The 94,098-nt window shown below is 61.6% G+C and carries 94 protein-coding genes, 1 tRNA gene and 3 pseudogenes; 61 read left to right on the top strand and 37 right to left on the bottom strand.

The annotated features are described in order from the left end of the window. A partial coding sequence (locus H6M51_RS16910) for an AzlC family ABC transporter permease (protein WP_246780548.1) occupies positions 1 to 609 on the bottom strand: 609 nt, incomplete at its 3' end. 69 nt (positions 610 to 678) lie between these two features. Continuing rightward, positions 679 to 1,542 (bottom strand): AraC family transcriptional regulator, encoded by an 864-nt coding sequence (locus tag H6M51_RS16905; RefSeq protein ID WP_185810990.1) that lies wholly within the window; start codon positions 1,540 to 1,542, stop codon positions 679 to 681. Positions 1,543 to 1,626: 84 nt separating this feature from the next. Here H6M51_RS16905 and alr point away from each other — a divergent pair, with 84 nt between their 5' ends. The 10 genes from alr to H6M51_RS16855 all read left to right on the top strand — a co-directional run bounded on the left by alr (position 1,627) and on the right by H6M51_RS16855 (position 9,868). Further along, positions 1,627 to 2,793, top strand: a complete 1,167-nt coding sequence (alr, locus tag H6M51_RS16900) for an alanine racemase (RefSeq protein WP_185810989.1) — start codon at positions 1,627 to 1,629, stop codon at positions 2,791 to 2,793. Between the two features lie 72 nt (positions 2,794 to 2,865). Then, positions 2,866 to 3,120 (top strand): type II toxin-antitoxin system ParD family antitoxin, encoded by a 255-nt coding sequence (locus tag H6M51_RS16895; RefSeq protein ID WP_185810988.1) that lies wholly within the window; start codon positions 2,866 to 2,868, stop codon positions 3,118 to 3,120. Beyond that, a complete protein-coding gene (locus tag H6M51_RS16890; protein ID WP_185810987.1) occupies positions 3,104 to 3,418 on the top strand; it encodes a type II toxin-antitoxin system RelE/ParE family toxin in 315 nt (104 codons plus the stop codon). Before H6M51_RS16895 ends, H6M51_RS16890 begins: the two co-directional genes overlap by 17 nt. Positions 3,419 to 3,421: 3 nt before the next feature. Next, positions 3,422 to 4,825 carry a DNA repair protein RadA gene (radA, locus tag H6M51_RS16885; RefSeq protein WP_185810986.1) on the top strand — a complete coding sequence of 468 codons (1,404 nt, stop codon included), beginning with the start codon at positions 3,422 to 3,424 and terminating at the stop codon, positions 4,823 to 4,825. Positions 4,826 to 4,911: 86 nt separating this feature from the next. Next, a complete protein-coding gene (locus H6M51_RS16880) occupies positions 4,912 to 5,523 on the top strand; it encodes a CvpA family protein (protein ID WP_185810985.1) in 612 nt (203 codons plus the stop codon). 125 nt (positions 5,524 to 5,648) lie between these two features. Next, a complete protein-coding gene (purF, locus tag H6M51_RS16875; RefSeq protein WP_185810984.1) occupies positions 5,649 to 7,139 on the top strand; it encodes an amidophosphoribosyltransferase in 1,491 nt (496 codons plus the stop codon). Positions 7,140 to 7,260: 121 nt separating this feature from the next. Then, on the top strand, positions 7,261 to 8,001 hold the full coding sequence (locus H6M51_RS16870) for an SDR family NAD(P)-dependent oxidoreductase (protein ID WP_185810983.1): 741 nt from the start codon (positions 7,261 to 7,263) through the stop codon (positions 7,999 to 8,001). A 62-nt stretch (positions 8,002 to 8,063) separates the two neighbouring features. Beyond that, a complete protein-coding gene (locus H6M51_RS16865) occupies positions 8,064 to 8,291 on the top strand; it encodes a DUF2188 domain-containing protein (protein ID WP_185810982.1) in 228 nt (75 codons plus the stop codon). Positions 8,292 to 8,302: 11 nt separating this feature from the next. Then, positions 8,303 to 8,920, top strand: coding sequence for a hypothetical protein (locus H6M51_RS16860; RefSeq protein WP_185810981.1), 618 nt, complete (start codon positions 8,303 to 8,305; stop codon positions 8,918 to 8,920). A 69-nt stretch (positions 8,921 to 8,989) separates the two neighbouring features. Further along, positions 8,990 to 9,868: a DMT family transporter gene (locus H6M51_RS16855; RefSeq protein WP_185810980.1), complete on the top strand. Its 879-nt coding sequence runs from the start codon at positions 8,990 to 8,992 to the stop codon at positions 9,866 to 9,868. On the opposite strand, the gene H6M51_RS16850 is transcribed toward H6M51_RS16855, so the two are convergent. Then, complete coding sequence (locus tag H6M51_RS16850) at positions 9,869 to 11,107, bottom strand: diguanylate cyclase (RefSeq protein WP_185810979.1); 1,239 nt, start codon at positions 11,105 to 11,107, stop codon at positions 9,869 to 9,871. A gap of 311 nt (positions 11,108 to 11,418) precedes the next feature. Here H6M51_RS16850 and cysS point away from each other — a divergent pair, with 311 nt between their 5' ends. The 8 genes from cysS (at position 11,419) to rarD (ending at position 19,089) form a co-directional block, all read left to right on the top strand. Further along, on the top strand, positions 11,419 to 12,903 hold the full coding sequence (cysS, locus tag H6M51_RS16845) for a cysteine--tRNA ligase (RefSeq protein ID WP_185810978.1): 1,485 nt from the start codon (positions 11,419 to 11,421) through the stop codon (positions 12,901 to 12,903). Positions 12,904 to 13,180: 277 nt separating this feature from the next. After that, positions 13,181 to 13,549 (top strand): endonuclease domain-containing protein, encoded by a 369-nt coding sequence (locus H6M51_RS16840; RefSeq protein ID WP_185810977.1) that lies wholly within the window; start codon positions 13,181 to 13,183, stop codon positions 13,547 to 13,549. A 217-nt stretch (positions 13,550 to 13,766) separates the two neighbouring features. Next, positions 13,767 to 14,249 carry a GFA family protein gene (locus H6M51_RS16835; RefSeq protein ID WP_185810976.1) on the top strand — a complete coding sequence of 161 codons (483 nt, stop codon included), beginning with the start codon at positions 13,767 to 13,769 and terminating at the stop codon, positions 14,247 to 14,249. Positions 14,250 to 14,375: 126 nt separating this feature from the next. After that, complete coding sequence (locus tag H6M51_RS16830) at positions 14,376 to 14,843, top strand: GFA family protein (RefSeq protein ID WP_185810975.1); 468 nt, start codon at positions 14,376 to 14,378, stop codon at positions 14,841 to 14,843. After that, the gene (locus tag H6M51_RS16825) at positions 14,840 to 15,328 is read left to right on the top strand and encodes a GFA family protein (RefSeq protein ID WP_185810974.1); all 489 of its coding nucleotides are present in this window, start codon (positions 14,840 to 14,842) and stop codon (positions 15,326 to 15,328) included. Before H6M51_RS16830 ends, H6M51_RS16825 begins: the two co-directional genes overlap by 4 nt. Before the next feature lies 1 nt (position 15,329). Then, complete coding sequence (gene pip, locus H6M51_RS16820) at positions 15,330 to 16,289, top strand: prolyl aminopeptidase (protein ID WP_185810973.1); 960 nt, start codon at positions 15,330 to 15,332, stop codon at positions 16,287 to 16,289. Positions 16,290 to 16,458: 169 nt separating this feature from the next. After that, positions 16,459 to 18,075, top strand: a complete 1,617-nt coding sequence (gene cimA, locus H6M51_RS16815) for a citramalate synthase (protein WP_185810972.1) — start codon at positions 16,459 to 16,461, stop codon at positions 18,073 to 18,075. Between the two features lie 117 nt (positions 18,076 to 18,192). After that, on the top strand, positions 18,193 to 19,089 hold the full coding sequence (gene rarD / locus H6M51_RS16810; RefSeq protein WP_185810971.1) for an EamA family transporter RarD: 897 nt from the start codon (positions 18,193 to 18,195) through the stop codon (positions 19,087 to 19,089). Between the two features lie 6 nt (positions 19,090 to 19,095). On the opposite strand, the gene H6M51_RS16805 is transcribed toward rarD, so the two are convergent. Next, on the bottom strand, positions 19,096 to 19,716 hold the full coding sequence (locus tag H6M51_RS16805; protein WP_185810970.1) for a TIGR00730 family Rossman fold protein: 621 nt from the start codon (positions 19,714 to 19,716) through the stop codon (positions 19,096 to 19,098). A 157-nt stretch (positions 19,717 to 19,873) separates the two neighbouring features. On the opposite strand from H6M51_RS16805, the gene H6M51_RS16800 reads away from it, so the two are divergent. Then, positions 19,874 to 21,961 carry a LysM peptidoglycan-binding domain-containing protein gene (locus tag H6M51_RS16800; RefSeq protein WP_185810969.1) on the top strand — a complete coding sequence of 696 codons (2,088 nt, stop codon included), beginning with the start codon at positions 19,874 to 19,876 and terminating at the stop codon, positions 21,959 to 21,961. Between the two features lie 113 nt (positions 21,962 to 22,074). Further along, on the top strand, positions 22,075 to 23,964 hold the full coding sequence (locus H6M51_RS16795) for an ABC transporter ATP-binding protein/permease (protein ID WP_185810968.1): 1,890 nt from the start codon (positions 22,075 to 22,077) through the stop codon (positions 23,962 to 23,964). Positions 23,965 to 23,999: 35 nt separating this feature from the next. On the opposite strand, the gene H6M51_RS16790 is transcribed toward H6M51_RS16795, so the two are convergent. Then, a complete protein-coding gene (locus H6M51_RS16790; RefSeq protein ID WP_185810967.1) occupies positions 24,000 to 25,085 on the bottom strand; it encodes a GGDEF domain-containing protein in 1,086 nt (361 codons plus the stop codon). A gap of 437 nt (positions 25,086 to 25,522) precedes the next feature. On the opposite strand from H6M51_RS16790, the pseudogene H6M51_RS16785 reads away from it, so the two are divergent. The 3 genes and pseudogenes from H6M51_RS16785 to H6M51_RS16775 all read left to right on the top strand — a co-directional run. Beyond that, a pseudogene (locus tag H6M51_RS16785) lies at positions 25,523 to 26,230 on the top strand (phosphatidylserine decarboxylase); the annotation flags it as partial. 11 nt (positions 26,231 to 26,241) lie between these two features. Continuing rightward, on the top strand, positions 26,242 to 27,102 hold the full coding sequence (locus H6M51_RS16780; RefSeq protein WP_185810965.1) for a phosphatidylcholine/phosphatidylserine synthase: 861 nt from the start codon (positions 26,242 to 26,244) through the stop codon (positions 27,100 to 27,102). 195 nt (positions 27,103 to 27,297) lie between these two features. Beyond that, positions 27,298 to 27,435, top strand: a complete 138-nt coding sequence (locus tag H6M51_RS16775) for a hypothetical protein (protein ID WP_185810964.1) — start codon at positions 27,298 to 27,300, stop codon at positions 27,433 to 27,435. Between the two features lie 57 nt (positions 27,436 to 27,492). On the opposite strand, the gene H6M51_RS16770 is transcribed toward H6M51_RS16775, so the two are convergent. Beyond that, positions 27,493 to 28,257: an SOS response-associated peptidase gene (locus H6M51_RS16770; RefSeq protein ID WP_185810963.1), complete on the bottom strand. Its 765-nt coding sequence runs from the start codon at positions 28,255 to 28,257 to the stop codon at positions 27,493 to 27,495. Between the two features lie 134 nt (positions 28,258 to 28,391). Here H6M51_RS16770 and H6M51_RS16765 point away from each other — a divergent pair, with 134 nt between their 5' ends. The 9 genes from H6M51_RS16765 (at position 28,392) to H6M51_RS16725 (ending at position 34,386) form a co-directional block, all read left to right on the top strand. Then, a complete protein-coding gene (locus tag H6M51_RS16765; RefSeq protein WP_185810962.1) occupies positions 28,392 to 28,817 on the top strand; it encodes an NUDIX hydrolase in 426 nt (141 codons plus the stop codon). Next, complete coding sequence (locus tag H6M51_RS16760) at positions 28,814 to 29,239, top strand: TIGR02301 family protein (RefSeq protein WP_185810961.1); 426 nt, start codon at positions 28,814 to 28,816, stop codon at positions 29,237 to 29,239. Before H6M51_RS16765 ends, H6M51_RS16760 begins: the two co-directional genes overlap by 4 nt. Positions 29,240 to 29,333: 94 nt before the next feature. After that, the gene (locus tag H6M51_RS16755; protein WP_185810960.1) at positions 29,334 to 29,591 is read left to right on the top strand and encodes a hypothetical protein; all 258 of its coding nucleotides are present in this window, start codon (positions 29,334 to 29,336) and stop codon (positions 29,589 to 29,591) included. A gap of 20 nt (positions 29,592 to 29,611) precedes the next feature. After that, positions 29,612 to 30,352: a hypothetical protein gene (locus H6M51_RS16750; protein WP_185810959.1), complete on the top strand. Its 741-nt coding sequence runs from the start codon at positions 29,612 to 29,614 to the stop codon at positions 30,350 to 30,352. Between the two features lie 106 nt (positions 30,353 to 30,458). Next, the gene (locus H6M51_RS16745) at positions 30,459 to 31,292 is read left to right on the top strand and encodes a folate-binding protein YgfZ (protein ID WP_185810958.1); all 834 of its coding nucleotides are present in this window, start codon (positions 30,459 to 30,461) and stop codon (positions 31,290 to 31,292) included. Position 31,293: 1 nt separating this feature from the next. Beyond that, positions 31,294 to 31,926 (top strand): HD family hydrolase, encoded by a 633-nt coding sequence (locus H6M51_RS16740; RefSeq protein ID WP_185810957.1) that lies wholly within the window; start codon positions 31,294 to 31,296, stop codon positions 31,924 to 31,926. Further along, a complete protein-coding gene (locus tag H6M51_RS16735) occupies positions 31,923 to 32,459 on the top strand; it encodes a tyrosine phosphatase family protein (RefSeq protein ID WP_185810956.1) in 537 nt (178 codons plus the stop codon). Before H6M51_RS16740 ends, H6M51_RS16735 begins: the two co-directional genes overlap by 4 nt. Then, positions 32,456 to 33,436 (top strand): NrtR DNA-binding winged helix domain-containing protein, encoded by a 981-nt coding sequence (locus H6M51_RS16730; RefSeq protein ID WP_185810955.1) that lies wholly within the window; start codon positions 32,456 to 32,458, stop codon positions 33,434 to 33,436. The genes H6M51_RS16735 and H6M51_RS16730 overlap by 4 nt, the downstream gene beginning before the upstream one ends. Before the next feature lie 59 nt (positions 33,437 to 33,495). Continuing rightward, positions 33,496 to 34,386 carry a mechanosensitive ion channel family protein gene (locus H6M51_RS16725; protein WP_185810954.1) on the top strand — a complete coding sequence of 297 codons (891 nt, stop codon included), beginning with the start codon at positions 33,496 to 33,498 and terminating at the stop codon, positions 34,384 to 34,386. Positions 34,387 to 34,438: 52 nt separating this feature from the next. Here the strand turns inward: H6M51_RS16725 and H6M51_RS16720 are convergent, their stop codons facing one another. From H6M51_RS16720 to nadA, 5 genes are all read right to left on the bottom strand, one after another. Further along, positions 34,439 to 34,753 (bottom strand): hypothetical protein, encoded by a 315-nt coding sequence (locus H6M51_RS16720; RefSeq protein WP_185810953.1) that lies wholly within the window; start codon positions 34,751 to 34,753, stop codon positions 34,439 to 34,441. Positions 34,754 to 34,986: 233 nt separating this feature from the next. Further along, the gene (gene nadC / locus H6M51_RS16715; protein ID WP_185810952.1) at positions 34,987 to 35,892 is read right to left on the bottom strand and encodes a carboxylating nicotinate-nucleotide diphosphorylase; all 906 of its coding nucleotides are present in this window, start codon (positions 35,890 to 35,892) and stop codon (positions 34,987 to 34,989) included. Positions 35,893 to 35,905: 13 nt separating this feature from the next. Then, positions 35,906 to 37,498 (bottom strand): L-aspartate oxidase, encoded by a 1,593-nt coding sequence (locus tag H6M51_RS16710; RefSeq protein ID WP_185810951.1) that lies wholly within the window; start codon positions 37,496 to 37,498, stop codon positions 35,906 to 35,908. Beyond that, complete coding sequence (locus tag H6M51_RS16705; RefSeq protein WP_185810950.1) at positions 37,482 to 38,081, bottom strand: hypothetical protein; 600 nt, start codon at positions 38,079 to 38,081, stop codon at positions 37,482 to 37,484. The genes H6M51_RS16710 and H6M51_RS16705 overlap by 17 nt, the downstream gene beginning before the upstream one ends. Positions 38,082 to 38,382: 301 nt before the next feature. Then, the gene (nadA, locus tag H6M51_RS16700) at positions 38,383 to 39,453 is read right to left on the bottom strand and encodes a quinolinate synthase NadA (protein ID WP_407073592.1); all 1,071 of its coding nucleotides are present in this window, start codon (positions 39,451 to 39,453) and stop codon (positions 38,383 to 38,385) included. Positions 39,454 to 39,684: 231 nt separating this feature from the next. On the opposite strand from nadA, the gene H6M51_RS16695 reads away from it, so the two are divergent. The 6 genes and pseudogenes from H6M51_RS16695 to H6M51_RS16670 all read left to right on the top strand — a co-directional run. Beyond that, a complete protein-coding gene (locus tag H6M51_RS16695; protein ID WP_185810949.1) occupies positions 39,685 to 42,450 on the top strand; it encodes a DUF2339 domain-containing protein in 2,766 nt (921 codons plus the stop codon). Between the two features lie 67 nt (positions 42,451 to 42,517). Further along, entirely contained in the window at positions 42,518 to 43,171 is a 654-nt protein-coding gene (locus H6M51_RS16690; RefSeq protein WP_246780547.1) for an HD domain-containing protein, read from the top strand. A gap of 15 nt (positions 43,172 to 43,186) precedes the next feature. Next, positions 43,187 to 44,032, top strand: a complete 846-nt coding sequence (locus tag H6M51_RS16685) for an MOSC domain-containing protein (protein WP_185810947.1) — start codon at positions 43,187 to 43,189, stop codon at positions 44,030 to 44,032. A gap of 311 nt (positions 44,033 to 44,343) precedes the next feature. Next, positions 44,344 to 44,732: pseudogene (locus tag H6M51_RS16680) on the top strand (GIY-YIG nuclease family protein). 351 nt (positions 44,733 to 45,083) lie between these two features. Then, a complete protein-coding gene (locus tag H6M51_RS16675; protein WP_185810946.1) occupies positions 45,084 to 46,304 on the top strand; it encodes an MFS transporter in 1,221 nt (406 codons plus the stop codon). A gap of 398 nt (positions 46,305 to 46,702) precedes the next feature. Continuing rightward, positions 46,703 to 46,882 (top strand): annotated as a pseudogene (locus H6M51_RS16670) (hypothetical protein); the annotation flags it as partial. 2 nt (positions 46,883 to 46,884) lie between these two features. Here H6M51_RS16670 and recO read toward each other — a convergent pair. Together recO and H6M51_RS16660 are read right to left on the bottom strand one after the other, a co-directional pair. After that, positions 46,885 to 47,658 carry a DNA repair protein RecO gene (gene recO, locus H6M51_RS16665; RefSeq protein WP_185810944.1) on the bottom strand — a complete coding sequence of 258 codons (774 nt, stop codon included), beginning with the start codon at positions 47,656 to 47,658 and terminating at the stop codon, positions 46,885 to 46,887. Positions 47,659 to 47,711: 53 nt separating this feature from the next. Continuing rightward, the gene (locus tag H6M51_RS16660) at positions 47,712 to 48,356 is read right to left on the bottom strand and encodes a TetR/AcrR family transcriptional regulator (protein WP_185810943.1); all 645 of its coding nucleotides are present in this window, start codon (positions 48,354 to 48,356) and stop codon (positions 47,712 to 47,714) included. 106 nt (positions 48,357 to 48,462) lie between these two features. Between H6M51_RS16660 and H6M51_RS16655 the strand changes: the two genes are divergently transcribed. Then, positions 48,463 to 49,626, top strand: coding sequence for an AbrB family transcriptional regulator (locus H6M51_RS16655; protein WP_246780546.1), 1,164 nt, complete (start codon positions 48,463 to 48,465; stop codon positions 49,624 to 49,626). Positions 49,627 to 49,647: 21 nt separating this feature from the next. Here the strand turns inward: H6M51_RS16655 and era are convergent, their stop codons facing one another. From era to rpoZ, 8 genes are all read right to left on the bottom strand, one after another. Then, positions 49,648 to 50,589 carry a GTPase Era gene (era, locus tag H6M51_RS16650; protein ID WP_185810942.1) on the bottom strand — a complete coding sequence of 314 codons (942 nt, stop codon included), beginning with the start codon at positions 50,587 to 50,589 and terminating at the stop codon, positions 49,648 to 49,650. A gap of 9 nt (positions 50,590 to 50,598) precedes the next feature. Then, complete coding sequence (rnc, locus tag H6M51_RS16645; protein ID WP_185810941.1) at positions 50,599 to 51,324, bottom strand: ribonuclease III; 726 nt, start codon at positions 51,322 to 51,324, stop codon at positions 50,599 to 50,601. Further along, the gene (lepB, locus tag H6M51_RS16640) at positions 51,321 to 52,058 is read right to left on the bottom strand and encodes a signal peptidase I (protein WP_185810940.1); all 738 of its coding nucleotides are present in this window, start codon (positions 52,056 to 52,058) and stop codon (positions 51,321 to 51,323) included. The genes rnc and lepB overlap by 4 nt, the downstream gene beginning before the upstream one ends. Positions 52,059 to 52,155: 97 nt before the next feature. Then, positions 52,156 to 52,560 carry a holo-ACP synthase gene (acpS, locus tag H6M51_RS16635; protein WP_185810939.1) on the bottom strand — a complete coding sequence of 135 codons (405 nt, stop codon included), beginning with the start codon at positions 52,558 to 52,560 and terminating at the stop codon, positions 52,156 to 52,158. A gap of 13 nt (positions 52,561 to 52,573) precedes the next feature. Continuing rightward, positions 52,574 to 53,143: a DUF2062 domain-containing protein gene (locus tag H6M51_RS16630; protein ID WP_185810938.1), complete on the bottom strand. Its 570-nt coding sequence runs from the start codon at positions 53,141 to 53,143 to the stop codon at positions 52,574 to 52,576. Positions 53,144 to 53,278: 135 nt separating this feature from the next. Continuing rightward, a complete protein-coding gene (locus H6M51_RS16625) occupies positions 53,279 to 53,428 on the bottom strand; it encodes a DUF3563 family protein (protein WP_185810937.1) in 150 nt (49 codons plus the stop codon). A 233-nt stretch (positions 53,429 to 53,661) separates the two neighbouring features. Further along, the gene (locus tag H6M51_RS16620; RefSeq protein ID WP_185810936.1) at positions 53,662 to 55,890 is read right to left on the bottom strand and encodes a bifunctional (p)ppGpp synthetase/guanosine-3',5'-bis(diphosphate) 3'-pyrophosphohydrolase; all 2,229 of its coding nucleotides are present in this window, start codon (positions 55,888 to 55,890) and stop codon (positions 53,662 to 53,664) included. A 99-nt stretch (positions 55,891 to 55,989) separates the two neighbouring features. After that, positions 55,990 to 56,391: a DNA-directed RNA polymerase subunit omega gene (rpoZ, locus tag H6M51_RS16615; protein ID WP_185810935.1), complete on the bottom strand. Its 402-nt coding sequence runs from the start codon at positions 56,389 to 56,391 to the stop codon at positions 55,990 to 55,992. 295 nt (positions 56,392 to 56,686) lie between these two features. On the opposite strand from rpoZ, the gene H6M51_RS16610 reads away from it, so the two are divergent. Beyond that, the gene (locus H6M51_RS16610; protein WP_185810934.1) at positions 56,687 to 57,271 is read left to right on the top strand and encodes an NYN domain-containing protein; all 585 of its coding nucleotides are present in this window, start codon (positions 56,687 to 56,689) and stop codon (positions 57,269 to 57,271) included. Positions 57,272 to 57,371: 100 nt separating this feature from the next. On the opposite strand, the gene H6M51_RS16605 is transcribed toward H6M51_RS16610, so the two are convergent. From H6M51_RS16605 to H6M51_RS16590, 4 genes are all read right to left on the bottom strand, one after another. Further along, the gene (locus H6M51_RS16605) at positions 57,372 to 57,833 is read right to left on the bottom strand and encodes a GNAT family N-acetyltransferase (RefSeq protein ID WP_185810933.1); all 462 of its coding nucleotides are present in this window, start codon (positions 57,831 to 57,833) and stop codon (positions 57,372 to 57,374) included. Between the two features lie 273 nt (positions 57,834 to 58,106). Further along, entirely contained in the window at positions 58,107 to 58,526 is a 420-nt protein-coding gene (locus tag H6M51_RS16600; RefSeq protein WP_185810932.1) for a DUF3830 family protein, read from the bottom strand. A 2-nt stretch (positions 58,527 to 58,528) separates the two neighbouring features. Further along, complete coding sequence (gene smpB / locus H6M51_RS16595; protein WP_113378446.1) at positions 58,529 to 59,005, bottom strand: SsrA-binding protein SmpB; 477 nt, start codon at positions 59,003 to 59,005, stop codon at positions 58,529 to 58,531. A gap of 128 nt (positions 59,006 to 59,133) precedes the next feature. Further along, a complete protein-coding gene (locus H6M51_RS16590) occupies positions 59,134 to 60,027 on the bottom strand; it encodes a helix-turn-helix domain-containing protein (protein ID WP_185810931.1) in 894 nt (297 codons plus the stop codon). A 233-nt stretch (positions 60,028 to 60,260) separates the two neighbouring features. On the opposite strand from H6M51_RS16590, the gene H6M51_RS16585 reads away from it, so the two are divergent. Beyond that, the gene (locus H6M51_RS16585; RefSeq protein WP_185810930.1) at positions 60,261 to 62,048 is read left to right on the top strand and encodes a PAS domain-containing methyl-accepting chemotaxis protein; all 1,788 of its coding nucleotides are present in this window, start codon (positions 60,261 to 60,263) and stop codon (positions 62,046 to 62,048) included. Positions 62,049 to 62,160: 112 nt separating this feature from the next. On the opposite strand, the gene dapA is transcribed toward H6M51_RS16585, so the two are convergent. Further along, a complete protein-coding gene (dapA, locus tag H6M51_RS16580; RefSeq protein ID WP_185810929.1) occupies positions 62,161 to 63,045 on the bottom strand; it encodes a 4-hydroxy-tetrahydrodipicolinate synthase in 885 nt (294 codons plus the stop codon). A 221-nt stretch (positions 63,046 to 63,266) separates the two neighbouring features. Between dapA and H6M51_RS16575 the strand changes: the two genes are divergently transcribed. Beyond that, positions 63,267 to 65,336, top strand: coding sequence for a lytic transglycosylase domain-containing protein (locus H6M51_RS16575; RefSeq protein WP_185810928.1), 2,070 nt, complete (start codon positions 63,267 to 63,269; stop codon positions 65,334 to 65,336). 81 nt (positions 65,337 to 65,417) lie between these two features. Further along, positions 65,418 to 66,296 carry an alpha/beta fold hydrolase gene (locus H6M51_RS16570; RefSeq protein ID WP_185810927.1) on the top strand — a complete coding sequence of 293 codons (879 nt, stop codon included), beginning with the start codon at positions 65,418 to 65,420 and terminating at the stop codon, positions 66,294 to 66,296. A gap of 85 nt (positions 66,297 to 66,381) precedes the next feature. Here the strand turns inward: H6M51_RS16570 and H6M51_RS16565 are convergent, their stop codons facing one another. Beyond that, on the bottom strand, positions 66,382 to 67,359 hold the full coding sequence (locus H6M51_RS16565) for a porin (RefSeq protein WP_185810926.1): 978 nt from the start codon (positions 67,357 to 67,359) through the stop codon (positions 66,382 to 66,384). 242 nt (positions 67,360 to 67,601) lie between these two features. Continuing rightward, positions 67,602 to 67,692 (bottom strand) — tRNA-Ser (locus H6M51_RS16560). A gap of 605 nt (positions 67,693 to 68,297) precedes the next feature. On the opposite strand from H6M51_RS16560, the gene H6M51_RS16555 reads away from it, so the two are divergent. After that, the gene (locus H6M51_RS16555; protein ID WP_185810925.1) at positions 68,298 to 69,257 is read left to right on the top strand and encodes a porin; all 960 of its coding nucleotides are present in this window, start codon (positions 68,298 to 68,300) and stop codon (positions 69,255 to 69,257) included. Between the two features lie 301 nt (positions 69,258 to 69,558). After that, a complete protein-coding gene (locus H6M51_RS16550; RefSeq protein WP_185810924.1) occupies positions 69,559 to 70,491 on the top strand; it encodes a site-specific integrase in 933 nt (310 codons plus the stop codon). Between the two features lie 103 nt (positions 70,492 to 70,594). Here H6M51_RS16550 and H6M51_RS16545 read toward each other — a convergent pair whose 3' ends face one another. Beyond that, positions 70,595 to 71,812, bottom strand: a complete 1,218-nt coding sequence (locus H6M51_RS16545) for an FAD-dependent oxidoreductase (protein WP_185810923.1) — start codon at positions 71,810 to 71,812, stop codon at positions 70,595 to 70,597. Positions 71,813 to 72,145: 333 nt separating this feature from the next. Here H6M51_RS16545 and H6M51_RS16540 point away from each other — a divergent pair, with 333 nt between their 5' ends. The 3 genes from H6M51_RS16540 to H6M51_RS16530 all read left to right on the top strand — a co-directional run bounded on the left by H6M51_RS16540 (position 72,146) and on the right by H6M51_RS16530 (position 74,326). Continuing rightward, a complete protein-coding gene (locus H6M51_RS16540; protein ID WP_185810922.1) occupies positions 72,146 to 72,499 on the top strand; it encodes a hypothetical protein in 354 nt (117 codons plus the stop codon). 187 nt (positions 72,500 to 72,686) lie between these two features. After that, positions 72,687 to 73,103: a PilZ domain-containing protein gene (locus tag H6M51_RS16535; RefSeq protein ID WP_185810921.1), complete on the top strand. Its 417-nt coding sequence runs from the start codon at positions 72,687 to 72,689 to the stop codon at positions 73,101 to 73,103. 110 nt (positions 73,104 to 73,213) lie between these two features. Then, on the top strand, positions 73,214 to 74,326 hold the full coding sequence (locus tag H6M51_RS16530; RefSeq protein ID WP_185810920.1) for a pyridoxal phosphate-dependent aminotransferase: 1,113 nt from the start codon (positions 73,214 to 73,216) through the stop codon (positions 74,324 to 74,326). A gap of 150 nt (positions 74,327 to 74,476) precedes the next feature. Here the strand turns inward: H6M51_RS16530 and H6M51_RS16525 are convergent, their stop codons facing one another. Further along, positions 74,477 to 74,743 (bottom strand): sel1 repeat family protein, encoded by a 267-nt coding sequence (locus H6M51_RS16525; protein ID WP_185810919.1) that lies wholly within the window; start codon positions 74,741 to 74,743, stop codon positions 74,477 to 74,479. Positions 74,744 to 75,253: 510 nt separating this feature from the next. Here H6M51_RS16525 and H6M51_RS16520 point away from each other — a divergent pair. After that, complete coding sequence (locus H6M51_RS16520) at positions 75,254 to 75,589, top strand: DUF2147 domain-containing protein (RefSeq protein WP_185810918.1); 336 nt, start codon at positions 75,254 to 75,256, stop codon at positions 75,587 to 75,589. Positions 75,590 to 75,661: 72 nt separating this feature from the next. Here H6M51_RS16520 and H6M51_RS16515 read toward each other — a convergent pair whose 3' ends face one another. Then, on the bottom strand, positions 75,662 to 76,039 hold the full coding sequence (locus tag H6M51_RS16515; RefSeq protein WP_185810917.1) for a glyoxalase superfamily protein: 378 nt from the start codon (positions 76,037 to 76,039) through the stop codon (positions 75,662 to 75,664). Positions 76,040 to 76,274: 235 nt separating this feature from the next. On the opposite strand from H6M51_RS16515, the gene H6M51_RS16510 reads away from it, so the two are divergent. Beyond that, positions 76,275 to 76,445 carry a hypothetical protein gene (locus H6M51_RS16510; RefSeq protein ID WP_185810916.1) on the top strand — a complete coding sequence of 57 codons (171 nt, stop codon included), beginning with the start codon at positions 76,275 to 76,277 and terminating at the stop codon, positions 76,443 to 76,445. A gap of 94 nt (positions 76,446 to 76,539) precedes the next feature. Then, positions 76,540 to 78,042, top strand: a complete 1,503-nt coding sequence (locus tag H6M51_RS16505; protein WP_185810915.1) for an AMP nucleosidase — start codon at positions 76,540 to 76,542, stop codon at positions 78,040 to 78,042. A gap of 41 nt (positions 78,043 to 78,083) precedes the next feature. On the opposite strand, the gene H6M51_RS16500 is transcribed toward H6M51_RS16505, so the two are convergent. Further along, positions 78,084 to 79,184, bottom strand: a complete 1,101-nt coding sequence (locus H6M51_RS16500) for an aldo/keto reductase (RefSeq protein WP_185810914.1) — start codon at positions 79,182 to 79,184, stop codon at positions 78,084 to 78,086. A 107-nt stretch (positions 79,185 to 79,291) separates the two neighbouring features. On the opposite strand from H6M51_RS16500, the gene H6M51_RS16495 reads away from it, so the two are divergent. Further along, positions 79,292 to 80,176, top strand: a complete 885-nt coding sequence (locus H6M51_RS16495) for a LysR family transcriptional regulator (RefSeq protein WP_185810913.1) — start codon at positions 79,292 to 79,294, stop codon at positions 80,174 to 80,176. 11 nt (positions 80,177 to 80,187) lie between these two features. On the opposite strand, the gene H6M51_RS16490 is transcribed toward H6M51_RS16495, so the two are convergent. Beyond that, positions 80,188 to 80,661 (bottom strand): OsmC family protein, encoded by a 474-nt coding sequence (locus H6M51_RS16490; protein ID WP_185810912.1) that lies wholly within the window; start codon positions 80,659 to 80,661, stop codon positions 80,188 to 80,190. A gap of 154 nt (positions 80,662 to 80,815) precedes the next feature. Here H6M51_RS16490 and H6M51_RS16485 point away from each other — a divergent pair, with 154 nt between their 5' ends. The 4 genes from H6M51_RS16485 (at position 80,816) to H6M51_RS16470 (ending at position 83,975) form a co-directional block, all read left to right on the top strand. Continuing rightward, positions 80,816 to 81,412, top strand: a complete 597-nt coding sequence (locus tag H6M51_RS16485; RefSeq protein ID WP_185810911.1) for a PadR family transcriptional regulator — start codon at positions 80,816 to 80,818, stop codon at positions 81,410 to 81,412. Between the two features lie 2 nt (positions 81,413 to 81,414). Then, a complete protein-coding gene (locus tag H6M51_RS16480; protein WP_185810910.1) occupies positions 81,415 to 81,708 on the top strand; it encodes a DUF2218 domain-containing protein in 294 nt (97 codons plus the stop codon). A 187-nt stretch (positions 81,709 to 81,895) separates the two neighbouring features. Next, positions 81,896 to 83,059, top strand: a complete 1,164-nt coding sequence (locus H6M51_RS16475) for a TMEM43 family protein (RefSeq protein WP_185810909.1) — start codon at positions 81,896 to 81,898, stop codon at positions 83,057 to 83,059. A 142-nt stretch (positions 83,060 to 83,201) separates the two neighbouring features. Next, a complete protein-coding gene (locus H6M51_RS16470) occupies positions 83,202 to 83,975 on the top strand; it encodes an SDR family NAD(P)-dependent oxidoreductase (protein ID WP_185810995.1) in 774 nt (257 codons plus the stop codon). A gap of 22 nt (positions 83,976 to 83,997) precedes the next feature. On the opposite strand, the gene H6M51_RS16465 is transcribed toward H6M51_RS16470, so the two are convergent. From H6M51_RS16465 to H6M51_RS16455, 3 genes are all read right to left on the bottom strand, one after another. Beyond that, the gene (locus H6M51_RS16465; RefSeq protein ID WP_185810908.1) at positions 83,998 to 84,363 is read right to left on the bottom strand and encodes a type II toxin-antitoxin system VapC family toxin; all 366 of its coding nucleotides are present in this window, start codon (positions 84,361 to 84,363) and stop codon (positions 83,998 to 84,000) included. After that, positions 84,357 to 84,575: a CopG family transcriptional regulator gene (locus H6M51_RS16460; RefSeq protein ID WP_185810907.1), complete on the bottom strand. Its 219-nt coding sequence runs from the start codon at positions 84,573 to 84,575 to the stop codon at positions 84,357 to 84,359. Before H6M51_RS16460 ends, H6M51_RS16465 begins: the two co-directional genes overlap by 7 nt. Positions 84,576 to 84,645: 70 nt before the next feature. Continuing rightward, entirely contained in the window at positions 84,646 to 86,019 is a 1,374-nt protein-coding gene (locus H6M51_RS16455) for an aspartate aminotransferase family protein (RefSeq protein WP_185810906.1), read from the bottom strand. 191 nt (positions 86,020 to 86,210) lie between these two features. Here H6M51_RS16455 and H6M51_RS16450 point away from each other — a divergent pair, with 191 nt between their 5' ends. The 5 genes from H6M51_RS16450 (at position 86,211) to H6M51_RS16430 (ending at position 93,135) form a co-directional block, all read left to right on the top strand. Continuing rightward, positions 86,211 to 87,569, top strand: coding sequence for a glutamine synthetase family protein (locus H6M51_RS16450; RefSeq protein WP_185810905.1), 1,359 nt, complete (start codon positions 86,211 to 86,213; stop codon positions 87,567 to 87,569). A 256-nt stretch (positions 87,570 to 87,825) separates the two neighbouring features. Beyond that, positions 87,826 to 89,424, top strand: a complete 1,599-nt coding sequence (locus H6M51_RS16445) for a peptide ABC transporter substrate-binding protein (RefSeq protein WP_185810904.1) — start codon at positions 87,826 to 87,828, stop codon at positions 89,422 to 89,424. 67 nt (positions 89,425 to 89,491) lie between these two features. After that, on the top strand, positions 89,492 to 90,415 hold the full coding sequence (gene oppB / locus H6M51_RS16440) for an oligopeptide ABC transporter permease OppB (RefSeq protein WP_185810903.1): 924 nt from the start codon (positions 89,492 to 89,494) through the stop codon (positions 90,413 to 90,415). Continuing rightward, complete coding sequence (locus tag H6M51_RS16435; RefSeq protein ID WP_185810902.1) at positions 90,408 to 91,529, top strand: ABC transporter permease; 1,122 nt, start codon at positions 90,408 to 90,410, stop codon at positions 91,527 to 91,529. The genes oppB and H6M51_RS16435 overlap by 8 nt, the downstream gene beginning before the upstream one ends. Beyond that, entirely contained in the window at positions 91,504 to 93,135 is a 1,632-nt protein-coding gene (locus tag H6M51_RS16430; RefSeq protein WP_185810901.1) for an ABC transporter ATP-binding protein, read from the top strand. The genes H6M51_RS16435 and H6M51_RS16430 overlap by 26 nt, the downstream gene beginning before the upstream one ends. A 40-nt stretch (positions 93,136 to 93,175) precedes the next feature. On the opposite strand, the gene H6M51_RS16425 is transcribed toward H6M51_RS16430, so the two are convergent. Further along, positions 93,176 to 94,093 (bottom strand): diacylglycerol kinase family protein, encoded by a 918-nt coding sequence (locus H6M51_RS16425; protein ID WP_185810900.1) that lies wholly within the window; start codon positions 94,091 to 94,093, stop codon positions 93,176 to 93,178. Positions 94,094 to 94,098 lie beyond the last annotated feature (5 nt).

Genomic DNA, 94,098 nt, shown 5'->3' with positions numbered 1-94,098 from the left:
ACCGCAACCCGCCGCTACCGCCCCGAATACAGCAACCCAAAACCGCCGGAGCGAACTCAAAACTGGATAAAACTTGGGGGCAAGGTCAACGAAGACCGCCGGAAAGACGAAGTCCATCGCAATCACGGCGGGATCACCGACGAGGCCTCCGAGCAAGGCGCCGATCAGCCCCGACAGCACCCAGGCGGCATAGAAGGGCAAGGCCGCGCCGAAGAACCAGGCCGGACTGAGGCGATGATCCCGGGCGTGGAATTCGGCAACGGCCCAGATTTCATCGGCCAGGAAGAGCATCGAGGAAGCCTTCTGCCGGAACGAAAAGGCTCCCATGTGGCGCGAGATGGAAGCGCCCATCAGCACATGCCTGACATTGACGAGCAGGGCGGCCATGCCAAGTGCTGCTATGCTGGCGGGATGGCTCCAGAGGTCCATCGCGACAAACTGCGAGCCGCCGGCAAAGACCAGCGCGCTCATCAGCATGGCTTCGAGCGCAGATAGCCCCTTGGTGGCGGCGACAGCGCCGAATACGAGGCCGATCGGCACGACGGCGACGGTCAGCGGAAGGATGGATCGGAACCCCTGGCGGAATTCGAGGTGTGAGGAGGATGGCATGCGTGTTTCCATGAGATCTTGTCTCGCCGGGATAAGGCCGCCCACCTGAGACGTCTTGAAGGAAAGTGATCAGCCCGCACGAAAGATTGCAGGGGTGAGACCCGTACGGGCCTTGAACTGCCGGGTCATATGCGCCTGGTCGGCAAAGCCGCAGGCGACAGCGGTATCCGACGGCGTGGCGCCGGTGCGAAGCAGATGCCGGGCATGGCGGATGCGCATGTCGGTCTGGAAGGCATGCGGGGTGATGAAATACTGCTTGCGGAAGGCGCGGATCATGTGCGCGCGACTGAGCCCCGCGATCTTCGCCAGTGTCTCGAGCCCGATCTCCTCGTCGAAGTGAGAGGCGAGATAGTCGCGCACCCGGCGCATGGCGAGCGGTTCGTTGTGATCAGGCGCGCGGATGATCTCGCTGCCGTGGCGCGCGAACATGGTGGCGAGCACGCAATACATGCTCTCCTCGCCCTCCAGCGCAGCCGCGTGGCCGCTTTCGATACGCCGATGAGCAAGATTGAAGGCACGGGCGAGCTCCGGATCGGTCAGCAACTGGCGGCCAAAGCTTGGCGTGCCGTTGAAGGCGCGACCCGTCACGTCCTCTATGACGTCGGTCAGCAGGCCCAGCTCGGGATAGATCATCCGGTAGCGATAGCCCTCCGGCGCACCGGGCTGGCCGTCATGGATTTCGCCGGGATTGATCAGGTAGAGCGCGCCGGGACCGGTGTGTTCGCGCGTGCCGCGGATACTCGCCACCTGACAGCCGACCTCGATCGCGCCGATGGAAAACGTGTCGTGCGAATGCGGCGAGAATTCATGGGTGATGAAGGAGGCCGTCAGGCATTCCATGTCGCGGAAACGGGCATCCCGCCAGAAGCGGGTCTGCTCCTGCCGCGAGACCGGATTGGCTTCAGCCGCCTCTTGCTGCGAAACACTGTGCATAGCAGCATAATATCGGGCCGCCGCATTTTCGTCTTGAAGAAAAGTGCTAGGGTCGCCGGACAGATCAACCGACCCGAAGCCTTCATGACAGACCGTTTCACCATCCTCGATGCGCCGGAGGAGTTTCTTTCGGCACCGCTGCGCCTCACTGTCGATCTCTCGGCGATCGCCGACAACTGGCGGGAGATGGCTCGGCGATCGACCAAGGCGCGGGCGGCAGCCGTCGTCAAGGCGGATGCCTATGGACTCGGAATCGAGGATGTCGGCCAGGTGCTCTACCGCGCCGGTGCCCGTGACTTCTTCGTCGCCGTGCCATCGGAAGGCGCAACGCTTCGCCCCTATGCACCGGAAGCCCGAATCTTCGTGCTCTCAGGTATCTGGCCGGATCAGGAAGAAATCTTCTTCGAGAATGACCTGGTGCCGGTGATCGCATCCGAAGAACAGCTCGCCTTCTGGATGGCGGTGCTGACTGAGCGTGGCCCCTACCCCTGTGCCCTGCATGTCGACACCGGCTTCAACAGGCTTGGCCTGCCGATGGCGGAGGCAATCGCGCTCACCGATGACGTCTCACGACCGGCAAGCCTCGATCCGGTGCTGGTCATGAGCCACCTTGCCTGTGGCGATGATCCATCCTCGCCGATGAACCGCCAGCAACTCGAGAAATTTCGAGAGGTTAGCGCGGCTTTCGAAGGTGTTGATTCCAGTCTATCGGCATCCGCCGGCATCTTCCTCGGGTCCGATTACCACTTCGATCTGACCCGCCCGGGTATCGCGCTTTACGGTGGCGAGGCCGTCAACGGCGCGAAAAACCCGATGCAGCCGGTGGTCAAGGCCGAGGCGCGCATCCTGCAGATCCGCGAGGCCAAGGCCGGCGAAAGCGTCTCTTACGGCGCAACCCATCTGCTTTCACGAGACAGCCGCCTTGCGGTCGCAAGCGTCGGTTACGCCGACGGCTATCTGCGCAATCTCTCCGGCTCCGGCATTGCATTGCGCGGCACGGGAATTGCCGGTGCTCAGGGCGTGATCGCGGGTCGACGCGTGCCGGTCGTCGGGCGGGTCACCATGGATCTCACCATCTTCGACATCACCGATCTCCCCGAGAACGCCGTGCGCAGTGGCGACTACATCGAGCTCCTCGGCCCCTCCATGCCGCTCGACGACGTGGCCCGCGCGGCCGGGACGATCGGCTATGAGATGCTCACCGGGCTCGGTCTGCGCTACGAGCGGATCTATCTTGAAGGGGAGGAGTGAGGTCTGGCGCGGGCGGATTTGTTCTGCTATTGTTCCAGCCTTCTCGGTCTAGTTCAGGATGGAGTCCAGACGATGCAGCGCATTCAATTGAGCGCCAGAGACGCGGAGTTCGTGGCAGAGAAACTAAGCTCCGGCCTCTATGAGACAGTCGATGCGGTGGTTGCTGCCGGTCTGGAACTGCTGCGTGAACGGGACGATGCCGAACTTCGTCAGTTTATTCAGGAGGGGCTTGATGATGTCGAGGCCGGTCGAGTTCACACCTACGAGAACGCGGAGGATCTGCTTGCAGACATCAAACGGGGTCTGATCGATGCCCACCAGCCGTAAGGTGAAGTGGACCACCGCCGCCAGAAACGATCTACGTTCGATCTATTCCTACATAGCCCAATTCGATCCTGCCTTCGCGGATGCATTCGTCATCGGACTCTACCAACGGATCGAAGCATTGGCACGACTCGGTCTTACCGGGACAAAGACGGACCATTTGCGTGACGACATTCGTGCCTTCACGTTCAAGGAGCGCCGGTTCTTCATTCGTGTCTGCGATGAGACTATCACAGTCCTTCGTGTGAAGCACGGCCGCCAAAACATCTCCCTCGACGATTTCCCCGAAAGCGACCCATAATTCATGGCCAAAGCCAAGACTCAGTTCGTCTGCCAAAACTGCGGCACCGTTCACACCCGCTGGGCGGGAAAATGTGATGGCTGCGGCGAGTGGAACACCATCGTCGAGGAAGATCCGATGGGCGGGATCGGGTCGGGTCCCGGCAAGGCGCCGAAGAAAGGCCGGCCCGTCACGCTCACCTCGCTCTCCGGCGAGATCGAGGAGGCGCCGCGCATTCCGACCGGCATGGGCGAACTCGACAGGGCGACCGGCGGCGGCTTCGTGCGTGGTTCGGCGGTGTTGATCGGCGGCGATCCCGGCATCGGCAAGTCGACGCTTCTGATGCAGGCGGCGGCCGCGCTTTCCCGGCGCGGACATCGGGTCATCTACGTCTCCGGTGAAGAGGCCGTGGCGCAGGTTCGGCTTCGGGCGCAGCGTCTCGGAGCCGCCGATACCGACGTGCTGCTGGCGGCCGAGACCAATGTCGAGGACATCCTGGCGACTCTGGCCGAAGGCAAACGGCCGGACCTCGTGATCATCGATTCGATCCAGACGCTGTGGAGCGATACCGCCGACAGCGCGCCGGGGACCGTCACCCAGGTGCGCACGGGCGTGCAGGCGATGATCCGCTTTGCCAAGCAGACCGGTGCAACCATGGTGCTTGTCGGGCATGTGACCAAGGAAGGCCAGATCGCTGGTCCGCGCGTCGTCGAGCACATGGTGGACGCCGTTCTCTATTTCGAAGGCGATCGTGGCCATCACTACCGCATCCTGCGCACGGTCAAGAACCGCTTCGGGCCGACCGACGAGATCGGCGTCTTCGAAATGTCGGACAAGGGGCTGCGGGAGGTCGCCAATCCCTCCGAGCTCTTCCTTGGCGAACGCAACGAAAAGGCGCCCGGCGCCGCCGTCTTTGCCGGCATGGAGGGCACCAGGCCCGTTCTGGTCGAGGTCCAGGCTCTGGTGGCCGCCACGTCGCTCGGCACGCCCCGCCGTGCCGTCGTCGGCTGGGATTCGTCCCGGCTTGCCATGATTTTGGCGGTATTGGAGGCGCATTGCGGGGTCAGGCTCGGGCAACATGACGTCTATCTGAACGTTGCCGGCGGCTACCGGATCAGCGAACCGGCAGCCGACATGGCGATTGCTTCGGCACTGGTTTCGTCGCTGGCCGGTCTTGCCCTTCCGGCCGATTGCGTCTATTTCGGCGAAGTCAGTCTTTCGGGGGCTGTGAGGCCGGTGGCCCACACGGCCCAGAGGCTGAAAGAGGCGGAAAAGCTCGGTTTCTCCGCTGCGGTCTTGCCGGCTGCCTCGCCGGACCTTCCAAAGGGTTCGAAGGGCAAATGGAGGGAAGTGGACAGCCTTCCCGATCTTGTGGCGCGCATCGCCGGTTCCCGGCTGAAGGCCCGCACGGATCAGGAGGATGGTTGATCCGATGCGACGTCTCTCGAGGCGTTCGGGCGGATCCGCGGTGACATCAATGCCGGTCTTTTCCGGCAGCCTTGGAGTTGGAATTTATGCCCATCACAATCTTTGACGGTATCGTCATCGGCGTCGTCCTCTTCTCCGCGGTGCTGGCGATGGTGCGCGGCTTCTCGCGTGAAGTGCTGTCCATCGCGAGCTGGGCAGGTTCGGTCGTTGCCGCATATTATCTCTACCCGGTCCTCGTGCCTTATCTGCTGAATTACACGAGCGATGCCCGGATCGCCATGGCAGGTTCGGCCGGCATCATCTTCCTGATCGCGCTGATCGTGATCTCCTTTATCACCTCGCGTATTGCCGACTTCATTATCGACAGCCGCATCGGCGCGCTCGATCGCACGCTCGGCTTCCTCTTTGGCGCAGCACGCGGCCTCTTGCTGCTCGTCGTCGCCGTCGCCTTCTGGAACTGGCTGATCAACGAGCCGCAGCGTCCGGACTGGGTGAACAACTCGAAATCCAAGCCGTTCCTGGATGCGCTCGTTCTGAAGCTGGAGGCCGTGCTACCGCAGGACATCGAGCCGCAGATCCGTGAGCGTATCCTGGGTCGTGAGGCGAACGAAGCCGGCACGTCCGGTGAGACGGCCCCGGCCGAACAGGCCCCTGCCGACCAGGCTCCGGCCGCCGTGACGCCTGCACCGAGCAACTGATCGTCTCGCGGCCGACGGTCGCGCGACTTGAGACTAGACAGACGCCGCCGGATCGGGACAGACCGGCGGCTTACCTGTTCAAAGCGCAGCATCCCGCGTCTGTCCCCGGAGCAAAGGCCCTCGCCATGAAGCAGATCAGCCCTTCTTACGTCGTCTATGGCAGCCAGGACGACAAGTTCCATGAAGAGTGCGGCGTGTTCGGCATACTCGGCCACCCGGACGCGGCCACGCTGACGGCGCTTGGCCTGCATGCGCTCCAGCATCGCGGTCAGGAAGCAGCCGGTATCGTCTCCTTCGACGGCCGGCAGTTCTACACCGAAAAGCATATGGGCCTCGTTGGCGACCACTATACGAACCCGGCAACACTGGCGAAGCTGCCGGGCCCTCAGGCCATCGGCCACACCCGCTACTCGACCACGGGCGAAGTGGCGCTGCGCAACGTTCAACCGCTGTTTGCCGAACTGGAAGAGGGTGGCATCGCAATTGCCCACAATGGCAACTTCACCAACGGGCTGACGCTGCGCCGCCAAATCATCGCGACCGGCGCGATCTGCCAGTCGACCTCGGATACCGAAGTCGTTCTTCACCTGATCGCCCGCTCGCGCCATTCCTCGACCACCGACCGCTTCATCGATGCCATCCGGCAGATGGAAGGCGGCTATGCGATGATCGCGCTCACGCGCACCAAGCTGATTGCCGCGCGTGATCCGATCGGCATTCGCCCGCTGGTCATGGGCGAACTCGACGGTAAGCCGATCTTCTGCTCGGAAACCTGCGCGCTTGACATCATCGGCGCGAAGTTCGTCCGAGACGTCAAGAACGGAGAAGTCGTGATCTGCGAAACGCAGGCAGACGGCTCGATCTCGATCGAGTCCCGCATGCCCGCCCGGCCACAGCCCGAACGCGTCTGCATGTTCGAGTATGTCTACTTCGCCCGTCCAGATTCCGTGGTTGCCGGCCGCAACGTCTACACGACCCGCAAGAATGCCGGCATGAACCTCGCCAAGGAATCGCCTGTTGAGGCCGATGTCGTGGTTCCGGTCCCGGATGGCGGCACGCCGGCGGCACTCGGCTATGCGCAGCAGAGCGGCATTCCCTTCGAATACGGCATCATCCGCAACCATTATGTCGGCCGCACCTTCATCGAGCCGACCCAGCAGATCCGTGCCTTCGGCGTCAAGCTCAAGCATTCGGCCAACCGGGCGATGATCGAGGGCAAGCGCGTCGTGCTGGTCGATGATTCCATCGTCCGCGGCACGACCTCGCTGAAGATCGTGCAGATGATCCGCGATGCCGGTGCCAAGGAAGTGCATATCCGCGTCGCCTCACCGATGATCTTCCATCCCGACTTCTATGGCATCGACACGCCGGACCGCGACAAGCTGCTCGCCAACCAGTATGCCGACGAAGCGGCGATGGCGAAGTATATCGGCGCCGACTCGCTCGCCTTCCTGTCGATCGACGGGCTCTACATGGCCGTCGGCGGCAAGCCGCGTGATCCGCAAAACCCGGAATTCACCGATCACTACTTCACCGGCGACTATCCGACGCGCCTTGTCGACAAGGAAAGCGAGAAGCCCGGCCGCAAGGAAAGCATGCTCGCCGCCAACGGCTGAGCTCGCGAGCAGGTCCAGCAAAAGTGCGGCAGCGATTTTGCGTCCGGACTGCGCTAAAACAAGGAGATAGAGCACGTAATCCGGCTTAAGCCGGACATGCTCTAGGGATATAGGACAGACCATGACCATCGACCTCAAGGGACGGCTCGCGCTCGTCACGGGTGCCTCGCGCGGCATCGGCTATTTCACCGCGATCGAACTCGCCAAGGCCGGCGCGCATGTGATCGCCTGCGCCCGCACGGTGGGCGGACTGGAAGAGCTCGACGACGCTATCAAGGCGGTCGGTGGCTCAGCCACGCTCGTGCCATTCGACCTCGCGGATATGGCGGCGATCGACCAGCTCGGCGGCCATATATTCGAGCGCTGGGGCAAGCTCGATATTGCTGTCTTGAATGCCGGCGTTCTGGGCGTGATCGCCCCCATCGGCCATGTCGAGGCGAAGGTGTTCGACAAGGTCATGACGATCAACGTGACGGCAACATGGCGGCTGATCCGCTCGCTCGAACCGCTGCTGATCAAGTCAGACCAGGGCCGCGCGCTGATCCTGTCCTCGGGTGCCGCGCACAAGTGCCGGCCGTTCTGGGGCCCCTACTCCGCGTCCAAGGCCGCAGTCGAAGCGCTTGCCCGCACCTGGGCTGCCGAAACGCAGCGCCTGCCGCTGCGCGTCTTGTCCGTCGATCCGGGTGCCACCCGCACCGCCATGCGCGCCCAGGCCATGCCGGGCGAAGATCCCGCGACCCTGCCGCATCCCTCCGAAGTCGCTGCCAAGCTTCTGGCGCTTGTCGGCCCGGACCAGACGGAAACCGGCAAGCTCTACCAGGTGCGCGAAGACAGGATGGTCGACTACCGGATGCCGGAATAAGCACCACTGGCGACATTAACGCGCTTCGACTATATTCAAGTGTGTTGGAGCGAGTGAAAACCATGGCAAAGTCGAAAGCACAGCATGTGGTGCCGCGATCGGGCAAATGGGGCGTTCTGAGCGCCGGTGCGACCCGTGCAAGCAGCCTTCATACGACACAAGGCGAAGCTATCGCAGCCGCGCGCGAAATCGCCCGATCCCACCAGACCGAACTTTACATCCATGGGAAAGACGGTCGCATTCGCGAACGCAGCAGCTTCGGAAACGATCCCGTTCCACCCAAGGGCTGACGGGCGGGGCTATGTTCGAACGCTCGGTATTCATCAATTGCCCGTTCGATGACGATTTTTCCCCCCTTCTCCAGGCAATCGCTTTCTGTGTGACCTTTCTCGGATTTATGCCTCGCCTTGCACCGCAGAATGGTGACAATGCACTGAATCGACTGAACCGAATTGACGAAATCATACGCACGTCGAGATTTGGTATCCATGATCTCAGTCGGAACAAAGCGAAGGCTAAAGGCGAATTTGCGCGGATGAATATGCCGTTCGAGCTTGGCATCGACTACGGATGCAAGACGTTCGGTACGGCGCCGCTCACCAGCAAGTGCATCCTTGTTCTGGAGGAACGGCGCTACGACTATCAGAAGTGTCTGTCCGATATTGCCGGCTGGGACATTGAGGCGCATGGCGGGGACTACCAGTTGGCAATTCGCAAAGTCCGCGGATGGCTGGTGCGACAGGCGGCGGCGCCTGCAAAAGGCGCCAGTCTCATCGAGAGCAAATACGCCGTTTTCCAGCAGTGGTATTGGGCCCGGGAACTCGCTGCAGGCGCTTCTGACGACGATATCCGGCAATACCCCACCGTGGACGTGGTAGATGCGATGCAGCAGTGGATGGATCTCGGCCAACCAGACTGAGTGCTTTATACCGAGCCAAACGAGGCGTATTAGGGCAAATCCGCTCGCCACTGAAATCGATTGCATCCCATGTCCCCCAGAGATTTCGCCGCTTACGCCTATCTGTCTCTGGCGTGGGGGCTATCATTCCTCCTGCTTCTGCACGTGGTCGCGGCCTTCGGCTGGATCGGTGCGGTGACCTTCCGCTGCTTCATTGCCGGCGGCCTTCTCTATGTGATCGCGAGGCTGATGCGGCGAAGGCTGGATTTTTCGGCCGGATGGCTGCCCTTCACGATTGTCGGCGCCACGACGGTGGCGGGGCAACTGGTGGGGCTTTCCTATGCGACGCCGCTGATCGGAACGGCCATGGCCGCGATCCTGGTCGCCTCGATCCCTCTGTTCTCCATGGTCATCGCCCAGCTCTGGGGTCTGGAGCGGATCACGCCGGCCCGGGTGTTCGGCCTGGGTCTCGGCACCCTTGGCATCATCATGCTGGTCGGCTTCCCGGCTGTCCCGGTCACGGCGGCGTTTCTGATCGGCTGCGCAGCCATGATCGGCTCGACCTTTTCGGCGGCCTTCGGTAGCAATTATGCCAGCCGCCATCTTTCCAGCACCGGCCCCTGGGAGGTCACGATTGGCTCCTTCATTGCCGGCGGGATCCTGACACTGCCACTTCTTTGGTTCGTACCGGTCCCCGGAACGCCCGTTGCCCTGGACTATCTCTATCTCGTCGCGCTTGCGGCCCTGATGAGCGCGCTGACCTATGTGCTTTATTTCGGCCTGGTCAAAAGCATCGGTGCGACGGCTGCGATCAGCGTCGAATTCGTCGTGACCGTTGTCGCGGTTCTGGTTGGAGCCTTCGTGCTGGATGAGCCGCTAACGGTGATGCAGCTGTTTGGTGGCTTGATCATCATCATGGGCTGCGCCCTTGTTCTTGGTCTCGTCAGGCTGCCGCGCTCTGCCGCCTGATTACTTGCGGCGACGGCGCAGGCGAGAAATGGCACCGCGCCGATAGCCGTTGGCGTCGGCCAGCGTCGCGGCGGTTTCCTCCAGCAGGGCGGCGGCTTCATAAAGTCGCACGCAGTTGCGGCCCTCCGCCTTGGCCCGATAAAGGGCCGCATCGGCACCGGCAAGAAGCATATCGAGATCCGCGCCTTTGGCATTGGCGTCGCTAATGCCGATGCTGATCGTTATCTGCAGCGGAGAAGGAGCCGCAATGACCATGTCAGCCACGGCATGGCGCAGGTTCTCTGCAAGGACAACGGCTTTCTGCGCGCTGATGCGGGGCATGAGACAGGCAAACTCTTCACCACCCAATCTGGCGAAGTGCCAACCCTTGTGCATGCGCTGCTCCATGGCACGCGAAAAGGCGATGAGGACCTGGTCGCCGGCAGCATGACCATGGGTATCGTTGACCACCTTGAAGTGGTCGATGTCGATCAGAAGCAGGCTTGTTTCGTCTTCTCTCTGCAAGGCCGCCTTGGCTGCGGACACGAAGGTTCGACGATTGGGAACATTGGTCAGCGGATCCCGCTCGGAAGCAATGCGATAGCGCAGCTCGTCGCGCTCCTTCGCCAGCATCAGCAGCGCCACCAGCGAGAGCACGATCATCATGGAATTGGCGAGAACGATATAGGCAAACCATGGCGCAGTTGAGCCATCCGGCTCATAGGCAGGGCCCACGAACAACGAGAGCGGCGCCGGGGCCAGCCAGATCACGCCGCGAATGATGTTGGCAAAGGCTGCAATCGAGCGCGACGGCAAGGGTTCCCGCTGCGCCTTGCGCAGAATTTCAAAGGCGGTGAGAAAACAATAGCCGGCGACCAGGAGACCAAGGACGATGGTTCTTGCATCGATCGACTGGTGGAGGAGTGATGTCACCCAGACAATTGTCCAGGCGAAGAGGCCGACGGAGGCCTTGGCGATCGAGATTCGGCCTCCTTCGAAGGCCACCACCGCCTGCCAATAAAGGCCGACCGCCAGAACGCCCAGGCCGAGGCCCACACCAGACGAGAGGACCAGCGGCAGGCTGTTTCGGGCAGAATGCAGGAACATGGCGGAACAGGCAGCCAAGCCGGCGGCGGCCAGCAGCGGCAGGATTCGGCTGTCGGGATTGCGGACCCACATGTAAAGGGTCACCACCGTCGATATCAGCGTAATCAGCGCATGGACAATCATCACTGTGGGTAGATGCAGGGTTTGGGCCATGCCGAAGATCATCTCCGAGGGCTTAGGGATTGCCTCGCTAGATTTGGGGTAGTTATCTTGAAAAAGACTTAAGGTTGATGGCGACTATCCACAGCTTTTGCCACAGGGACGGTTCATTCCGGGACGCTGCAACCGCCCTTGACCAAATCCCCGCCTCGCGCCATAACAGCGCCCATGAAAACGAGCCTCTGCATCATTTGCGGGATCATTATTCGCTAGCGCATTCGCTGGCCTGGCCGTTTTCGTCTCCTGCATAGCCCCAGATGACAAACGACCCGGTCCAGCCGGGTCAATCATTTTGGGAGTTCCACATGGCCGGCGGCCTCAAGCTTTACAACACGCTCACACGCGAGAAGGTCGACTTTGAGCCGATCGATCCCGACAATGTGCGCATGTATGTCTGCGGCCCGACCGTCTATGACTTCGCCCATATCGGCAATGCGCGCCCCGTCATCGTCTTCGACGTGCTCTACCGGCTGCTCCGCCACACCTATGGCGCGGACAAGGTCACTTACGTTCGCAACATCACCGACGTCGACGATAAGATCAATGCACGGGCGCTGCGCGATTTCGGTAGCCAGATTGCCGACGGCTCGATGAGCCTCAACGACGCCATCCGCGCCGTGACCGGCAAGACGGAGAGCCAGTTCCATGAGGATGTGGCGTCCCTCGGCTGCCTGAAACCTACCGTCGAGCCACGCGCGACCGACAACATTGCCCAGATGATCACGATCATCCAGCGGCTGCTGGACATGGGCCATGCCTATGTCGCAACCGGCTCCGAAGGGCATGAAGTGCTGTTTTCCACCGCCTCGATGGCGGATTACGGCATGCTGTCGAAGCGCAAGCTCGAGGACCAGCAGGCCGGTGCCCGCGTCGCCGTCGAAAGCCACAAGATGAACCCGGCCGATTTCGTCCTGTGGAAGCAGTCGGCCGATACCGAGCCCGGCTGGCCGGCGCATTTCACCTTCGAAGGCAAGGCGCATGCGATCTTCGGCCGTCCCGGCTGGCATATCGAATGCTCTGCCATGTCGGACCGCTATCTCTGGGAAGAGATCAAGGATCGCCTTTCGCCGAAGGCCAAGGCGAAACCGCACCAGTTCGATATCCATGGCGGCGGGCTAGACCTGATCTTCCCGCACCACGAAAACGAGATCGCCCAGTCCTGCTGCGCCTTCGACAACGACCTGATGGCAACCGTGTGGATGCATAACGGCTTCCTGCAGGTCGAGGGCCGCAAGATGTCGAAGTCGGAGGGCAATTTCGTCACGATCAACGAGCTCTTGGCGACGGAGACATTCGGCGGGAGAAAGTGGCCCGGCGAAGTGCTGCGGCTTGCGATGCTGATGACGCATTATCGCGAGCCGATCGATTTTTCGGTGAAGCGGCTGGAGGAGGCGGAGCGTCTGCTGGCGAAATGGCCGGCAGGTGATGCTGGCGAGACAGCCCCGGATGCAGCCGTTCTGGAAGCCGTCTGCGACGACCTGAACACGGTCGCCGCCGTTCAGGCGGTCCATGCACTCGCCCAGGCGGCAAATGCGGATCCCTCGAAGCTGCCACTGTTCGTCGCCTCGGCGGCTCTGCTCGGCGTGGCTCCGAAGAAGGCGGAGGTCAGCGACGACCTCTCCGCCGCCGTCCAGGCGCTGGTCGACATGCGGCTCGAAATGCTCAAAGCCAAGAATTTCGCCGAAGCCGACAAGATCCGCGACGATCTGGCTGCCAAGGGCATCCAGCTCAGGGACGGCAAGGACAAGGAGACCGGCGAGCGGGTCACGACCTGGGAGGTCAAGCGGTAACATGGTTTCGGCTGCGTCGCGGTTTACCCCCCTCTGTCACTTCGTGACATCTCCCCCACAAGGGGGGAGAGTTGGGACGCATGCGCTGCGGCAATCAAACTCTGGGCCGTTTGACGTCATGGGCAACGACCGCGGGGTTCCGCTCTCCCCCCGTGTGGGGGAGATGTCCGGCAGGACAGAGGGGGGTACCAAACACACAACGCCAAACAGGCCCCTTGCCTTAACACCCAACCATCCGCAGTCTTCCCACCAGTCAATCCCGGTGATGGGAGCCGTCATGCCGCATGCACCCGTTCCACCACAACGGCGCGCCAATGCGAAGCGCATGCGCAAGGAGATGACAGATGCCGAGCGCAAGCTCTGGGGCTGCCTGCGCGCGCATCGGCTGATGGGTCTCAGCTTTCGCCGACAGGTGCCGATTGCCGGCTTCATCGTCGATTTCGCCTGCTCGGATCATAAGCTGATTGTGGAGGTGGACGGGTCTCAACATGGGAACGATGCTGACCTAACCTATGACTTGGCGAGGACGCGACGTCTGGAACAGGATGGCTGGACCGTGCTGCGCTTCTGGAACGACGATGTGCTGCGGGATATCGACAATGTCTGCCAGCATATCGTGATCGTTGCGGGCAAAGGGTGGGCGTGATGATTGCGGATACGGCTGCGTCGCGGTTTACCCCCCTCTGTCACTTCGTGACATCTCCCCCACAAGGGGAGAGAGTGGGGGCGCATGCGCTGTGCGATCCCATGGTGGACACAGGAGACAATGGTGCGAAGGTCGGCGGGGTGCCGCTCTCCCCCCGTGTGGGGGAGATGCCCGGCAGTGCAGAGGGGGGTAACGCCAAGCACAAGAGGTTCACCCCATGACCTCCCCCCTCACCCACACCGGCGGCTGCCAATGTGGCGCGGTCCGCTTTCGCATGGAAGGCCAACCGAAAGATGTTTCCGTCTGCCATTGCCGGATGTGCCAGAAGGCCTTCGGGGCCTATTACGCGCCGCTTGTTGCCGTCGGCGATGCCGAGGTCAGCTGGACACGCGGCGCGCCCAAGCGTTTTGCCTCGTCGAACTTCGTGAAACGCGGTTTCTGCGGCGATTGCGGCACGCCGCTCACCTATGAGGCACCGGACGGGCTGTCGCTGGCGGCGGGCGCTTTTGATGATCCGTCGCGGCTGCCGCCGACCATCCAGTTCGGGGTCGAATGCAAACTCGCCTTCGTCGACGCCATCCCTGCCCTGCCGGAGCGTGCCACGCTTGATGATCTCAAGGATGCGCCTTTCCTGCCGGAGGTCGTGTCCTACCAGCATCCGGACCGGGACACGGAGCAGTGGCCGGAGGCGAAGTCGTGACGCAGCCGAACCCGAATACGAAGATGCCGAAATGGCTGCTTTACGGGCTGATCGCCAAAGGCGTTCTGGTCGCTGCGGTGATCATCGGCGTCACCGTTTATGTGACGATGCAATGAGGACGTCGAGATGAGTGAAATCGAAAGCGGTGGCTGTCAGTGCGGTGCAGTCCGGTTCCAGGCGTCGAAGCTTGGGCGGCCGTCGATCTGCCATTGCCGCATGTGCCAGAAACATTTCGGCTCCTTCTTCGGCGCCTTCGTCACGGCCGATCAGGCGCATCTGACCTGGACGCGCGGGCAGCCGATGCTCTACCGCTCCTCGGCCAAGGTGAAGCGCGGCTTCTGCGCCAAATGCGGAACGCCGCTCTCCTATCACCACCCCAACGGTGTGGAACTGGCCATCGGCGCCTTCGACCATCCGGAACGTTTCGAGCCGCAGATCCAGGTGAACCATCACCAGCGCCTGCCCTGGATCGATCAGCTGTTCGAGAAACCGGTCTATACGAGCCCTGAATATGAAGCCTTCTTCGCCTCGATCGAAAGCTTCCAGCACCCCGATCACGATACGCCCGTATGGCCGCCGGAGGATGATCAATGACCCGTCAGGTGCATTCGGGCGGCTGCCAGTGCGGCGCGATCCGTTACAAGATCGCCGGTGAACTCGGCTATCCGCATATCTGCCACTGCCGCATGTGCCAGAAGGCCAGCGGCAACTTCTTCATGGCGCTGGCCGGCTCCCGGCAGGAGGATTTCCTGTTGATGCGCGGCGAGCCCAGCTGGTTCCAGTCGTCCGACCCTTGCGGGCGCGGCTTCTGCAAGGACTGCGGCACGCCGCTTTTCTTCCGCACCAAGGGCTCTCCTTACATCAGCGTGACGATCGGCAGCCTCGACAAGCCTGAAATGGCAGAGCCCATCTCGCAGGATGGCGTCGAAAGCCGCGTGCCCTATTTCGACAAACTCTTCGGACTGCCGGAAAAGCAGACCGACCGCTCGGATCTTCCGGCGGGCAATGCGGGGATCGCCGCCACCTCACGGCAGCATCCCGATCACGATACGGTGGCCTGGCCACCGAAAAGGACATGACATGACGAATGAATTGCGCGGCTTTTATCCCGAAATTGAACCCTTCGAGACCGGCATGCTCGATGTCGGCGAAGGTCACCAGATCTATTGGGAGCGTTTCGGCACCAAGGGTGCCAAGCCCGCCGTCTTCCTGCATGGCGGCCCGGGTGGCGCGACTAGCCCGTCGCATCGCCGTCTCTTCGATCCCGCGCTCTACGACGTGATCCTGTTCGACCAGCGCGGCTGCGGCAAGTCCACGCCGCATGCCTCGATCGAGGCCAACACAACCTGGCATCTTGTCGCCGATATCGAGCGGTTGCGTGAACTGATGGGTGTCGAGACATGGCTCGTCTTCGGTGGGTCCTGGGGCTCGACGCTGGCGCTCGCCTATGCCGAGACCCATCCGGAGCGCGTGTCCGAACTGGTCCTGCGCGGCATCTACACGCTGACCAAGGCCGAGCTCGATTGGTACTACCAGTTCGGCGTCTCCGAGATGTTCCCGGACAAGTGGGAGCGTTTTTGCGCACCAATCCCGGAGAACGAACGTCACGAGATGATGGCGGCCTATCGCCGCCGGCTGACCGGCACCGACCGCGAGGAACAGCTGCGCTGCGCGGTGGCCTGGAGCTCCTGGGAAGGCGAGACGATCACGCTTCTGCCGAACCCTGATTATTCGGACCATTTCTATGACCCGGACTTCGCATTGGCCTTTGCCCGCATCGAAAACCACTTCTTCGTCCATGCCGGCTGGCTGGAGGAAGGTCAGCTCTTGCGCGATGCCTACAAGCTTAAGGACATCCAGGGCGTGATCATCCACGGCCGCTATGACATGCCCTGCCCGGCGAAATATGCTTGGGCTTTGCACAAGGCCTGGCCGAAGGCGGATTTCCACCTGATCGAGGGGGCCGGTCACGCCTATCTCGAGCCTGGCATTCTCGACCAGCTGATCCGGGCGACGGATCGGTTTGCGGGGAAGAATTGAATATGAGCATTGCCCCTCACCCTACCCTCTCCCCGCAGGCGGGGAGAGGAAGTGACGGCGCCGTCCGGGCCTTCTCCCCGCTCGCGGGGAGAAGGTGCGGCAGCGCAGGCGCAACAAATTGCGCCGGGGATGAGGGGCTGAGATCACCAAGTTGCCTGAGGACAACAGCATGACACGCGAAAAGATCACCCTGTTCGACACGACGCTCCGCGACGGCCAGCAGACGCCGGGGATTGATTTTTCTGTCGAGGACAAGATCGCGATCGCCACCATGCTGGACGAGTTCGGCTTCGACTATGTCGAGGGCGGCTATCCAGGCGCGAACCCGACGGACACGACGTTCTTTTCCAAGAAGCGCACGAAACAGGCCGGCTTCGTCGCCTTCGGCATGACCAAACGTGCCGGTGTCTCCGCATCCAACGATCCGGGGCTGACCCAACTTCTGCAAGCCAAGGCGGACGCGATCTGCCTCGTGGCCAAGAGCTGGGATTATCACGTGAAGGTGGCGCTCGGCTGCACCAACGAGGAAAACCTCGAAAGCATCCGCGACAGCGTCAAGGCCGTCGTCCAATCGGGCAAGACGGCCATGGTCGATTGCGAGCACTTCTTCGACGGCTACAAGGCCAATCCGGATTATGCGATAGCCTGCGCGAAAGAGGCTTACGAGGCCGGGGCCCGCTGGGTGGTGCTCTGCGACACCAATGGCGGCACGCAGCCGCCGGAGATCCGCGAGATCGTCTCGGCCGTCATCGCCTCCGGTATCCCCGGGTCCTCGCTCGGCATCCACGCGCATAACGATACCGGCCAGGCGGTCGCCAATTCGCTCGCCGCCGTCGAGGCCGGCGTACGGCAGATCCAGGGCACGCTGAACGGGATTGGCGAACGCTGCGGCAATGCCGATCTCGTCACGATCATCCCGACTCTCTGTCTCAAGGAAACCTATGCGTCGCGCTTCGAGACCTCGATCGACCGGGAAAAGCTCGTCGGCCTCACCCGCCTGTCGCGCGCTTTCGATGAGTTGCTCAATCGCTCCCCGAACCACCAGAGCCCTTATGTCGGCGGTTCGGCCTTTGCCACCAAGGCCGGTATCCATGCCTCGGCGCTGCTCAAGGATCCGAAGACCTACGAGCATGTCGAGCCGGAAAGTGTCGGCAATTTCCGCAAGGTCATGGTCTCGGACCAGGGCGGCAAGGCCAACTTCCTCAACGAGTTGAAGCGCCGCGGCATCCGGGTCGCCAAGGACGATCCGAAGCTCGACACGCTGATCTCTGTCGTCAAGGAACGCGAAGCCTCGGGCTATGCCTATGAGGGCGCGGATGCGAGCTTCGAATTGCTCGCTCTCAAGACGCTCGGCACCGTGCCGGACTTCTTCGCGGTCGAGAGTTTCCGCGTCATGGTCGAACGGCGCTTCGACAGCCATGGCCGGCTGAAAACCGTTTCCGAAGCCGTGGTGAAGGTGCTTGTCGACGGTGAGACCGTGATGTCCGTCGCGGAAGGCGACGGCCCGGTCAACGCGCTCGACATTGCGCTGCGCAAGGACCTCGGCAAGTATCAAAGCGAAATCCTCGATCTCGAACTGGCCGATTATAAGGTCCGCATTCTCAATGGCGGTACGGAAGCCATCACCCGCGTTCTCATCGAGTCGACCGATGCGACCGGCGCTCGCTGGTGGACGGTCGGCGTCTCCGAGAATATCATAGACGCCTCGTTCCAGGCACTGATGGACAGTATCGTCTACAAGCTGATGAAGAACCGCGAACTGGCGGGGCAGATCGCAGCGGAGTGAATTCGGACGCGCCCAAACGATCGGTCTACCTGAACGATGCTTCACAGAAATGAATTGGCGCCTGCAAACCTGCAGGCGTAATTCCGTTTCCAAGCATAACAAAAGTCAGGAAACACCATGGCCGACGTCACCGCGCCCGCCGAGAACCGGGACAGCCTGAACGGCTTTCTCTTCGCGCTCTCGGCCTATCTGTTCTGGGGCATGCTGCCAATCTACATGAAGGCGTTGGCGCATATCTCGCCGGCGGAGGTCATCGCGCATCGCATCCTCTGGTCGGTGCCGGTGGCAGGCCTGCTGCTGCTCGTCATCCGGCAGACAGGCGACCTCAAGAAGGCAATCCGCAATCCCCGCATGCTCGGCATGGCCGCCGTGACGGCGACGCTGATCAGCATCAACTGGGGCATCTATGTCTGGGCGATCGGCGCGGGCCATGCCCTGGACACCGCCCTCGGCTATTTCATCAATCCGCTGTTCTCGATCCTGCTTGGCGCAGTGCTTCTCAAGGAAAAGCTGAAGCGCACGCAGATAGCAGCACTGGCGCTCGTCGTCGTCGCCGTCATCATCCTGACGGTCGAGGCGGGCCGCCTGCCCTTCGTCGCACTGGCGCTGACCTTTTCCTGGGGCTTTTACGCCTTCTTCCGAAAGACGCTGCCGATCGGGCCGAACCAGGGCTTCCTGCTGGAGGTGTTGCTCCTTTCGCCGATCGCGCTCGGTTACCTGATCTATCTGAACCTCAATGGCGGCGGGCATTTCCTGATGGGCAATGCGACAGACACGATCCTGCTTGCTTCGGCTGGCCTCGTCACGGCGATCCCGCTGATCCTCTACGCCAATGGCGCAAAGCTGCTGCGCCTGTCGACGATCGGGATCATGCAATACATCTCCCCGTCGATGATCTTCATCACCGCCGTCTTCGTGTTCCACGAGCCCTTCAGCATGGCGAAAGCCGTTGCCTTCCCGCTGATCTGGGCGGCGCTCGTCATCTACACGCTGCCGATGCTCCGGCAGCGCTGATCTCGCTCAAAGCTTTGAAATGGTCGCCGGGTCGCCTTCGGGCGCTCCGGTTTCGGACCAGCGCTGAAGAATCGCCGGCACGATATCCTCGATCCGGTCGATGACCAGCGGGCGCACCAGATGGGCGGTATGGATGAAGCCGGAGGCCGACATGTGGTCGATGAGCTCCAGCATCGGCTTCCAGAAGTCGTTGACGTTTGCAAAGACCATGGGCTTGGCGTGGCGGCCGAGCTGGCCCCAGGTCATGATCTCGACGATCTCCTCCAGCGTGCCAATACCGCCGGGTAAGGTGACGAAGGCATCCGAGCGTTCGAACATGGCATGCTTGCGCTCGTGCATGTCCTTGGTGATGATCAGTTCGTTGAGCTGGCCGAGCGAATGGCGGGTCGCTTCCATGTCGACCAGGAATTCGGGTATGATGCCAGTCACATGGCCGCCGGCCGAGAGCACGCCCGAGGCGACCGCTCCCATGATGCCCTTGGTGCCGCCGCCATAGACCAGGCGGAGATTGCTTTCTGCCAGAGCGCGGCCGAATTTGCGGCCGGCGTCCATGAAGGCGGGATCGCGTCCGGGCTGGGAGCCACAATAGACGCAGACGGATCGAATCGGAGTTTTCTGTTCGCTCATGCGAGGCAAAAAACAGGCTCGCCCGCTTCAGGTCAACAAAATTGGCTGAAAACCCTTGTCCGGCCGGGTGGATTGATCCATCGCCGCTTGTCGATTCATCGGGTTGACGCTAGCAATTCCAAGGGAATGGCGGCTCATCCGCCGGGAGACTTGAGAAATGAAGAACCGTGCCCTCTGGGTGGTCCTGCTTGTGCTTGCCATCGTGACCTCGCTGATGGTCTTCGTCATCATGCCGCGGCTCAATACGACGGCCGGTGACGCACCGACCGTGAACGCAGCCGCCGATGCCGTGAAGTCGGCCACCGATCAGGCCAAAGCCACTGCGGAAACCGCTGTCGCCGATGTTGCAGCCGCCGCAACGCAAAAGATGGACCGCCTGAAGAGCGAGGCCGTTGCGGCAGTCGACGGCATGACAGCCCTCTTCGCCGATGGCAGGACACCGGGTATCGAAGCCTATACGGCTGCCAGGACACTGGCCCAGGGAGCGCTTCAGGCTCTTTCCACAATCGAGGTCCCGCAGGGTCTGGATGCAGCGGTGATAGACGGCATCAAGGCCGTTCAAGCGGATGCAACACTTGCACTCAGCATGATCCAGAAACTGCCGGCCGATCCGGCCCAGGCGGCAGGCATGATCGCCTCGATCAAGGATGCGCTGCTCGGCAAGCCGGTCACCCCGGCCGCCCCCGCCGCTGCGGCCGAGGTTGCGCCGCGCTTCGACGTGCTGCGCGTCGAGCCCGATGGTTCGACCGTGATCGCCGGCAATGCGGTTCCGGGTGCCAAGGTCGAAATCCTAAACGGTGAACAGGTCATTTCCTCGCAGACAGTCGATGGCACCGGTGATTTCGCCGCCGTGCTCGATCAGCCGCTCGCGCCGGGCGACCACTCGCTCCAGATCCGAGCGACAGCACCGGATGGCAAGGTCGTGACGTCGGAGGAAGTTGCGACGATTTCCGTACCCGAAGGCGGCAAGGGTGAGTTGCTTGCCATGGTGTCCAAACCCGGCGAGGCGAGCCGTCTGATCACACTGCCCGGTGCAGAGAACGCCACTGCGGCGCAGGCCAATGCTGCCCCGGCTACCGCGCCCACGACGCCTGCAACCACGCCTGCTACCGCCGGGTCCGTCACTCTGCCGGATCTCCCGGCTGCGGCAACGGAACTCGCGGGCACGGCGCCCACACTTCCTGGCGGCAGTCAAACCGCTGCTGCTCCCGCCGCTGAACCGGTCGCCGAAGAGCCCGCCGCCCTTCCCGGCGCGACCGAAGTTCAGGTCACAGCCGTCGAAATCGAGGGCGACCGCATCTTCGTGGCGGGCAAGGCGCCGGCGGGTGCGACCGTTCGCGGCTTTGCCAACAAGACCACGATCGGCGAGGCGGTGAGCGATGGCAGCGGCAACTTCGTCATCGAAGGCGAAATCAAGCTCGAAGTCGGCAACCACATCATCGAGGTGGAACTGCTTGATGCGACCGGCAAGGTCGTCGTGCGCGCCTCCGTCCCCTTCGAGCGTCCAGCGGGCGAACAGGTGTCGGTCGTTGCCCAGACAAAACCGCCTGCGGCTTCCTCTTCGCAAAGCCCGGAACAGGTCGAATTCGAGCGGCTGCGGATTTCACTGACGAAGGCGATGACGATCCTCGAGAACCTCTTCGCCAATGGCCAGAAGCCGGCGCTGGAGCAGGCGGCGGCCGCTCGGTCCGCCACCCAGATCGGCCTGCAGTCGATCATCGACTTCCGCCCTGGCGCAACTGCTGCACCGGACTTCACGGCAGCCATCAGTGCCCATTCCGCCAAGGCCAAGGAAGCGCTCGCTCTGCTTCAGTCGGTTCCAACAGGCGATGTCGATGCGCTGGGTGCCGCCTTGCCGAAGCTTGTGGCGCTGATCCGCGACCTTCTCGCCGAACCGACACCCGAACAGACTGCCGCAGCGCCGGCGGCGGCGGCAGATGCTGGCACAACAGCTCCGGCAACGTCCGACGCGACAGCCTCTGCGGAGCCGAAGACGATCCAGCAGGCACCTCTGGCGCAAAGCGACAGCAGCGTCATCATCCGCCGAGGCGATACGCTCTGGCAGATCTCCCGGCGCGTCTATGGTCAGGGTGTGCGTTACACCACGATCTATCTGGCGAATGCCAACCAGATCAACAATCCCGACATGATCGAGCCGGGACAGGTGTTCACCGTACCGCGTGACGCTCTTCCGAATGCCGAGGAGATCCACCGCAAGCGCCTGCAGGGCGAACCGGTGAACTGAGCTTTCACCGTTGCGTCATTGTATTGGCGGCAACGAAAACCTAATTGAGTGAAGGCGGCGATCCTTAAACGGGATCGCCGCTTTTTAATCTGCAGACAAGCGAGAGGTCGGGGATGGCAGAGGCAAGCAAGAAGACGGTATCGGCCGATGACGGGAACCCGATGCAGACCCTTGTCAATCTCTGGCCCTATATGTGGCCGGCCGATCGCTTCGATCTGAAGATGCGGGTCGTCTGGGCCACGATCTTCCTGATCATCTCGAAATTCGTGCTGATCCTCGTTCCCTATTTCTTCAAGTGGGCGACTGATGCACTGGACGGCAAGATCGACATGGCCGGCCTTCTGCCGACCTTTCTGCTGGGCGCCGTCGCCCTAGTCATCTTCTACAATGTGACCCGCATCCTGCAGGTCGGCCTCAATCAGCTGCGCGATGCGCTGTTTGCCAGCGTCGGCCAGCATGCGGTGCGGCAACTCGCCTACAAGACCTTTGTGCACATGCACCAGCTGTCGCTGCGCTTCCATCTGGAGCGAAAGACCGGCGGCCTGTCGCGCATCATCGAGCGCGGCACCAAGGGCATCGAAACGATCGTGCGCTTCACGATCCTCAACTCGGTTCCGACGTTGATCGAATTCCTGCTGACGGCCGCGATCTTCTGGTGGACCTACGGCTTCTCCTATCTCGGCGTCACCGCCTTCACCGTCTGGGCCTATATCTGGTTCACGATCCGGGCTTCCGACTGGCGCATCGGCATCCGCCGCGCAATGAACGACAGCGACACCGACGCCAATACCAAGGCGATCGATTCGCTCCTCAATTTCGAGACGGTCAAATATTTCGGCAACGAGGAGATGGAGGCCAAGCGCTTCGACGCCTCGATGGCGAAATACGAGAAGTCCGCGACCCAGGTCTGGACCTCGCTTGGCTGGCTCAACTTCGGCCAGGGCCTGATCTTCGGCGTGGGTACGGCGATCATCATGGTCATGTCGGCGCTCGCCGTGCAGCGCGGCGAACAGACGATTGGCGACTTCGTCTTCGTCAATGCCATGCTGATGCAGCTGTCGATCCCGCTCAACTTCATCGGCTTCGTCTACCGCGAAATCCGTCAGGGCCTGACCGATATCGAGCAGATGTTCGATCTGCTGGAGGTCGAGGCGGAAGTGGTCGACAAGCCGGGCGCAATACCGCTCGCCATCGCGCAAGGGGCCATCGCTTTCAAGGACGTGCATTTCCATTATGATCCCGACCGGCCGATCCTGAAGGGCGTCTCCTTCGAGGTGCCGGCCGGCAAGACGGTCGCCGTGGTCGGCCCTTCCGGCGCCGGCAAGTCGACGATCTCTCGCCTGCTCTATCGTTTCTACGACGTTCAGAAGGGATCGATCACCATCGACGGACAGGATGTTCGCGACGTGACGCAGAAGTCGCTGAGAGCGGCCATCGGCATGGTCCCGCAGGACACCGTTCTGTTCAACGACACGATCGCCTACAACATCCGCTATGGACGACCCGGTGCCTCGGATGCGGAGATCGAACAGGCCGCCGAAGTGGCGCAGATCTCGCACTTCATCAAGGAACTCCCGGAAGGCTTTGCCACCAAGGTCGGCGAGCGGGGTCTCAAGCTCTCGGGTGGTGAGAAACAGCGTGTTGCCATTGCCCGCACCGTGCTGAAGGCGCCGCCGATCCTGATCCTCGATGAGGCGACGTCAGCGCTCGACACGACTACGGAACACGAGATCCAGTCGGCGCTCGACATCGTCTCGAAGAACCGCACGACGCTGGTGATTGCGCACCGGCTCTCGACGGTGGTCGGGGCGGACGAGATCATCGTGCTGAAGGGTGGCGAGATTGCCGAGCGCGGCAGTCATTCGGAGTTGCTGGAGCAGAATGGGCTTTATGCATCGATGTGGAACCGTCAGCGCGAGGCGACCCAGGCGGAAGAAAAGCTGCGTCAGGTTCGTGAAAGCGACGAACTCGGCGTGGTGGTTCGACGTTCGCCGGCGGTCTGAGCGCTCCAGGACGAACTCGGAGTGGTCCGCTGCGGTCAGGGTGCCTTGCACAGGCGGTTTCGGCCGTCGCGCTTGGCACGATAGAGTGCCAGATCCGCACGCCGCAGGGCCTGGTCAATGCTTTCCTGCATCGGATCGAAATCCGCAAGGCCGATGCTGATCGTGCCGGCAGTGCCGATTTCGGTGACCACCTGACAATACCGGGCTATGTCGGCGCGCATGCGCTCCAGAAGCTGCTCGGCCTGAACCGCGTTTTCGCCCGAGAAAAAGGCGAAGAACTCCTCGCCACCCGCACGCGCCACCAGCACGCCGTCATCCTCATAGGCGCGCAGCGTATCGACGATGGAGCAAAGCGTGACATCACCTTCGCCGTGCCCCAGTTGGTCGTTGATCACCTTGAAGTGGTCGATATCGATGACGGCGACGGCAAAGCGCGTCTCACCCTGCGAGATCCGCTCGACGGCGGATGCCGCGACCTGAAAGAACTTGCGACGGTTGAAGGCATTGGTGAGCGGGTCGCGCTCGGCAGCGGCCGTCAGCCGCGCCTCCAGTTCCTTGCGCTCAGTAATGTCGATCAGCACCCCGGCAATCCCGCGAAGACCACCATCCGGCGCGGCAATGCAGGCCTTATGCAGCATGACGTGCCGCATGCCGGTGTCCGGCACGCAGACATCCGTCTCTACCCTGATCACGCCTCCGCTGCGCATGACATCGAGATCGGATTCTCGGTGAGCCTCTGCAGTGTCATGGGGCAGAAAATCGGCAAGGGTCTGGCCTATGACATGGTGGCGCTCTGTTCCGACGAATTGGCTAAATGCCGTGTTGCAGCCGATATACCGGCCGGCCACATCCTTGATGTAGATTGGAGTCGGCAGATGGTCGAGCCCGTCCTGCCAGGCGTCGAGCTTGTCCTGCAGGGCATCAAGCTTGCGTTCCTGTGCGTGCAGCAGCGTGAGGTGACGCCTGGCCCGCAGCAGACAGCGCAGCAAATGCTGCGGGCTCTCTTCAGAGAGGAGATCGTCGATGCCGGCATCGAACAGTGCAGCATGCACTTCGGCACTCACCGCTCCGGTGACGGCCACGATAAAAAGTGTATCGCCGCAGATGGCGCGCAGCTCCAAGACGTCCTCAATCGAACCCCTGTCAGCGCAATCAAGAAAGCAAACAGAAAAATTGCGAAGGTGTTCTATATCCGCGACAGAGGACGGCGACAGCGTTGCGATGACCGGAGGCGGCGGCAGACCGCTGCTCGAGTGCCAGGAAATCGTGGAAAGCGATTGGGCGTCCGAATCTGGTTCATGTTTCCTGGCGAGCAGCAACGGTCATTCCTTGCCCGAACCGGCCCTCGTTCGGCGCCGAAATTCGGATCCTCCTAAAATTCTACACCCTTTTTTTAGGGTGAAATCATTTACAAAACATCGCCGATATTTTTTCACGGCAGTCTTTTTTTGGGCCACCCGCGCGGGGTCACATCTGCATTAAGCCGGCTTGATTTGATGGCCGGCATTGCCCATCTGAGGCTTTCAGAGTAGTCACGGGCGACAGAAAATCAAAGACCGAGGACCCCATGGATCTGTTCGAAACCATCCGCAAGACGATCGTGCCAGTGCACAAGGAAGGCTATCCCTTCGTCGCGGCCTTCTTCGTTGCGTCGCTGGTGCTCGGCTGGATCTGGGATCCCCTGTTCTGGATCGGGATGGTGCTGACGCTGTGGTGCGCCTATTTCTTCCGTGATCCAGAGCGGGTCACACCGCAGGACGACGACCTTGTCATCAGCCCGGCGGACGGGCGCGTGTCCTCGGTGCAGATGGTCGTGCCGCCGGAAGAGCTCAATCTCGGCCATGAGCCGATGCTGCGCATCACCGTCTTCATGAACGTGTTCAACTGCCATGTGAACCGGGCGCCGGTGCGCGGCCGCGTCACCACAGTTGCTTACAAAGAGGGTCAGTTCCTCAACGCCGAGCTGGACAAGGCCTCGACCGACAACGAGCGCAACGGCCTGGTGATCGAGAGCAAGCATGGCCCGATTGGCGTCGTGCAGATTGCCGGCCTCGTGGCGCGTCGCATCATCTGCTGGACGAACACGAACGAACCGCTGGACGCCGGTGAACGCTTCGGTCTCATCCGGTTCGGGTCGCGCCTCGATGTCTTCCTGCCGGCCGGTGCCGAACCGCGCGTCTCGCTCGGCCAGACGGCGATTGCCGGGGAAACCGTGATTGCCGAATTCGGCTCTGCCAAGGGTCCGGTCATCAGCCGCCGTAGCTGAGGAGGTTACCGATGGACGATCAGACCCGCACGAGTGACACGCGTAGTATCAGTGCTTCCGATTCCGGGGCTCGCGGGCCCAGGCTGCGTGAAATACCGCTGCGTCTGATCATTCCAAACCTGATTACCGTGCTCGCGATCTGCGCGGGGCTCACCGGCATCCGGCTGGCCTTCGAAAACCGCTACGAGCTGGCGGTCGCCATGGTGCTCGCTGCCGCTTTCCTCGACGGGATCGACGGTCGCGTCGCCCGAATGATGAAGGCGACATCCAAGTTCGGCGCGCAGATGGATTCGCTCGCCGACATCATCAATTTCGGTGTCGCCCCCGCCCTCGTCCTCTACGTTTTCGTGCTCGACCAGGCACGTTCGCTGGGATGGATTGCCGCTCTCATTTACGCGATCGCGGCCGGACTTCGTCTGGCACGGTTCAACGTCATGGCTGAGCGCGAAACCAAGGCACCCTGGCAGTCCGAGTTCTTCGTCGGCGTGCCGGCCCCGGCAGGTGCAGCACTCGTCATGCTGCCGGTCTATCTCGGCTTTCTCGGGGTCGCGCCGGTTGGCATCTTCGCCTATGCCAGCACGGCCTATACGATCGTCATCGCCTATCTTCTCGTCAGCCGCCTTCCGGTCTGGTCCGGCAAGTCAGAGACGAGCCATATTCGGCGCGATCTCGTTCTGCCGATGATTCTCGGCGTCGTGCTCTATGTCGCGCTTCTGATGAGCTTCACCTGGGAAGTGCTTGTTGTCAGTGTGCTTCTGTATCTCTGCTCGCTGCCCTTTGGCGCGAGGAACTGGCACCGTCGGTACGGCACGCTGACCATCGGCGAAGAATCAGCTGAGAAGGGACTTTCGGAGATCGATCGGGGTGTCTGATGCCCTTTGTCCTGCGAATTGAAGAATTTTCAGCCCCGCCAGGCCCAAAAGCTTGTGCGGGGCTCTCCATTTCTACTCTTTTTCTCCAAATTTGATTTGAGTCACAGCCAAGGTCACGCTTTTGTCATGATCTCCGCAGAGAGAGCCGCAAAACAAAAAAATGCACTGGTCAGGAAACACTCCGAGGAAACGACAATGACGACCGAGACCCAAGCCGAGCAGCAGAAGCCGGCAAACGAAAATCTGGCACTGAACTACCGCCCGCTCGGCCTGAAGGCCGTTCTCGCGGCAGCCCTGATGCTGAAGCGCAAGCCGGCACCGAAGGTCGCCTGAGGCGCCGTCCCCTACGCAATCACACGGCAGGCCCCTCCCCGGTCGGCCATGACTGCACTAAAACAGGTTCATCTGCCCGTTGTCGGACTTGTCCGCTGCGGGCTTTTGCTTTTTTGGCGCCAGCGCAACCGGCGTCTGCAGTTCCGGCCCGACATTGGCGACCTTGTTGACCAGGTCGGACACCGGGATCGTCTCGAAGAAGTCCTCTGGCGCGGGACGCAGCAGGTCGACGACGTCGCGCGGTTCGCCGGCCCGGCAGTCAAGCCAACGGGTGAAGTCCTCGGGGGCGATAACCACCGGCATGCGGTCATGGATTTCGCCAATGGTTCTGTTGGCGCCGACCGTCAGGATGCAGCCGGTATCGAGTTCCGAGCCGTCCTTCGACATGTAGGTTTCCATCAGCCCGCCGAAGCAGACGATGCCGCCATTGCGCGGGCGGATCCAATAGGCCTGCAACTTCTCACCGCTTTCCTTGGGTGGGCGATGCCATTCGTAGAAGCCGGAGGCTGGCACGAGAATCCGTCGGTGGCGCATGGCAGCGCGGAAGGAGGCCTTCTCGATCGCGGTCTCCGAGCGCGCGTTGATCAGCAGCGTGAATTCCTTGGGATCCTTGACCCAGGAGGGGATCAGTCCCCAGCGCACGAGCACGACCATGCGATCCGGTCGGTTGGACCCGGGCTCAGCCGGAGGAGAGGCCACCGCCACGAGGATCGGCTGGGTTGGCGCAATGTTGTAGCGCGGCGGAAAGCCTTCGAGCTCCATCACATTGAGGATCTCGGCCACTTCTTCCGGGCTCGCTGTCAGCGCAAAACGTCCACACATATCTTGTAGATGGCAGTCCGCCCCCTGAGGGTCAAGACGCCATCCCGTGCTTGCAGGGGCTCGCAAAGCCCGCGATAATCGTGAGCGCGCTGCTTCGCGACCTGCTGCGTATCAAAGACCGGAGTTCCCGTTTCATGAGCATGCCTCGCCTCGCCTCTTCCGCCATCGTCGAACGGGCCGGGCGTTATCTCCTCGTTCGCCGCGGCAACCCGCCCGCGGCAGACCTCTACGCCTTTCCCGGCGGTCGGGCCGAACCCGGCGAGACACCGGAGGAAACGGCGCTCAGGGAACTGTTCGAGGAAACGGGCATCGTTGGCAGCAATCCGCGTCTGTTCGAGACCGTCGAACTCCGTCCGGAGCCGGGTGTGCGGGACAGCCACTTCCTGCTCTCGGTCTTCCGGGTCGATGCCATTGGCGAGGATGAGGCCGAGGCTCGCAGCGATGCCCTGGAGGCCGATTGGTTCCTGCCGGAGGAAGTGCTCCATCTCCCAATCCCCGACAGCGTGCGAGACTGCATCCTGCGCCTGGGCTCTCCTGTCCCTTCGGAGGGCAAGGCATGAAAAGCCGCCTCACATTTCTCCCCTGGGCTACGGCTCTCATCCTCTGCGCCTATCCGCTCGCCGCTCAGGAGAATGCCGAAACTGCGGTTCCCCCACCGGTGGTCGAAACGGAAAAACCGACGCCCTACGATGATCGCCTGGCACGGCTTTCGGAAATCATCGGCGCGGTCCACTACCTGCGCAATCTCTGCAAGGCGGATGGCGAGCCGGAATGGCGGCAGTCACTTCAGGATCTTCTCGACGCCGAGACGCGCGCCGAGCCAAAGCGTCGTGCTCGACTGACAGCAGCCTACAACCGCGGCTACCGGTCCTTCGCGTCCGTTTACACCTCTTGCACACCGGCTGCAGTTCGTGCAGAGCAGAATTACCGTAACGAAGGCGCAACACTCGCCACAGAAATTACCGCTCGTTTCGGAAATTAACGATTAATTCACCTCTTTTAGTCTGCCCCCGTGTCGTTTTGGCAAAAGGCTGATAGGGTCGTTAAGGACTGAGTAAGTGCTTCGAGGAATACCCATGGAACCGCGCCGCAACGAAATCGACGAGATGATCGTGCACGAAAAGATGCAGGCTGCGCTGGAATACCAGAACGAAGCCTGGGCCGACGGCATGGCCGACGGAATCGAGCCGGAGATCATCGCTGAGGCCGCTTTTGCGCTCGCCATGCGCGAGACCATCCGGATTCACGGCGAACATGGCGCAGAGGCCGTCCTCGATGCGCTGAAGACCCGGCTGCTCGCCGGCGAGTTCTCGCCAGAGCGTCAGCTCCAGTAAGCCAGCAATCGAGGGACAACATGATGATCTCGTCGCGGGTCAGGCTGGTTCGCTTGACAAGTGCGCTGGCGCTTGTGCTCGCGTCCGCGATGACCGGGTCATCCGCCTTGGCGCTGTCAGACATCAAGGACGTAACGCCTCCCTCCGCCGAGGGGAAGTCGGTGCCAACCGATCCCGGTCCGGGTGAAGAGCCCGAGATCCTCGAGGATTCGATTCCGGTGATTCCCGATCCCGATCCCCTGGTCAAACCGCAGGGGTCGGACGAGACCGAAAGCCTCGAGCCTCCCGGGCCGCCCGCCGAGGTGATCTACGACATCGAAAAGGCGCCCGAACCGGTGCGCCGGATGCGCAAGCTGATCATGGAGGCGGCGGCGACCGGCGACATTTCCAAGCTGAAGCCGTTGATGAACCCGGGTCCGGACCAGACCATCGTTCCGCTCCAGGAGCCCGAGCAGGATCCCATCGATGCCTTGAAGGCCATCTCCGGTGACAGCGATGGTATGGAGGTCCTGGCGATCCTGCTCGACATCCTTTCGACAGGCTTCGTGCAGCTCGATAAGGGCACCGCGGACGAGGCCTATGTCTGGCCGTATTTCGCCGGGAAGTCGCTCGGCCTCCTGACGCCGCAGGAAAAGGTCGAACTGTTGCGCATCGTCACGGCGGGCGACGTGACCGAGATGCAGGAATACGGCAACTACAACTTCTTCCGTATCGGCATCACCCCGGACGGACGCTGGAAGTTCCTCACCGTCGGCGACTAACTCGCCAATCTGGCATGGGCCAAACTGTGGGCTGTGATGCAGACTGCTTGTCGTCTAGACTGGCAGCGCCTAACTCTCTTGGCATTGCAACAGCCCGGTGACCGACATGCCCACAGCCTTCCTCCCCGATCGCGCCTTTGTCAGTATAGGCGGTCCGGATGCGGAGCACTTCCTTCAGAACCTGATCACCACGGATCTCGGCGCGCTTGTCGCTGACGAATGGCGTCCTGGTGCGCTGCTGACCCCGCAGGGAAAGATCCTGTTTGATTTCCTGATTTCCCGCAGCGATGACAGCTTCCTCATCGATATCCGGGCGGATCAGCTCGACGCTTTCGTCAAACGCATGACGATGTACAGGCTGCGGGCCGCCGTCACGATCGAGGCCCGTTCCGAAACGGGTGCGACGGTGCGCTGGGGCGAGGCAGCGAGCAAGGTCCTGGATCATCGATTCGCACTTGCCGGAAGCACCGTGTCACGGGAGGTAGGACAGACCGGTGCCGCCACGGACCGCGCGGGTTATGATGCACTGAGGGTTATTCACGGCGTGCCGGAATCGTCTGCCGACTACGCGCTGCAGGACGCCTTTCCGCATGACATTCTCCTCGACAAAACCGGCGGCGTCTCCTTCCGCAAGGGCTGCTATGTCGGCCAGGAAGTGGTGTCGCGCATGCAGCACCGGTCAACGGCACGTCGCCGCGTGGTGATCGTCTCGGCGGAAATCGCTCTGCCTGCTTCCGGGACCGAGATCTCCATCGGCGGCAAGTCGATCGGCACACTCGGCACGGTGGCCGGCGAGCGAGGGCTTGCGATCGTCCGGATCGACAAGGCCGGCGAAGCCATGGCGGCCGGGGACCCGATCCTCGCCGGTGACGTCGCGGTCACCCTTGTGCTTCCGGCCTGGAGCGGCCTGACATTCCCAAGCTCCGCCGAGGAGGCGTGACATGGGATCGGCGGCTCCGCTTCCGAACGCACGCGCCTGGCAACGGATGTTGTCCGGTCGCAGACTGGACCTGCTCGACCCCTCGCCGCTCGATGTCGAGATCACCGATATCGCCCATGGTCTCGCACGCGTCGCCCGGTGGAACGGTCAGACCTCGGGCGACCATGCGTTCTCGGTCGCCCAGCACAGCCTGATCGTCGAGGACATCTTCCGGCGCTGCAATCCCAAAGCCACGGCCGACGAGCTGATGGTCGCGCTGCTGCATGACGGCCCGGAATATGTGATCGGCGACATGATTTCGCCGTTCAAGGCCGTGGTCGGTGGCGGCTACAAGGTGGTCGAGAAGCGGCTGGAAGCGGCCATCCATCTGCGATTCGGGCTGCCGGCGCATCCAAAGGCGGCGCTGAAGGACCTGATCAAGAAGGCCGACATGATCTCCGCCTATTTCGAAGCGACCGTTCTTGCCGGCTTCGCCGAAGCGGAGGCGCGCAAATTCTTCGGCCAGCCAAAGGGCTTCACCCGCGATACGATCCTGATCGAACCCCTGCCGGCCTATCAGGCGCAGGCAAGATTCCTCGAGCGCTTCGAAGAGATCGAAGCGGACAGACAATCGACAACCTGGGCCCGCGCATGAGCCTGATCGTCGTGTCGCCGCTTGCAAGGATCGCGGAAATGGCCGTGCGCCACAAGGCGCGCGAGATGATCAGCCTGCTTGCCGCCAATCAGGATTTTCATCGGCCGGCGGTCATCTCCGCAGAGCGTCATCTGAAGCTTGCCATGAATGACATTACCTTTGCCGGGACGGGCGACCTGATTGCGCCACAGGAGACGCATGTGGCGAATATCATCGCGTTTGCCCGGGAATGGGATCAGAGTTCACCGCTTGTCGTGCATTGCTGGATGGGTGTGTCCCGCTCGCCGGCAGCCGCCATGATCGCCAGCCTCGCCGTGATCCCGGACGATGACGAGGAGGCGCTTGCGCAGCGGTTGCGGCAGGCCTCGCCCTTTGCGACGCCGAACATGCGGCTTGTGGAGATCGGAGACGCCTTGCTCGGACGGGGTGGACGTTTCACGAAGGCGGTGAAGGCGCTCGGGCGCGGTGCCGATGCCGATGGCAACACCCCGTTTGTGCTGCCGCTTCCCGTGCGTGAGCCGGCAGGGCCATGAGCGGCGCGGCGGAGATCGAGATCGGCCTCAACGCCGCAATCGTCGCGATCAGCGCGCGCGCCCCACGTCTGCTCGTCGTCGGCGACGAGGGTGACGGCCTGGATGCGCTGCCTTTCGGGCCCTTCGACCCGAACCGCCACCGAACGATGGAAATGTCGTTGCGGCACACGGTGGAGGCTCAGACGGCGCTCGAACTCGGCTATATCGAACAGCTTTACACCTTCGGGGACCGCGGGCGCCACAAGATGCCGGGGGATCTCGGGCCGCATGTGGTCTCGGTCGGCTACCTTGCCCTCACCCGTCTCGACCAAGACCGTGACGCCAGGCTTGAGCTTTCCGGAGCGCGCTGGCGCGACTGGTATGGCTATCTGCCGTGGGAGGATTGGCGCCAGGGACGCCCATCCTTGCTCGACGGTGCGATCCTGCCGGCTTTGACCGTCTGGGCCGAGGAAGGAGACGCGAATGGTGACCGCTCCCATGGCGGTTCGCGCCGCTCCCGGCTGAAGCTGGCCTTCGGCCTCGACGACTTTCCCTTCGATGAGGAGCGCGTGCTCGAACGCTACGAGCTTCTCTATGAAGCGGGGCTCGTTGAAGAAGCGGTTCAGGACGGGCGTGTCGAGCGGTGTCGAACAGCAGGGCTTCTCGGACGGCCGATGCGCCATGACCACCGCCGGATTGCCGCAACCGCGCTGGCCCGGCTGCGCAGCAAGATCAAGTACCGACCGGTGATCTTCGAGCTCATGCCGCCGGAGTTCACCCTGACCGACCTGCAGGGCACGGTCGAGGCGATTGCCGGGCATCATGTGCACAAGCAGAACTTCCGCCGACTGGTGGATGGAGCCGAACTCGTCGAGCCGACCGGCGCGACGCAATCTGCCACGGGCGGTCGACCGGCAGCCCTTTTCCGCTTCCGGCGTCAGGTGCTCGAGGAGCGGCCGGCCCCGGGTCTCAAGGTCGGCGGACGCAGCAACGGTTGACCTCGCCTCTCCCTGCCCCATCTAGCCCCTGGACAGCAACAGCCCAGGAGCATGACGGCATGGAATTGGACACGAATGAAGCAATCCTCGCGACACAGGCGGCCCTGGCGCAGGCAAGCCAGCTTGCGGTCCAGTATTCCTTCTCGATCATCGGGGCACTGCTTCTTCTGTTCATCGGCTGGTGGCTCTCGTCCCTGCTGAGCCGCTGGACCCATGCCGGGCTCATGCGTGTTCGCGGGATTGACGAAACGCTGGCGCGCTTCTTTGCCAATGTCGTGCGCTATGGCGCACTGATCCTCGTCTTCGTCACGGTGCTCGGGCAATTCGGCGTGCAGACCGCCTCCATCATCGCAGCCCTCGGCGCAGCCGGCCTTGCCATCGGCCTTGCGCTGCAAGGCACGCTGCAGAACATTGCTGCAGGGATCATGCTGCTGGTGCTTCGCCCCTTCCGCGTGGGCGAATACATCGACACCGGCAACATCTCCGGCACGATCGTCGAGATCGGCCTGTTTGCCACGGAGCTCAGGACGCCCGACGGCCTTTATCGCCTCGCGCCCAACTCGATCCTCTGGAATGTGCCGATCACCAATTTCAGCCGCGAGACGACCCGTCGCTTCGAGCTCAAGATCGGCGTCGGCTACGAAGACGATATCGAGCTTGCGCAGAAGATCATGCGCGATCATGCCGAAGGCGATCCGCGCGTCCTGAAGACACCCGCCGTCGCCACGCATATCGACCAACTCGCCGACAGCGCCGTCATTCTCACCATGTGGTATTGGACGGCCTCTTCCGATTTCTGGCCGACGTCGCGCGAGATGATCAAGAAGGTCAAGAAGTCCTTCGACGAGAACGGGATTTCCATCCCGTTCCCGCAGGTGACCTATCACGGTTCGCCGCAAATGGTCGCCCTGCCCGAGCGCTTCGTCGACACTCGGGCGAAGGAAGCCTGAGCCGCAACTGCCGCCACAGTCACTGCCCAGGTTTGAAGCGCGACGCAGCAGGTCAGCTTTTGTCCTGCTGGCGCGCGGTCCTTTCAAGATGCCTGTCGATGATGCGCTGCATTTCGGCAAGCACCTCCAGGACACTCACCGTATCCTCTTCCGTCATGCCAGAATTGGCGTCCGGCTCCACGACTGCGTCCGGCCGGTTCGGCTGTTCTTGCGTGACCCGGTCACCATCAGGAGCGACGCTGTTCAAAGTCGACCGACATTCTTGATCACGGTCCAAGGTCGCCACTGCAGCGGCTTCACCCGTTGCACTGTTTCGACAGAGGCTGTCCTCGACAACGCTGTCCGGCTCCAGAAATGTGGTCGTCATGCCCGCCCCATACACAAACATCCTGTCTGCTGACCCAGCCTGCAATACAAATTGCATGCATAGTCAGGGCTAGGGGATTCGTTCTGGACGGTCAAAAACCAGGAATTACGGGTGAGAACTAGCGAAGCAATTGCTGATATACAGCAAGACCTTGTCGCTTATGCCATTTTCACAGGTGGCACACCCCGTCGCCTGCTGCAGTGCAAAAATGGATGCAAAGTTTGTCGTGAAGATCAGCTGATCCCGATATCGAGACCGATGTCGAGCGTCGGGGCTGCCATGGTGATCTTCGAGGTCGAGACATAGTCGATACCTGTTTCGGCGATCGCCCGGATCGTCTGCAGATTGACGTTGCCCGAAGCTTCAAGCACGACACGCCGGACGTCGTCAGCGTAATTGGCCATGGTCAGGCCATGATGCTCTCGATTGATCGCAACTGCTTCCCGCAGTCGGTCAGGCCCCATGTTGTCGAGCAGGATGACATCCGGTCGTGCCGTCAGTGCCTCGCGCATCTGGTCGAGGCCGTCGACCTCCACCTCGATCTTGACGAGGTGGCCGGCATAGGCGCGAGCGGCTTCGATTGCGGAGGCAACGCCCCCGGCGACGGCGATATGGTTGTCCTTGATGAGGATCGCGTCATCGAGGCCAAAGCGGTGGTTCGACCCGCCGCCCAGCCGCACGGCGTATTTCTCGACGGCTCTCAGGCCCGGCAAGGTCTTGCGGGTGCAGGTCACACGCGCCTTGGTATGGGCGATTTCGCCGGCGAAACGAGCCGCATAGCTGGCGACGCCGGAGAGGTGCATCAGGAAATTCAGCGCTACACGCTCGGCCGACAGCACCGAACGGGCGTTGCCGGAAACGCGGGCAATGGCCTGGCCAGGCGCCACGGTATCACCATCCGCAACCAGCGCCTCAAACCGCATGGACGGATCGATCAGGCGAAAGGCGGCTTCTGCCAAAGGAAGCCCCGCCACCACGCCGGTCTCGCGGCTATTGAGTGCGGCGGTCGCCGTCTTTTCCGGGCCGATCGTTGCATAGGTCGTGATGTCGCCGGCGCGGCCGAGATCTTCGAGCAGGGCGTTGCGAACGAGGTCCTCGATCATCAGCGGCGAGAGTTGCGGGCGAAGGCTCGGGGTCATCGGCGTCTCCTCCTCAGCCGGCCAGTTCGGCGGCAATGCGGTTGGCATCCTTGAGCGTCAGATAGGTGCGGTGGCGCTGTTCCTCCTGCGGGGCCGGATGATCGGCCCGCATGTGGGCACCACGGCTTTCGGTCCGCAGATAAGCGCCGACGGCAATCAGCTTGGCGGTCGAGACGATGTTGGAGAAGCGCACGCGCGGACGTTTGCGCTCCAGCCCAACCAGTTCGCGGATCAGGAGTTTGAGCCCCGCCTCTTCTCGGATGACGCCCGCATGGCGGCTCATCAAGCCGCGCAGCACCTTGAGCTCAGGGCTGTCCTCGACAGTCACGAGATCGTCGTTCTCGCCTGCCGCTTTCGGCCACTCGTAAAGGGCCGATTCCGGCAGCATGCCCTTGATCGATTCGGCGATGCGCCCGGCGAAGACGACGGCTTCGAGAAGCGAATTGGAGGCCAGCCGATTGGCGCCATGCACGCCGCTGGAGGTCACTTCGCCGGCGGCCCACAGGCCATCCAGCGATGTGCGGCCATCTGCGTCCACGAGCACACCGCCCATGTGATAATGTACCGCCGGGACGACGGGAATGGGCTGGCTGACAGGATCGATGCCTGCCGCAATGCAGGAGGCGTAAACCGTCGGAAAGCGTTTCGAAAAATCCTTGCCGATCGCCCTGGTGCAATCAAGGAAGGCGCCGCGGCCGGCGGCGACTTCGGCAAAGACGCCACGCGCGACAATGTCTCGGGGTGCGAGCTCCGCGTCCGCATGCAGATCGGTCATGAAACGGTGGCCGGCCGTGTTTACCAACACAGCACCATCGCCGCGCAGAGCCTCGGTCGCGAGCGGTGCCGGATCCTGGCCGATGTCAATCGCGGTCGGGTGAAACTGGACGAATTCCGGATCGGCGATCATGGCGCCAGCCTTTGCCGCCATGCCGACACCGGTTCCGCGCGCTTCGGCCGGGTTCGTCGTCACCTCGTAGAGATGGCCGACGCCACCGGAGCAGAGCACGACGGCGCGGGCCGGAAAGGCAACGCGGGTCTTCGACTGGCCGGCATCGGGCCTTGCGATGACGCCGGAGACAAAACGGCCTTCGGCGATCAGTTCCTCGACGACATAACCTTCCATCACGCGGATCGATGGTGTGCGGCGAACGGCGGAGATCAGCGCCTCCATGATCGCGCCACCGGCCCGATCGCCGGCCACGCGGACGATGCGTCGTTCGGAATGGGCCGCCTCGCGCGAGAGGAGGAGATGCCCCTCCAGATCACGATCGAAGGGCACGCCATAGGCGAGGAGGTCATGCACGCGGTCCGGCCCTTCCGAAATCATCAGACGCGCCATCTTCTCCTCGACCAGTCCGGCACCGGCAACAACTGTGTCCGCCAGATGTTTGTCGAAGCTGTCGCCGGGGCTCATGGCGGCAGCAATGCCGCCCTGCGCCCAGGCCGAGGACGCGCCCTGCCCGATCGGGGCGGCGGCCAGTACCGTGACGGGACGTGGGGCCAGCTTCAGGGCACAGAACAGGCCGGCCAGGCCGCCACCGACAATGACGATATCGTCGATGCCCTGCCAGGATTGCGGGCGCATGGATTCAAGATTGGTTGGCATCAACTACCTCGGCGGCATCAATGATGCCCCTTAGAGAAATCGCATAAGGAGTTAGGAAATAAGTCTCTTGTGACTTACCAAGGCGAACGGCACCGCTTGGAAATAGGAGGCCTCTGCCGCTCAAGACGGCAAGAGCTCCCCGTATTTTAAGCTCTTCATCCGCCAATGTTTCAGGAAAGTTGCCTGCAAGGCCCTTGCCGGAGATAAGCCCCTCTGGGGTGCCTGAGCCCTCATTTTTTTTTAAACGCTCGGCGAAACCGAGGCATGCAGCCAAAACCTTCAGCTCGAAAGCGGAAAGGTACTCAAGCTTTCGACATAGCCTGCCTACATCACCGGTGTCGAGGAATGGATCCGAACTGAGTCCAGATGCGATAAATCTTGCCAGTGTCTTTAGGTTATGTTGATACTCGCCCAGCCGAACTTGTTCGAAAAAGCGATATGAGGCAGGAACAATGAACTCAAGTTGTCCGTCTGTCAGGCTTTCGATCGCGCTTATACCATGGGCCTCAATTTCCTTGATCAAGACTGCTCGGTACTGCTCTAGTCGCTTTGCCAAATGCGCTTGAACGAGCTCCTTGAACAAGCCGCCTCCCGGCAAGAGCTCGCCAACCACGACGCCTGATAGGGTAGCTATGCTCCTAGCGTTTTTTTCCGGATATGGAAGCCCAACCATCAATGCCTCCGAGTCGCGAAGAACTTCGAAATGAGAGAGGCACCGCTGAGACGCAATGATCGAGGGAGCCCACAATGAGAGCCGGAGCGGCGAGGCCCCAGGACATCCGATACTGGACCGTCGGTTACAGAAGTGGTGGCAGAGGACCATTCATAGCAGACACCCTTCGAAACATTTTGTATTCCCATGAGACAACAAAGCTCGCCAAACTTCAATTCTTCAGATTGATCATCCGCTCCACCGCAATCCTTGCGCGGCCCGCAATAGCCGGATCGACCGTCACTTCCTCCGCCATGAACAGCAGGCTGTCGAGGATCTTCGGCAGGGTGATGCGCTTCATGTGCGGACAGAGATTGCAGGGTTTGACGAAATCGACGTCGCGAACTTCCGCCTGGATGTTGGAGGCCATCGAGCATTCGGTGACCAGGAGGACACGGGCTGGGCGCTTGGTCTTGACGTAGTCGATCATGCCCTTGGTCGAGCCGGCATAGTCCGACACGGCGAGCACGCTCGGATGGCATTCCGGATGGGCGACGATCTCGATGCGCGGATCGGCCTTCTTGTATTCGAGCAGTTCGTCCGCGGTGAAGCGCTCATGCACCTCGCAATGCCCCTTCCAGGTGAGGATCTTCTTTGTCGTCTGGTTGGCGACGTTCATCGCCAGATACTCGTCGGGGATGCAGAGCACCGTATCGCTGTCGAAGCTGTTGACCACGTCGACGGCATTGGCCGAGGTGCAGCAGATGTCGGTCTCCGCCTTCACGTCGGCCGAGGTGTTGACATAGGTGACGACGGGCACGCCGGGATAACGCTCTCGCAGCAGGCGGACATCGGCACCGGTGATGGATTCCGACAGCGAGCAGCCGGCGCGGCCATCTGGGATCAGCACCGTCTTGTCCGGATTGAGCAGCTTCGAGGTCTCGGCCATGAAATGCACACCGCACTGGACGATGATCTCGGCATCGACGCTGACCGCATCGCGAGCGAGCTGTAGTGAATCACCCTTGATGTCGGCGACGCAGTGGAAGATCTCCGGCGTCTGGTAGTTGTGCGCGAGGATGACTGCGCCGCGCTCCTTTTTCAGCCGGTTGATGGCATGGATATAGGGGGCGAAAACCGGCCACTCGATCGCCGGGATGAAATCGCGGACACGCCCATAGAGGTGCTCCGTCTCCTTGGCCACGGCAGGCGTGTAGGTCAGATCTGGCCGTTCCCAGACGCCGAAGCGCTCGGCTGCGGTGCGAAATCCGGTACTGGTTTGCGGCAGGGTCTGCGCTTCCATGGCCATCTCCTCCATTATTTATGCTCAAACTGAGCATAATAAGTGCCAAAGAAAACCGGCGATCGCCGGTAGTGCCGATGTAGAAAGTTTCGGGTGGGATTGCAAGCGAGGTTTTGGGCTCGTCTTCACGCCTCGAGGTCCACCATAACCGCCGCGTGATGCACAGCGCTTTCCCTCACCGGGAAAAACGTTAGTTTGGCTGCTCCTTGAGGCAAGGCTCTGCGAGGCCCAATGTTCGAACTGTTGCCGCTGATCCTGATCGGCGTTCTCTTTGTCATCAACCGGGGTGCGGCCAAGCGTATCGACCGCCTCGAGAAGGAACTCGGAGAGGTTCGAGAGCGGCTGCTCAGGATGAGCGGCGCCTTGGCGGCGCCCCCTGCCATCCCGGTGGCGCCGGAAGAGCCGGTTGAGGCCACTCTTCCGGAAGCGCCCGCAGAGACACTGGTCTCGGACGAGGTCCCGCTCGGCCAACCGCCACGTCAGAGCGCAGCGACCGCGCCGGCGGATGAACAAGCTGCCTCCCTCAACCCGGGAGCCAGCGGCAAAGCCACGGCCGCCGCCCCCACGGAAAGCCTCGAAAACCTGCTCGGAGCCCGCTGGGCCGTCTGGGCCGGTGGCCTGGCCCTGGCGTTGGGTGGCGTGTTTCTCGTGCGCTACTCGATCGAAAGCGGCCTGCTCGGCCCCGGTGTGCGCCTGACGCTTGCCGCCCTTTTCGGCCTCGTTTTGGTCGCGGTCGGAGAGCTCATCCGCCGCAGGGCGCTGCCGAAGGCCGAAGCCCTCTATGCCAATGCCATGGTGCCGGGAATCCTGACGGCTGCAGGTGCCGTCTCGCTGTTCGGCGCTGTCTATGCCGCGCATGGCATCTACGAGTTCATCGGTCCAACGCTCGCCTTCATTTTGCTGGCACTCTCGGCGTTCGGCGTGCTCGGCCTGTCGCTCCTGCATGGGCAGGCGCTGGCTGGGCTTGGGCTGGCCGGCTCCATGCTCACCCCACTCCTCATATCGACGCCCTCGCCGAACCTCTGGACGCTGTTCATCTATCTTACGGTGGCCCAGGTCGCGACCTCGCTTGCCTCGCGCCTTAAGGGCTGGCTGATCGTACCGGCGATCGCACAGGCCCTTCTCGGCATCTGGGCTCTGGTGGCACTCATCGACACATCCGAGATCACGCCGATCGCGCTGTCTCTTCTTGCCATGGTCGCCGCCTGGATGCTGATCTGGCCGGGTCGTGCCGGCGAGGATCCGGCAGAGCCGGAAGCGCGCCTGTCGTTCGACGCGCTCGGGCGGCGGATGTCGTCAGGTCCTGTCGGCCTCGACCTTACCCTGTCGCTCGCCGTTGTCTTGCCGGCGCTGGTGATGCTGGAGCGCGTTGTAACCGACGTCTTCCCGCTCTTCGGACTTGCCGCGTTGATCGCAGCGCTTGCCGCCGCGGGTAGCGCACGCCACGGCGCCTTCTGGCCAACTGCCATTTCAGCCGCCGGAGCCTTGCTCGCGGCCATCGTGGAAACCGGCATGGTGGGACAGGCTCAGGCCATGCTGCTCGGGTGGGACATCGTCAAAACCAGCCTGCCGGCGCTGGACGTCACCGCCATGTATGTGCTGCTCGGCCTCGCCGCCGTCTTCCTGTTCATCGGCCTTGCGCATATCCGCAGACGGTTCGCAGAGGATCCGCTCTTCTCGACGGTCTGGGCCGTGATTGCGGCTGGTCTGCCTGTCCTGCTCGCCACCATCAGCTTTGTTTTCTACGGGATCTATGCCCGCGACTGGCTGCACGGCATCTTCGGCATCGGGCTCGGGACTGTTCTGCTCGGGGCTTGCGAATTCCTGGACCGCAAGGGCGCGCTCCCCGCCTTCCGGCGTGGTGTCGATGTACTGCTGACAGGCAGTTTCGCGGCCTATGCGCTTGCGCTGCATACGCTGACCGACGGCGTGGTCACGACGATCCTGCTGGCGCTGCTCGGCTTTGCCTATCTCATGGCAAGCCGCAAGCGGGGCTGGAGCGGGCTGCCGTGGATCATGGTGACCGCGCTTGTCGGCGTGCTCTTCCGCATCGGCTGGGATCCGACGCTTGTCGGTGCAGAGGCGCTCTCGCGGACGCCCTTCCTCAACCAGCTGCTTCCGGGATACGGCATCCCGGCGCTTCTTGCCCTTCTCTCGGCCTACGAGATGCGCAACTGGCCGGGCAACCGGGTGCGCAATGCGTTGCAGGGTCTTGCCAGCCTTCTCGGGCTGCTCGCAATCGCCATCCTGGTCCGTCATGCCATGAACGGCGGCGTGCTCGATTCGTCAGCGCCGACACTCGGGGAACAGTCGATCTACACGCTGCTCGTCGCCGGCCTTTCGGGCATCCTGATGACGCTCGACCTGAAGTCACCGAGCCCCGTCTTCCGCTATGGCTCGATGGTCGCGGGCGGAGTCGCCATCGCCCAGACGGTGAGCCTGCATCTCGGGGCGCTCAATCCCTATTTCACCGGCGAGAGCACCGGCAGTTGGCCGCTGATCAACCTGCTCATGATCGGTTATCTCCTGCCCGGCCTCGCCTATGCGGGCCTTGCCTTTCATGCGCGTGACAAGCGGCCCCTGCCCTATGTGGTGCTGCTCGCGCTTTCAGGGGCGGTGCTCGGTTTTGCCTGGGTGACGTTTTCGGTCCGGCGCTTCTGGCAGGGCGAGTTCATCGCCTTTTGGAAGGGTTTCGAGCAAGCGGAGACCTACAGTTATTCGGTGGCCTGGCTCGCCATCGGCGTCGGTCTTCTGGCGCTCGGATCTCGCTTCGATGCCAGAAGCCTGCGCATTGCCTCTGCGGTCATCGTCATCCTTACGGTCGCCAAGGTCTTCCTGATCGACATGGCCAATCTCGAAGGCGTGCTGCGGGCCCTCTCCTTCATCGGCCTCGGCTTCGTGCTGATCGGCATCGGGCTCTTCTATCAGAAGATCCTGAGCCGCAAGTCCGTGCCTTCGCCAGCCTCGGAGGAGGACGAAGCACCGACAGGGATCTGATGGGGGACGGTTGAACAGAGGGCGCTCGCAAGGCTAGATGCGGGCTCACCGCAATGGGGACTCTGCCTTGACCGCCCTTCTCACCGCCGCCGACTTCGCCCCGCACCAGGTGCTCGCCGCCGATCTGCTCGACCACGCGACCGAAGGCGACGATGGCTCGCATGACCTTGCCCATATTCACCGCGTCTTCAAGAACGCCATGAAGATCCAGGCCGGCGAAGGCGGCGATCCGCAAATCCTCGCGGCGGCCGTGTTGCTGCATGACTGCGTCGCGGTCGAGAAAAGCTCGCCGCTCCGCTCGCAGGCCTCGCGGCTCGCAGCAGAAAAGGCCAGCGGCATTCTGGTGGGGCTCGGCTGGCCCGACGAGAAGATTGCGGCCGTTGCCCATGCGATCCTCACCCACAGCTTTTCCGCCAATATTCCGCCGGAAACGCTGGAAGCGAAGATGTTGCAGGATGCCGATCGGCTCGATGCGATCGGCATGGTCGGCGTGGCGCGCTGCTTCTATATCGCCGGGCGCATGGGGTCGGGACTGTACCACCCCGCCGACCCCGGCGCCGAGCATCGGCCGCTCGACGACCGGTCCTATGCGATCGACCATTTTCCGGCGAAGCTCCTGAAACTCTCCGATGGCTTCCAGACGGCGACGGGCGCCAAACTCGCCCGGGAGCGGCACGAGCGGCTGAACCTTTTCCTCACCCTTTTCCGCGACGAAATCTGAACAAGGCAAAGCACCATGCAGGTTACCGATCTCCTTATCTACCCGTTCAAGAGCGCACGCGGCGTTGCCCTGACGCAAACCCGTATCGATGCCATGGGGCTTTCCGGCGATCGGCGCATGATGCTGGTCGATCCCGACGGGCAGTTCATCACGCAGCGGGAGCTGCCGGAGCTGGCCCGCCTGACTGCGCTTCCGGCTGCTACCTCCCTGACGCTCAGCCTCGATGACGGACGCGAGATCCTCGTCGCCCCGCCACAGCCGGAGTCGCGCATGGATGTGGCGATCTGGCGCTCGATCGTCAGCGCCGCTGTTGCCCATGAGAGCGTCAATGACGCGCTGTCGGAGTGGTTCGGACGGCCGGTGAAACTGGTCTTCATCGATGCTGAAAGCCGCCGCGACGCCAATCCGGAATGGGCAGGCGAAGGCTCGCCGATGGGCTTTGCCGATGGCTACCAGATCCTCGTCACCACAAGCGGCTCACTTCGGGCGTTGAACGAGGATATGGGACGGCATGGCGAAGGCTCTGTCGGCATGGATCGCTTCCGTCCGAACATCGTGCTCGACTGCGACGAGCCCTGGGCGGAAGACGCCTGGACCGGTCTCGAGATCGGCGGCATCCGCTTCGATTTCGTCAAACCCTGCCCACGCTGCATCATGACCACCCAGGACCAGCAGACCGGCTCGCGCGAGGGCGCCAACCCGATGCCGGCCATGGGACGTCTGAGGATGTCCGCCGACAGGCGGGTGCCAGGGCCGCTCTTCGGCTGGAATGCCGTGCCGCGCGGCGAAGGTCTGGTGCGGGTCGGAGATGCGGTGACGGTGCTTGGCAGTCGAGAGCGCTGGGCGATCAAGGGGCGGTGAGATTGATCAAGACGATTGCCACCCGCCCTCGTCCTTCGAGGGTCGCTGCGCTCCCACCTCAGGATGAGGGCTGATCGTTTACAAGCTGGTTCCATCAATCTCGACGCAAACGGCAGGTCAACGGAGCCGAGCTTCTCACAGCCTTTGACCTGCGTACATCTGCGCCCCTCATCCTGAGGTGCCCTTGCGTCAGCAAGGGCCTCGAAGGATCCGGCAGCTACCGCCTTGCAATGAACTCGCACATAAAGACATCGGACTATGGAAGAACCCCATAGATTGCGGAGTTGTACAGAAGGCAAAGTCGCGCGACCATGAAGCCGGTGTTTTTGGAGGTCACTCCTATAGAGGTCACCGTCTACATCCTTCGCTGCAGCGATGGCTCCTATTACACGGGACTGACGAAGCAGAACATTGAGGCGCGGCTCTGGGAGCATAACGCTGGCACCTTGACGGCTACACTTCCAGACGCCGACCCGTGGAACTGGTCTTCACGGAAAGCTACGACCGCATCCTCGACGCCATCGCACGCGAGCGACAAATCAAGGGATGGAACAGGCAGAAGAAGGAAGCGCTGATCGCCTATGCCTATGAAATCCTTCCGGACTTGTCGCGCCGGGGTCCGGTCAAGCGGTTGGCGGGTGCCCCCACCCGCCCTCGTCCTTCGAGGGTCGCTTGGCTCCCACCTCAGGATGAGGGCTGATCGTTTGCCGCCCAGCTTTCAGAAGATGGCAGCGTAGTCGATGCGACAGTGAGGCCGGCTGCTGGGAACTGTATGGCACCGGCCAGCACTGCACCCCTCATCCTGAGGTGTCCTTGCGAAAGCAAGGGCCTCGAAGGATCCAGTCACGCCGGTGACCGAGCCTCCGAGATCCTGCTCCGCAGCCCCCTCATCCTGAGGTGCCCCTGCGCAGCAGGGGCCTCGAAGGATCGAGCCCCCCACGTCCGCCACCCATCTGACATTCATCAAATCCCCTGATGGCCAGTTCATCAAAAGGCGTTTCTGCTCATCGATCGACTGCACTAATGTGCTGTTGACAGAGGAGAATCCCCGATGACCACCACAGCCCGTCCCGCCATGCCCTGGCTCATCATTGTCGCGGGATCGCTGATCGCCGTGATGACTTTCGGACCACGGTCGGCGATGGGCTTCTTCCAGTTGCCGATGCTTGCCGATCGGGGCTGGGATCGTTCGACATTCGGGCTTGCCATGGCCTTCCAGAACCTGTTCTGGGGCTTGAGCCAGCCCTTCTTCGGGGCGCTGGCCGACAAATATGGCACGGGCCGCGTGCTCGCCGCCTCGGGCGTGCTCTATGCGGCAGGCCTCGTGATGATGGCAAATGCCACAGCACCGATCTGGCTGCATATGGGTGGTGGCGTGCTGATCGGCCTTGCGATCGGTGCCGGCTCGTTCAGCGTCATCCTCTCGGCCTTTGCGCGCAATGTGACGCCCGAGCAGCGGTCGATGGCGTTCGGCATCGGGACGGCAGCCGGTTCGGCCGGCATGTTCCTGTTTGCGCCGCTCAGCCAGGGTTTCATCTCGGCCTTCGGCTGGTCGGACAGCCTCGTCATCATTGCTGTCATGATGCTGGTCGTGCCGTTGCTTGCCTTTCCCCTGCGCGGCAATGCGCAGTCGGGCTCGCAATCCGGCAGCCAGTACCAGCAGACGATCGCCGAAGCGCTCAAGGAGGCGTTTGCGCACAAGAGCTATCTTTTGCTGACGACAGGCTTCTTCGTCTGCGGCTTCCAGGTGGCCTTCATCACCGCGCATTTCCCGGCCTATCTCGGCGATATCGGCATTGAGGCACGTTACGCCGTGATTGCCATGGCGCTGATCGGCTTCTTCAACATCATAGGCTCGCTGGCCGCCGGCTGGATCGGGCAGCGCTATTCGAAGCCCTATTTCCTCGCCTTCATCTATATTGGACGTTCGATCACGGTGACGCTCTTCCTGCTGCTGCCGCAGACGCCGGCTTCGGTCGTGATCTTTGCAGCCGTCATGGGCCTGCTCTGGCTATCAACCGTGCCGCCGACCAACGGGCTCGTCGCGATCATGTTCGGCACGCGCCATCTCGGCCTCCTGGGCGGGCTCGTATTCCTGTCCCACCAGATCGGCTCCTTCCTCGGCGTGTGGATGGGCGGCTATCTCTACGACCATTTCGGCACCTATGACCAGGTCTGGTGGCTGGGTGTGGCGCTCGGGATCTTCGCGGCCGTGGTGCATTGGCCGATCCGTGAACAGGCTGTCGAACGGCCGGCCATCGGCATGGCGTAATTTTGCCCAAAGTGAGATCATATTTCGGCATTTCTCCCATGCCGGATCAAAATTCCTGTGTTTTCGCCTAGCGCGGACTGTCACAGAAAATTATTTTATTTTTCTTGATCCGCCCGTTGACGGATTCCGACCCAGCACCTACCTTGTGCGTGCTGGTTCGAACACTGACGACGAACCATGTCTGGTCTTCGAAGCGAAGGCCGCAGCCAAAGAAGGAGGTCAGCGAGATGCAAGTTGTATTTCTTGATGCCATCCGATCCTGGCAGACCCCGCGCCTCGTGATGGCGAAACGCCATTACGCCTGCTCCTGTCGAATGTGACGCAGCGCAACGACTGATTACCACAAACGACTATTGAAACAGCGCCGTGCATGCAGTGCACGAGCGGGGACATTCGTTATGAAGAAGCAAGTCATCGAATATGCCGGGGTTCCGGTTGGCATCACCATACCCGATGGTGACAGGGTCAAGTTCATCGCCGTCAAGTATCCGGTCATCGATCTCGACGGCGGTGTCTATCGCAGCGTCAGCGAATTGCAGACGGCCATTCACCAGCACATGGCGAAATCCGCACCGGAAGATCAGGCCGTGTTCTTTGGTGCTGCCAATGCGCCGGTGGCATCCGCCGAGCGCAAGGTCTTCAACGCTGCCTGACAAAAACCTTCGCGTGCCGCGCCGGCTTCAAGCCCCCGCGGCACGTAGACATGCCGATCAAGAAAATAGGCCGTCAGCCTGAAGGCGTCGGCAAGACTCTCCGGATCGGCCGCCCGGTTGGTGCCCGGTGTCAGGAAATCCGGCAGCGCGAGCATCTTGTCCGCCCAGGGCGCGCCCGCCTCCCGGCTGACGGCCCGGCCCGACTTCGGCGAGACGTAAGCGAGATCATGGCGCGTCCCGGTCGCTGCGCATTCCTCGAGGTCCAGTCCGAAACCGAGATCGTTGAGCAGCGCAAGCTCGAAGCGGACAAAGAGTTCGCCGGCGGTTGCCGGCTCCTCTAGATGATCGAGGATCACATCGAGTGCTTCAAAAAGATGCGGATGCGGATCGCGCTCGGGAAGCAGTCGCAGCAGGGCTGCCAGTGCCTGGACGCCGTAGACGGCGGTCGCACTTTCCATCAGGCGCCCTGCCCGCAGGACCAGCGGCTCGATCCGGTACTCACCAAGATGTTCGTCGAGGCGCGCACGCCATGTGACTTCGAGCCGGTTTCCCGGCTGCAGAACCGGCTGCATGGTGCGGGAGCGACCGGAGCGGACCATGCCCAGATGGCGGCCTCGGCTGCGCGTCATCATCTCGGCAATGACGCTCGATTCGCCATGCCGCCGCACCCCGAGAAGGATCGCCTCGTCCGTCCATTGCATGATCGGGTTTTATCGCAGAGGCGCTGGGAGGAACAGGAGTTTCCGCGTCCGGCTCAGATTTCGGTGAGGTAGCGCTGCACCCAGCCGCGCCAATGGGCGATCGCCTCGGCCTTGCCGGGATAACGTTTCTCTTCATGCAGCTGCACGAGGGACTTCATTGCCTGGAAGAGCACCACCGACATGACCTGCGCCTGCTCCTCGACAAGTCCGGGGCGCCAGAGCATGAGGATGTCGGCGACACGTCGGCGCAGGCTTTCACGCAACACGCCGGGACGGACACCGGGCTGCTCCCAGCGCGCATCAAGCAGGCTGAGAGCCAGGCTGCGCTCGGCGGCGTGGGCGACGAGGACATCAAGTAGTCTGTCAGCCAGTTGTATGCCGTCGAGATCGGAAACCTGGGCCCTGATTCGATCGAGTGCGGCCTCGACATGTTCGGCGTAGCGGGCGACGAGTGCGTCTGCCAGCACATCCTTGTTGGGAAAGAACTGGTAGAGTGATCCGATCGGCGCACCGGCGCGCGCGGCAATCTCGGTCATGGTTGCGGCCTTGTAGCCCTGCTCGGCAAATACCGACGCACCGGCATCGAGAAGTTTCGCCACTCGGGCTATGCCGCGCTTGCGCTTGGGTTCCTTGGCCGTTGGGGGCGCCGCCTGCTGGGCTGGCACCGTGATTGCCGAACTTGATTTTTCCGAGGCCATTCTCGTAAATCTCATTTTGTGAGTTACGCCTCATTTATTCGATGAAATGACAGTTTCGTCCAGCCCTTTCCCGGAATCAGCTTTCAGACAAAAGATGGAGACGATGATGCCATCCCGCAAAGAGCCCGAGCACCTGCCGCAGCCCGACCCCGAGGGGCTTGCAGGGCCGAGTGTGTCGAAAGCGGTAGCGATCGATCCCCCGCCTTTGCCGGGCCTTCTGACTGCGCTGCCGCTGGCGCTTCGCTGGCTTATTCTCCTGGTCTTGTCCTTGTCGGTCTCATGCGTGCTGTTCTTCGCGCATATTCCTGGCGCCCTTCTGCTCGGGCCCATGGTCGCGGCGATCCTGGTTGCAACGAATGGCGCGCGGCTTTCGGTTCATCGCACCCCATACATCTTCGCCCATTCCCTGATCGGCTGTATCATTGCCCGCTCGATCGATCTCGGCACGCTGACAACGGTCGCGGACGACTGGCCGGTCTTCCTGTCGATCGTGCTGGCGATCATCGCTGCCAGCAGTCTGCTCGGCTTTCTCATGGCGAAAGCCAGGATCCTCCCGGGCACCACCGCGATCTGGGGGACATCGGCAGGGGCAGCCTCGGCCATGGTGCTGATGGCGGAAGCGCATGGCGGCGATCCACGTCTCGTGGCCTTCATGCAGTATCTGCGGGTTGCCTTCGTGGCGACCGGGGCCTCGCTGATGGCCGCCTTCGTCTTCAATATCGAAGGTGGCGCGGCCCATCCCGTCGTCTGGTTTCCGCAGACCGACTGGCTCGATCTTGGCCTTACGCTTGCAGCCGCCATTGCTGCGGCCTTGGTCGGCGCTCGGCTCAAGCTTCCTGCCGGCACGATGCTGCTGCCGCTCGTCGCGACCACGATCCTGCACGTGACGGGCTTCATCACGCTACAGCTTCCCGAATGGCTGCTGGCCCTTGCCTACTGCGTGATTGGCTGGCGGATCGGCCTGTCTTTCACGCGGCGCATCCTGCGGCATGCGGCAGGTGCCCTGCCCCAGATCGTCGGCTCGATCCTGGTGTTGATGGCGTTCAGCGGCGGGCTTGCCTTCCTGCTCTGGTCGCTGCATGGCATCGACCCGCTGACCGCCTATCTTGCGACCAGCCCGGGCGGGCTTGATTCGATCGCGATCATCGCCGCGACCACGCCTGTGGACATGTCGTTCATCATGGCGCTCCAGACCATGCGGCTGATCCTGATCATCCTGATCGGGCCACCGATCTCGGATTTCGTCGCGAGGCACGTTACGAAGGGCTGAGCGCCCTTCGCTCTGTTTTCATCAGTCGCGCGGGAATTCCAGGCCCATTTCGCGGAAGCGCTCGGGGTCGTTGCCCCAGTTCTCGCGCACCTTGACGAAGAGGAAAAGGTGGACCGGCTGCTCAAGGATCTCGGTGAGTTCCTTGCGCGATGCGGTCGAGATCGACTTGATCGCTTCGCCGTTCTTGCCCAGCACGATCTTCTTCTGGCTGTCGCGCTCGACATAGATGACCTGCTCGATGCGCACCGAGCCATCCTTGCGCTCTTCCCACTTTTCGGTCTCGACATGCGAGGAATAGGGAAGTTCCTGGTGCAGGCGCAGGAAGAGCTTCTCGCGGGTAATTTCGGCCGCGAGCTGGCGCATCGGCAGGTCCGAAATCTGGTCTTCCGGATAGTACCAGGGACCTTCCGGCAGCGCGGCCGCCAGATAATCCATGACATCGTCACAGCCGGAGCCGGTCGTGGCGGAGATCATGAAGGTGCGGTCGAACTTCACCGCTTCATTGGCGGTCTGTGCCAGCTTGAACAGATCTTCGTGCTTGACCCGGTCGATCTTGTTCAAGACCAGGATCTTCGGCTGTGGCACGTCCTTCAACGCCTCGAGGATCGCCTCGGCATCGCCACGCAGGCCGCGCTCGCTGTCGATCAGGAGCAGGATCACATCGGCATCCTTGGCGCCGCCCCAGGCAGAGGTGACCATGGCACGGTCGAGCTTGCGGCGCGGCTTGAAGATGCCGGGCGTGTCCATGAAGACGATCTGGGCGTTGTTGTGGATCGCAATCCCGCGCATCACGGCGCGGGTCGTCTGCACCTTGTGGCTGACGATCGACACCTTGGCGCCGACGAAGCGATTGACCAGCGTCGACTTGCCGGCATTGGTCGGGCCGATCAGGGCCACGAAGCCGGATCGGGTCGGGGTGTTGGCGGTGGCTTCGCCACCGTCATGGGTTTCGGTGTCGGTCATATCTTCCAATCAGTTCGCGTCGGAGGCCTTGGCCCAGACGCCTTCGCGTTCGAGAATCTTGGTCGCGGCCACCTGCTCGGCGGCACGCTTGGAACGATCGATGCCGATCTCCGGCTTCAGGCCCGGGATTTCGACGATCACCGTGAAGCGGGGATCATGATCCGGTCCGGAGCGATCGGCAACCTTGTATGTGGGCGGTGCGCCAAACCTGGCGTGCGTCCATTCCTGCAATTCGGTCTTGGCATCCCGGCGGGCGCCGTCGGCACGGGCCGCTCGGTCCTTCCAGTATTTCAGGATGAAGCCGCGGGCGGCCTCCAATCCGGCTTCGATGTAGATCGCCGCGATCAGGCTTTCCACCACGTCGGCGCGAACATTCAGCATGTTCTTCGCCGTAATCTTCTTCACGTCGGCGCCGGTGCGGATGAAGCGATGGAGCGCCATCTCGTCCGCAACGGATGCACAGGCTTCGGCGCTGACCAACTGATTGAAGCGGACGGAAAGCTCACCTTCGGTCGCATCGCGAAAGGTGGTGAACAGCATTTCGGCGACGCAGAGGCCGAGCACCCGGTCGCCGAGAAATTCAAGCCGTTCGTAATCGCCCTTTCTTCCCCGCGCAACCTGGGCACTGGAATGGGTCAGCGCCCGCTTCAGGCGGTCGCGGTCGGCGAATGTATGGCCGATCGCAGCTTCAAGCTGCTGCCAGTCCTTTTCGCTGACCACGCCCTTTTCCGTCATTCGACCACCTTGAACAGGCGATCCCAGCGCATGTTGGCCGGCCATTTCCAGACTTCGCGGAATGAGGTGTCGTTGCCGAGCGAGAAGAAGATCAGCGAGGCCTTGCCGATCAGGTTTTCGGCGGGCACGAAGCCGACGTCGAAGCGGCTGTCGAGCGAGTTGTCGCGGTTGTCGCCCATGGCGAAATAATGGCCCTCGGGCACGATGAACTCCCGCGTGTCGTCGCCGCGGGTTCCCTGGGCCTGATCCAGCGTGTCATAGGTTACGCCATTGTCCAGCGTTTCGCGGAACACGGGAACGTCCGTGCCGGGATCCATGCGATAATCGGAAGTGAAGACGCCATCCTGCACCTTCGGCACCGGCTGGCCGTTGATGAACAACACGCCGCCGATGACCTGAATGCGGTCGCCGGGCAGGCCGACGATGCGCTTGATGTAATCGATGCTCGGGTTCGGCGGGAAGCGGAACACGGCGATGTCGCCACGCTCGGGCTCACTGGCGAAGATGCGGCCTTCGAAGAGATTCGGCGAGAAGGGCAGCGAATACTTCGAATAGCCATAGGAGAACTTGTTGACGAAGATGTAGTCGCCAACCAGGAGCGTCGGCATCATGGAGCCGGACGGAATCGTGAAGGGCTGAAAGAACACGGTCCGGATGACCATGGCCAGGAGCAAGGCCTGGATGATGACCTTAACGTTTTCCCAGAGGGCACTCTGCTTCTTTTCTTCGCTCACGCGGATCGGTTCCTTCTTGCGGAATTTCTGCTCTCTCTAGTCGGTTCGCGCCCGCGCGGCAACCGCAGACGCACCCACATCACCGCGACCTGTTAACTCAGCGACTTTCCGGCAGGGCTTCGACAATGACGAATGCCTGGGCATAGGGAAATTCGTCGGTGATGGTCAGATGGATCTGGGCGACATGCCCTGATGGTACAAGGCGCTGCAGGCATTTCGCCGCACCACCGGTCAATTCGAGACCTGGCTTGCCGTTCGGCAGATTGACGACGCCCATCTCCTTCCAGAAGACACCCTCGGCTATTCCGGTGCCAAGCGCTTTTGCCATGGCCTCCTTGGCTGCAAACCGCTTGGCATAGGAGGCGGCGCTATCCTTCCGGCCATTCGAACGCGCCTGTTCTTCGTCCGTGAAGCAGCGCGCGGTGAATTTCTCGCCGAACCGTTCGATCGACTTCTCGATCCTTCTGATATCAACCAGGTCGCTGCCGATGCCGATGATCATGTCAGACGCTCGTTCACTGGAGGGCTTGCGCCAGTCGGGAGCGGGCGCGCTCGGCGAGACGATCGCGGCGGCGTGCCTGGAACTTCGAGACGGCGATGTAAATCACGGCATAGATCACCACACCGCTGATGAGCGCCAGCGGCAGCGCTCCAACCAGCATGGGCTTCAAAATGGGTTGCCACATGCTGTCGAGGCGGGCGAACGAGAACTTGTGTTCCAGATCGACGCTTCGGGAGACGGGATCGCCGTTGCCGAGAAGCCGGTGGCCCACTTCCCAGGTCGAGGCCCAGATGAACGGAAATGTCAGCGGATTGCCGAAAGCCGTGCCGATGGCCGCCGCGACCATGTTGCCGGCGATCACGTAGGCTATGGCGAAGGCGATGAGGAAATGCAGGCCGATAAACGGCGTCCAGGACGAGACAACCCCGGCGATCACGCCGGCGGCGATCGCATGCGGTGTGGCCGAGAGGCGCAGCACGCGCTTGCTCAGATATTGAAACGATCGGATGAAGCCACGACGCGGCCAGAAAAGCTCGCGCAGCTTTGTCAATCTTGAAATCGGTTGCCGGCGTCGAAACAGCATGTGGGATATGTAGTTGATCCTGGACGCACTCGGCAAGAAAAAGTGGCCGACGAGGTGGCCAAAAAAGCAAAGACGCCGGCAGCAACCGGCGTCGCAGCAAGGATCTGGCGGAACCAGGTCCGATCGATTTGCGGTTCAGCCGCGGCGGAACATGCCGCGATCGATTTCGCGCTGGCGGTATTCAAGATCAACCAGGTCGCGGGCGCCGTTCAGATAGTTCATTTCGCGCTCAGCAACGGTCGGGACGCGGAGGGCGCGGGCGATTTTGCGGATCGGAGTAAACATCGTTTTGTCCTCAGTTCTTTCTCTTCATCTGTTGACTGGAAGATAATGGTGCGCCGCACAATCCACCAGAGACAAGAACTGAAGTCAGCCATGCGATAGACGCATAACGACGGGGTCAAGGTTTACCATTTAGGCAAGATCGTGACCAAAAGAGAGGCATATTGGTTCGACAACGGGCGACCGCGCCGTCGCCTCACGCTCCTGCCGCATTTCCAGCCGCCCGCCGCCGGGTGTCAGTCGTAGACGCGCTTGACCGTCGAGATGCAGTCGAGCTCCTTCAGCTCGCCGATGAGCTGGCTGAGCTGGCGCAGATCCCAGACCTCGAGATCGATCGCCATTTCCGTGAAGTCGGTGGCGATGCGGATCATGTTGAGGACGCGGATGTTGATGTCGAGGCGGGCAACACACTGCGCGACGGTTGCCAGCGTACCCGGCTCGTTCAGCGCATTGATCAGGATACGAGCGACAAAGCGCGACTTGTTCGCTTCGTCGAGATCCCAGCGCACATCGATCCAGCGCTCCGGCTCGTTTTCGAAGCGCTGCAGGGCAGATGCCTGGATCGGGTAGATGGTGATCCCCTTGCCGTCTTCCATGATACCGACGATCCGGTCGCCGGGGACGGCACCGGCCGGTGCGAAATGCACCTCCGCATTGCCGGAGAGGCCACGGATCGGCAGCGGATCGGGCCCGTCGCCCGCGGTCGGCGCGTCGCCCTTCGGATGGGCGCGGCCGGGGATCTTGAAGACCATGCCGTTGGCGCTGTTCATGGCGAACCAGCCCTCGTCGGAAGAAGGCTTCACGGTGACGCGTTCGTCCTGGTAATCCGGGTAGACCGCCCGCAGGACGTCGAGCGAGGAGGTCTCGCCGCGGCCGACGGAGGCGATTGCGTCCTCCACATCGCGCTGGCCGAGGCGGTGCAGGGCCGGACGCAGGGTGTCCTTGGAGAAGATCTTGCCGGCTCGCTCGAAGGTGCGCTCCAGAATGCGCTGGCCAAGGCCCGCATATTGCTTGCGGATCGCCATGCGGGTGGCGCGGCGGATGGCGGCACGCGCCTTGCCGGTGACGACGATCTCTTCCCAGGCCGCCGGAGGCACCTGAACGCCCGAGCGGATGATTTCCACTTCATCGCCGTTCGACAGGCGGGTGACCAGCGGCATGATCGAGCCGTTGATCTTGGCGCCGACGCAGGTATCGCCGACATTGGTGTGCACGGCATAGGCAAAGTCGATCGGGGTGGCGCCGCGCGGCAGCGCAATCAGCTTGCCCTTGGGCGTGAAGCAGAAGACCTGGTCCTGGAAGAGTTCGAGCTTGGTGTGCTCCAGGAACTCTTCCGGGTTGTCGCCTTCCGCCAGCGCCTCGATCGTGTGGCGCAGCCAGGAATAGGCATTGCTCTCGCGCTTCAGCGGCTCGTTCGGATCGCCGTTTTCCCCGTCCTTGTAGAGGCTGTGCGCCGCAATGCCGTATTCGGCGATGTCATGCATGCGGCGCGTGCGGATCTGAAGCTCGATGCGCTGGCGGGACGGACCGACGATCGTGGTGTGGATCGACCGGTAGTCGTTCTGCTTCGGCGTCGAGATATAGTCCTTGAAGCGGCCGGGCACGACACGCCAGCGGGTGTGGACGATGCCGAGCGCGCGGTAGCAGCCGGGAATGTCGTCGACGAGGATGCGGAAGCCATAGACGTCGGAGAGCTGTTCGAAGGACAGCGACTTCGACTGCATCTTGCGAAAGACGGAATAGGGCTTCTTCTGCCGGCCCTTGACGGAGGTGTTGAGCAGGCCGTTCGCCACCAGCAGCTCGCGCAGCTCGTCCTCGATCTTGGTGATCAGGCCTTCGTTGCGGGTCGAGAGCTCCGCGAGACGGTTGGTCACCGTCTCATAGGCTTCCGGGTTCATGTAGCGGAAGGAGAGATCCTCCAGCTCGTCGCGCATGTCCTGCATACCCATGCGACCGGCGAGCGGCGCATAGATTTCCATGGTCTCCTCGGAAATCCGGGCGCGCTTGTCGTCGCGCATGTGCTCGAGCGTGCGCATGTTGTGCAGGCGGTCGGCGAGTTTGACGAGCAGCACGCGCACGTCATCGGAAATGGCGAGCAGCAGCTTGCGCAGGTTCTCCGCCTGCTTGGCCTTCTTGGTGACGAGGTCGAGCTTCTTGATCTTGGTCAGGCCCTCGACCAGGCGGCCGATATCCTCGCCGAACAATTCGTCGATCTCGGCGCGGGTGGCCGAGGTGTCCTCGATCGTGTCGTGCAGAAGGGCGACCGCAATCGTCGATTCGTCGAGATGCATGTCGGTGAGGATGGCGGCAACTTCGAGCGGGTGGGAGATATAGGGATCGCCGCTGGCGCGTGTCTGCTTGCCGTGCTTCTGCATGGCATAGACATAGGCCTTGTTGAGCAGAGCTTCGTTGGCGTCGGGCTTGTATTTCTGCACCCGCTCCACGAGCTCGTATTGCCGCATCATTCCACGCGTCTCCCACAAACGAAAAAGCGCGCCAGTCGAGACGACTGGCGCACACGTATCCTACAGTCAGATCAAGACTTAAGTCTGATCTATTGACGATTAGTAATCGTCGCTCTTTTCCGGCGGCACGAGGCCTTCGATGCCGGCCAGAAGCTCCTCTTCCGACATCTGGTCGAAAGTGAGGGTTTCGGGCAGTTCGTCCTCTTCGTCGCCCTTGCCGGCGGTGCCGGTGTTGGCGAGCATCGAGCTCGGCTCCTGCTCGGGCTCGTCAACCTCGACGTGCTTCTGCAGAGAATGGATCAGATCTTCCTTGAGATCGTCGGGCGACAGCGTCTCGTCCGCGATTTCGCGGAGTGCCACGACCGGATTCTTGTCCTTGTCGCGATCGACGGTGATCGGCGCGCCCTGCGAAATCTGGCGGGCGCGGTGGCTTGCGAGCAGCACGAGCTCGAAACGGTTCTCGACTTTGTCGATGCAATCTTCAACGGTGACACGGGCCATTGCCTGTCCTTTGCGATCTTGAATGCGTGGGATTGACCGGTGCGATACAGGCAAAGAGCGGCAAATTCAAGTTTTTCGTGCTGGCCCCCTGCCCAGCCCAAAAATGAAGGTCGGAAAAGGCCCTCAAGACACCACATTTCAACTGCAAGATGCTTGGATTGGACCAAACGATGCCCTAGATAGATTTTTATATGATCATTTCATAAATTAATGCGATGATCATATCTTGAGGGGCAAGGTATTGTTTTGATTGCCGATTGCCGAGGCTGTTCATATTTGACCTAAGGATATCCGAATGTTCGATCCTCGCGAGAAAATTGCTCTGTTCATCGACGGCGCCAACCTGTACGCCGCCTCCAAGAGCCTCGGCTTCGACATCGATTACCGCAAGCTGCTGAAAGCTTTCCAGAAGCGCGGCTACCTGCTGCGCGCCTACTATTACACCGCCCTCATCGAGGATCAGGAATATTCCTCGATCCGCCCGCTGATCGACTGGCTGGATTACAACGGCTACAAGGTGATCACCAAGCCGGCAAAGGAATTCACCGACTCCATGGGCCGCCGCAAGGTCAAGGGCAACATGGATATCGAGCTTGCCATCGACGCGATGGAACAGTCCGAGACGGTCGACCATCTCGTGCTCTTCTCCGGCGACGGCGATTTCACCACGCTCGTCGAAGCGCTGCAGCGCAAGGGGCGCAAGGTTTCCGTCGTCTCGACCATGGCAACACAACCTCCGATGATCGCCGACGACCTGCGCCGCCAGTCCGACCACTTCATCGATCTCATGACGCTCAAAGCCGAAATCGGCCGCGACCCGAGCGAACGCGGCGCACCCCGCGCGCCTGAACCGGCAACGGCGAGCGAAGACGAGCACTGAGGGATTTGCCAGCGTAAGGGACGGCGTTCCGAGGGGTTGTCCTGTTCTTGGATAACGCACTGAAATCGGCGCGGGCCGAAGCCCGCGCCGCAACACCCGATCAAAGGGCTTTCCGGAAAATCACCTTGTCGTCGCCGGACGCCCAGAAGTCACGAATTCGCGCTTCTTCGACATAGCCATTGTTCCGGTAGAACTGCCGTGTCTGGTCGAAAGCGGCCGTACCTGAGGTGTCGACGATGAGAATGCGCTGGCGAAGGGCTTTAAGCCTGGCCTCCAGTTCCTTGACGAGTGCAGCTCCGACACCCTTACCTTGCCGCAAAGGCAAGACGGCAATCGCCCGCATATTCCATGTCCCCTCGGTCAACGGCTCAGGCGCCGCATAACAAAAGCCGATGGCACGCCCGCCGTCTTCGCAAGTGAGCCAGAGGTCGTCGTTGCCCTGCTGATCAGTCAGAAATCCGCTCACCAGTTCGGGAAGCAGTTCGGCCGGAAACAGACCGGTTTCCTCCAGCACCGTTTGCAGCGCCGGAATATCATGGGTATTCAAAGGTCTTATGTTCATCTTGGTTGTCTTTCAAACAGCCATGCCAGAGCCTCTGTGACCGTCGGGGGCCATCAGCCCGCAGTTTTGACGGGAAACACCAAGGTCTGGGGAGATCAAGATAGAGCTTGCCGTTAGCTGACGCGAAAGCGCGTCAACTCTCTTCAAACTCGGCAGTCCCAGCAACTGGGATCAGCGGCGCCCCGCATTCGTGAACATAAAATCTCCGACGCCAAGCATCTTGCCCGGCTGATAACGTCATAACAGCCGCGTCCCTGCCTTGCAATGGCAGGATCACATCGCCTCAAAGGCGATATCCTGCGCGCCCTGCCACAGAACCATCTTGCCCATGGCCTCCAGCTGCTCCTGCCCCTTCGTCACCGTCAGGAAATGATTGCCCGCCAGCACGCCCATCTTGCTCGCAAACTGCGAGGAGCCATAGGCGAAGAGCAGTTCCGTTTCGCTGAAGCCGCCGGGATAAAGCAGGATGTCGCCGCGCGAGGGATGGGCCGTGTGGTTTTCGAAACCGGCGCCGAACTGGAAATCGCCCAAGGGCACCCAGACCGCCTCGCCCGACCAGCGCGAATGGATCGCCTGGTTGCGGAACGGCAGGAAGGTCTCAAAAATGCGGCAGGTCTCGGGCGCCTTTTCGCGCTCGAACCTCGCCTCGAAGACGAAGGGGCCGACGGTGACCTTGAGAAACGAGCGCGCCATGATCAGCCCGTCTTCAACAGGCGGGATTTCTGGCGGTTCCAGTCGCGTTCCTTCTCGGTCTCGCGCTTGTCATGCAGCTTCTTGCCCTTGGCGAGCGCCAGCTCCAGCTTCGCCCTGCCCTTCTCGTTGAAATAGATCTTGAGCGGCACCAGCGTCATGCCCTCGCGATTGATCGAGGCGCGCAGGCGGTTGATCTCGCGCTTGGAGAGAAGCAGCTTGCGCCGGCGGCGCGGCTCGTGATTGAAGCGGTTCGCCTGCAGATATTCCGGCAGATGCGAATTGATCAGCCAGATCTCCTCGCCTTCGTCGGAGGCATAGGATTCGGCAATATTGGCCTTGCCCTCGCGCAGCGACTTGACCTCCGTGCCGGTCAAAACCAGACCGGCCTCGTAGGTGTCGACGATCTCATAATTGAAGCGCGCCTTGCGGTTTTCCGCAACGATCTTGTTGACGACGCGCTGTGAGCCTTTGGGGGCCATGGCCTGATCTTCCGTTTCGCCCGGGACTTTGTGGTGGTGTTCGCCTGCGCCCGGGCGGGGCGTGGCGGGTATGACAGGTATGTAATGGAGGATGGGGGGGAAATAAAGGTGGGGGTTGGGTTGATCGATCAGGCGCTTCGGCGAAACTCCAGCGGCGTCCTGCCTGTCGCCGACTTGAAAGACCGGGCGAACTGGCTTGCGCCGTTGAAGCCAGATAGGGCGGCGATGTCGGCGATCGGCAATCGGCTTTTGGCCAAGAGTTGTTTTGCCTTTTCAAGCTTCATCTTCAAGACAAACTGATGTGGAGGCTCGTTGAACGTCGCCTTGAATGCCCGGGCGAAATGAAATCGCGTCAATCCGCACAAACCGGCCAGTTCATCCAGACCAATGTCTCGAGCGAGATTCTCCGTGATGTAGTTCAAGACCAACTCTTGTCTCGATTTGCTGAGATTGCCCGGACCCGCGATGGCATTCGGCCTTATTGCACCTTCCTGCGCCAGTCTGAACATTTCGAGCGCTGCGGTCAGTCCCAGCGTTTCGGCGTAGATCTGCGATGCAGGGCGCTGTTCGTCCGCCATCATGGACGCGAGCTTCTGCATGGTGGCACCGAGCACCTTGTCCTGGAAATAGATATGAGGTCTCGGCTCGAAAGACGTGAATTCTGGCTGCAATTCCTCGTACATCGCCGATGGATCAAAACAAATGACGGTAAAGGCATTCATGCGATCGGCCGGCTTCGCCCAACCGGTGATCTGATGCCCCTCCGGAACGAAGGTCATCTGGTCGCGTAAATCACCCCCGGCGATCGGTTTATCGCCGAGCACCTCCATCTCGCCGTCGAGCAATAAGAGATCGTGATATGCCAGATAGTGGCACGATCCATCCCACTTGAAATCATATTCAGCAGGGAGTTTCAGGCGCGAATACTGCACCGAAAGACCACGCCAGGAGTTTGCCGCATGGGTTTCCACGGGCTGCTCTGGATCTCGAAACTCAAGCTCAAGTTCGGCAAGTTTATCCATGGGTGTCGCTGGCACTCGGGGGCGGGAGGAGAGCAGATACGCTGACTGAGATGAAGTGGTTCACTGACTTGGAGCAAAAAATGAAAAAAAAGCGCAAAAAATGCGCATGTCCATTCGAATCTTCACATATCGTAAATTCCTGGATTTGAGAATTAGCACCATCGGATGCGAGGATTGCCTGAAGCTTTCCGGAGGGACTGGAAGTTGGCAATCCCACTTTTGGGGGCGATGAAATGTTCGGGTTTGGTAGTAATGACGCCAAGGCTATGATGAGCGCGATGGGGAAGTCGCAAGCCATCATCGAGTTCGAAGTTGACGGCACGATTATCACGGCCAACGAGAACTTCTGTAAGGCACTTGGCTATCAGTTGTCAGAAATCGTCGGAAAGCATCATCGAACCTTTGTCGATCCGGTTGAAGCCAACAGCCAAGACTATCGAGACTTCTGGGCGAGGCTCGCAGAGGGCAAGTTCGATCGACGTCAGTATAAGCGATTGGCGAAGGACGGTCGCGAAATCTGGATCGAGGCGTCCTACAACCCCGTTTTCCGAAATGGGAAACTCTACAAGATCGTGAAATTTGCCACCGACATAACGGAGCAGAAACTGCAGGCCGCCGAAGAGCGCGGCAAATTGGAAGCGCTGTCGCGGGCGCAGGCGGTCATCGAATTCCTGCCGAACGGCGAGATCATCACTGCGAACGAGAACTTCCTGAGGACGTTGGGTTATGACCTTTCCGAGATCCGAGGAAAACATCATTCCATGTTCTGTGACCCTGCCTATGTCAGAACTGACGACTACCGTCTGTTCTGGAAGAAACTGGCTGATGGCGAATTTCAGGCCGACGAGTTCAAGCGTTTCGGCAAGGGCGGTAAGCCGGTGTACATCCAAGCTTCCTACAATCCGATATTCGACATGAACGGGAAGGTATTCAAGGTGGTGAAATTCGCCACTGATGTTTCCGAGCGCGTTCGAAACGTCGAACAACTGGCGGAAGCCCTCCAACACCTCTCTTCCGGCGATCTCACACAAGAGCTTCGCTCACCGTTCTTGCCGGCACTTGAGAAGCTTCGCCTGGATTTCAACGAAGCGTCCGCGAAGCTTCGAAATACGCTGCGGACGATCTCCCACAATGCCGGCGCCATTGCCGCTGCGTCCCAACAGATTCAGGCTGCATCAAACGAATTGTCCAAGCGGACAGAGCAGCAAGCTGCCTCGGTCGAGCAAACTGCGGCAGCCCTTGAGCAAATCACGACAACCGTCGGCGATTCCAGCCAGAAGGCTCAAGAGGCCGGTTCACTGGTGCGGCGGACAAAGGACAATGCCGAAAACTCCGGCAGGGTCGTCGGACAGGCGGTCGAGGCGATGGGAAAGATCGAGCAGTCCGCCGGCGAGATCGGCAACATCATCGGTGTGATCGATGAAATCGCCTTTCAGACAAACCTTCTGGCGCTGAACGCCGGTGTCGAGGCAGCCCGCGCTGGAGAGGCCGGCAAGGGCTTTGCGGTCGTTGCCCAGGAAGTCCGGGAGCTCGCCCAGCGTTCTGCAAAAGCGGCCAAGGAGATCAAGGAACTGATCAACACCTCGAATGACCACGTTAAGAGCGGCGTTGCCCTCGTAGGCAACACTGGCAAAGCACTTCAGGAGATTGTCAGCCAGGTGATCCATGTCGACAGCAATGTCGGTGCCATTGTCGATGCGTCCCGGGAACAGGCGACAGGGCTGAAAGAAATCAACACCGCCGTCAACACGATGGATCAAGGCACTCAGAAAAATGCGGCCATGGTCGAGGAAACGACTGCCGCTTCGCATAGCCTGGCGCGCGAAGCGGAACAGCTTTTCGCTCTGCTCAGCCAATTTAACATCGGCGCAGAAGCCGATTCTGCTCGTCTTGCATTCTCGACTGCCCCCGTCGAGTCAAAGCCAGTCGTGCCGCTCAAAGTCAGGAGCACCGGCAAAGTGGCGCATGGGATACAAGGCAATGCAGCGCTCAAAGCCGATAATCACTGGGAAGAATTCTGAGGCACAACCGCATTCTGCTAAGACACCGTCAGCCCATGGTTTGCGGCTGATACAACTTCCGCTCGGCAGAATCAAAAAAGCCGGCGTCTCCGCCGGCCTTCCCATCATCCCCTCAGTTCACCAGTCCCGCATGCTTCAGCGCCGCGTCGATCGCGGCTTCCGTCGAGGCTTCCAGCGTTGCCATCAGCGGCAGGCGGACCTTGCGGTTCATGCCGCGGGTGCGGTTCAGCGCATATTTCGCGCCGCAGAGGCCGGGCTCCATGAAGATGGCCTTGTGCAGCGGCATCAGGCGGTCCTGGTAGGCGAGCGCCTTGGCATAGTCGCCTGCGAGCGTCGCAGCCTGGAATTCGGCACAGAGGCGCGGGGCGACATTGGCGGTGACGGAAATGCAGCCGACGCCGCCATGGGCGTTGAAGCCGAGGGCCGTTGCGTCCTCGCCCGAGAGCTGGACGAAATCCGGCCCGCAGGTGATGCGCTGTTCGGAGACGCGCTCGATCTTGCCGGTCGCATCCTTGACGCCGACGATGTTCTTGTGCGCCTTGGCGAGCGCGCCCATCGTCTCCGGCGACATGTCGATCACCGAGCGGCCGGGGATGTTGTAGATGATGATCGGCAGCGAGACGGCTTCGGCGATCGCCTTGTAATGGGCGATCAGGCCCTTCTGGGTCGGCTTGTTGTAATAGGGGGTGACGACGAGCAGCGCATCGGCGCCGACGGCTTCGGCATGCTGGGCAAGCTCGATGGCCTCAAGCGTGTTGTTGGAGCCGGCGCCTGCAATCACGGGCACGCGCTTGGCGGCCACTTCGACGCAGAGCTCGACGACGCGCTTGTGTTCGGCGTGCGACAGGGTCGGCGATTCACCGGTGGTGCCGACGGGCACGAGGCCAGTCGAGCCTTCAGAGATCTGCCATTCGACATGGGCGGCAAAGGCTTGTTCGTCGACGGCGCCCTGGTCGGTGAACGGCGTGACGAGTGCGGGAATGGATCCCTGATACATGCAATGAACTCCTCGAGCGCCGAGATCCACGCTTCGGCCTCATTCTCAGATTAAATCGGGGGCACATTACTGCGCACCATCAGGTGCGACAAGCGCATCCGCAGGAGATTTGTGACAGATTTCCGCGGCTTCGTTCGAGAGAATGTGATCGGTTGTTTTAAGCTTTTGGTAACCACGGCGACGGCCTACTCTCGCGCATGATGGATGGTTCTGGTGTGTGAATGACGAAGCCTGTTCTTTATGGTTCTGCTCTCGGACTGGGACTTGCCGCGCTTCTTGCCGCGACAAGTGCCGGCGCGCTTTCGGATGTCCCCGTCCCGGCGATGAAGCCGCTGGGCTTCGCCGCGACCAAGGCAGAGCGGCCGTCGCTGGAGACGACGGGAACCATTCCGCGCGGTGAACGGCTTGCCAGTGCAAGTCCGCAGCTGAAATCCGGCCTGGATGCGCTGTCCGACAAGGATGGCGCACGGGCCATCTCGATCCGCAACCGGATGCCCGAGGGCCTCGACCGGCAGATGCTGACCTGGTCGATCGCGATGTCGGGCCTGCGCGACGTGCCGGCGTCCGAAATCGCCGCCGCCCAGCGGCAGCTTCAAGGCTGGCCAGGGCTCAAATCCTTCCGCGCCAATTCGGAAAAGGCGCTGTTTCGCGAAAATCCACCGGCAGAACGGGTCCTTGCGGCCTTTGGCAACACCGCGCCGGAAACGACCGAGGGCACGAGACTTCTTGCACGTGCGCATCTCGCCTCCGGAGATCGCGGCAAGGCGGCCAGCCTGATCCGCAACCTCTGGCGCACGGAGGCGCTGGACGAGGCGACGGAAGACCGCATTCTGGAAGAGTTTTCCGGTCTGCTCGGACCGGCTGATCACCGCGCCCGAATGGACTATCTGATGTATCGCGAGCGCGCCAGACAGGCCAAGCGCTTTGCATCGCTCGGTGAGGCGCAATCCCTTTACAAGGCCTGGGCGGGGCTGATCGCGAAGGCTAACAATGTCGGCGGGCTGATCCAGGCCGTGGATGGCAAGTGGCGCAACGATCCGGCGCTGCTCTTCATCCGGATTGAAAACCTGCGCCGCCAGCAGAAATTCGAGGAAGCGGCCAAGCTTCTGTCGCGGATGCCGCGCGAGCGAGCCGCCCTCGTCAACACCGGGGCCTGGTGGGACGAGCAGCGCATTATTGCCCGTGGGCTCGCCGATCTCGGCCAGTTCCGTGAAGCCTATCGCATCGTTTCCAGTCATGTTGCCACGGAGGCGACCGATGTCGCCGATGCCGAATTCCATGCCGGCTGGTTTGCGCTGCGCGCGCTGAATGATCCGGAGACGGCAAGCCGGCATTTCGCGCGTATCCTCGAGGTCTCCAATCGGCCGCTGTCGGCAAGCCGGGCGTGGTACTGGCTGGGCCGTGCCGCCGAGGTGTCGCGCGATCGCAAGGCTCAGGAGTATTTCGCCCGCGCCGCAGAACATTCCAGTACGTTTTACGGCCAGCTCGCGGCCGCCCGAATCGACAGACCGGGCATCGCGATCCCTTATCCCCGACCCAGCCAGGCGGACCGGACCCGCTTTACGCAGCGCGAAGCCGTGCAGGCGATCGCCCGCTATGAAGCGGCAGGCCACGGCTGGCGGGCGCAGAGCCTCTACCGGGCGCTGGCCGATCAGCTGGAGAGCCCCGGCGAGCTTGCGCTCTTGAGCGCTCGGGCTGAGAAATCCGAAGGCGGGCATCAGCTTTCGCTGCAGATCGGCAAGACCGCCTATGCTCGCGGGATCGACGTGCCGGCACTCGCCTTCCCCGTCGGCGTCATCCCCTCCTCCGCCAATATCGCCGGCTCCGGCAAGGCGCTGGCCTATGCCATTGCCCGACAGGAGAGCGCCTTCAATCCGGCGGCCGTCTCGCCGGCCGATGCGCGCGGCCTGCTGCAACTCCTGCCATCGACCGCGCGCGGCGTTGCCGCCCGGCACGGCCTGGCCTATGCGCCGGAAAAACTGACACGGGATCCGGGCTTCAATGCCACACTCGGAGCGCATTATCTCGGCGAGCAGATCGATCGTTTCGATGGCTCCTATGTGCTCACTTTCATCGCCTACAATGCCGGCGCGAGCAAGGTGCCGGAATGGATCGGCCGATATGGCGATCCGCGCGGCAAATCGATCGACGAGGTCGTCGACTGGATCGAGCGCATCCCCTTTCCGGAAACCCGCAATTACGTGATGCGGGTCATGGAGAACTACCAGGTCTACAAGAGCCGTCTCGGCCAGAAGACCGATATCGTGCATGACCTGCGCTTCGGTCGTTAGGCGCCCTGCCCCCTGACTTGGCTGATGACGGGTGGCCGAGCCTCGGCTAGGCTTGCACCATCACAGCAGGGGAGAAGGCGGATGGGCGGAGCAATCGACCGTTTCATCACCGTGGCGGATGGCTTGAAGCTGCATGTCCGTGTTCACGGCGAGAACAATCCCGGCACTGCAATCATCTGCCTGCCGGGGCTGACGCGCAATGTGCTGGACTTCGAGGACCTCGCCCGCATTTTGGCAGAGGCTCCCCATGACCGACGGATCATAGCCATTTCCTCGCGCGGACGCGGGCTTTCGGATCGGGATCCGCAGCCGGAACGCTATACGATCCCTGTCGAAGCCGGTGACGTCATATCGGTGCTCGACCAACTGGGCATAGAGAGGGCCGCCTTCATCGGCACGTCGCGCGGCGGGCTCATCCTGCATATCCTTGCGATGACGCGTCTCGCGCGGATCGAACGGCTGGTGCTAAACGATATCGGCCCGGTGCTGGAGCTGGAAGGCTTGCGGCAGATCCAGGCCTATCTCGGCAACCGGCCGACGCCGACGAGTATGGGAGAGGCGGCAGAGATCCTGCTGATGACCCATGGTGCGGAGTTTCCCTTGCTCGATGCGCGCGACTGGGGGCAGATGGCGCGGGCGCTCTATCGGGAGATTGACGGTCGATGGGTTGCCGATTTCGATCCTGCCATAGCAGAGCAGTTCCGTGCCGCCGACCTCAGCCAACCGTTTCCCGATCTTTGGGCGCCATTTGCGCAGTTCCGGGATATCCCGCTGATGGTTATCAGAGGGGAGCATTCGAGGCTGCTGTCGCCGGAAACCGTCGAGGACATGACACGGCGACATCCCGATTGCGTGGCGATCGAAGCCTCGGGCCAGGGTCATGCACCGCTTTTGCATCTTGGCGGCCTCGCCGAGCAGCTGGCAGATTTCCTGAGGAGCGAGGCGAAGTCGGCGGCCTGACTTTCGAACGTCCGTTCAAGGCCAGCGCCAAAACAGAAGAGCCCGGCACTAGGCCGGGCTCCCCTTATCCGATCTGGAGATCGAATTAGAACGAACGGATCAGGCGAACGAAGCCGGTCCAGTCCTTGGTGTCGCCCTTGTTGTAGTCGACAGTGGTGTCGAGCTTCAGGCCAGAGGCGATAGCGTAGGAAGCGAGAACGCCACCGGTGGTGTAGTCGACGTTGTTGAACTGCTCGACGAAGTTAACCGACGGGGTGATCTTCAGCTTTTCGGTTGCCTGGAAGCCGTAAGCAGCGCCAACGGTCCACTCGACGGTGGAGACGTAAGCCGAACGATCCGAAGCCCATGCGCCGTACAGTTCGAAGGTGCCCGGACCTACAGCAGCCGAAGCCTTACCGGAGATGTAGCCTTCGTCAGCCTTGGTGTCGTAACCGCCCCAGAGGGTGAGGGTTGCAACGCCGAGGGTAGCCGAAGCCATGCCCTGTACGCCGAATGCGCCGTCAGCCTGACGGAGTTCGTCAACGCCGAGACCAACGGTGAATGCGTCGGTTGCGTAGACGTAGTTTACAGCGTCGAACTTGGCGGCGGAGATGAAGGTGTCGTTTTCACCGGAGATGCCGATGTCGTCAGCAAAGGTGTTGAAGTGACCGGCCTTGAAGCCGCCAACGGTCAGGTAAGCCTGGTCGATGACGAAGCTGGTTGCGTCCGAAGTCGCTTCGAGCTGGATGTAGGAGCTGATGACGCCAACTTCAGAGTCGTTGGTCGCAGTGAAGTTTACGCGAGCGCGGGTCTGGAAGTCGTCGGTGTTGATGCCGGTGTCAACGCCGTTAACGCGGCGCGGAGCGTTGTTGTTGTTCCAGTCATAAGCGAAACGAACTTCGCCGCCGATCTTGAGGCAGGTTTCGGTGCCGGGGATGTAGAAGAAGCCGGTGCCGAAGGCGTCGCAAACGCGAACGTATTCCATGGGCTCGGGCTCAGCAGCGACGATTGCGTCAGCAGCCTGAGCGCCGGAAACTACTGCCAGAGCAGCAGCGGAGCCGAGAAGAAGGCTCTTGATGTTCATTATTGACCTCCAGTCAATTATGGAGGCAGTGCCGGCCGAAGAGTCGCTTTAAATGTTATGTTTCAGACACTTGGCCTGTTCTCCGGAATCTCGCCGGCAGCCGCGACGCGCCAGATCACCAGTCGGCCTGGCCACGCGGAGCCTCTTGCCGGAGCTCGCTGAAGCGTGATGTCACGACCTTGGCAGCGCAGCAGCGAATGCCGGCGCAGTCAGTCTCGTTCGTCTGAAAGGAAAAATCATGATGGCGGAGAGGAAGGGATTCGAACCCTCGATACGCTTTTGACGTATACTCCCTTAGCAGGGGAGCGCCTTCGACCACTCGGCCACCTCTCCGGTGCCGCCTGATTATTTGCTTGAATCGGTGATTGCAAGGCCTTTTATCTGCTCTCAACATTTTAGAACGCCCAGACTTAAGGCGGCTGATTGTCCCGCCGGCGAGCGCGTCGGTCGAATCGGGCCGTCCTCTGGACATGATTCTGTCACGTCGGGGACCATCTCACGCCGATTTTCTCTGCCAGGATCCGGAAATGAAGGACGGAACAATGCAGCCAGGCCGCGAGGCAGGAAGGTTCTAACTGCAACTTTTCGCGGAATCCTGTGCCAAATTGGGAAGCCTGGCTCCCTCTCAACATTAGGGGGAAATGCCAATCACTCGATGTAAGCGGCGGTTTTTTCTGGCTTTTCTTAACAAACCGTAAATGGATGTGGACCCTCGGAGGGCGGTTTGTGGCCTTTTCGCAACAGCCGGAGTGGAAGGGCATCGCCTTTTCCTCCATTCGACTGTTTGGTGATTGCATGACCGACCGGGTTTTGTATTTTCAACCTCGGAAGCGAGGCGGTGGATCGTCCGTCTTCTGAAACCGACGGGGATGGGGCAGGGAATGCTGTCCTTCAGCCAAATAACCCAGACCCATACGAAACTTGACTGGAGGTCAATAATGAACATCAAGAGCCTTCTTCTCGGCTCCGCTGCTGCTCTCGCAGTAGTTTCCGGCGCTCAGGCTGCTGACGCAATCGTCGCTGCTGAGCCCGAGCCCATGGAATACGTTCGCGTTTGCGACGCCTTCGGCACCGGCTACTTCTACATCCCCGGCACTGAAACCTGCCTCAAGATCGGCGGCGAAGTTCGCTTCGCTTACGACTGGAACAACAGCAACGCCGTTGCTACCCGCAACACCGACGACTTCCAGACCCGCGCTCGCCTCGTCATCGAATCCAAGAACGACTCGGAAGTTGGCACCATCGGTTCCTACATCCGTCTCGAAGGCACCAGCGACGGTACGCAGGGCGTCGTCCTCGACCAGGCTTACCTGACCGTTGGTGGCTTCAAGGCTGGTTACTTCCTGACCTGGGCTGACGACATCGGCATCACCGGCGAAAACGATACCTTCATCACCAATGCCAAGTTCGACTCGGCCAGCTACACCTACACGGCTGACGCGTTCACCGTTGGTCTCGGCGTTGACGAACTCCGTCAGGCTGACGGCGCATTCGGCGTACAGGGTCTCGCTTCCGCCACGCTCGGCGTTGCAACCGTCACCCTCTGGGGCGGCTTCGACACCAAGGCCGACGAAGGCTACGTCGTTGGTAAGGTTGCTGCTGGCGTAGGCCCGGGCACCTTCGAACTGTACGGCGCATGGGCATCCGGCGTTTCGCACTACGTCTCGACCGTTGAGTGGACCGTTGGCGCTGCTTACGGCTTCCAGGCAACCGAAAAGCTGAAGATCACCCCGTCGGTTAACTTCGTTGAGCAGTTCAACAACGTCGACTACACCACCGGTGGCGTTCTCGCTTCCTACTCGATCGCCTCTGGCCTGACGCTCGACACCACTGTCGACTACAACAAGGGCGACAGCAAGGACTGGACCGGCTTCGTTCGCCTGATCCGTTCGTTCTAATCCACAGCGGATTACGAAAAAGTGTGGGGTTCGGCTTGTTGCAAGCCGGACCCTTCGCCGTAACTCAAGACCGCTGCCCCCGATTTCAATCTTTTGAGGGGGTTAGCGACATCTTCGTGACGTTGCAGTCAAATCAAAGGAGTGCATCTGAAAGCATTTGTCAGGCTTGAAGCGAGCCATTCCGGAAAAGTTTGTGCGATTCTGCACTATACTTTTTATAAGATATAACGATATGTAAGCCCGTGGGGACGGGCGGTGAGCCCGTTCGCGTGCTCGCCAAAAAGGGAAATTTGGGGGATCTATGCAGGTGGAAATGCCGGCCGCAGCGGGTTTTGACGTCTTTTCAGGCGTGCCCGATTATTCGGTTCATTATCAATACAGACAGGGAACGATCCTGCACGAGGTGCGCGAGACCACCTTGCGCGAACTGTTCGGCAAGTATGGCGACCTGTTATGGATGAATGGCAGCCACAAATATAACGTAACCAATTTTATCGGAGAGCTTCACGATCTCCTTGATTTTCCGAGCTTCTCGACTTTTTCCCAGGAGATGCTCGACCAATTGATCGGCAAATTGCGCAAACGCGGTAACAGCAATGCCACCATCAACCGAAAGATGGCGGCCTTAAGCAAACTGCTGCGAAAGGCGTCCAAAATGGGAGACGTTCACAGTCTGCCTGAATTCAAGCGCCAGAAGGAGAAAGCGGGCCGCATCCGCTTCCTCGACAAGGATGAGGAGGATCTCCTGTTCTCCGAAATCCGGGCGCATTCTGAGCTTTATTACCGGTTCTGCCTCTTCCTGGTCGATACCGGCGCCCGTCTCAGCGAAGGTCTGAACCTGCGTTGGGGCGACATTCACAAGGACCGCGTGACCTTCTGGGTGACGAAATCCGGCCGCTCGCGCTCGGTGCCCCTCACCCACCGGGCTCTTGCGGCCATCGAAGCATCAGACCGTCGTTACTCCGGTCCGTTCGCCGAGATCGATCAGCAGCGTTTCCGCGTTGCGTGGCACAATGCCAAGGACGCGGTGGGCTTCGAAGACGACAAGGATGTCGTGCCGCATGTGCTGCGTCACACATGCGCATCGCGGCTGGTTCAGGGCGGCATCGATATCCGCCGTGTCCAGATGTGGCTCGGGCATCAGACGCTCTCCATGACCATGCGTTACGCGCACCTGGCGTCGCATGATCTCGACATGTGCGTGCCCATCCTGGAACGTGCGGCAGCTTCGTGAGGGATACGGCGATCTAAAATGCCACAGGGCCGGCCTTGTCCGGCCCTTCGTTTTACAGGGTGATCTCCTGCCCTGCCCCGTCAGCGACGGCGGATCCGTGGCCTCAGGCTATCAAGCCCTTCAGGTCGAATGCCGGGTCTTCGATCATCACCGGATCGGCGGATCGTCCGAGGTCAAGAAGCTTCTTGCCTGTCACATAGGCCTTGGCGTCATTGATGGCGTCCACGGCGATCAGCGCATCCCCCTGGAAATACCAGATCGACAAACTTCCCTCGCGGGCTCCTGGGCGCAGAACCGTCCTGTCATATCCCAGATTGAAGCCGGCGATCTGCAGCTTGACGTCATACTGATCGGACCAGAACCAGGGCTTCGGGCGATAGGGCTCGGAGCTTCCGGCCATGGTCGCGGCAACGGCCTCCGCCTGATCGACCGCATTCTGCACCGATTCAAGCCTGACCTGCTCGCCCTTCCACGTCTGAACGGCACAGTCACCCATGGCAAAGATGGCCGGATCGCTGGTGCGACCGAAACTGTCGACGACGATGCCATTCTGAACCTCAAGGCCGGCATCGGCGGCAAGGCGATCGTTGGGACTGACGCCGATGCCGACGATGACCATGTCGACATCGATCACCCGGCCGTCTGCTAGTTCAGCAGCCCGCACCCTGCCCTCCTCGCCCATCAACCGGGTCAGACCGGTCTTTTCATGGATGCGCACGCCTTCCCTTTCGTGGATCGCTCGGATGGCATCCGCCGTCTCCCGAGCCGCCACACGGGCAAGAATGCGATCCGCCATTTCAATCAGCGTAACATCCAGCCCCAGCTTCCGGGCAACGGCCGCAGCCTCCAGACCAATGTACCCCCCCCCAATGATCAACAGCTTGTGGCCGGGTTTCATCTCGGTCGTCAGGCGATCGGCATCGGCCTTGTCGCGGACGGTGTAGACGCCGTCGAGATCGCCGCCGATGGCAGCCGGCAGGCGGCGTGGTGTCGCTCCGGTTGCCAGAGCGAGGGTCCCGTAGGCGATATCGCTGCCATCAAACAGCTTGACGACGCGCTTTTCGCGATCAATTGCCTCGACAGGGGTCGACAAGCGGATATCGACCTCATTTTCGGCAAACCAGGTTTCGGGCCGAAACATCAGGCGATCAAAGGTCATCTCGCCGAGCAGATACTTCTTGGAAAGCGGCGGTCGCTGGTAGGGAAGAACGGGTTCGGCGCCCAGCAGCATGATCGGGCGGTCGTCCTTCAACGCGCGCAGTTTCGCCGCCAGCGCAAATCCTGCCTGTCCCGCTCCGACAATCACCAGTCGTTCCGTCACGATGTCCACTCCCTGCTGCTTCATGCCCCGCCGGAATCGCGGCCGATTGACCAGCGAAGGGCGCAGCAACGCCTAGCTTTGTGGCGATTTGCGGTCAAGTTTGTCCGGCACCATTCGGTCTTGCCTTTGCATGTGAGCGACGCACCGTCCAAGGGCGCGCGTTCTTGGCCAAGCTGGGGCAAAGCCCCAGATCGGGACAGGTGTCGAGCGGGCGAAACCGCTGTCAAAGCTCAACAATTGGAGTGAAGCGTGCAATTTGAAAGATTGCATGCACGATCCGGTAAGGACCATGGCCTAGAGTGTCAGTGTAACTTGACGCTGTAGGAGGGTGACATGCCCTTGCAGAGGATACCTGACGCGAAATCGGACATCCCCAGGGATCAGATTTTCGAGAAGTTCAAGATTGACCGTCCGGGCAAGATCGTCTTCGTCGGTCACCACCTCAGCATGGCCCGCTCGCAGCGCTGCCTCATCCGCACGATCTCTCTCTACGGCGCCGAACTCGACGTCTCGCCGCATGTGCAGGTGCCGCCGAATTTCTTCCTGGAGATTCTCGGCATCCATGATGACATCGGTTGCACGCTGATCCGCCGCGAGGCCGAGAAGCTGACGGTCGGCTTCAACATGCTGATCGACCCGGAATTCCTCCATCACGTGGTCCGCCTGTCCTTCGAAACCAGCCACTGATCGGTTTGGCAACGCGTGAGTGTTGGCAGTGGGATGCGATCAGGTCGCGGTGCGATCCCGTGCGAGACGTCCCGGCCGCATTTTTAAAGTCGAATATTCGCAGCCTTTAAAATTTGAACGAACTTATTGATGCTACTGCAAATATTAGCCCTCACAGTAAGATACAGGAAAATTTGGGGAGCCGCTCATGGCGATGGAGAATGCGACGCATCTGGCTGGAGTGAGCTCTGAAATGTACGAGCGCAAATGGGAGCGCTTCTACGTTCGCCGGCCGGCCAAGGTCATGTCGGTCAGACCGGGCCTGACGGGCATCACCATTCGCAGCTGTGAGGTCGTCGACATCTCCCAAGGCGGTGCTGCGCTCGAGCTCACCACGGCGATCGGCCTCTCCTCTCATTATTATCTGCAGATCGTCGGGCTTGCCGATCGCATTGGCTGTGCCGAGGTCTATCGCAATGGGAGCCGCGTGGGCGTGAAGTTCATCGCGCCCATTTCCGAACATATGCTGCATCGGATTGTCCGCGCCGACTTCCTGCTCGGCGACGCGGTCAATACACCGCTCAGACCGTTTCAGAACGGCGCAGGCGCACGCCTGGGTCGCTGATCTCCTTCATGACATGATCGAGTTGCGCGAGGCTCCTTCCGGGCCTTGCGTTGGCCGCAGCGCCTCCTATGGTATTCGGACTGAACCCACCTGCCGGATGCCACTTCTTCATGACCGCATTTTCTCGCTTCACGCCGCTTGCCGCCTCGCTTCCCGCCACGGTGCCCTTTGTCGGGCCGGAAGCCATTGAGCGCCAGCGCGGCCTTACCGTTCGTGCCCGCATCGGCGCCAATGAAAGCGGCTTTGGCCCGGCGCCATCGGTTCTTTCCACCATCGCCGAAAAGTCGGGTGAGATCTGGAAATACAATGACCCGGAAAACCATGCCCTGAAAAACGCGCTTGCTGCGCATCTTCATCTGAGGCCCGAAAACTTCGTCATCGGCGAGGGTATCGACGACCTGCTCGGCCTGATCGTGCGGCTGGTGATCGAACCCGGCATGCCGGTCGTGACCTCGCTTGGCGCCTATCCGACCTTCAATTTCCATGTGAACGGGTTCGGCGGACGCCTGGTTACGGCGCCTTACCGGGATGACCGCGAGGATCTCGATGCGCTTCTGGCGCTTGTACGCCAGGAAGACGCTCCGCTCGTCTATTTCGCCAATCCCGACAATCCGATGGGCAGTTGGTGGGATGCTGGCAGCATCGTCGCCTTCGCCCGTGCCCTTCCGTCGACGACCCTGCTCGTTCTCGACGAGGCCTATAGCGAGACGGCTCCGGAAGGTTCGATCCCGGCGGCGGATGCGCTGATCGATCTGCCGAATGTCATCCGCACCCGCACCTTCTCCAAGGCCTACGGGCTTGCCGGCGCGCGCGTGGGCTACGGCATCGGCACGCCGGGTACAGTCTCGGCCTTCGACAAGATCCGCAACCATTTCGGCATGCCACGCCTCTCGACCGAAGCCGCGCTCGCCGCCCTGCGTGATCAGGACTATCTCAGCGAGATTGTCGGGCGGATCAGGGCGACGAGAGACAGGATCGCCGCGATCGCGCGGGCCAACAGCCTCGAGCCTCTGCCCTCGGCGACCAATTTCGTGGCCATCGATGCCGGGCGCGACGGCGTCTATGCCCGGGCCATCGTTGACGGCCTGATGGAGCACGGCGTCTTCATCCGCATGCCAGGCGTCGCCCCGCTCAACCGCTGCATCCGCGTCTCGACGGGACTGCCCGCCGACATCGATCTGTTCGAGGAGGCTTTGCCGAAGGTGCTCAAGGCCCTCGGCTGACTTTCCAGCAATGAAGAAGACCGCGCCGGCCTTGTCCCTGCCGGTCGCGGTCTTGAAAAGTGTTGGCCCTGGCCCCGTCCAAAGGTCCCCGCCACGTTCCCCACTCGGGTTATTCTAGTGATGCCCTGCCGCTGGTGCGGCCGGAATTGGTCAGTGCATGGTCATCCATTCGCGGGCGGCACGGAGCGCCTCGGCGAGCTCGGACTTCGTCATGCTGTGGGCGAGATCGGCGCGAAGTTCAGCGGCGCGGTCGCAGCCCTTGATCGCGGCGATGTTCAGCCACTTGTGTGCCGACACCAGGTCAACAGGGCAACCGCGACCGGTCGCATACATCAGGCCCATGTCGCGGAAGACGTCGGCCCGGGTTTCGCCACCCATCGTGGCATTTTCGGAATTGTGCATTTCAAAGCGTGCCATTGGTTTTGTCCCTGTTTGCCTAGTTTCTCAGTCGTCCCTGTTTTCCCTTGCGGGCCCTTCCGAAACGGCGCCGGATCTTTGTCCGGTCATTCTCGTGTCGGTCGGGTTTGGCGGGGTTTTTCCCTGCTCGTTTGATGGGTTCACTATGCCAAACGGGCTTCAAAACTCGCTTAAAATGCATCCTTAATTTGCTGAAAACAAAGTACAAAAGCTTCGTAAACTTCGGATTCCGTTAAGTATCACAGGCCTTGCAACTCAAGGATTTTGTCGCAAATTTTACGAATGCTTCACGCTGGCAAATCAACGGATTCTTCACCACGATTTCGGAAGGCATTCTGCAAAAACGCCGGATTTGCAGTGATCAGCACCTTTCCACCGCTCCCTTTTCACGGCGGATTGCATTTTACCTTTACGTGTGCGTAAGATTATTCTTAACCGTTGGACCGGCTGCGGAGAGGACCGTCTCCGACCACGGGAGAGCACCATCATCTCGGGAGGAGAGTTCAGACCATGCGTTCCATCATCATTGCGGCAGCATTCGCGCTTTCGGCCTTCACCGCCCAGGCCGCCGAGCCCATCGAAGGCAACTGGAAGACGGCTTCCGGCGCCACCGCCCAGATCGCTCCCTGCGGCGGTTCGTTCTGCGTGACGCTGAAGAGCGGCGAGCACAGCGGCAAGCAGATCGGCAAGCTGGCCGGCAGCGGCGACAGCTACAAGGGCGAGATCACAGACCCGGAAACCGACAAGACCTATTCCGGCTCCGGCTCGGTTTCGGGCAATTCGCTCAAGATGAAGGGCTGCGTCATGGCCGTGCTCTGCAAGAGCCAGACCTGGACGCGCCTCTGAGGCATCGGACAGACGACCATCGACATGGGGCGCCGGCTGCAACCGGCGCCCCTTTTCTATTCTCGCGATGCGTCAGATGGGCTGACCGACATCAATGCGGTTGCCATCCGGATCCGCAAAGACGAAGGCCCGCAGGCCATAGTCCTTGTCCTGAAGCCGCTTGATGATCCGCAGGCCCTGCCTCTGGATCAGTTCATGCAGCACATCGACATTCTCCACCATCATGTGTGCGACGTTGAATGCGGGCGCCTTGTGGTCCGGCTGCAAGGTCAGATGCAGTTCGGCCCCGTCTTTCTCAAGAATCATGAAGCCGACGGGATTGCCGTTTTCAAAGACGTTCTCGAAGCCGAGCACACCGACATAGAAGTCGGTCGCGCGTTTCATGTCGGCGACGGGCAGCATGGCTGCAATCCGGCCGAAGCGGATGGGTTGCTGGGCAGTGTCATTCATGGCTGTCACCACGGTTGCCGGAAGGCCATGTCGGACGGCGACGGTGCACCAGTCGCACGGCATTTCCGGAAGGAAAGATGGCGGGGCGGTGCCCGCTGATGTCCATTATCACCGCAAGTTCGACAAAGGGAAATGCCGGTTAACCCTTCTGAATGCCAGATGAACTTGCATCTCAGGCCGCATTCAGACCCGTTCCGCTAAAACCGGTCTCAACAGATCGGAAAGGAGCAAGGACATGAACAGGCTGGCACGGCGCTTCACCATCATCTCGCTCACAATGGCAATGTTCGCCTTCGCCTTCGGCCAGCTGGTGGTCAGCAGCCAGCCCAGCGTCCGACACATGTCCTCGGGCCTCGTCGCAAGCTGCGCGCCAACCGGTCTCAACAGCTGCCGTCCGACATTCTGATTGTGGTCGGCAACACCGAGACGCTCCGCAAAGAATCTTGACGCACCGTTGCGGACGTCGTTTGCTTGTCAAGCTTGGTCTCCTATAATGCGTCATGAACACACGAATCTCATCTCCCGCCGCCCTGAACACCATCAGCCCCGAGTCCTTCGCGCCTCAGGTCTTCACGGATGCCACTGCCGCCGTGGACGCGCTGACCGCGCTTTATGAGCGCAACACCAACTTCCTGATCAATGCCTTCTCGGCGCTGGCCAAGGGCGGCGCGATCGAGGGGCGGTATAGGTCCTTCTATCCGCAGGTCAGCATCGAGACGACGAGCTTCGGTCATGTCGACAGCCGTCTCTCCTACGGCCATGTCACATCGCCGGGGATCTATACGACCACCATCACCAGACCCCCACTGTTTCGGCACTACCTGAAGGAACAGCTGGGGCTGCTCATGCGCAATCACCAGGTGCCGATCACCGTTTCGGAATCCACCACACCGATCCCGCTGCACTTCGCCTTTGGCGAGGGCGCCCATGTCGAGGCTTCCGCGGGCGGTCTGGCCGACATGCAACTGCGTGACATCTTCGACACGCCCGATCTGACCGTCACCGATGACGAAATCGCCAATGGTGAATACGAGCCGCTGCCCGGCGAACCGCATCCGCTGGCGCCGTTCACCGCCCAGCGCATCGATTATTCGCTGGCGCGGCTATCGCATTACACGGCAACGAGTGCCAACCACTTCCAGAACTTCGTGCTGTTCACGAACTACCAGTTCTACGTTGATGAGTTCTGCGCCTATGCCCGCAAGCTGATGGCGGAAGGCGGCAGCGAATACACGGCCTTCGTCGAGCCGGGCAATATCCTGACGCCATCAGGCCATGCTGAGCCGACCGAGGGGGTGGCGCTAGGACGTCTGCCGCAGATGCCGGCCTATCACCTGAAGAAGAAGGGCCATGCCGGCATCACCATGGTCAATATCGGCGTCGGCCCCTCAAACGCCAAGACGATCACCGACCATATCGCCGTTCTGCGCCCGCATGCCTGGCTCATGCTCGGCCATTGCGCGGGGCTGCGCAACAGCCAGCGGCTCGGCGACTATGTGCTGGCGCATGCCTATATGCGCGAGGATCACGTGCTCGACGACGACCTGCCGGTCTGGGTACCGATCCCGGCGCTGTCGGAAGTGCAGCTTGCGCTGGAAGACGCCGTCGAGGAGATCACCGGCTACGAGGGCTTCGAACTGAAGCGCATCATGCGCACCGGCACGGTCGCCACGATCGACAACCGCAACTGGGAACTGCGCGACCAGCGCGGCCCGGTAAAGCGGCTGTCCCAGGCACGTGCCATTGCACTCGACATGGAATCGGCGACGATCGCCGCCAACGGCTTCCGCTTCCGCGTGCCCTATGGAACGCTGCTCTGCGTCTCCGACAAGCCGCTGCATGGCGAACTCAAGCTGCCGGGCATGGCGACCGCCTTCTACAAAACGCAGGTCAGCCAACATCTCCAGATCGGCATCCGCGCGCTCGAAAAGCTCGGTGCCATGCCGACCGAGAAGCTGCATTCGCGCAAGCTCAGAAGTTTCTTTGAGACGGCATTCCAGTAAACAAAGGATAGTCGGGCGGCCCTTGGGCCGCCCGATTTCGTTCAGGGCCGCCAGGCGTCCAAGGTCTGACCGCCAAAGAAGGTCGCCGTTGGCATCTGGAAGATGAAATAGGGGTTGAGCAGCGGCAGGGCGCTCGCGGCATCCAGCGCCGCGAGATGGTCCGCATGCAAAACAACGTCGAGGGAGGCGAGGTTCTGGGCCAGTTGCTCCGGCCGGCTCGCTCCCAGCAGCACCGAGGAAACGCCCGGACGCCCGACCGCCCAGGCGAGAGCGACTTCCGCCATCGCGCGTCCGAGATCGTTAGCCACGGCGCGCAGCGCGTCGACGATTGCGAAGTTGCGCTCGGTAAACAACATGCCGCCGAAGGGGTTGTCGCCGGCCAGGCGCCCCTCGGATCGTCCAGTGTCCTCGTTGCCCGCTTCGCTCGGAATTGCCGGCAGGCGCCCGGCCTCGGCCAGCATCTCACGACCGTACTTGCCCGTCAGCAGTCCGGCGGCGAGCGGGCTCCAGGGCACGAGCCCGAGGCCAAGCTCCCGGCCGGCGGGCACAAGCTCGAGTTCGGCAGCGCGATCAATCAGCGAATAGCCGTATTGCAGGCCGATCGGTCTCGGCAGGCCATGCGCTTCGGCCAGGGTCGCCAGCCGCGAGACATACCAGGCCGGCGTATTGGAGAAACCGTAATGCAGGATCTTGCCGTCCCTCACGGCATCGGTGAGGGTCAGCAAGACCTCCTCTACAGGGGTGGTGCGATCCCAGACATGGACCCAGTACATGTCGACATGGTCTGTCTGCAGCCGCTTCAGCGATGCTTCGAGGGATTGACGGATGTTCTTGCGGCCATTGCCGCCCAGATGGGGGTTGCCATTGCCACGCGCAAATCCGGATTTCGTGGCAATCACCAGACGATCACGAAGACCGCTTTCGGCCATGAACCGTCCCAGCATTTCTTCGCTCCGGCCGCCAGAATAGATGTCGGCCGTATCGATGAAGTTGCCGCCAGCGTCGACATAGGCATCGAAGAGGTTTCGGGACATGGCTTCACCGGCACCCCAGCCGGCAGCGCCGAAGGTCATGGTTCCGAGTGCCAGGGGGCTGACGGAGAGGCCGGATCGGCCGAGAGTGCGATAGTGGGTCAGGCTCATGTGTCGTGCTCCTCGCGGGACTGTGTCATTCCTGCCGATAGATAGACCGGACCCACCTCCGGCATTAGCGCTTGCACCCAGCATGCGCCTGTGAGCAGAGTTCATGAATGGAACGCAACGAACTCAACGATCTCCTGGCTTTTGCGACAGTTGCCCGCGAACGCAGCTTTACCCGCGCGGCCGCAAAGCTCGGCATCTCGCCGTCGGCCCTTAGCCATGCGATGCGCAATCTCGAAGCCAGGCTCGACGTTCGGCTGCTTGCACGCACCACCCGTAGCGTTGCGCCGACCGAGGCGGGAGAACGCCTTTTGGACACGGTCGCGCCCGCACTCGCCAGCATCGAGCAGGGCCTGGCGTCGCTCGCCCATTGGCGAAACCGGGTGTCCGGCACGGTGCGGGTGACCGCATCGACCTATGCGGCGCAGACCGTATTGATGCAGAAGCTGCCGGGCTTCCTGCTTGAGCATCCGGACATCAAAGTTGAAGTGAACGTCGAGGATCGGCTGACGGATATTGTAGCCGAAGGCTTCGATGCAGGTATCCGCTTCCACATGTCGGTCGACCAGGACATGATCGCAGTCCCCGTTGGTCCGACATTGCGGACGATCGTCGTCGGCACCCCCGCCTACTTCGAAAGATACCCACCGCCACAGACACCGGCTGATCTCAGGGACCATATCTGTGTCGGCTTCCGGCTGAAAACCGGTGCAGTCATGGCCTGGGATTTCGAGGAGGATGGGCGGGAGTTTCGCATCCGCACATCAGGGCAACTCATCGCCAATGACGGGGCTTTGATGGCGGCCGCCGTGCGGGCTGGGGCTGCCCTCGGCTTCATGATGGAGGAAGAGGTGGCGGACGAGATTGCGGACGGACGCCTCATCCAAGTGCTGGACGCATGGTGCGTACCTTTCCCCGGCCTCCACATCTATCATCCGAGCCGCCGACAATCGCCTCCGGCGCTGCGGGCGCTGATCGCCGCGCTTCGGGAGTAATCCTCCGCTGATTACGCCTCGACGATCTTGGCCTCGCAGCGTACCGGAAAGTTGACGGAATTGGCGATGAAGCATTTTTCGTGCGCATCGCCATGCAGTTCGAGCGCGAGCTCCGGGAAGGTCCCGCGCTTGATCGTGACGGTTGGCCTCAGCACGACATCCGTGAAGCGTCCCGTGCCATCGGCATCCATCTCCATCACGCCTTCCGCCTGGTCTTCATAGGCGATCACGATGACGCCGGAGACGGCGCAGAAGTGCAGATACCAGAGCTTGTGACAGGCCGAGAGGGAGGCGAGGAACAGATCCTCCGGGTTCCAGCGCTTGGGATCACCCCGAAAGGCAGGATCGGCGGAGCCTAGGAGATCGGGCTTGCCCTCGGCGGAAATCAGGTGGTCGCGTCCGTAGTCGCGATAGCCCGAGGTTCCCGTGCCCGCATTGCCCTGCCAGGTGACCGTGACCCGGTATTCGTGCCGCTTTTCGCCCATCCTGTTTCTCCCTGTCCCGATTCCCTTCGCATCATAGGCTTCCCGCATAACAAGCTCAAAGCAGCGGATTTGCCAAAAAATCTGGCGGACCTCTTGCACAGAGCGCTCTAAGATATATCTTAGATGCAATTCCAACAGAGAAAGAGACCGGATCATGAGACATTGCCATCACGGCCGCGGGGAACGCGGCAATCCCCTCTTCGCCTTCCGCCAGGCCATGTTTGCCATGCGTCATGGCGGCCCCTTTGGCGGATCGATGGGCGGGGGCCCGCGTGGACGCGGAGGTGAGCGTCGACGCATGTTCGAGGGCGGCGAGCTACGCCTTGTCCTCCTGAAGCTGGTCGAGGACCAACCGCGGCATGGCTATGACCTGATCCGCGAAATCGAGAGCTTGTCCGGCGGCGCCTATGCCCCCTCGCCTGGCGTGGTCTACCCGACCATGACGCTGCTCCTCGACATGGGGCTTGCAGAAGAGCTGGAGAGCGATGGTCCGCGCAAGCTGATGACCATCACCGAGGCCGGCCGTCAGCATCTCTCCGAGCGGGCCGATGAGGTGGCAACCGCGATCGGACGGCTGACGGCTCTTGCGAAAGTCAGCGAAAGAACCGATGCAGCCCCCGTGCGTCGCGCCATGCACAATCTGAAGCAGGCTCTGCACGACTGTCTGTCGCGCGAGACGACGTCTCGCGAGACCCAACTGGAGGTCGCCCGCATCCTCGACGAAGCGGTCGGCAAGATCGAAAGGCTTTGACCATGGCAACATCGACGACAACGGTCCCGACCGAAAACGGCTGGAAATACCTGCAGCAACTCTGCAAGCATTGGGCCCACAAGCTCGATGTCGAGCTGGACGAGCAGAATCACAAGGCCGTCGTGAAGTTTCCCGAAGCGACGGCATCGATGCAGAGCGATTCGTCGAGCCTCACGGTGCGGATCGACACCAAAGATGCCGCGGAGCTTGAAACCTATCAGGGCGTGGTAGCCAGTCATCTCGATCGATTCGCCTTCCGCGAGGCCCCCCTGCCCTTCGACTGGAAGGCGGCTTAACCGCTCAGGCGGCACAACACGGACAAGAGGGATCAGGCTGCAGCAGGAGCCTGATCCATCCGGCCAAGACAGAAGCCAAGTTTCGCTGCTTCAGTCGATTTCCCCCCAAGATAAGAACTTCCACCCTTGGCGAAAGTTGCTAGAAAGCCGATCAGGTGGGCATGGCACTAAACAATGGGGGACAGCCATGAATGTGGTAACAAAGACGTCGACATCTTGGTTTTCACGACTGGGTGGGGCGCTGACAGGTGCAGTATTCGGATTCATTCTACTTCTCGTGGCAATCGTCGCGCTGTTCTGGAACGAGGGACGGTCGGTCGCGACCTATGAGTCGCTCGTGGAAGGCCAGTCCATCGTCGTTCAAGCCGATGCAGCGCGGATCGATCCGGCGCTCGAGGGCAAGCTCATTCACATCGAAAGCGCGGTGGTTCCGGCGGGAGATGTCGTCGATCCGGATACCGGCCTCAGTGCAAGCGGCGTGATCGGCCTCGCTCGCAAGGTCGAGATGTATCAGTGGGTCGAGGAGAAGAGCAGCAAGACGGAAAAGAAGCTCGGCGGTGGCGAAGAGACCGTGACCACCTATACCTATTCCAAGGAATGGAGCGAGGACGCACTGGACTCCTCGAAATTCCAGGAATCAGCGGGACATGAAAACCCGGAATTCTGGCTGGCGTCGACCGAAACGCTGGTAGAGACGGCCAAATTGGGTGCCTTTAGCGTCGCCGGCTCGCAGATCGCCTCCGTGGGGGCGCGGCAGGCTCTGCCGATCACGGACGAGACTGCAGCCCAGGCGTCCGAAGCGCTTGGCTATCCCGGCGAAGGCCGAGCCGTTACGCAGGCGCTCTATTTCGGGGCCGATGAGAAGGCTCCGCAGATTGGCGATACCCGCATCCGGTTCGAAAAGATCGTGCTGCCGGACGTCAGCATCGTTGCCATGCAGAAGGGCGACCGCCTGGCGGAATACACCACAGGAAACGGCTACACGCTCTTCCTGCTCGCCGCCGGTCGCGAGACCTCGGACAAGATGTTCGCCGACAGCCAGACGGAGAACGTCATCCTCACCTGGGTCATCCGCGTGGCTGGCATACTCGGTCTGTTCATCGGCTTTGCTCTGATCTTCCGCATCTTCAGCGTGATTGGCGACGTCATCCCGTTCGTCGGCTCGCTGATCGGTTTCGGGACCGGTCTCATCTCCTTCGTGCTGGCGATCGCCGTCGGCGTGACCGTCATTGCCATCGGCTGGTTCGCTGTCAGGCCACTTCTGTCGCTCGGGCTGATTGCGGCTGTTGCGGCGATCGTCTGGGCCTATTCCAGATATGTGCGCAAACAGCAGGCCCAGCCGGCCGCATGAGCCAAGGACGGTAGAGCGCCAAGCACGCCTGGGTTTTCGCCTGGCATGCCCTAGGTCATGGTACAACGAGTTGGACAAGAGCGGCCTTGCCAAACAACGGCAGGGCCGCTCTAAGCTTGTCGGACAACAGGAGGACCGCATGATGACCACGCTCACCATTCCCGATCTCGCCGGCAAGGCCGTTCTGATCACCGGCGCATCCAGCGGCATCGGCGAGGCGCTGGCCCGGGCCTTTGCCGCCCAGGGCGCCCTGGTCGGCCTGCATTACAATTCCAATGCCGAGGCGGCCCATACGATCGCTGGGGATATCGAAGCCACGGGCGGCAGTGTCGTCCTGGTGAAGGGCGATGCGGCTTCATCTGAAGCGATGGCCGAGGCCGTGAGCCATGTTGCGAAAACCTTCGGTCGCCTCGACGGGCTGATCAACAATGCCGGAAGCATGATCGCGCGGGTGCTCTACGAAGAGATGACCGATGCTCATTACGACAAGGTCATGGATGTGAACGCCCGCTCGGTGCTGTCAGCCAGTCAGGCGGCGGTCGCGCATCTGAAGGCCAACGGCGGCTTCATCATCAACACGACTTCGGTTGCCGCACGTACCGGCGGCACGGCAGGCTCAGGCGTCTACGGCTCGTCGAAAGCCTTTGTCGGTGCGGTGACCAAGGGCATGGCGCTGGAATTCGGCAAATACAATATCCGCGTCAACGCGGTGGCGCCCGGCGTCATCACGACGCCCTTCCAGGACAAATACGCCCTGCCCGGCCAGCTCGATCAGGTCGCCGGCAGCGTGCCGCTGAAGCGCACAGGCACGCCGCAGGACTGCGTCGGCGCCTATCTCTTCCTCGCCTCGCCGATGCTGTCCGGCTACATCACCGGCCAAACGATCGACATCAATGGCGGGCAGTTCATGCCGTGAGCGGACGATGGCCTGACTGCCATCAGAGCTCGTAAGGAACAATAATGTCGGGATGCTGACGCGGAAAACCTTTGGTGTCGCGCGTCAGCAATTTCAGACCATGCACCTTTGCTGTCGCCCAAATGACTGCGTCCGGCAATTTGAGTTTGTGAACCTGCCTTACGACAACGGCCTGATTGGCAATGCTTTCCGTAAGGCCAATCAGTTCGAACCCTCGCAAAAATGCTCGTGTTGCATCACTGAGCGTCGCGGGCGCGCCAACCATCACCTCCATCCAGCTGATGATACTGACTGCGCGCTCCGGATAACTGCTCATGACGTCCTGAGCAGGAGGAACTCCCCTAAGCACGTCGATCACGATGTTGGTGTCGAAGAGGACCTTCACCATTCGGCGCGAAGTTTCCGCTGAATGATCAGGCCATCTTCAGTCTCCGAACCAGCCCATAGTCCGAAACCGTCCAGAACAATATCGTCCTTCTGTCGATCCAGAAGTTCACCGACCGCTTCTCTGATCAGAGATGCACGCGACACATTCCGTTGAGCCGCGAGCCTGTCCAGCGCCTCAATATCCTCTTCCGGAATGTCGACCAGCGTACGCATCGTGCCCTCCGAGTGATATCGAATGTATATCACCGGGCGACGGACGGCGCCAGAGATGCGCCGTGTCCCCTCACCCCTCGCCGCGATTGTCCTTCAGCCAGTCCAGACCATTGCGCAGCGTATCCACCGCCTGGTCGATCTGAGCACGCGAGATGATCAGCGGTGGCGAAAACAGCATGCGGTCGCCGGTGGCGCGCAGCACGACGCCGGCATTGACACACTGGTTGCGCACCGCAGTGCCGGTATCATCCGGTTTCTTGAAGCGGCGGCGGGTCGCCTTGTCTGCGGTGATTTGGACGGCGCCCATCAGGCCGACGCTGACGGCCTCGCCGACGAGCTCGTGGTCGGTGAGCGAGGCCAAGGCCTGCGCGAGATACGGACCGGTATCGTCGCGCACCCGCTCGACCAGGCCTTCCTCCTCGATAATGCGGATGTTCTCGAGCGCGGCAGCAGCGGCCACCGGGTGACCGGAATAGGTGTAGCCGTGGTAGAAGTCGCCGAGCTCATTGACCATGACTTCCGCCACGCGGTCGGAGACCAGCACGCCGCCGATCGGCAGGTAGCCGGATGACAGACCCTTGGCGATCGGCGCGAGGTCCGGTTCGAAATCATAATGCTGGTGGCCGAACCAGGAACCCAGGCGGCCGAAACCGGAGATGACTTCGTCGGCGACGAGCAGGATCTGGTACTTCGCGCAGATGCGCTTGATCTCCGGCCAGTAGGTCGAAGGCGGCACGATGACCCCACCAGCCCCCTGGATCGGCTCGGCGACGAAGGCCGCGACATTCTCTTCGCCGAGCTCGATGATCTTCTCCTCGAGTTCCCGGGCAACCTTCAGGCCGAAATCCTCGGGCGAGAGATCGCCGCCCTCGGCATACCAGTAGGGCTGGTTGATGTGGTGAATGCCCTCGATCGGCAGGTTGCCCTGCTCGTGCATCCACTTCATGCCGCCGAGCGAGGCGCCGGCAACGGTGGAGCCATGATAGGCGTTCTTGCGGGCGATCACCTGCGTCTTCGTCTCATGGCCGAGTGCCTTCCAGTAGACGCGCGCCATGCGGAACCAGGTATCGGAGGCTTCCGAGCCAGAATTGGAGAAGAAGACCCGGTTGATCTTCGGTCCGGTCTTTTCGGCGATCTTCTGGGCAAGCAGGGTCGTCGGCGGGGTCGTGGTGCCGAAGAAGGTGTTGTAGTAGGGCAGTTCCAGCATCTGGGCATGCACGACATCGGCAATCGATTTGCGCCCATAGCCGACATTGACGCACCAGAGGCCGGCAAAGGCGTCGAGATACTGCTTGCCGGTCGCATCCCAGATATGCACGCCTTCCGCCCGGGTGATGATCTTGGTGCCGGCCGCGTTCAGCTTCTTCATGTCCGAGAAGGGATGAAGATGGTGGGCAGCGTCGATGGCACCGAGGTTGGAGACGGCGGTTACTGGCTTGTTCATGGGTCGGATCCTCGATCGGGGCGGAAGCTCTTGCTTTCACGGCCAAACATGGTCCGTGTGGCGGCCCTACCCCGCATTGAAAGGCGGAACATTATCGGCTACGACCATGACGTTCCAAAACGCGTTTGGCAAGGCACCGATTGCCGCGTTCCTCCGGCCAAATTCGCCCCGATAGCCAACGAGAGTTTTCCATGACAGCACCGACCAAGGCCGCCGATCAGACCGCAGCCGATCCTTCCGCGCGCATCGAGGTGCTGCTTGTCGGCATGAACGGCGACCTACGCGGCAAGATGATCCCGCTGAAAGCCGAGGACAAGGTCTGGAAGAACACGGTCCGCCTGCCGGCCTCCACCCAGTCGCTCGACATCTGGGGTGACGACAATGACGACATCACGAAGATCTCGCTGACGCTCGGCGATCCAGACGGCATTTGCGTGCCCACCAAGAATTCGCTGACCACCCTGCCCTGGGGGCCTGCCGGCTCCAAGCAGGTGCTCGCCACCATGCACACGCTCACCGGCGAGCCGCATTACGTCTGTCCGCGCGCCATCCTCGCCAATGTGATGAAGCGCTTCGAGGAGAAGGGCCTGACGCCGGTCGTGGCGACCGAGCTCGAATTCTACGTCATGGAGCCGGATTTCCGCGAAGCCGGCGTGCCGATGCCGCCGAAGGCGCTTGTCATGAACGGCGAGGTCGAAGGCTACCAGCTCTATGACATGCGGGCGACCGCCGCGATGGAAGACTTCCTCGAGACCGTGCGCGAATACTGCGACCACATGGGCCTGCCGGCCGATGCGACGACCGCCGAATTCGGCCCGGGCCAGTTCGAGGTCAACCTCCTGCACAAGCCCGACCCGATGGCTGCCGCCGACGACTGCATCTACCTGAAGCGCGTCGTCGATTTCGCCGCCCGTCGGCATGGGCTCAAAGCCACCTGCATGGCCAAGCCCTATGGCGACCACGCCGGCTCCGGGCTGCATGTGCATGCCTCGATCATCGACAGGGACGGCAAGAACATCCTCGACGCCAAGGGCGGCGAACCGGTGAAGCTGAAGTCGATCACCGCCGGCATGCTCAAAAGCATGCAGGATGCGCAGCTGATCTTCGCGCCCTTTGCCAATTCCTATCGCCGCTTCCAGCCAGGCTCCTTTGCGCCCGACAAGATCGACTGGGGTTTCGGCAATCGCGGCACGGCGATCCGCATTCCCGACAAGGACGGACCGGCTGCCCGCATCGAACACCGGGTCGCCGGAGCGGACGCCAATCCGCATCTGCTGCTTGCCGCCATCCTCGGCGGCATCCTGCTCGGTCTGGAAGAAGACCTCGATCCGGGCCCGGTCACGACGCCGGACAGCGCGCCCGAAAACCCCGACATGCTGACCTATGACTTCCTGACCGCCGTCGAGCGCTTCCGCGCCTCGGCCTTCATCAAGGACATTTTCGGCGCCGAGTATCAGCGCATCTATGGTGACACCAAGCGCAAGGAGGCCATGGCCTATCTGCGCACCGTCTCCAGCTTCGACTACCAGACCTATCTGCCGCGGATTTGACTCCGCTTCTGGCCCCCGTTTTGACGAGAGCCCCTGCAGGGACGGCGCATCAGCCGCCCCTGTCGCATTTCGCACAGAATTCGGCGCGATAATTTTATTTCGTCATAAAACGGTCATGCGAAATCTTCGTGCCAAGTCACAGGTGCCTCCCCAAATTTCTACCTCAAAAATGGGGTAGCCGTAAAAAATGCGGGTTGTCACGCCATCAGGAATACTCTTCTGTCCCTTCCGTTAACGTGAACTGGGAGTTCCAAACATGTCTATTCAGACGCGCCGGCTGCTCGGCACCTCGCTCCTCCTGACGTCGCTGATGTTCGGCGCGAGCCAGGCGCTGGCCGAAGTCGTCCTCCATCGTGGCAATTCCGGTGAGCCGCAGACGCTCGACCAGCACCACACCTCGATCAATATCGAAGAATTCATTCTGAAAGACCTTTACGAAGGCCTGACCATTTACGACGCCAAGGGCGAGATCGTGCCCGGCGCTGCCGAAAGCTGGGACGTGTCCGAAGACGGCACCGTCTACACCTTCAAGATCCGCGAAAATGCAAAGTGGTCCGATGGCTCGCCGGTGACGGCCGAAGACTTCGTCTTCTCCTATCAGCGCGCGGAAGATCCGAAGACCGCCGCCGAATACGCGTCGATCCTCTACCCGATCAAGAATGCCGAGAAGGTGAACAAGGGAGAAGTCCCGGTCGACCAGCTCGGCGTAAAGGCCATTGACGCCAAGACGCTCGAGATCACGCTTGAGCGCCCGACCCCGTTCTTCGCCGAACTTCTGGCGCACCAGACCGCGCTGCCCCTGTCCAAGGCCGCCTTCGAGAAGGCCGGTGCTGACTTCGTCAAGCCGGGCGTGATGGTTTCCAACGGCGCCTACAAGCTCGAAAGCCATGTGCCGAACGACAACCTGGTGGTGGTCAAGAACGAGCATCACTGGGATGCTGCCAACACCAAGATCGACAAGGTCATCTTCTACCCGATCGACGACCAGGCCGCTTCAGTGCGTCGCTTCGAGGCCAAGGAAATGGACCTCGCCTACAATTTCTCGGCCGATCAGATCGATCGCCTGAAGGAAAGCTATGGCGATCAGGTTCGTGTTTCGCCGACGACCGCCACCTACTACTACGTGTTCGACAATCGCCAGGAGCCCTATAACGACGTTCGCGTCCGCCAGGCCCTCTCCATGGCCGTCGACCGCGACTTTCTCGCCGAGGAAATCTATTCGGGTTCGCAGATCCCGGCCTATTCGCTGACGCCTCCGGGCATCGGCAGCTATGAGCCGGCCCGCGCCGACTTCGCCGAAATGTCGCAGCTCGACCGCGAAGACAAGGCCGTCGAACTGATGAAGGAAGCCGGTTACGGTGAAGGCGGCAAGCCGCTCAACATCGAGATCCGCTACAACACCAATCCGAACCACGAGCGCGTTGCAACGGCTGTTGCCGACATGTGGAAGAACACCTTCGGTGCCAATGTCACCATGACCAACCTCGACGTGGCATCGCACTATGCCTACCTGCAGGAAGGCGGCGCATTCAACGTCGCGCGTGCCGGCTGGGTTGCCGACTACGCCGATGCGGAGAACTTCCTGGCGCTGAACGTCTCGACCAACAAGACCTTCAACTACGGCAAGTACAACAACCCGGAATTCGACGCCCTCATGGCACAGTCCTACAAGGAAACCGATCCGGAAGCCCGGAACAAGATCCTGCATGAGGCCGAAGCCATCCTGATGCGCGATCAGCCTATCGCTCCGTTCCTGACCCAGGCCGATCTGTGGCTGGTCTCCGACCGCGTCCAGGGCTGGCACGACAATGCTGCCAACCAGCACCTCAGCCGCTTCCTGAGCATTGCTGAGTAATCCGGGCCAACTGACAAATGGGACGACGCGCGGCCTTGCCGGGCGTCGTTCCTTTTAGGAGCAGGACATGATTTCCTTCGTGCTGCGGCGGCTGATGAGTGCCGTCCCGACGATCTTCGTCGTCGTTACCATCTCTTTCTTCATGATGCGCTTTGCGCCCGGCGGCCCCTTCAACCTGGAGCGCCCCCTGCCACCGCAGACGATGGCCAACATCATGGCCACCTACAAGCTCGATCAGCCGCTGTTCAGCCAGTATCTGAGCTATCTCGGCAATGCGCTGACAGGTGACCTCGGCCCAAGCTTCATCTACAAGGACAACACCGTTTCGGAGCTGATCGGCAAGGCCCTGCCCTATTCCGTCGAGCTTGGCGCCTATGCCATCCTGCTGGCGCTGATCGGCGGCGTTGCCCTCGGCACGATCGCCGCACTCCGCCAGAACGGCATCATCGACTTCATCCTGATGTCCTTTGCGACAATCGGCGTCACCGTGCCGAACTTCGTCGTCGGTCCCGTTTTGACCCTGATCTTTGCCGTGATGCTCTCGTGGCTCCCGGCCGGCAGCTGGGGCGATGGCTCCTTCCGCTTCCTGCTCCTGCCCGTCATTGCGCTTGCCCTGCCGCAGCTTGCGGTCTTCGCGCGGCTGACGCGCGGCGCAATGATCGAAGCGCTTCATACCGACCATATCCGCACGGCACGTGCCTATGGCCTGCCGCCGCGGGTGGTCGTCGTCACCCATGCCCTGCGCGGCGCCATGCTGCCCGTCGTCTCCTACCTCGCGCCCTGTGCTGCCGCCCTGCTGACCGGCTCGGCTGTCATCGAGACGATCTTCACCATTCCCGGCGTCGGTCGCTACTTCGTGCTCGGTGCACTCAACCGCGACTATCCCCTCGTCATGGGCACCGTCATTCTCGTCGCCGTGTTCGTGATCCTGTTCAACCTGCTCGTCGATATCGCCTACGGCCTGCTCGATCCGAGGGTTCGCAATGACTGATATCTCCGTTCAGGCCGGCGAGATTACCGGCCGCAGCCTCACCCAGCTCGCGATGATGCGCTTCAAGCGCAACAAGGCCGCCATGGCCGGCTGCTTCATGCTGCTCTTCATCGCGCTGTTCTCCTATGTGGGCCCGTTCTTCGTGCCGCATACCTATGACCAGGTCTTCTCGTCCTACGTCACGGTGCCGCCGAGCCTCACGCCGCGGCCCGATCCGCAGTCGCTGCAGGACGTCGCCGAAGGCATAGCCAAGCGAGCCCGCGTCAATCTCGACAGCTTCGAGGTCGAGAGCGGCACGTATACGGCCGTCATCAGTTCGCAAAGGGCAATCGATCCCCGCGCGATCCGCTATTTCGACCGAAACAACGAGTTCCAGAACACCGAGGTGGTGGAAACGTCGGAAGACGGGCGGTCGATGACCGTCAGTGGTCAGGTGGACCAGGTCACCTTCCCCTTCGGCACCGACACGAACGGACGCGATCTTCTGGTGCGTGTCATGCTCGGCGGGCAGATCTCGATTGCCGTCGGCCTTGCCGCAAGCCTTGTCTCACTCGGCATCGGGGTCATCTACGGGGCAACCTCCGGCTATCTCGGAGGGCGGATCGACAACGTCATGATGCGTTTCGTGGAGATCCTCTATTCGCTGCCCTTCGTTTTCCTCGTCGTCGTGCTCGTCGTCTTCTTCGGACGATCGGTGGTGCTGATCTTCGTCGTGATCGGGGCGGTGCAATGGCTGGAAATGGCCCGTATCGTGCGCGGCCAGACTCTCTCGCTCAAACGTCGCGAATTCGTCGGCGCAGCCGAAGCGCTCGGCCTGACCGACTGGCAGATCATCCGCCGCCACATTATCCCGAACACGATCGGCCCTGTGATCGTCTTCGTCACGGTCGTCGTACCGCAAGTGATCCTGACGGAAAGCTTCCTGTCCTTCCTCGGTCTCGGCGTTCAGGCGCCGCTTGCGAGCTGGGGCACGCTGATCTCGGAGGGGGCGGCCAACATGCAGAGCGCACCGTGGCTTCTGATCTTCCCGTCGATCTTCTTCGTCGCAACGCTGTTTTCGCTGAACTTCGTGGGCGATGGCCTGCGCGATGCGCTCGACCCGAAGGATCGCTGATATGGAGACCAACCAGATGACACCGGTCCTCACCGTCAACGACCTCAAGGTCAGCTTCCAGACGCCCGACGGCATCGTCGAAGCGGTCAAGGGCATCAGCTTCGACGTGAAGAAGGGCGAAACGCTCGCTATCGTCGGGGAAAGCGGCTCCGGCAAGAGCCAGACCATGATGGGTATCATGGGCTTGCTGGCGAAGAACGGCGATGTCACCGGCGAGGCCGTCTATGGCGGACGCAACATCATCGGTCTGCCCGTCGGCGAATTGAACAAGGTGCGCGGCGCAAAGATCACCATGATCTTCCAGGAGCCGATGACCTCGCTCGACCCCCTGTACCGGATTGGCAGACAAATCGCCGAGCCGCTCATCCACCATCGTGGAATGAGCAAGCAGGCCGCCCGCGCCCGCGTGCTGGAACTCCTGAAGCTTGTCGGCATCCCGGACCCGGAACGCCGCATCGACAGCTATCCGCACGAGATGTCCGGCGGTCAGCGCCAGCGCGTGATGATCGCCATGGCCTTGGCGAACGAGCCCGACGTGCTGATTGCCGACGAACCGACCACTGCACTTGATGTCACCATCCAGGCGCAGATCCTGACCCTGCTGGCCGACCTGCAGAAGCGCTTCGGCATGGCGATCGTGCTGATCACCCATGACCTCGGCGTCGTCAAACACGTCGCCGACCGGGTGGTCGTCATGCGCAAGGGCGAGATCGTCGAGCAGGGCAGCCGCGACGCGATCTTCGACAATGCCCAGCATGACTATACCAAGATGCTGCTGGCTGCCGAGCCCTCGGGCACCAAGCCGGCTCCGGCAGACGATGCACCGGTCGTGCTGGAGGGTCGCAACGTGACCGTCGATTTCGACATCGGCAGCGGCGGCTTCCTGCGTCCCAACCGCACCTTCCGGGCGGTGGACCAGGTATCCGTCCGGCTCAAGCAGGGCCAGACGATCGGCATCGTCGGCGAATCCGGCTCGGGCAAGTCGACGCTCGGTCGTGCGCTCTTGAAGCTCCTTCCGGCGGACGGGGCCTTCCGCTTCGAAACGGCAGACATCTCCGCCCTCGACCGGGCCGGCATGCGGCCGTTCCGGCGTCAGCTGCAGCTGGTCTTCCAGGACCCCTATGGCTCGCTCTCGCCGCGGCAGACGGTCGGCGAGATCATCACCGAAGGCCTCTATGTGCACGAGCCGCAGCTTTCGCGAGCCGAGCGGGATGCGAGGGCCATCGCGGCGCTGAAAGAAGTCGGCCTCGACCCGGCAGCTCGCAACCGCTACCCGCACGAATTCTCGGGCGGCCAGCGGCAGCGTATCGCGATCGCCCGCTCGATGATCCTGAAGCCCAAGGTCGTCATCCTCGACGAGCCGACCTCGGCGCTCGACCGTTCGGTCCAGCGGCAGGTGATCGAACTCTTACGCGACCTGCAGGACAAACATGGCCTGTCCTATGTCTTCATTAGCCACGACCTGTCGGTCATCCGGGCGATGTCCGACCATGTCATCGTGATGAAGAACGGCAAGATCGTCGAGCAGGGCGAAACCGAGGCAATCTTCGATCATCCCAAGGAGGACTACACCCGCGATCTGATCGCGGCTGCCTTCAGCCACTAGAACCAGAAGCGCCCGGTCTTCCCCCCGGGCGTTTTTCTTGTCAGGCTGTCGGCTGATCCGGTGCCACGAGCACCTTGAGTTCGCCCGCATGTATGCGGATCTCGACATCGGCCGGCATGCGCAGGAGCTCGCCATCGAGCACGCAGGCCGCACCCGTCCGATACTTCGGGAAATGCAGGTGCACTCGCTCGGCCGTGGAGGCTGTGACCGCCTCGTTCTCCTTGAACTTGCCACGCAGGATATCAAAAGCGAGCTTTCCCACCCCCGTGGGTTCGAGTGGCTCGGCGAGATAGACGCCGAGCTTGCCGGTATCGACGCGGTCGGCGAAAAACAGCGAATTGTTGCCCAGGGGATTGTTCGACACGGAGATTGCCGAAACCGCCTTCTCCTCGCTGCGACCGTCGCCGTCGATGTCGAAGACGACTTCGAAACGCGGTGGATCGAGCATTACGCCGAAAGCTGCACTGGTGCTCGCCCGGATCTTGCCGATGCGCGAGGCAAAGTTCATCTGGTTGCGCATGCGCACCATGCGGGCATGCAGGCCGGCGGAAAACTGATGCACGAAGGGTCGACCATTGGCGGTCGCGATATCGACTTGGGCAACCGAAGAGCGGGCGAGCACATCCAGCACTTTCCAGATGTCGAGCGGCAGCTTGAGGGACCTTGCGAAGAGGTTCATCGTGCCCGCCGGTATGATGCCAAGCGGCAGACCGGCCTTCCAGGCGATCGAGGCCGCCGTCGAGATCGTTCCGTCACCACCGCCGGCCAGGAGGGCATCGACGCCCTGGGCCTGCGAGGCTGCCTGCAGCGCATCGACAATTTCATCGCCCGCAACCACAGCGCAATCGAGTTCGTGACCCTGCGCTGCAAAGGCACGGGTCGCCGTCTCGCAATAGGTCTGCATGTCGGTGGTCTTGAAGGTCCCACCGTCACGATTGAGTACCGCTTTGATCTTCATGAAGT

The sequence above is a fragment of the Rhizobium sp. AQ_MP genome, assembly GCF_014237835.1.
Lineage (GTDB): Bacteria > Pseudomonadota > Alphaproteobacteria > Rhizobiales > Rhizobiaceae > Allorhizobium.
This window is presented reverse-complemented; position numbering and strand designations above follow the sequence as displayed.

Excerpts from the sequence above, each read along its gene's own strand:
- H6M51_RS16880 (WP_185810985.1), top strand. The coding sequence starts at position 4,912 with ATGCCCATCACAATCTTTGACGGTATCGTCATCGGCGTCGTCCTCTTC.
- H6M51_RS16430 (WP_185810901.1), top strand. The coding sequence starts at position 91,504 with ATGCGCTCGACCCGAAGGATCGCTGATATGGAGACCAACCAGATGACA.
- H6M51_RS16750 (WP_185810959.1), top strand. The coding sequence starts at position 29,612 with ATGATGATCTCGTCGCGGGTCAGGCTGGTTCGCTTGACAAGTGCGCTG.
- cysS (WP_185810978.1), top strand. The coding sequence starts at position 11,419 with ATGGCCGGCGGCCTCAAGCTTTACAACACGCTCACACGCGAGAAGGTC.
- H6M51_RS16725 (WP_185810954.1), top strand. The coding sequence starts at position 33,496 with ATGGAATTGGACACGAATGAAGCAATCCTCGCGACACAGGCGGCCCTG.
- smpB (WP_113378446.1), bottom strand. The coding sequence starts at position 59,005 with ATGGCCCCCAAAGGCTCACAGCGCGTCGTCAACAAGATCGTTGCGGAA.
- H6M51_RS16480 (WP_185810910.1), top strand. The coding sequence starts at position 81,415 with ATGGCAACATCGACGACAACGGTCCCGACCGAAAACGGCTGGAAATAC.
- H6M51_RS16550 (WP_185810924.1), top strand. The coding sequence starts at position 69,559 with ATGCAGGTGGAAATGCCGGCCGCAGCGGGTTTTGACGTCTTTTCAGGC.
- H6M51_RS16455 (WP_185810906.1), bottom strand. The coding sequence starts at position 86,019 with ATGAACAAGCCAGTAACCGCCGTCTCCAACCTCGGTGCCATCGACGCT.
- pip (WP_185810973.1), top strand. The coding sequence starts at position 15,330 with ATGACGAATGAATTGCGCGGCTTTTATCCCGAAATTGAACCCTTCGAG.
- H6M51_RS16535 (WP_185810921.1), top strand. The coding sequence starts at position 72,687 with ATGGCGATGGAGAATGCGACGCATCTGGCTGGAGTGAGCTCTGAAATG.
- H6M51_RS16800 (WP_185810969.1), top strand. The coding sequence starts at position 19,874 with ATGAAGAACCGTGCCCTCTGGGTGGTCCTGCTTGTGCTTGCCATCGTG.
- H6M51_RS16745 (WP_185810958.1), top strand. The coding sequence starts at position 30,459 with ATGCCCACAGCCTTCCTCCCCGATCGCGCCTTTGTCAGTATAGGCGGT.
- H6M51_RS16720 (WP_185810953.1), bottom strand. The coding sequence starts at position 34,753 with ATGACGACCACATTTCTGGAGCCGGACAGCGTTGTCGAGGACAGCCTC.
- H6M51_RS16585 (WP_185810930.1), top strand. The coding sequence starts at position 60,261 with ATGTTCGGGTTTGGTAGTAATGACGCCAAGGCTATGATGAGCGCGATG.
- rarD (WP_185810971.1), top strand. The coding sequence starts at position 18,193 with ATGGCCGACGTCACCGCGCCCGCCGAGAACCGGGACAGCCTGAACGGC.
- H6M51_RS16450 (WP_185810905.1), top strand. The coding sequence starts at position 86,211 with ATGACAGCACCGACCAAGGCCGCCGATCAGACCGCAGCCGATCCTTCC.
- H6M51_RS16510 (WP_185810916.1), top strand. The coding sequence starts at position 76,275 with ATGAACAGGCTGGCACGGCGCTTCACCATCATCTCGCTCACAATGGCA.
- H6M51_RS16730 (WP_185810955.1), top strand. The coding sequence starts at position 32,456 with ATGAGCGGCGCGGCGGAGATCGAGATCGGCCTCAACGCCGCAATCGTC.
- H6M51_RS16575 (WP_185810928.1), top strand. The coding sequence starts at position 63,267 with ATGACGAAGCCTGTTCTTTATGGTTCTGCTCTCGGACTGGGACTTGCC.
- purF (WP_185810984.1), top strand. The coding sequence starts at position 5,649 with ATGAAGCAGATCAGCCCTTCTTACGTCGTCTATGGCAGCCAGGACGAC.
- H6M51_RS16835 (WP_185810976.1), top strand. The coding sequence starts at position 13,767 with ATGACCTCCCCCCTCACCCACACCGGCGGCTGCCAATGTGGCGCGGTC.
- rnc (WP_185810941.1), bottom strand. The coding sequence starts at position 51,324 with ATGACGGAAAAGGGCGTGGTCAGCGAAAAGGACTGGCAGCAGCTTGAA.
- H6M51_RS16895 (WP_185810988.1), top strand. The coding sequence starts at position 2,866 with ATGCAGCGCATTCAATTGAGCGCCAGAGACGCGGAGTTCGTGGCAGAG.
- H6M51_RS16850 (WP_185810979.1), bottom strand. The coding sequence starts at position 11,107 with ATGGCCCAAACCCTGCATCTACCCACAGTGATGATTGTCCATGCGCTG.
- H6M51_RS16600 (WP_185810932.1), bottom strand. The coding sequence starts at position 58,526 with ATGGCGCGCTCGTTTCTCAAGGTCACCGTCGGCCCCTTCGTCTTCGAG.
- H6M51_RS16740 (WP_185810957.1), top strand. The coding sequence starts at position 31,294 with ATGGGATCGGCGGCTCCGCTTCCGAACGCACGCGCCTGGCAACGGATG.
- H6M51_RS16465 (WP_185810908.1), bottom strand. The coding sequence starts at position 84,363 with ATGGTGAAGGTCCTCTTCGACACCAACATCGTGATCGACGTGCTTAGG.
- H6M51_RS16425 (WP_185810900.1), bottom strand. The coding sequence starts at position 94,093 with ATGAAGATCAAAGCGGTACTCAATCGTGACGGTGGGACCTTCAAGACC.
- H6M51_RS16840 (WP_185810977.1), top strand. The coding sequence starts at position 13,181 with ATGCCGCATGCACCCGTTCCACCACAACGGCGCGCCAATGCGAAGCGC.
- radA (WP_185810986.1), top strand. The coding sequence starts at position 3,422 with ATGGCCAAAGCCAAGACTCAGTTCGTCTGCCAAAACTGCGGCACCGTT.
- H6M51_RS16505 (WP_185810915.1), top strand. The coding sequence starts at position 76,540 with ATGAACACACGAATCTCATCTCCCGCCGCCCTGAACACCATCAGCCCC.
- H6M51_RS16760 (WP_185810961.1), top strand. The coding sequence starts at position 28,814 with ATGAAAAGCCGCCTCACATTTCTCCCCTGGGCTACGGCTCTCATCCTC.
- H6M51_RS16655 (WP_246780546.1), top strand. The coding sequence starts at position 48,463 with ATGCCATCCCGCAAAGAGCCCGAGCACCTGCCGCAGCCCGACCCCGAG.
- dapA (WP_185810929.1), bottom strand. The coding sequence starts at position 63,045 with ATGTATCAGGGATCCATTCCCGCACTCGTCACGCCGTTCACCGACCAG.
- H6M51_RS16710 (WP_185810951.1), bottom strand. The coding sequence starts at position 37,498 with ATGCCAACCAATCTTGAATCCATGCGCCCGCAATCCTGGCAGGGCATC.
- acpS (WP_185810939.1), bottom strand. The coding sequence starts at position 52,560 with ATGATCATCGGCATCGGCAGCGACCTGGTTGATATCAGAAGGATCGAG.
- H6M51_RS16500 (WP_185810914.1), bottom strand. The coding sequence starts at position 79,184 with ATGAGCCTGACCCACTATCGCACTCTCGGCCGATCCGGCCTCTCCGTC.
- H6M51_RS16445 (WP_185810904.1), top strand. The coding sequence starts at position 87,826 with ATGTCTATTCAGACGCGCCGGCTGCTCGGCACCTCGCTCCTCCTGACG.
- H6M51_RS16770 (WP_185810963.1), bottom strand. The coding sequence starts at position 28,257 with ATGTGTGGACGTTTTGCGCTGACAGCGAGCCCGGAAGAAGTGGCCGAG.
- H6M51_RS16435 (WP_185810902.1), top strand. The coding sequence starts at position 90,408 with ATGACTGATATCTCCGTTCAGGCCGGCGAGATTACCGGCCGCAGCCTC.
- H6M51_RS16520 (WP_185810918.1), top strand. The coding sequence starts at position 75,254 with ATGCGTTCCATCATCATTGCGGCAGCATTCGCGCTTTCGGCCTTCACC.
- H6M51_RS16735 (WP_185810956.1), top strand. The coding sequence starts at position 31,923 with ATGAGCCTGATCGTCGTGTCGCCGCTTGCAAGGATCGCGGAAATGGCC.
- H6M51_RS16540 (WP_185810922.1), top strand. The coding sequence starts at position 72,146 with ATGCCCTTGCAGAGGATACCTGACGCGAAATCGGACATCCCCAGGGAT.
- H6M51_RS16795 (WP_185810968.1), top strand. The coding sequence starts at position 22,075 with ATGGCAGAGGCAAGCAAGAAGACGGTATCGGCCGATGACGGGAACCCG.
- era (WP_185810942.1), bottom strand. The coding sequence starts at position 50,589 with ATGACCGACACCGAAACCCATGACGGTGGCGAAGCCACCGCCAACACC.
- cimA (WP_185810972.1), top strand. The coding sequence starts at position 16,459 with ATGACACGCGAAAAGATCACCCTGTTCGACACGACGCTCCGCGACGGC.
- H6M51_RS16825 (WP_185810974.1), top strand. The coding sequence starts at position 14,840 with ATGACCCGTCAGGTGCATTCGGGCGGCTGCCAGTGCGGCGCGATCCGT.
- H6M51_RS16775 (WP_185810964.1), top strand. The coding sequence starts at position 27,298 with ATGACGACCGAGACCCAAGCCGAGCAGCAGAAGCCGGCAAACGAAAAT.
- H6M51_RS16475 (WP_185810909.1), top strand. The coding sequence starts at position 81,896 with ATGAATGTGGTAACAAAGACGTCGACATCTTGGTTTTCACGACTGGGT.
- H6M51_RS16630 (WP_185810938.1), bottom strand. The coding sequence starts at position 53,143 with ATGCTGTTTCGACGCCGGCAACCGATTTCAAGATTGACAAAGCTGCGC.
- H6M51_RS16485 (WP_185810911.1), top strand. The coding sequence starts at position 80,816 with ATGAGACATTGCCATCACGGCCGCGGGGAACGCGGCAATCCCCTCTTC.
- H6M51_RS16495 (WP_185810913.1), top strand. The coding sequence starts at position 79,292 with ATGGAACGCAACGAACTCAACGATCTCCTGGCTTTTGCGACAGTTGCC.
- H6M51_RS16565 (WP_185810926.1), bottom strand. The coding sequence starts at position 67,359 with ATGAACATCAAGAGCCTTCTTCTCGGCTCCGCTGCTGCTCTGGCAGTA.
- H6M51_RS16780 (WP_185810965.1), top strand. The coding sequence starts at position 26,242 with ATGGACGATCAGACCCGCACGAGTGACACGCGTAGTATCAGTGCTTCC.
- H6M51_RS16660 (WP_185810943.1), bottom strand. The coding sequence starts at position 48,356 with ATGGCCTCGGAAAAATCAAGTTCGGCAATCACGGTGCCAGCCCAGCAG.
- H6M51_RS16530 (WP_185810920.1), top strand. The coding sequence starts at position 73,214 with ATGACCGCATTTTCTCGCTTCACGCCGCTTGCCGCCTCGCTTCCCGCC.
- H6M51_RS16860 (WP_185810981.1), top strand. The coding sequence starts at position 8,303 with ATGTTCGAACGCTCGGTATTCATCAATTGCCCGTTCGATGACGATTTT.
- H6M51_RS16620 (WP_185810936.1), bottom strand. The coding sequence starts at position 55,890 with ATGATGCGGCAATACGAGCTCGTGGAGCGGGTGCAGAAATACAAGCCC.
- H6M51_RS16905 (WP_185810990.1), bottom strand. The coding sequence starts at position 1,542 with ATGCACAGTGTTTCGCAGCAAGAGGCGGCTGAAGCCAATCCGGTCTCG.
- H6M51_RS16855 (WP_185810980.1), top strand. The coding sequence starts at position 8,990 with ATGTCCCCCAGAGATTTCGCCGCTTACGCCTATCTGTCTCTGGCGTGG.
- H6M51_RS16865 (WP_185810982.1), top strand. The coding sequence starts at position 8,064 with ATGGCAAAGTCGAAAGCACAGCATGTGGTGCCGCGATCGGGCAAATGG.
- H6M51_RS16525 (WP_185810919.1), bottom strand. The coding sequence starts at position 74,743 with ATGGCACGCTTTGAAATGCACAATTCCGAAAATGCCACGATGGGTGGC.
- H6M51_RS16805 (WP_185810970.1), bottom strand. The coding sequence starts at position 19,716 with ATGAGCGAACAGAAAACTCCGATTCGATCCGTCTGCGTCTATTGTGGC.
- H6M51_RS16605 (WP_185810933.1), bottom strand. The coding sequence starts at position 57,833 with ATGAACATAAGACCTTTGAATACCCATGATATTCCGGCGCTGCAAACG.
- H6M51_RS16685 (WP_185810947.1), top strand. The coding sequence starts at position 43,187 with ATGCAGGTTACCGATCTCCTTATCTACCCGTTCAAGAGCGCACGCGGC.
- H6M51_RS16590 (WP_185810931.1), bottom strand. The coding sequence starts at position 60,027 with ATGGATAAACTTGCCGAACTTGAGCTTGAGTTTCGAGATCCAGAGCAG.
- H6M51_RS16625 (WP_185810937.1), bottom strand. The coding sequence starts at position 53,428 with ATGTTTACTCCGATCCGCAAAATCGCCCGCGCCCTCCGCGTCCCGACC.
- H6M51_RS16570 (WP_185810927.1), top strand. The coding sequence starts at position 65,418 with ATGGGCGGAGCAATCGACCGTTTCATCACCGTGGCGGATGGCTTGAAG.
- H6M51_RS16755 (WP_185810960.1), top strand. The coding sequence starts at position 29,334 with ATGGAACCGCGCCGCAACGAAATCGACGAGATGATCGTGCACGAAAAG.
- H6M51_RS16470 (WP_185810995.1), top strand. The coding sequence starts at position 83,202 with ATGACCACGCTCACCATTCCCGATCTCGCCGGCAAGGCCGTTCTGATC.
- H6M51_RS16460 (WP_185810907.1), bottom strand. The coding sequence starts at position 84,575 with ATGCGTACGCTGGTCGACATTCCGGAAGAGGATATTGAGGCGCTGGAC.
- alr (WP_185810989.1), top strand. The coding sequence starts at position 1,627 with ATGACAGACCGTTTCACCATCCTCGATGCGCCGGAGGAGTTTCTTTCG.
- rpoZ (WP_185810935.1), bottom strand. The coding sequence starts at position 56,391 with ATGGCCCGTGTCACCGTTGAAGATTGCATCGACAAAGTCGAGAACCGT.
- H6M51_RS16515 (WP_185810917.1), bottom strand. The coding sequence starts at position 76,039 with ATGAATGACACTGCCCAGCAACCCATCCGCTTCGGCCGGATTGCAGCC.
- H6M51_RS16765 (WP_185810962.1), top strand. The coding sequence starts at position 28,392 with ATGAGCATGCCTCGCCTCGCCTCTTCCGCCATCGTCGAACGGGCCGGG.
- oppB (WP_185810903.1), top strand. The coding sequence starts at position 89,492 with ATGATTTCCTTCGTGCTGCGGCGGCTGATGAGTGCCGTCCCGACGATC.
- H6M51_RS16610 (WP_185810934.1), top strand. The coding sequence starts at position 56,687 with ATGTTCGATCCTCGCGAGAAAATTGCTCTGTTCATCGACGGCGCCAAC.
- H6M51_RS16675 (WP_185810946.1), top strand. The coding sequence starts at position 45,084 with ATGACCACCACAGCCCGTCCCGCCATGCCCTGGCTCATCATTGTCGCG.
- H6M51_RS16695 (WP_185810949.1), top strand. The coding sequence starts at position 39,685 with ATGTTCGAACTGTTGCCGCTGATCCTGATCGGCGTTCTCTTTGTCATC.
- nadC (WP_185810952.1), bottom strand. The coding sequence starts at position 35,892 with ATGACCCCGAGCCTTCGCCCGCAACTCTCGCCGCTGATGATCGAGGAC.
- H6M51_RS16555 (WP_185810925.1), top strand. The coding sequence starts at position 68,298 with ATGAACATCAAGAGCCTTCTTCTCGGCTCCGCTGCTGCTCTCGCAGTA.
- H6M51_RS16870 (WP_185810983.1), top strand. The coding sequence starts at position 7,261 with ATGACCATCGACCTCAAGGGACGGCTCGCGCTCGTCACGGGTGCCTCG.
- H6M51_RS16890 (WP_185810987.1), top strand. The coding sequence starts at position 3,104 with ATGCCCACCAGCCGTAAGGTGAAGTGGACCACCGCCGCCAGAAACGAT.
- H6M51_RS16490 (WP_185810912.1), bottom strand. The coding sequence starts at position 80,661 with ATGGGCGAAAAGCGGCACGAATACCGGGTCACGGTCACCTGGCAGGGC.
- H6M51_RS16830 (WP_185810975.1), top strand. The coding sequence starts at position 14,376 with ATGAGTGAAATCGAAAGCGGTGGCTGTCAGTGCGGTGCAGTCCGGTTC.
- recO (WP_185810944.1), bottom strand. The coding sequence starts at position 47,658 with ATGCAATGGACGGACGAGGCGATCCTTCTCGGGGTGCGGCGGCATGGC.
- nadA (WP_407073592.1), bottom strand. The coding sequence starts at position 39,453 with ATGGAAGCGCAGACCCTGCCGCAAACCAGTACCGGATTTCGCACCGCA.